This is a genomic window from Brevibacillus sp. FSL K6-2834, assembly GCF_038592925.1.
In the GTDB taxonomy this organism is placed as follows: domain Bacteria; phylum Bacillota; class Bacilli; order Brevibacillales; family Brevibacillaceae; genus Brevibacillus; species Brevibacillus borstelensis.
Map to the genome: position 1 here is coordinate 250,001 of NZ_CP151945.1, position 97,500 is coordinate 347,500.

A 97,500-nucleotide genomic window follows, 5' to 3' on the forward strand; every position below is an offset into this window, starting at 1 on the left:
AAGTTTGAGGAGAGCTGTCCTTAGTACGAGAGGACCGGGATGGACGCACCGCTGGTGCACCAGTTGTCACGCCAGTGGCACAGCTGGGTAGCTATGTGCGGAAGGGATAAGCGCTGAAAGCATCTAAGCGTGAAGCCCCCTCCAAGATGAGACTTCCCACAGCGTTAAGCTGGTAAGACCCCTCATAGACGATGAGGTTGATAGGTTCGGTGTGGAAGCGCGGCAACGCGTGGAGCTGACGAATACTAATCGGTCGAGGACTTATCCACACAAATCCTTGCAGCATGCATATCCAGTTTTGAAGGCGCGAAGCAAGCCTGGTTACCGATTGGTAGCTGGGCTTTTTTGATTTTTGGAGGTTGCAGTTTCTGTCAAATAACGGATAACGTTTCATACAGAAGCACAGAATGAGGAAACCTGTCGAGATATTATCAATCTGCGCCGACAACTTCCCCCTTGCAGAGCGGAGAAGGGTACACTAACATGATAATGGATCGAATCTAACGTTGAAGAAAGCAAAGAGTGAGGAAATGAAGGAGATATATCATGAAAAAGATCTTGATCTTTTCTGCTTCCATTGGCAACGGGCATAATCAGGCAGCCAGAGCCATGCAGGAAAGCCTAGCCGAGATCGGCTACACATCGATGATTATCGATACCTTGGAATACATCAGCCCGACGTTTCACAAGATCTTGCTGGAAAGCTACATGAACCTGCTTCGTTTATCACCGAAAATGTGGGGACGCATTTACCACAACACCGAGAAAACCAGATTTTTTGACATGAACGTGTTAATGAACAAATTGTTGGCCAATAAACTAAAAAAACTGATCAACAGTGTGCAACCAGATGCTTTTATTGCGACGCATCCATTTGCCAGTTGCATGCTCTCCGTACTAAAAGGCCGAAACGATTGGAGAGAACCGATCTATACCATTATCACGGATTATACGATTCATCCATCATGGATTAATCATCACATTAACTATTACTTTATCGCTCATGAACAGCTGTACTATCTGGTGGACATTTATCGGCACAACCATGCCCAGTTCATTCCGATGGGCATACCCATCATGCGCAAATATAGCCAGCCTCTGGAGAAGGATAAGGTTCGGGAAAAACTCCAGGTACCCTCCGATCACTTGAGCATCATATTGTCAGGCGGGGGATTGGGCCTTGGATCAATGGAACAAGTTCTTGCCGGTCTGGAGCATATTGATATGCCAATAACCGCGTTTATCCTGACAGGGACGAATGACAAGCTGTATCGCAAGGTAACCGAGAATACGTATCGGCACAATGTGATACCGCTGCGCTTTGTCAACAACTTCCATGAGTATCTGGAGATTGCCGACCTGATTGTAACCAAATCAGGCGGCTTGACCTCGGCTGAGGTTATGAGCAAGCAGGTTCCCATGATTATTTACAACCCGCTTCCAGGACAGGAGGAGCGAAACAGCCATTTCTTGTTAAACAATGGATGTGCCGTTCACGCCCATGTATCCGAGCAGCTGATCTACTTTATTCACGAGATGCTCCATGATCCCACGAAGGTGGAATACATGAAGAGGATGGCTCAAAAAATAGCAAAACCGAAAGCGGCACAAAATATCGCTGAGTTTATCCGCAACGACATGCAAAGCTCGGCGGGAGAAGAAGGATAGGAGGACATCATGAGCATTCCCTGTGCAGTTCTTTTTGACATGGACGGTACGCTGCTGCAAACAGAGCGGCTCTCCACACCCGCATTCCAGAAGACATTTGAGGAGCTGCGAGAGAAAGGGCTCTGGAACGGAGCCACCCCCGATGAGCAGGAACTGACCAATGTATTGGGGATGACGATCGAACAACTGTGGGAGAAACTGCTTCCAGGAGCAAGCGAAGAGATCAAGAAAGTAGCAGACAAGCTGATGCTGAAGAATGAACTGATCTTGTTGAAACAAGGGATTGCGGACTTGTACCCGGGAGTTCGCGAGGTCTTGCAGGAGCTGCATGCCAACGGAACAGCACTTTTTGTCGCCAGCAACGGGTTGGAGCGCTATATCGACGAGATTTGCGAGCACTTCGGGATCAAACCATTGTTTACTGATCTTTACTCGGCTGGACGTTTTGGCACCCGATCCAAAAAGGACCTCGTGGCCAAGCTGCTTCAGGATTATCAGGTAAAACAAGCGGTCATGGTCGGGGATCGGCACTCCGATGTGGAGGCGGGGCTGGCTAACGGGTTAAAAACGATCGGGTGTGACTTCGGATTCGCCAAGCCAGGCGAGCTCGATGGTGCTGATGTGATCATTACACGATTTACCGATCTTTTGACCCACATACCTGATCGGCAGCACACATAAAAATAGACGTCTTGCCGGTCAATAAAAAAGCGTAATCGTTACAGCCATTCCATGAGGGATGGCTTTTCGTTTTGGTTTCAACTCCGTCCATTTTGCCAACACTAGAAAGTGTCTCCCCCTCTTGCAAACCCCAAAAAAACGCATTATAATTAAAGTCAAAGATAGTCAAAGTCAATAATTAAAGAGCAAACACTGTGAACAGGAGGCGACTAATGCGTAACATCTCGGACATCATAGAGCAGCATTTAAAGCGAATTTTAACGGAAAGTCCAGACGGCTCTATCGAGATCCAGCGTAGCGAGCTTGCCGACATCTTTCAGTGTGTGCCTTCTCAAATCAATTACGTCATCAATACCCGATTTACTGTAGAAAAGGGATACGTCGTCGAAAGCAAGCGTGGCGGCGGAGGCTACATCCGGATTCGAAAGGTACAGATTGTCAGCAAAGCCAAACTGCAGGAGCTGCTCACTGAAGAGCTGATTGGCGAAAGCATCACGCAAGGTGTCGGTTATGCGATCATCGACCGCCTTTTGGAGGAAAAGTTGGTCAGTCAACGGGAGGCGGCTCTCATGAAGATCGCTACTTCGCGCAGTGTGCTTTTAGTGGATGCTGAATTGAGAGACCGTTTACGGGCTACCATGTTAAAGCAGATGATCGCCACGATTTTATTGCGGTAACCAATGCATTGGCAGGAGGGACGATAGGATGAACTGTGAAGAATGCGGCAAACGACAGGCTACGCTTCATCTGACCAAGATCGTCAACGGTGAAAAAACCGAATACCATATTTGCGAGCAATGTGCCCAGGAAAAAGGAGACGTCTTTCCCGGTTTTCATAACTTCAGCATCCATAATCTCCTTTCCGGCCTGCTCCATTTCGATCCGGCACAGAAAAAAACACAGGACACTCCGGCAAACAAAGCGCTGCGCTGCGAGACCTGCGGACTGACATACGCCCAATTCAGCAAGAGCGGCCGCTTTGGCTGCAGCGACTGCTACACGTTTTTGGGTGACCGCCTGGATCCGCTCTTCCGACGGATTCACGGGAATACGCAGCACATCGGCAAGGTTCCGGAACGTACCGGCGGCCAACTGAAGCGGCGCAAGGAGCTGGAGCAACTGAAACAAGCGCTTCAACGGCATATCGCCAGCGAAGAGTTTGAAAAAGCTGCGGAAATTCGCGACCGCATCAAGGCACTTGAACAAAAGCTGGGTCAATCGTAAACAGGGGAGGTGAGGAACATGTCCCAACAACAGTTTATGCAAAACCCTTGGAGCAACTGGATGAAGGGCGAGGGCCCTGATTCCGACATCGTCATCAGTACAAGGCTTCGGATCGCACGGAACCTTCGCCAGCATCCCTTCCCGCTTTTGGCTACTGACTCGCAGGCAGAGGAAGTGGTTCGCAAGGTGACAGAAGTGAGCGAGACCGAGGCGATGAAAAAGCTCGGACCACTCGAGCTCATCCAGATGGAACAGGTAAATCCGCTGGAAAAGCGCGTCCTCGTCGAGAAACACCTGATCAGCCCTCATTTGGCAGAAGAATCTCGAAAGGGAGCCGTGCTGTTAAGCAATGACGAATCGATCAGCATCATGGTAAACGAAGAAGACCACATTCGCATCCAGGTGCTGATGCCAGGCTTCCAACTCCAGCAGGCGTGGGATATGGGAACAAAAATCGACGACATTTTTGAAAAACATGTAAACTACGCATTCGATGAAAACAGAGGCTTTTTGACGAGCTGCCCGACCAATGTGGGAACAGGGATACGGGCATCGGTGATGCTTCACTTGCCGGCGCTCGTGATGACACAGCAGATCAACCGGATATTGCAGGCGATCAATCAAGTCGGATTGGTCGTGAGGGGCATCTACGGGGAGGGCAGCGAAGCGCTGGGCAACTTGTTCCAGCTCTCCAACCAGGTGACGCTCGGGATGTCCGAGTCGGATATCCTCTCCAACCTGTACGGTGTGGCAAGGCAGATCATCGAGCAGGAGCGAGTGGCTCGCCGGTACCTGGTTGAACACTCCAGAATCACTTTGGAGGACCGGATTCTCCGGTCGTACGGCATTCTTCAGTACGCCCGGACGGTTGAATCCAAGGAAGCAGCCCAAAGGCTTTCCGATGTCAGATTGGGGATTGATCTGGGGATTGTGAAAAACATTTCCCATCTCGTCTTAAATGAATTGCTCGTGACGACTCAGCCGGGCTTCCTGCAGCATCACGCAGGTCAAAAGCTGTCGCCCGACCAGCGGGACGAACGCAGAGCAAGGCTGATTCGGGAGAAACTGTCTGCTCGACAGTAAACAAGAATTTTCGCTGTCCATCATCGCTGTTATACGCAAAAATATAAGGAAACAACGCATAGAATATAAAGATGGTTACTGGAGGTGCAGAAGATATGATGTTTGGACGTTTTACCGAACGCGCGCAAAAAGTGTTGGCACTCGCCTTGGAAGAGGCCGTTAGATTGGGTCATAAGGATATCGGAACAGAGCATGTGCTGCTCGGTCTCATTCGTGAAGGAGAGGGGATTGCAGCCAAGGCGTTGCAGTCGCTCGGACTTGGTCTCGATAAAATTCAAAGTGAAGTAGAATCCTTGATTGGCCGCGGGACTGAGCAAGCGGGCGGAAACTATACCCCAAACTACACACCCCGTGCCAAAAAAGTGATTGAGCTTTCCATGGACGAAGCCCGAAAGCTGGGGCACACGTATGTGGGCACCGAGCATATCCTGCTTGGGTTGATTCGTGAAGGAGAAGGCATTGCCGCACGAATCATGAACAATCTGGGTGTAAGCCTGAACAAAGCCCGCCAACAAGTCCTTCAGCTTTTGGGAAGCTCGGAAATGATGAATTCCCACCAGCCGTCAGGCAGCAATCCTGCGGCCAATACGCCGACCCTGGACAGTCTGGCAAGAGACTTGACCGCAATCGCCCGTGATGGCGGACTTGATCCGGTGATCGGACGCCAAAAAGAGATTGAGCGAGTGATCCAGGTGTTGAGCCGCCGCACCAAGAACAACCCCGTGTTGATCGGGGAGCCTGGTGTCGGGAAGACGGCAATTGCCGAAGGACTTGCGCAAAAGATCATCAACAACGAAATCCCTGAAACGCTTCGCGACAAGCGCGTGATGACGCTGGACATGGGGACAGTCGTCGCCGGCACCAAGTATCGCGGGGAATTTGAAGACCGCCTGAAAAAAATCATGGATGAGATTCGTCAGGCCGGAAATATCATCCTCTTTATCGACGAGCTGCACACCTTGATCGGTGCAGGCGGAGCAGAGGGTGCGATTGATGCATCCAACATTTTGAAGCCAGCTCTGGCACGCGGTGAGCTTCAGTGTGTCGGCGCAACCACGCTGGATGAATACCGCAAGTATATTGAAAAGGACGCAGCCCTCGAGCGCCGTTTCCAGCCGATTCAGGTCGATCAGCCGAACACAGAGGACGCGATCAAAATCCTGCATGGCTTGCGTGATCGCTATGAGGCGCATCACCGTGTGAAAATTACCGATGAAGCGATTGAACAGGCGGTAAAACTGTCTGACCGTTACATTACAGACCGCTTCCTGCCGGACAAAGCAATTGACTTGATCGACGAAGCGGCGTCCAAAGTACGTCTCCAATCCTTTACTGTTCCGCCTAATCTGAAGGAACTGGAAGGGCGTCTGGAAGAAGTGCGCAAGGAAAAGGACGCGGCTGTCCAGTCTCAGGAGTTCGAAGAAGCAGCGTCTCTGCGCGACAAGGAGCAGAAGCTGCGCGAAGAACTGGAAAAAACGAAGAAGGACTGGAAAGAGCGTCAGGGCCAACTGAACATGGAGGTCACTCCTGAAGATATCGCCCACGTAGTGGCCAACTGGACCGGAATTCCGGTCGTCAAGCTGAAAGAAGAAGAGACAGAGCGCCTCTTGAAAATGGAAGAAATTCTGCATGATCGAGTGATCGGGCAGGATGAGGCAGTCAAATCGGTTGCTCGCGCCGTCCGCCGTGCTCGTGCCGGCTTGAAAGACCCGAAACGTCCGATCGGCTCCTTCATCTTCCTTGGCCCTACAGGGGTAGGGAAAACGGAATTGGCCCGGGCGGTTGCCGAGACGCTGTTTGGCGACGAGGACGCGATGATTCGGGTCGACATGTCGGAGTACATGGAGAAACATTCCACGGCGCGTCTGGTCGGAGCTCCTCCGGGATATGTCGGTTACGATGAAGGCGGTCAACTGACAGAGAAGGTCCGCCGCAAACCGTATTCCGTCATCCTTTTGGACGAAATTGAAAAGGCGCATCCGGATGTCTTCAACATTCTCCTGCAGGTGCTGGACGATGGACGCCTGACCGACTCCAAAGGCAGAACCGTTGATTTCCGCAACACGGTTGTGATTATGACATCCAACGTCGGAGCCAACCTGATCAAGAAAAACACAACGCTCGGCTTCACCGCCGGCAATGAAACAGAGAAGAAATACCAGGACATGAAAGACAAGGTCATGGAAGAACTGAAGAAAAGCTTCCGCCCCGAGTTCCTGAACCGGATTGACGAAGTCATCGTCTTCCACTCGCTGGAGCAGGAGCATATCGAGCAGATTGTTTCCTTGATGACCGAAGATCTTCGCAAGCGTCTGAGAGAGCAGGAGATCGATTTCCAACTTACCGATGCTGCCAAGAAAGTGCTGGCCAAGGAGGGCTTCGATCCCGCTTACGGGGCAAGGCCGCTGCGCCGCGCTATCCAGCGCAACATCGAAGACAGATTGTCCGAAGAACTTTTGAAAGGCAGCATCAGCAAAGGCGACACTGTTTCGATAGATGCTGAAGATGAAAAGCTTGTAGTAAAACGTCTGGAGAAAACAACCTCATAACCAGAGGTTTAGGCAAACGTTTAGAAAGGGTACCTCCTCAATATACAGGAGGTATTCTTTTTTTGTTTTCATCATGTATGATAATCGTATAGAGGAGAATCCCAAAACGAGGTACAAACTATGTCCAAGTATAAAACGAAATACGCGTGTCAAGAATGTGGCTATGAATCGCCCAAATGGATGGGGAAATGTCCTGGATGCAACAATTGGAATACGATGGTGGAAGAGGTTGCGGTAAAGACCGCCTCCCGTCATGAGAGTTTGCGTGGCGGACAGCGGCAAACAGCAGCCCTTCCGCTGACAGAGGTGGCCGGCGAAGAAGAGCCGCGGATGGATACAACGATAGGTGAATTAAACCGGGTTCTGGGCGGAGGGCTCGTTCCCGGCTCAATGGTTCTGGTCGGCGGAGACCCGGGGATCGGGAAGTCTACCTTGCTGTTGCAAACGTCGTTCGCGCTTGCACACGGGGGAATAAAGGTCTTGTACGTATCCGGCGAGGAGTCCGCCAAGCAAATCAAATTGCGTGCCGATCGGCTCGGAATGAGCACGCCGCCGATGTATGTGCTTGCAGAAAACGATTTGGAGCTCATTGAGCAGCACATTGCCCAGGTCGATCCCCAGGTCCTGATCATCGACTCGATTCAGACTGTCTTCCATCCCGCTGTCCAATCAGCGGCGGGGAGTGTCGCACAGGTAAGGGAAACAACCTCTCAACTGATGCGAATCGCCAAAGGAAAAGGAATCGCGACATTTATCGTCGGTCACGTGACGAAGGAAGGCGCGATTGCCGGGCCCCGCATGCTGGAGCATATGGTGGATGCGGTCTTGTACTTTGAAGGGGAACGGCATAATACGTTCCGCATTTTGCGAGCAGTAAAAAACCGCTTTGGCTCGACGAATGAAATCGGCATCTTTGAGATGAAAGAAAAGGGGCTGGAGGAAGTTGGAAACCCTTCGGAAATATTTTTGGCAGAACGTCCGGTCGGCGTCGCTGGCTCGACTGTAGTGGCCAGCATGGAGGGAACTAGGCCGGTTCTGGTAGAGCTTCAGGCGCTGGTTGCACCGACCAGCTTTGTGACCCCGCGTCGGATGGCTACCGGCGTGGATCACCAGCGAGTCGGCATGATCATGGCAGTGCTTGAGAAGCGCATGGGTCTCATGCTGCAAAATCAGGATGCCTATGTCAACGTGGCTGGCGGTGTTCGTTTGGATGAGCCCGCTGTCGATTTGGCGATAGCTGTCAGCATTGCCAGCAGCTTTCGCGATCACGCGACCAATCCCCATGATGTCGTGATCGGGGAAGTGGGATTAACGGGTGAAGTCCGCGGCGTGTCCCGGATTGAACAGCGGATTCGCGAAGCGCACAAGCTAGGATTCAAACGGGTGATCATCCCTTCCAAAAATATCCGCGGTCTTGACGTTCCATCGGACATCGAGGTAGTCGGTGTAAGCAATATTTCGGAAGCATTAAGCGAAGTGCTAAGGGGGTAGGGGCACCTGTATGCTTGATACAAACAAAAGAGAACCTGTCTACAGCGATGTGCTTCGTCTTGTTGCTCCCGGAACCCCGCTCCGAGAGGGATTGGAAAACGTGCTGCGGGCCAAAACCGGCGGTTTGATCGTTGTCGGATTCGGTCCGGATATGAAGAACATTGTCGACGGGGGGTTTTCCATTAATTGCGACTTCACTCCGGCACATTTATATGAATTGGCCAAGATGGACGGGGCGATCATAGTTAGTGAGGATGCAAAAAAAATCTTGTATGCCAATACCCAGTTGTTTCCTCCCGCTGCGATCCCTTCGAGTGAAACAGGGACCCGCCATCGAACGGCGCAAAGAACAGCACTGCACACAAACTATCTGGTCATCGCCATTTCCCAGCGCCGCAACGTCATTACCTTGTACCAAGGTCCATTCCGCTATGTCCTGAACGAGATCAGCGTGATTCTGGCCAAGGCCAACCAAGCGATTTCCACGCTGGAAAAGTACAAGGCTGTACTCGATCAGACCCTAACCAACCTCGGAGCGCTGGAGTTCGAAGAGCTGGTGACGCTCCATGAGGTAACCTCTGTGCTGCAGAGAATCGAAATGGTGCTGCGCATTAAAGCAGAGATCACCAAATATATATACGAATTAGGGACGGAAGGCCGGCTTGTCACCATGCAGCTGGAGGAATTGGTCGGCAATATCGAAGAAGAAGCGCACATGCTGATCCGCGATTACGCCAAAAATCCTGCCGTGCAGCCAGAGCAAGTCTTGAAGGAGATGAAAAAGCTCTCAGCAGAAGAGGTGCTCGAAATGGGGGCTTTTTTACGGATTCTCGGTTATTCGGCCAACCCGAACATGCTGGAAGAGTCTCTCTCGCCCCGCGGGTATCGGATCCTGCACAAAATTCCTCGCCTTCCCATTTCGATCATCTCAAATCTCGTTGAGCATTTTCACAATTTGCCCCGAATCATGATGGCAACGATCGAAGAACTGGACGAGGTTGACGGCATTGGAGAGGTTCGCGCACGGGCGATCAAAGACGGACTGAAGAGAATTCAAGAACAGGTGTTCATTGACAGACACATTTGAGTTAGAATAGGATAGAGACATTATTGTTTTGATATTGCCAAAGGATTACAAAGCAAGGGCTGGCAGAATTGCCATACCCGTTTCTCCTTTGCGCAGGAAACCAGGAGGTAGTCTATGTTCGTTAAATCGTTACCGAACATGCTAACCGTGAGCAATTTGTTCTTGGGTATCGTAGCCATCATTCTCGCCTTTCAGGGCAACCAATATGTGGAGTATGCTGCGATTACGGTAATTATTGGTATGTTGATGGATGGTCTGGATGGACGCGTGGCTCGCATGCTGAATGCACAGAGCGAATTTGGCAAAGAATTGGATTCTCTTTCCGACGTGATTACATTTGGAGTGGCCCCGGCTTTTATCATGTACGTGGTGGCCCTGCAAGATCTCAATTTGATCGGCATTTTCGTGACAGCCGTTTTCCCGATCTGCGGTGCTCTGCGACTCGCCCGTTTTAACGTACAAGCAGGTGTGCCAGGCTATTTTATCGGGTTGCCGATTACGGCTGCAGGCGGGGTGTTGGCTACGCTTGCGCTGTACCATCATGTGTTTAATGTAGCGTTGCTCGCGGTCAGCATGCTGCTGCTCGCTTTTCTGATGGTATCCAACATCAAGTACCCCAACTTCAAAAAAGTGGGGATTCCCAAAGCAGCGTATTGGATCACACCCATTATCGTTGCGATCGTAGTCGTTTTCGCGGTCAAATACCCGCAGCAGTTCCCGAAAATTGTCTTCTTGCCATTGGCATTTTACGCACTTTACGGGATAAAAAAAAACGTTGACCTACTCCTGAAAAAATTGCGAAAAGAAAAGAAGGAAGAAAACGAATCGCTGCCATTTGAATAACCGCGCGCAAAAAACCCGCTCTATGGAAGCGGGTTTTTTCTGTGAGCACGCAACTTTTTTGTTGTTTCATTCGTAATACCAAATGGGAGCTTTATGAAAGGTTAAATACACCAAGGGTATGTAACCGCTCCGATTCCTTTTGGATGACATCTTCGAGCCGGATATCAGTAATATTGCATAGCGCAGTGAGATAAAAGAGATTTTTGCCCAGTTCAGCGGTAACTACGTCACGGCAATGCTCGCACAAAGGGCCGGAAAAATGTGTGTCCAGCAGTGTCTGGTTATCCTGCAGGCTTTTTTGGGGATCGTAGGTTTGCTTTCTGGCCACTACTTCGACACAGCCGCATTCGGTGATGGCTTTGGTGAGTGAACGGTTGATGCGGGCTGCGCTTTCTTGAACTTTGGACATAACGTCCAGAACGCTGCGATGTCTGATCAGCAGCTCCGAAACTTGGGATTGAAAGTCGTCCACGTTTCGCTTTTCCATATGATTCACCTCTGCTTTAGGCTGCTACCATCTTCAGAATTTTTATTCAATGCATTACTGTCATTATAAGAAGGGAATCCGGCTGCTGTCAATTTGAAACCGAGGGAAACGGAAGTTCTCCATTGACGTTAAATTGCCATGTATGTTAAAATTTTTGGCTATTTGACACTAGAATTTAACTTTTGTTATAGTGAGGGAAAGTCTCGCAGCATATTCGTTAGCATTATGTTTTTGATAAGCAGGGTTTTTCAGCAAAGCTTCTGTCTATATTAATATCAAGGAGGTGAAAGCATGGTTCGCCGATTAGGGAAAATTTGTTTTATACTTGTCGGAGGAGGTTTGGGCTTCAAGTTTGGTCCTGATCTTTTTAACCTCTTGAACACGCTTTTAAATTTTGGTGACTTTAAGTACACAAGCTACATCGGAGCTGTTTTGGGAGCCGTGCTGTTCTTCTTCTTCGCCAACTGGTTTGTCGATTACACATTGAGAATCGTCCGCTGGGGTGAAGAGACGCTGTTAAAATTGCCGATCGTGGATGTCATGTTTGGAGCTTTGGGGTTGATTATTGGTCTTATCGTTGCCTTTTTATTATTTCTCCAGCTCAGCAACATCCCGATACCGGTAGTCAGCGATTTGCTGCCGCTGATGGTTTCCGCATTACTCGGCTATCTCGGCTTTCAGGTGGGATTCCGCAAGCGCGACGAGATCATGTCCGTCTTTTCCATCGGGCGCAAGGACAAGTCCAAGAAGGAAAGTGGCGGGTCTCCGTCCAACGTGGAGTATAAAATCCTGGATACAAGCGTGATTATTGACGGACGAATCGCCGACATTTGCCGGACCGGCTTTCTCGAGGGCGTACTCGTTATCCCCGGTTTTGTGCTGGAGGAGCTGCAGCATATCGCAGATTCTTCCGATGTACTGAAAAGAAACCGCGGACGTCGCGGTCTGGACATTCTAAACAAGATTCAAAAGGAAATGAAGGTAAAGGTTCAGATCTACGAGGGAGACTTTGAAGAAGTTTCGGAAGTGGACAGCAAGCTGATCAAGCTGGCGAAGGTGATGAACGGCAAAGTCGTCACCAATGATTTCAACCTGAACAAGGTGTGCGAGCTGCAGGGAGTGGCTGTCCTGAATATCAACGATCTGGCCAATGCAGTGAAACCGGTGGTGCTCCCGGGCGAAGAGCTGACTGTGCAAGTCATCAAGGACGGCAAGGAGCATGGCCAGGGAGTGGCTTATCTCGACGATGGCACGATGATCGTCGTTGAGGGCGGCCGCGACTACATCGGGCACGATCTGGAAGTGCTCGTAACCAGCGTATTGCAAACATCGGCTGGAAGGATGATCTTCGCCAAGCCGAAGCTTTTGGAAAAAGCGTTGTAAGGGATGAAGCGAAGGGGAGGGATGCAGCCTCCCTTTTCGAACATCCAGAGCAGAGAGACTGGAGAGGAAGTAACGTGGAAACGGGAGTCGTAATCGTTGCGGCTGGTTCCGGGAAGCGCATGGGAGCAGAACGTAACAAGCTTTGGCTGCCGCTTGGCGGTGAGCCGATCTTGACTCGTACGGTACGCCTGTTCACCAGCCATCCCGAAATCGGGGAAATTGTACTGGTGGTAAGCGCACAGGATCATGAAGAGGTACTGAAGTGGAAGCGCCAGGAGAAGCTGAAGCTGACCGTTGTGCTTGGCGGAGCCGAAAGGCAGGACAGCGTCAGAAACGGCTTGGCTGCTCTTTCCTCAGACTGCTCGTACGTGCTGGTACACGATGCTGCCCGTCCTTTCGTAACTCGTGAACAAATCAGCGAGATGATTCGGCAGGTGCGGCGTGATCGGGCTTCGATCATGGCCGTTCCCGTCAAGGATACCATCAAAGTGGTAGGGGCTGACGGAGTAGTCCAGTCGACCCCGGCACGCGAGAGCTTGTGGGCGGTCCAAACCCCACAAGCTTTTCTCGTTTCCTTGTTGCGAGAGGCGCATGAAGCGGCATTGCAGGCAGGCAAGACAGGTACCGACGACGCGATGCTGGTCGAATGGCTGGGGCATACCGTCAGTGTTGTCCGGGGAAGTTACGAAAACATCAAGATCACCACGCCGGATGATCTGTGGTTTGGAGAAGAAATCTTGCGGAGAAGAAAGGGAGAGGGATCATGAGAATCGGACAAGGCTTTGATGTGCATCAATTAGTGGAGGGACGTCCCTGCATTATTGGCGGAGTAACGATCCCGTATGAAAAAGGGCTGCTCGGCCACTCGGACGCTGATGTCCTGCTGCACGCGATCAGCGACGCATTGCTCGGGGCGATTGGCGAGGGCGATATCGGCCGTCACTTTCCCGATACGGACCCTGCCTTTAAAGATGCCGACAGCGTCAAGCTGATGGAGCATGTGTGGGAGCTGGTTAAACAAAAGGGATACCGTCTGGGCAACCTCGACGCTACGATCATTGCGCAGGCTCCCAAAATGGCCCCTTATATTCCGCAGATGCGCGAGCTGATTGCCAGAGTGCTTGAAGCAGAGGATTTGTCGCAGGTTAACGTAAAGGCCACCACCTCGGAAAAATTGGGCTTTACCGGACGAGGAGAGGGAATTGCTGCCCAAGCCGCCTGCTTGCTTGTCAAGTAATGCGGACTGGGTGTAAGATTAACCCGTAGATACGAAGTGACAGAAGGAAGCGATTATTGCTTCACGAAAGGATGGCGCAATCATGGCTAAAGAAATCCGCACACGGTATGCTCCAAGTCCGACTGGACATTTACATATTGGCGGTGCGCGCACTGCACTTTTCAACTATTTGTTCGCCAAGCATCACGGAGGCTCTTTCATCGTTCGGATCGAGGATACGGATCAGACCCGGAACGTAGAAAACGCCGACGAAGAACAGATGAAAAATCTGAAGTGGCTGGGCATCACCTGGGAAGAGGGGACGGACATCGGCGGCCCGTACGGACCTTACCGCCAGATGGATCGTCTCGACATTTACCGCAAGTACATCGATCAGCTTCTGGCTGAAGGGAAAGCGTACTACTGTTACGCGACCAAGGAAGAGCTCGATGCGGAGCGTGAGGAACAGATCGCCCGTGGAGAAACGCCGCGCATCCTGGAGAAGCATCGCCATGTTACACCGGAACAGCGTGAACAGTACGAAAGGGAGGGCCGCACCCCATCCATCCACTTTATGGTGCCGGATGACAAACAGTACGTGGTCAACGATTTGATTCGCGGGCAGGTTACGTTTGATTCCAAAGAGATGGGCGACTTTGTCATCTGTCGACCGGACGGGATCCCGACTTACAATTTTGCTGTTGTCATTGACGACTACCTGATGAAGATCAGTCACGTCTTCCGCGGGGAGGAGCATCTGTCCAATACGCCTCGCCAGCTGATGATTTACGAAGCGTTTGGCTGGGAGCCGCCTCAGTTTGGCCATCTGGCGCTGATCCTCAATCAGGAAGGCAAAAAGATGTCCAAGCGCGACGAGAGCATCATCCAGTTTATTGAACAGTATCGCGAGCTCGGTTTCCTGCCGGACGCGATCGTCAACTTCCTGGTGCTGCTCGGCTGGTCTCCAGGCGGAGAAGAAGAGATCTTCTCGCTGGACGAGCTGATCAAGCTGTTCTCGGAAGAGCGCGTGAGCAAATCGCCGGCAGTGTTCGACTCCACGAAAATGAACTGGATGAACAACTTCTACATCAAACGTCAATCGGTTGATCTGATTACGGAGATGTGCATTCCTCATTTGCAAAAAGCCGGCTTTATCGATGAGGAACTGAGCGAGGAGAAAAAGGCGTGGGTACGCAGCATCGTCGCCCTCTATCAGGAGCAGATGTCGTACTGTGCGCAGATTGTGCCGCTGGCCGCTCTTTTCTTCCTCGAAGAAGTGGTGTACGATGAAGAGGCAAGAGCTGTACTCAAGGAACCGCAATTGCCGGAGGTATTGACTTCCTTTGCCAAACACCTTGAGGCGGCTGCTGAATATAATGCAGATACGATCAAGGCCATTTTGAAAGACGTGCAGAAAGAAACAGGCCATAAAGGAAAGGCTCTGTTCATGCCGGTCCGCGTTGCGGCCACCGGTCAGGCGCATGGCCGCGATCTGGCGGAAACGCTCTATCTGCTGGGACAACAGACCGTGCTTGAGCGTGTAAAGCGCGTATTGGCAAACGGCGAGTAAGGAAATGAATACTGCAAGGGCGGACGTTTTTGATCGCCTGATGCAATATAGCTATGACCAGGAGAGTACTGCAGCAAGTCTCGTCCAAAGAGAGGATGGAAAGGTGAGAGCCGTCCGGCGAGACCTGTCAGGAAATGCACCTGTGAGCTGTGACCCCGAACCCGGCGTCTATCTGTATTGACAAGACCGGCAGTAGGGCAATCGGTGGCCCGCCGTTATCGGGAAAGAGCGAGATTTGCCGTGTTCGTTCATTTTGACGGACAATTGGCGATCTAAGCAGAGTGGAACCGCGGTTCAACCCGTCTCTGCCTCCTTCTGATTCGAAGGCGGCAGAGGCGTTTTTGTTTTTCTACAATCATTTTTTTCAGCAATCATTTTTGGAGAGGTAAACGAAGCAGGAGGTGAAACCCTGTGCTTTCACAGATGAGGGATGACATTCAGGCAGTATTTGAGCGTGATCCGGCAGCACGCAGCACATTCGAAGTGGTGTTGACGTATTCCGGACTTCATGCGATATGGGGACATCGCATTGCCCATAAGTGCTGGAAAGCCGGTTGGTTTACGCTTGCGCGGGCTATTTCGCAGTTTTTCCGCTTCATCACCGGAATCGAGATTCATCCAGGGGCCAAGATCGGCAACCGGCTGTTTATTGACCACGGGATGGGTGTCGTGATCGGGGAGACCTGTGAGATCGGTGACAATGTCACCATTTATCAAGGGGTAACATTGGGCGGGACAGGCAAGGAAAAAGGGAAGCGGCATCCGACTGTAGGCAATAATGTAATTATCGCTTCAGGGGCTAAAGTGCTGGGTTCCTTTAAAATCGGAGATAATTCCAAGATCGGGGCAGGCTCGGTCGTGCTGCAGGAGGTGCCGCCCAATTCTACGGTCGTAGGTATTCCGGGCCGCATCCGCATACAGGACGGAAAAAAGGTCACGAATGATCTGGACCACGTCAATTTGCCCGACCCGGTGGCGGACATGATTCGGACCATGCAGCAGGAAATCGAGCAGTTGCGCAAAGAAGTGAGCGCTTTGAGGGAGGATAAGAAGGATAATGAGCATTCAGTTCACTAATACGCTGACCAAACAAAAGGAAGCGTTTGTTCCACTGGAACCCGGCAAAGTGAAGATGTACGTGTGCGGACCGACTGTGTACAACTACATCCACATCGGCAATGCCCGTCCGGCCATTGTGTTTGATACGCTCCGCCGCTACCTGAAATACCGGGGCTACGAGGTTACTTTTGTGCAAAATATTACAGATGTCGACGATAAGCTGATCCGGAAAGCCAACGAGGAGGGCATCACGGTAAAAGAGGTGGCAGATCGGTATACAGACGCCTTTAACGAAGATCTGCGTTCCCTCAATATCCTGCCGCCGGACATCCAGCCCAGGGTCATGCAGACCATTCCGGAGATCATTCAGTTTATCGAAGGACTGATTGAAAAAGGATATGCCTATGATAGTGAGGGTGACGTTTATTTCCGCACTGGCCGTTTCACCGAGTACGGCAAGCTTTCCCATCAGCCTCTCGATGAGCTGCAGGCGGGCGCTCGCGTAGAGATCAATGAAAAGAAAGAAAACCCGCTTGATTTTGCGCTGTGGAAGGCAGCCAAGCCGGGTGAGGTAAGCTGGAGCAGTCCGTGGGGAGAAGGCCGTCCCGGCTGGCATATCGAGTGCTCGGCAATGGCATTGAAGTTTCTCGGAGACCAGATCGATATTCACGCGGGGGGAGCCGATCTTGTTTTCCCTCACCATGAAAATGAAATTGCTCAATCTGAGTGCTACACGGGAAAAGTATTTGCCCGCTACTGGCTTCACAACGGGATGCTCAACATCAACAATGAAAAAATGTCCAAGTCGCTCGGAAACTTCATCCTTGCACGCGACCTGATCCAGCATTACGGCGGAGAGCTGATCCGATTTTTCATGCTGCAGGGTCACTACCGCAATCCGATCAACTTCAGCGATGATCTTCTCGAACAGGCTGCCAATGGATTGGAGCGCATTAAGACGGCTTACGCCAATCTCCGCCATCGCCTGGAGACTGCCCGGCCGCAGGAGCCGAACGGGCTGGCCGAAGAACAGGCCCGCACGATCAGTCAGCTGCGGGAACAGTTCATTGCCGAGATGGACGACGATCTGAATACGGCCAATGCGATTACGGTCGTTTACGAGGTCGTCAAGGAAGCCAATCTGTACTTGCGCAATCAAAATGTCGGTCGGGAGCAAGTCGAGCAGTATCTCTCGCTGCTGACGGAGCTGACGAGCGTACTCGGCGTGCAGCTTGAACAGGCGGAGGAGCTGCTGGACAGCGAGGTGGAGGCGCTCATCGGAGAGCGTACGGAAGCGCGCCGCTTACGCAACTTTGCTCGTGCCGACGAGATTCGCGATCTCCTCAGCGAAAAGGGAATTGTACTGGAGGATACCCCTCAAGGTGTTCGCTGGCGCAGAAAATAAAGGGGCATAACAAAACATGCAAAAGGAAGAGCTATCAAAAGACCCGCATTTGTTAAATCCGCTGGTGCTCGCTTTTTTGGGCGACGCTACGTATTCGCATTGCGTTCGCTACCATTTAATCGCAAAAGGTCTGGTCAAGCCAAATGTGCTTCACAAGACGGCCAATCAGTACGTCTCTGCAAAAGCGCAGGCTAACATCCTGCTGACCCTGATGCCTCTGTTCACGGAAGAGGAGGCAGCGGTGGTGAGGCGCGGGCGCAACGCCAAATCCGGCTCCAGCGCAAAGAATGCCGATATTATCGATTACCGGCACGCTACCGCTTTTGAGGCGCTCGTCGGCTACTTGTATCTGTGCGGGAAAGAAGAGCGGCTGGCGGAGATTATGGAGCAGGCATTTGCCATTGTGGAAGGAGTATACGGACATGAGTGAAGAGTGGATTGTCGGAAAGAATCCGATTATCGAGGCGTTGCGGTCTGGCCGTACCATGAACAAGATATGGATAGCGGAAGGGACCAATAAAAATTTGATGGGACCCATTTTTTCCCTTGCCAAGGAGCAAGGGGTGATTGTCACCACGGCCAACCGCAAAAAGCTCGACCAGCTTTGCGGCACCGACAATCACCAGGGTGTGATTGCCTCAGTCGCCGCCTATGACTACGTCGAAGTGGAGGACATTCTGAAGAGAGCCGAGGAACGCAATGAACTGCCGTTCCTCATACTGCTCGATGAGCTCGAGGACCCCCACAACCTGGGGTCCATCATGCGGACGGCAGATGCGGTGGGAGCGCACGGAATTGTCATTCCGAAACGGCGTTCGGTCAGTTTGACGGCGACTGTAGCAAAGGCCTCCGCCGGCGCAATCAACTACGTCCCCGTAGCGCGGGTGACCAACCTGGTTCGTACGATGGAGGAACTGAAGGAAAAAGGCGTCTGGATCGCCGGGACGGACGCCAGTGCCAAACAAGACTTCCGCCAAGGCGATTACTCGATGCCGCTGGCGATCGTGATCGGCAGCGAAGGCAAGGGCATGAGCAGATTGGTAAAGGACAACTGTGATTTCCTGTACAGCCTGCCCATGGCGGGAAATGTCACCTCGCTGAATGCCTCAGTAGCTGCTGCCCTTCTCATGTACGAAGTTTACCGCGCGAGGAGTCCTTTGTCGGCACAGGTGAAGTGACATGGCAAAAAGGAAAGCCAAGCAACTTTTGATTGTTGACGGCTATAACATCATCGGAGCCTGGCCCGACCTGCGCGTTCTCAAAGAGGAGGAGCGCATGGACGAAGCCCGTGATCTGTTGATCTCCAAGCTGGCAGATTACCAGAGCTTTACGGGCATAAAGGTCATGATCGTATTTGATGCCTACAATGTGCCGGGTATCGGAAGACAGATGAGCGATTATCAGATAGACATCTATTTCACCAAGAAAAAAGAGACGGCCGATGAAAAAATTGAGCAGCTTGTGGCAGAACATTACGCGAAAAATCGACAAATTTATGTAGCGACCTCGGACTATACATCCCAGCGTGTCATTTTTGGCCAGGGAGCCTTGCGCAAGTCAGCGAGGGAGTTGCTTCATGACATGGAAAGTATCGGCAAGGAGATCAAAGAGCAGGTGGAGAAGACTCGTGAAGAACGCTTCTCCACGCGTATTTCCTTGGATGGGGAAATAGCGAAAATATTCGAAAAATGGCGAAGGGAATAACCTGGATTCGGTTGACGCTTTTTTACGGCGCATGTATAATAGCCCTATCTGTGGAATAACCGGATGGCGGGGGGATCATTGTGAGCGTTGACCTCAAGGAGCTGAAGCATGCCCAATATGAGTTAATGTCCGACGAAGAGGTAGTTGATCTGGTTCGTGACAATGATGCCGAAGCCTTAGAGTACTTGATCAACAAGTACAAGAATTTCGTAAGGGCAAAAGCGAGGTCCTATTTTCTCATTGGGGCAGACCGCGAAGACATCGTCCAAGAAGGCATGATTGGATTGTACAAGTCTATTCGCGACTTCCGAGGGGACAAGCTCACGTCGTTCAAGGCGTTTGCCGAATTGTGCATAACCCGTCAGATTATTACTGCGATTAAGACAGCAACCCGGCAAAAGCATATTCCGCTCAACTCGTATGTATCGCTGGACAAGCCTATATACGATGAAGATTCTGACCGCACCCTGCTCGATGTGATTTGCGGGACGAAGGTGACTGACCCTGAAGAATTGTTCATCAATCGCGAAGAATTCGACGACATCGAAGGGAAGATGAGCGAAATTCTGAGCGATCTGGAGCGTCAGGTATTGATGCTGTATTTGGACGGCCGATCCTATCAGCAAATTGCTGTAGAACTCAAGCGGCATGTCAAATCGATAGACAATGCCCTGCAGCGGGTAAAACGCAAATTGGAAAAGTATTTGGAAGGCAGAGAGATTCATCTGTAGCATCGCAGAATCTCTCTTTTCTTTTGGAACAAAATGCTTCCGCTTTGTCAAGACGTTTTGTTGACATGGGTTGACTGGTATGATAAATTTGTTTAGGTAACCATGGCCACATTTCTCTCTTGCCTATGGTTGCTTTGTTAAAATGGTCAGGAAAAAGTAGCGGTTTTCCCGTACTATTTTATCCTTGTTCTTTTGAATACGTAGGTTTGAAATGAGATGGAGGTGGCAATAAATGCGAGTAAACATCACGTTGGCGTGCACTGAGTGTGGCGAGCGTAACTATATCTCCACGAAAAACAAGCGCACTACTACTGAGCGTGTCGAGCTGAAAAAGTATTGCTCCCGTGACAAGAAGCAGACCCTTCATCGCGAAACGAAGTAATGAACGGAAGCGACGAAGTCAGGGGGTGGCAGTGTGGGTTTCCTAGCAAGAATAGGATCTAGTTTTCGCCGGACCGGTGAATTTTTCGGCGATGTGAAATCAGAACTGAAGAAGGTCCGCTGGCCAAACCGAAAGGAATTGACCACCTACACGGTCGTCGTTCTCATTACGGTTACGCTTCTCGCTGCTTTCTTCTTTGTCGTTGATCTGGGTATCTCGCGCCTTATTGATTTGATTTTAGGAACGTAATTTTGCACGCCTAGGAGGGACGGACGGATAACGTCCTTGTGGATATGGAAAAAGCATGGTATGTGGTTCATACGTACTCGGGTTATGAAAACAAGGTAAAGACAAATCTGGAGAAGCGCGTCGAGTCGATGGGCATGGAAGACAAGATCTTCCGCGTTCTCGTACCCACGGAAGAAGAAGTGGAGACGAAGGACGGCAAAAAGCGCACCGTCACGAAAAAGGTGTTTCCAGGATATGTCCTTGTTGAAATGGTGATGACCGACGACTCTTGGTATGTCGTGCGCAACACCCCTGGGGTTACCGGCTTTGTCGGATCCACGGGCGCTGGTTCCAAACCGACAGCGCTTCGTCCTGAAGAGGCCGATATGATCCTGCGTCAGATGGGGATCGAGATTCCCAAAATCAAAGTCGATTTTGATCTTCGTGACATGGTGCGCGTGACTGACGGTCCGTTCTCCAACCGTACCGGAGAAATCATCGAGATTCATCCTGACAGACAAAAGGTTCGCGTACTGGTCGATATCTTCGGTCGCGAAACGCCGGTCGAGCTAGACTTTACACAGATTCAAAAATTGGATTAGGATTCATCTTGAAAATGACCACGCTATGTGGTACATTTCATGTTGTTTCTTATTTCCCCAACCATAAGGGGTTTCTTGCACTCTCACTATAGATGGAAAGTCTACATAGGACTTTCGGCAAAACAGTGGGAGGGGGCATTCCCCCGTAATAACCACATGTGAAGTAAGGAGGTGTCTTACGTGGCTAAGAAGGTTATCCGCGTAATTAAATTGCAAATCCCGGCAGGTAAAGCGAATCCTGCACCTCCAGTAGGTCCGGCTCTCGGTCAAGCTGGTGTAAACATCATGGGATTCTGTAAAGAATTCAACGCTCGTACTGAGAGCGAAGTAGGAATGATCATTCCAGTAGAAATTACTGTTTTTGAAGACCGTTCCTTTACTTTCATTACGAAAACTCCGCCGGCTGCTGTTCTGCTGAAGAAAGCTGCTGGTATCGAGTCTGGTTCCGGCGTGCCGAACAAGACGAAAGTTGCTACCCTGAAACGCGATAAAGTTCGTGAAATCGCTGAACTGAAGCGCCCTGACCTGAACGCAGCAACCGTGGAAGCGGCTATGCGCATGGTGGAAGGTACCGCTCGTTCCATGGGTATCGTGATCGAAGACTAATTGTCTTTGTTGCAATGAGGGGTACACGAGCTGTGCCCCTTGTTTGTGGGAGGATCAAACCGCTACGACCACATTGAAGGGAGATTTTAAAACATGGCAAAACGTGGCAAGAAGTACCAAGAGGCTGCGAAGCTGATTGACAAGAACAAAGTATACGAAGTAGCAGAAGGTATCGAGCTGGTTAAAAAAGCAGCTTCTGCTAAGTTTGACGAATCCGTGGAAGCAGCATTCCGTCTGGGTGTAGACCCGAAGCGTGCTGACCAACAAATCCGCGGTGCAGTTGTTCTGCCGCACGGTACTGGTAAAGTACAGCGCGTTCTCGTTTTCGCGAAAGGCGAAAAAGCGAAAGAAGCAGAAGCAGCTGGTGCAGATTATGTCGGCGATGCAGACATGATCGCAAAAATTCAAGGCGGTTGGTTCGACTTTGACGTAGTCGTAGCTACCCCTGACATGATGGGTGAAGTAGGGAAACTGGGTCGCGTGCTCGGTCCAAAAGGCCTTATGCCAAACCCGAAAACCGGTACCGTTACATTTGATGTAACCAAAGCCGTTAACGAAATCAAAGCTGGTAAAATTGAGTACCGCGTTGACAAAGCAGGTAACATCCACGCTCCAATCGGTAAGGTTTCCTTTGATGCCGAGAAGCTGGCTGAAAACCTCGCTGCGCTGACTGAAGCGCTGAACCGTGCGAAACCAGCGGCAGCAAAAGGCGTTTACATGAAAAACGTATCCATCAGCTCCACGATGGGTCCTGGCGTTCGTGTAGCTGTAAAATAATGATAGTTGACTTCCCTGGTGGAAGTTGATAAGATAGTTCCTGTTGATGAAAAGAATATGCCATGCCGTAGACAGAAGGTGCAGAGCCCAAAAGCCCTGCTTAATATCCCTCCGAGGCGTGTAATGAAGCGGATAGAGGAAATGCTAGATTTCCTTTGACGATATACATTATGCCCTCGTAGATGCTACGAGGGCATTCTTTTTTCCAGGATAGAGCACGGGAGGTGTAACCATTGGCAGAAATTCGTCCAACCGTTATTCGTGAAGAGAAAGTACAAGCGGTAAATGAAATCGCTACAAAACTGCGCAATAGCCAAACAACAGTAGTCGCTGATTACCGCGGTCTGACTGTAGCGCAAGTAACTGAGCTGCGTAGACAACTGCGTGAAGCAGGTATCGAATTCGTAGTTCTGAAAAACACACTGACTCGACTCGCTACAGCGAAAGAGAACCTGACTGAACTGGATCAGTACCTCACCGGTCCAAACGCAATCGCGTTCTCCACTGAAGATGTAATCGCTCCTGCGAAAATCATCGCTGAATTTGCGAAGAAAAACGAAAAGCTGGAAATCAAGGGTGGCGTAATCGAAGGAAAAGTAGTGGGCGCTGATGAAATCAAAGCGCTGGCAGCACTGCCTTCCCGCGAAGGTCTCCTGTCCATGCTTCTCAGCGTGCTGCAAGCTCCTGTGCGCAACTTCGCACTGGCAGTCAAAGCCGTTTCCGAGCAAAAAGAAGGCCAAGGCGCGTAATCGCCTGAACGGGTTACAAACCCAACTGGTTGTGTGAGCAACCGAACCAATACACTTATCCATGAATGGGAGGACAATAAGATGAGCAAAGAGCAAATCTTGGAAGCGATCAAAGGTATGTCCGTTCTCGAACTGAACGATCTGGTAAAAGCAATTGAAGAAGAATTCGGCGTAACTGCTGCTGCTCCTGTAGCTGTAGTTGCTGGTGGCGGAGCTGAAGCTGCTGCTGAGCAAACTGAATTCACTGTAAACCTGGTAAGCGGCGGCGCTTCCAAAATCAACGTTATCAAAGTTGTTCGCGAGCTGACTGGCCTGGGTCTGAAAGAAGCAAAAGACCTGGTAGACAACGCTCCAAAAACACTCAAAGAGGGCGTTTCCAAAGAAGAAGCAGAATCCCTCAAAGCAAAACTCGAAGAAGCTGGCGCAACTGTAGAAGTGAAGTAAGTTAGCTTCCTGAAAGTGGAATATATCCCCTTGCCTGCGGCAGGGGGATTTTCTGTAAGAAGGAACCAAGCCTATCGAAGAGGAAAGGTGGACCATACGTGGCAGATCACTACTACACGAGCCGCCCGGGAGCCAAGCATGACGAGCAGCAGTTTACGTTCACACTGCGGGGGCATGAGCTTCGTTTTATTACGGATGCGGGTGTATTCTCCCGGGATCGGGTTGATTTTGGCAGTCAGCTGCTAATCGAGACGATGGAGTTCGATGAGCATGCCCGCGTGCTGGATGTTGGCTGCGGGTACGGGCCGATGGGGCTAACTGCAGCCAAGCTGGCCAACAAGGGGCAGGTTACGATGCTCGATGTCAACGAGCGTGCAGTTGAACTGGCCCGTCGAAATGCTCAATTGAACGGGATCACGAATGTGGAGATCCTTGTCAGTGATGTGTACAGCGCTGTTCAGGGGCGGGTGTTTGACGTCATTGTAACCAATCCGCCGATTCGGGCCGGCAAGGAGATCGTCCATCGCATTTTTACGGAAGGGTACGAGCTGCTTGCTGAAGGCGGCGAGATGTGGGTAGTGATTCAGAAGAAACAAGGGGCGCCTTCCGCTTTGCGAAAGCTGCAGGAAGTCTACCGCGAAGTTGAAGAGGTAGACAAGAAAAAAGGGTATTCCATTTTTAGAGCGAGGAAGTAGCAGAACGCACATCTGCGCACGGCAGGCAAGAAATAAAAAATAGTCCCTTGACGTGCATATTTCAATATGTTAGCATTATAAAATGTCAATATGGGATTAATGTCTATTTTTTTAGCAGTTCTCATTATCAAAACGGCTTTCCTGCTTTTTTATCAAAGGAGGAATGACGGTGTAAAAAGATGGGAATTCTTATAAAATAGATTTCCTTTGGGTTAAAAATGGTAACGCTGCTTTAACCCATTTTTATTTTTGCTCGCACCAAGGCATTCGTCTGCTGAAAAGCTTGCCGGATGCCCAGTTTTCTATGTGTGAAAACACAACCTGAGGGGTGAATAAGTTGGCAGGTAAAGTGATTCAAAGTGGCCGACACCGCCAGCGTCGTACGTATTCGCGTATTAACGAAGTGCTGGGCCTTCCAAATCTGATCGAGATTCAGCAAAAGTCTTACCAGTGGTTCCTGGATGAAGGCTTGCGTGAAATGTTTCAGGACATTTCTCCGATCCAGGACTTTACGGGTAACCTTGTGCTGGAATTTATCGATTACAGCCTGGGTGAGCCCAAGTATGACGTGGACGAGTCGAAAGAACGTGACGTCACCTATGCAGCGCCTCTGCGCGTGAAGGTCCGCTTGCTTAACAAAGAGACGGGCGAAGTGAAGGAACAAGAAGTCTTCATGGGGGACTTCCCGCTCATGACCGAAACGGGAACCTTCATTATTAACGGGGCTGAGCGTGTCATTGTCAGCCAGCTTGTTCGTTCCCCCAGTGTATATTACAACACCAAAGTGGACAAAAACGGCAAGCAAACATTTACCGCTACCGTTATTCCAAACCGTGGCGCGTGGTTGGAGTTGGAGACGGACGCGAAGGATGTCATTTACGTCCGTATCGACCGTACCCGGAAGATCCCGGTAACGGTGCTTTTGCGCGCTCTCGGCTTTGGTTCCGACATCGAGATTCTCAACCTGCTGGGTGAGGACGAGTATATCAAAAATACGCTGGAGAAAGACAATACCGACTCTACGGAAAAGGCGCTGATTGAAATCTATGAGCGTCTGCGTCCGGGTGAGCCGCCGACAGTCGAGAACGCGAAGAGCTTGCTCATTTCCCGTTTTTTCGATCCGAAGCGCTACGACCTGGCATCCGTTGGTCGCTATAAAATGAACAAGAAGCTTCACCTGAAAAACCGTCTCTACAATCAGCGTCTGGCTGAGACGTTGGTAGATACGAGCACAGGTGAAATTATCGCAGAAGCAGGTCAAATGATTGACCGCCGGATTCTTGACCGGATTTTGCCGATGCTGGAAGAGAGCGTAGGGTTCGTAGATGTACGGACGCACGGCGGTGTTCTCGAAGAGGATATGATCCGTCTGCAATCCATCAACATCTTCTCTCCGCTTGACGACGGCAAAGTGATCAAGGTCATCGGCAATGGAAACGTCGATAAGACCGTTAAGCACATCACGCCTGCTGATATCGTTGCGGCGATCAACTATTTCATGAACCTGCTTCATGGAGTCGGTTCTACCGATGACATCGACCATTTGGGCAACCGTCGTCTGCGTTCCGTTGGTGAGCTGTTGCAGAACCAGTTCCGCATCGGTCTTTCCCGTATGGAGCGCGTAGTTCGCGAGCGGATGTCCATTCAGGATCAAAACCAGATCACGCCGCAAGCGCTGATCAACATCCGTCCGGTCATCGCAGCGATCAAGGAGTTCTTCGGAAGCTCCCAGTTGTCGCAGTTTATGGATCAGACCAACCCGCTTGCAGAGCTGACGCACAAACGCCGTCTGTCTGCACTCGGTCCCGGTGGTTTGACTCGTGAGCGCGCGGGCTTTGAAGTGCGTGACGTTCACCACTCTCACTACGGCCGTATGTGTCCGATTGAGACGCCGGAGGGTCCGAACATCGGTTTGATCAACTCGCTGTCTTCCTTTGCCCGGATCAATGACTATGGATTCATTGAAACGCCGCGTCGCAAGGTAGACCCGGAGACCGGTTACGTTCTGGATGAAATCGCCTATCTGACGGCGGATGAAGAAGACGTGTTCAACGTCGCTCAGGCCAACCAGCCTTTGGACGAAATGGGCCGCTTCATCAACGACATGGTTATTTGCCGACGCAAGGGCGACATCTTGAGTGTCCCGCGCGACAAGGTTGACTATATGGACGTATCTCCGAAGCAAGTCGTTTCGGTTGCGACCGCTTTGATTCCGTTCCTGGAAAACGACGACGCCAACCGCGCGCTGATGGGTTCCAACATGCAGCGGCAGGCTGTTCCATTGCTCATTCCGCAAGCGCCGTTTGTCGGTACCGGTATGGAGCATAAAGCAGCGCAAGACTCCGGCGTGGCGATCGTTGCCAAGCATCCGGGTCAGGTAGAGCGCGTGACAGCCCGCGAAATTTGGGTACGCCGCTATAAAGAGATCGACGGCAAGAAAGTAGCCGGCGATATCGACAAATATAAATTGCACAAGTTTATCCGTTCCAACCAGGGTACCTGCATCAACCAGCGCCCGATCGTCAGAAAAGGCGACTGGATTGAAAAAGGCGACATCATCGGTGACGGTCCGTCCACAGAAAAGGGCGAATTGGCACTGGGCCGCAACGTTATCGTTGCGTTCATGACCTGGGAAGGGTACAACTACGAGGACGCCATTCTCCTCAGCGAAAAGCTTGTAAAAGATGACGTGTATACGTCTATCCATATTGAAGAGTACGAGTCCGAAGCCCGTGACACCAAGCTCGGTCCGGAAGAAATCACCCGTGATATTCCGAACGTCGGCGAAGACGCTCTGAAAAATCTTGACGAGCGCGGTATCGTTCGCGTCGGTGCGGAAATTCAGGACGGCGACATCCTCGTCGGTAAAGTAACGCCGAAAGGGGTTACCGAGCTGACGGCGGAAGAGCGTTTGCTCCATGCCATCTTTGGTGAAAAGGCACGCGAGGTTCGCGACACATCCTTGCGCGTACCGCATGGCGGTTCCGGTATCGTTGTCGACGTGAAAGTGTTTACCCGCGAGAACGGCGACGAGCTGCCGCCGGGTGTCAACCAACTCGTCCGCGTCTACATCGCCCAAAAAAGGAAAATTTCCGTGGGTGACAAAATGGCCGGTCGACATGGTAACAAAGGGGTTATTGCCCGGATCATGCCAGAGGAGGATATGCCGTTCTTGCCGGATGGCTCTCCTGTGGAAATCGTTCTGAACCCACTCGGGGTTCCGTCCCGGATGAACATCGGTCAGGTACTGGAAACGCACCTTGGCATGGCGGCGAAAATGCTCGGCATCCACGTAGCGACACCGGTATTTGACGGAGCTCGTCAGGAAGATGTGTTCGAGACGCTGGAAGAAGCCGGCCTCGACCGCGACGGAAAAACGATTTTGTACGATGGCCGCACAGGTGAACCGTTTGACCGCCGTGTAACGGTAGGTTGCGTGTACATGCTGAAGCTGGCTCACTTGGTGGACGACAAGATCCACGCTCGTTCCACTGGTCCATACTCGCTCGTTACGCAGCAGCCTCTGGGCGGTAAAGCTCAGTTTGGCGGACAGCGCTTCGGGGAGATGGAGGTTTGGGCACTCGAGGCTTATGGTGCCGCCTATACGCTGCAAGAAATTCTTACTGTCAAGTCGGACGACGTCGTTGGTCGGGTGAAGACCTACGAAGCGATCGTCAAAGGGGAAAACGTACCGGAGCCAGGTGTTCCTGAGTCCTTCAAGGTTCTCATCAAGGAACTGCAAAGCTTGGGTATGGACGTGAAAATCCTGTCCGAAGACGAGCAGGAAATTGAAATGCGTGAAATGGAAGAAGAGGACGAGGGCAGCGGTGAAAAGCTGAATCTCGTACTTGAAGGCGGAAGCTTGGACGAAGAGTAAGATTCCGGTACAAAGGGAGGTAACGCCCTGTGATAGACGTGAACAACTTCGAATATATGAAGATCGGCCTGGCTTCCCCGGACAAGATCCGCTCCTGGTCTTTCGGGGAAGTGAAAAAGCCGGAAACGATCAACTATCGTACGTTGAAACCGGAAAAGGACGGTTTGTTCTGCGAGCGTATTTTCGGTCCGACCAAGGACTGGGAGTGCCATTGCGGAAAATACAAGCGCGTTCGCTACAAAGGTGTCGTGTGCGATCGATGCGGCGTGGAAGTGACCCGCGCCAAAGTACGCCGTGAGCGGATGGGGCACATCGAGCTGGCTGCCCCAGTCTCTCACATCTGGTACTTCAAAGGAATCCCGAGCCGCATGGGCCTTGTTCTTGACATGTCCCCGCGTTCGCTCGAGGAAGTCATCTACTTTGCATCTTACGTGGTAACCGATGCGGGCGATACGCCGCTCGATAAAAAGCAGCTGTTGTCCGAAAAGGAATACCGCAATTACCGTGAAAAATACGGACATTCCTTCCAGGCGATGATGGGAGCAGAGGCGATCAAACGCCTTCTCCAGGAAATCGATCTGGAAAAAGAAGTAGAGACGCTGAAGGAAGATCTGAAAACGGCACAAGGCCAACGCCGCAACCGTGCGATCAAGCGTCTGGAAGTACTGGAGGCATTCCGCAATTCCGGCAACCGTCCTGACTGGATGGTTCTGGATGTACTGCCGGTCATTCCGCCAGAGCTGCGTCCGATGGTTCAGTTGGATGGGGGACGCTTTGCCACCTCCGACCTGAACGATCTGTACCGCCGCGTAATCAACCGCAACAACCGTCTGAAACGCCTGTTGGAACTCGGCGCACCGGACATTATCGTGCAAAACGAGAAACGCATGCTGCAGGAAGCAGTAGACGCGCTGATCGACAACGGTCGCCGCGGCCGTCCGGTGACAGGTCCGGGTAACCGTCCGCTGAAATCCCTCAGCCATATGCTGAAAGGGAAACAAGGACGCTTCCGTCAAAACCTGCTCGGTAAGCGTGTTGACTACTCCGGCCGTTCCGTTATCGTGGTTGGACCAAACCTGAAGATGTATCAGTGCGGTCTGCCGAAAGAAATGGCGCTGGAGCTGTTCAAGCCATTTGTAATGAAAGAGCTGGTGGCAAAAGGCCTCGCTCACAATATCAAGAGCGCAAAGCGCAAGGTAGAGCGCGTTCAGCCTGAGGTGTGGGATGTACTGGAAGATGTCATCCGCGAGCACCCGGTGCTTTTGAACCGCGCCCCCACGCTGCACAGACTTGGTATTCAGGCATTCGAACCTGTACTGGTTGAAGGCCGTGCGATTCGTTTGCATCCGCTCGTTTGTACGGCATACAACGCCGACTTTGACGGTGACCAGATGGCGGTTCACGTTCCCCTGTCCGCTGAGGCACAGGCAGAAGCCCGTATCCTCATGCTGGCAGCACAGAACATCTTGAACCCGAAAGATGGAAAACCGGTTGTAACGCCTTCTCAGGACATGGTTCTCGGTTCCTACTATCTGACGCTGGAGCGTGAAGGGGACATTGGCGAGGGTACGGTATACCGTGACTCTCACGATGCGATTGCCGCATACCAAAACGGCTTTATCAGCCTCCATACGCGCATTGCTCTGCCGGCGAAGGAATTGAACAAAACCAGCTTTACGGAAGAACAGCGCAACGCTCTGTTCGTGACGACGGTAGGGAAACTGATCTTCAACGAAATCTTCCCGCCGGAGCTGCCGTTTATCAACGTTCCGACGAAAGCGAACCTGCAAAAGGGCGTACCAAACGACTTCTTCATTTTTGATAAAGGCGTAAACGTAAAAGAGTTTATCGCCAAGCTGCCTGACCAGGGAGCTGTGAAAAAAGGTTTCTTGGGAACCATCATCTCCGAGTGCTTCCGCCGTTTTGGCACAATGGAAACCTCGAAGATTCTGGACAAAATCAAGGAACTCGGCTTCACGTACTCTACGAAAGCCGGTATTACGATCGCTGTTGCCGACATCGTCGTGCCTGAAAAGAAAAAGGAAATCCTCGAAGAAGCTGATCAAAAGGTACAAACCGTTATGGCGCAATACCGCCGCGGTCTGATTACCGAGGATGAGCGATACGACAGGGTTATCTCCATCTGGTCGAAGGCGAAGGACGAGGTAACCGAAGTGCTGATGAAGTCCATGGATAAGTTCAATGCGATCTTCATGATGGCGAACTCCGGTGCCCGCGGTAACGTGTCGCAGATCACACAGCTGGCTGGTATGCGCGGTCTGATGGCAAACCCGTCCGGTCGAATCATCGAGCTGCCGATCAAATCGAACTTCCGGGAAGGCCTGACCGTATTGGAGTACTTTATCTCCACGCACGGTGCGCGTAAAGGTCTTGCCGATACCGCTCTGCGTACCGCTGACTCGGGTTACCTGACCCGCCGTCTGGTTGACGTTGCGCAAGACGTGATCGTCCGCGAGATCGATTGCGGAACCGACAAGGGCATTCGCGTCACAGCGATCAAGGACGGCAAGGAAGAAATCGAGAAGCTTTCCGATCGCCTGATTGGCCGCACATGCTTTGAGACTGTGCGCCATCCGGAGACCGGCGAAGTCATCATCGGCCGCAACGAGGAGATTACAGAGGAAATTGCCGAGGTCATCGAAAAAGCTGGCATTACCGAGGTTTATATCCGCAACGTGCTTGCTTGCCGCACAAGCCATGGCGTCTGCAAGCGCTGCTACGGTCGCAACCTGGCTACCGGCGACGAGGTGGAAATCGGCGAAGCAGTCGGAATCATCGCCGCTCAATCCATCGGTGAGCCGGGAACCCAGCTGACGATGCGTACCTTCCATACCGGGGGGGTTGCGGGAGACGATATTACCCAAGGTTTGCCGCGTATTCAAGAGCTGTTTGAGGCGCGCAATCCGAAAGGGCAAGCAGTTATTTCCGAGATCGACGGTGAAGTCATCGATATCCGCGAAGGCAAAGACCGTCGTGAGATCGAGGTTCGCGGCGAGGCGGAAAACAAAGTGTACGCCGTACCGTACGGTTCCCGCATCAAGGTAGCCGTAGGCACCAAGCTCAGTGCCGGTGACGAGCTGACAGAGGGTTCCGTTGACCCGAAAGAAATGCTCAAGGTACGCGGCCAACGCGGCGTATCCAACTACATCCTGCAAGAGGTACAAAAAGTGTACCGGATGCAAGGGGTAGAAATTAACGACAAGCACGTCGAGGTCATGATCCGTCAGATGCTTCGCAAGCTGAGAGTCATCGACAGCGGCGAAACCGATCTCTTGCCAGGCTCCTATGTCGAAGTGCATGAGTTTGAGCAGGCAAACGCCAAAGCCTTTATGGAAGGAAAGAGCCCTGCTGTCGGTCGTCCAGTCCTCTTGGGGATCACCAAGGCTTCTCTGGAAACAGACTCCTTCCTGTCGGCAGCATCCTTCCAGGAAACAACACGTGTCCTGACCGATGCGGCGATCAAAGGCAAGGTGGACCGCCTCCTCGGCCTGAAGGAGAACGTCATCATCGGAAAACTGGTTCCAGCCGGTACCGGTATGTCCCGCTATCGCAATATCAAGGTAGCAAGCCGTGCAGACTACGAAGCGCAAGCTAGCGAGAACAACGAGCAGCGCGAAGCTGTGTCGGTAGAGTAGCGCCAAAGCAGGTCGGCGCAATAGACGCAACAAAGCAGGAAGTGCCCGTCCTCGTGATGGGCACTTCCCTTTACTAAATAAATAATAGAAAAATAATAGCATCGGGCGTTGACATTGACGGGCCCAGCTGATATTATATTCAAGTGTGCCTGACATCTGTACTTTGGAGGATATGATTCTACATGTCTTATGAAAAAGTAGAGCGGGCCAAGGAGCTCACCATTGGCGTCAAACAGACGATGAAAGCCGTGGAGCACAATCAGGTTGAAGCGGTTTACATTGCAGTTGATGCTGATAGACGATTGACCCAAAAAGTCGAGCTTCTTTGCAAAGAGAAGGGTGTACCAGTCATCCGCGTCGATTCCATGCGCCGATTAGGCAAAGCGTGTGGGATAGAAGTGGGAGCGGCAACTGCCGCGATAAAGAAAAGTGGTTAACGATGTTTTTGTTTCCGGCCAACTTCGCGTTGGTTGTGTGGCAAAGACTTTCTATTTGACCAAAGATGACTCACCTGGATCTGTGGTCTTGAGATTGGGTAATAAGAAGGGAGGTAACATCCATGCCTACAATGAACCAATTGGTGCGCAAAGGTCGCAAGGACAAGGTTGTGAAGTCGAAGTCCCCAGCTCTGCAAAAGGGGTACAACAGCTTCAAAAAGGCTCAAACCAACCAAAGCTCTCCTCAAAAACGCGGTGTCTGCACTCGTGTGGGTACCATGACTCCGAAAAAACCAAACTCCGCGTTGCGTAAATACGCTCGTGTGCGTTTGACTAACGGTATTGAGGTTACTGCTTACATCGGTGGTATCGGCCACAACCTGCAAGAGCACAGCGTCGTGCTGGTTCGCGGCGGCCGTGTAAAAGACTTGCCAGGGGTTCGTTATCACATCGTTCGCGGTGCGCTTGACACTGCTGGTGTGAACAACCGCAAACAAGGTCGTTCCAAATATGGTACGAAGCGTCCGAAGCCGGGCCAAGCAGCAGCAAAAAAATAATCGCCTAGCTATGATGGCGTAATCTTAAATCTATACAGAAGGAGGGAATACGATGCCACGGAAAGGTCCTGTAACCCGTCGTGACGTACTGCCTGATCCGATTTACAACAGCAAGTTGGTCACTCGTCTGATCAACCGCTTGATGCTGGATGGCAAACGCGGTGTTGCGCAGAACATCCTGTACAATGCATTCAACATTATTCAGGAGCGTACTGGTCGCAACCCTATGGAAGTGTTTGAAGAAGCACTGAAAAACGTAATGCCTGTACTGGAGGTAAAAGCTCGTCGTGTTGGTGGTGCCAACTACCAAGTACCGATCGAGGTAAAACCTGAGCGCCGTACCACTCTCGGCCTGCGTTGGTTGGTTAACTACTCCCGCACTCGCGGTGAGAAAACCATGGAACAACGTCTGGCAAACGAGATCATGGACGCTGCGAACAACACAGGTGCAGCAGTGAAAAAGCGTGAAGACACGCACAAGATGGCTGAAGCAAACAAAGCGTTTGCACACTATCGCTGGTAGTAATAAGAGCGGGTGTTCGGTTTCGATACCCGCATATTCTTACATTCGAGTATGGAAGGAGCATACCCAATGGCTCGCGAGTTCTCTTTAGCGAATACGCGGAACATCGGTATCATGGCACACATTGATGCCGGTAAGACAACCACCACTGAGCGTATTCTGTTCTACACCGGTCGCGTGCACAAAATTGGTGAAACGCACGAAGGTGCGGCCACCATGGACTGGATGGAACAAGAGCAAGAACGCGGTATTACCATTACCTCGGCTGCTACCACGGCTCAATGGAAAGGCCATCGAATCAACATTATCGATACGCCTGGACACGTAGACTTCACTGTTGAAGTAGAGCGCTCCCTGCGCGTTTTGGACGGTGCCGTAACCGTTTTCGACGCGAAAGGCGGCGTTGAGCCTCAGACCGAAACCGTTTGGCGCCAAGCTGACCGGTATGGCGTACCTCGTATGTGCTACATCAACAAAATGGATATTATCGGCGCAAACTACGATATGTGCTTGGAGCAAATTCGTACCCGCCTGGGCGCAAACCCGGTAGCTGTTCAATATCCAATCGGTGCGGAAGACCAGTTCAAAGGTATGGTTGACCTGATCGAAATGAAGGCAATCATCTATACCGATGACCTCGGTAAAACCTCCGATGCTGTTGAAATCCCGGCTGAACTCAAAGACAAGTGCGAAGAGCTCCGTCTTGCACTGGTTGAAGCAGCTGCGGAACAAGATGAAGAATTGATGATGAAGTACCTGGAAGGCGAAGAGCTGACCAACGATGAAATTCGCGCAGCTCTGCGTAAAGGTACCATCGAGTGCAAAATCACGCCAGTCATGTGCGGATCTTCCTACCGTAACAAGGGTGTTCAACCAATGCTGGACAACGTAGTGGCATACCTGCCATCTCCGATCGATATTCCAGCAATCAAAGGTACGCTCCCTGACTCCGAGGATGAAGTAGAACGTCCGGCTGACGACAACGGTCCGTTCTCCGCTCTGGCGTTCAAAATCATGGCTGACCCGTACGTAGGTCGTCTGACATTCTTCCGCGTATACTCTGGTGTTCTGAGCTCCGGTTCTTACGTACTGAACTCCACCAAAGGCAAGCGCGAGCGTGTCGGTCGTATCCTGCAAATGCACGCAAACCACCGCGAAGAAATCCAACAGGTTTACTCCGGTGACATTGCAGCAGCTGTAGGTTTGAAAGACACTACGACTGGTGATACCCTCTGTGATGAGAAAGCTCCAGTAATTCTGGAGTCCATGACCTTCCCAGAGCCGGTTATCCACATTGCGATCGAGCCTAAATCCAAGGCCGACCAAGACAAAATGGGTGTTGCGCTTTCCAAGCTGTCCGAAGAGGATCCAACGTTCAGAACTCACACAGACGAAGAGACTGGTCAAACCATCATCTCCGGTATGGGTGAGCTTCACTTGGAGATCATCGTTGACCGCATGAAGCGTGAATTCAAAGTTGAAGCGAACGTAGGTGCTCCGCAGGTTGCTTACCGCGAGACATTCCGCAATGCAGCCAAAGTGGAAGGTAAATTCGTTCGGCAGTCCGGTGGTCGTGGTCAATACGGTCACGTTTGGGTGGAGTTCTCTCCACTGGAGCCGGGCAAAGGCTTCGAATTCGAAAACAAAATCGTCGGTGGTGTAGTACCGCGTGAATACATCCCTGCGGTACAAGCTGGTATCGAAGAAGCTATGAAAAATGGTGTTCTTGCCGGCTTCCCACTGGTAGATATCAAAGCAGCGCTGGTTGACGGTAGCTACCACGATGTCGACTCCTCCGAGATGGCATTTAAAGTGGCTGGTTCCCTCGCACTGAAAGAAGCTGCGAAGAAATGTGGCGCTACTCTTCTCGAGCCAATCATGAAGGTAGAAGTCACAATTCCGGAAGAGTACATGGGCGACGTTATGGGTGACCTGAACTCCCGCCGCGGTCGTATCGAAGGTATGGAAGCTCGTGCAAACGCACAAGTGATCCGTGCAATGGTACCACTGTCCGAGATGTTTGGTTACTCCACCGTACTGCGCTCCCGTACGCAAGGACGCGGTACGTACGCAATGGTACTCGACCATTACGAAGAAGTACCGAAGTTCATCGCTGATGAAATCGTCAAGAAGTCCAAAGGCGAATAATTGGCGCGCTTGACTTTATCTTGAAACGAGAAAGGTTTACAATATGATAGGGTAACCGTTGATAGGGTAAACCTTTCTTTACTCTAATAAAACCCTTATTAATGAGGAGGCTCACTCTCATGGCTAAAGAAAAATTTGAGCGGACGAAACCGCACGTAAACATTGGTACCATCGGTCACGTTGACCACGGTAAAACTACTCTGACTGCTGCTATCACCACTGTTTTGGCTCAAGCAGGTCAAGCGAAAGCAATGGCTTATGACAGCATCGACGCTGCTCCAGAAGAAAAAGAGCGCGGTATCACAATCAACACTGCTCACGTTGAGTACGAAACTGCAAACCGTCACTATGCACACGTTGACTGCCCTGGACACGCGGACTACGTGAAAAACATGATTACCGGTGCTGCTCAAATGGACGGCGCTATCCTGGTAGTATCTGCTGCAGATGGCCCAATGCCACAAACTCGTGAGCACATCCTGCTGTCCCGCCAAGTAGGCGTACCTTACATCGTAGTATTCATGAACAAATGCGACATGGTAGACGATGAAGAGCTCTTGGAATTGGTTGAAATGGAAATCCGCGACCTGCTGTCTCAATATGAGTTCCCAGGCGACGATATCCCAGTAATCAAAGGTTCTGCAAAAGAAGCTCTTGACAACCCATCCGGCGATTGGGCTAAGAAAATTCTCGAGCTCATGGAAGCTGTTGACACTTACATCCCAACTCCTGAGCGTGCAACTGATAAACCATTCCTGATGCCAGTTGAGGACGTATTCACCATTACTGGCCGTGGTACTGTTGCTACCGGTCGTGTAGAGCGCGGTGTAATTAAAGTTGGTGACCAAGTAGAAATCGTTGGTCTGGCTGAAGAAACAAAAACTACTACTGTAACTGGTGTTGAGATGTTCCGCAAACTGCTGGATCAAGCAGAAGCTGGTGACAACATCGGTGCTCTGCTCCGTGGTGTTGAGCGCAAAGACATCGAGCGCGGTCAAGTACTGGCGAAGCCAGCATCCGTTAAACCTTACACCAAGTTCAAAGCAGAAGTTTACGTTCTGTCCAAAGAAGAGGGCGGCCGTCACACTCCTTTCTTCTCCAACTACCGCCCACAATTCTACTTCCGTACAACTGACGTTACAGGTATCATCCAACTGCCAGAAGGCGTTGAAATGATCATGCCTGGCGACAACACTGAGTTCACCGTTGAACTGATCGCTCCAGTAGCGATGGAACAAGGTACTCGCTTCGCTATCCGCGAAGGTGGCCGTACAGTTGGTGCAGGCGTAGTTTCCTCCATCACTGAGTAATTGCCAAAAAAGCAAACCCGACAGCATAAAGCTGTCGGGTTTTTTATTTTTCATGCGGCAAATTGCTGCTGCCTGTCACAACAACCAGTCCCTGATCGTCTTGTGAGTAGAACAGAACCCGAAAAGGGGAGACGCCAAGTGGAGCATGTTGATGTGTGTGTAATCGGCGGCGGACTATCCGGATTGGCGTCGGCTGTCTGTTTGGCAGGGGCGGGTAAAACGGTTATGCTGGTGGAACAATCAGAACGGCTTGGCGGCCGTGCTTCCTCTGATGTTTATGAAGGGTGTTTTGTAAACCGGGGACCTCATGCCTTATGCCAAAAAGGGATAGGAATGAAGGTGCTGGGCCAACTGGGAATCGTTCCAAAAGGGGGCACGTTGGCTTTAGGTGGCACGCTAACAGAGCGGGAACATGAATATGAGCTGCCAATGACACCGCTCTCACTGCTGAAAACCAATGTTTTTACCTGGAAACAAAAGAAGGAATTTCTCAGTCTGTTGTTTCGCTTGACGAGGCAGGATTTGGAATCAGTTTGTCAAATGACACTCTACGAATGGGCTAATCTAAACATAGCCGATGAACGTGTGAGACAACTGCTTTATACGCTGGTTCGCTTGTCCAGCTACTGCGATGATCCCGAGCGAGCGAGTGCAGGAGTACTTCTTCGGCAGCTTCGACTATCCGCAGTAGGTGGTGTAGCGTATCTCCACTACGGTTGGCAAAGCCTCATTAATGATTTGAGGGAACAGGCATTGAAGGCGGGTGTTACGATTCGGCTGAGGCAGCATGTGGCAACGATCGAAGGAGAAACGCCAGCGATAAAAGTCGGCCTGACAGAAACGAGATTTCTATCTGCGAAATACGTCATATCTTCGGCGGGCCCAGCGGCTACCTATCGTATGGTGAAACATGCAGAGAAGACGGTGTTGGCCAGGTGGAAATACACGCTCATACCGGTAAAAGGCGCCGCCCTGGACGTTATCGTCAAGAGGCTGCCGAATCCGGACATTTCCTTTGCCCTGGATCTGGAGCAGCCCCTGTATTTTTCGAATCATTCAGCCGCAGCAGTCTTTACGAATCATCCGGACTACCAGGTGATACACACATTCAAATATCATCGTGCTTCGGAAATCCCTGATTCCGACCAGGATCGCGAGCTGTTGGAAGCCTTTCTCGACAGGCTGCAGCCAGGCTGGCAAAACGAGGTTTTGAAAAAGCGCTATTTGCCAGCGATGACGGTTTCCCACAGTCTGGTGACACCGGAGCGAGCCGCCATGCTGTCCAAAGAAAGTCCGGCTATCAAGGAAATTCCCGGTCTTTACGCAGTTGGCGACTGGTTTGCACGCGAGGGGCTGTTGGCGGATGCGGCATTGGCTAGCGCGTATGAGGCTGTGCAAGACATTTTGAAGATGGAAGGCAAGTGAGGATGAGCCATGATGGATACACAGCAGCTCTACGTAACATACAAGCCGCTGCTTTTTTCGATTGCCTACCGCATGCTCGGAACAGTAGCGGATGCAGAGGATATTGTTCAAGATACGTTTTTGTCGCTTGAAAGATTTCAAAAAAAGAATGTCGAAAACATCAAAGCGTGGCTTTGCAAGACTTTGACAAATCGCTGCATTGACTTTTTGAGGTCTGCTCGGAAAAAGAGGGAAGTATACGTAGGACCTTGGCTGCCCGAACCCGTTGTTTTTCGGGATGAACAGCTTGGTCCAATGGAGCAGGTGATCCGGCAAGACCAACTGTCGATTGCGATGCTGGCCTTGATGGAAAGTCTCTCGCCTGTAGAAAGAGCCATCTTTATTTTGCGGGAGGTCCTCGATTTTGAATATGACGAGATTGCCGAGATAACGGGCAAGGAGACGGTGAACTGCCGCAAGATTTTCAGTCGGGTAAAACAAAAGCTCTCCAAAGAGCTGCCAGACAAAAGGATTGATTACGAGCAGCAGAGGATGCTGCTGGAGTCGTTTTTACAGGCGATTCATACGGAGGATTCGGCCACATTGCTGGAGCTGCTGTCTCCGGATGTGGTCCTCTACTCCGATGGCGGCGGAAAGGTAAAGGCCGCTCTCAGGCCTATTTTGTCGAGCGAGAGAGTTGTCGCGTTCTTGCTGGGAGTCACCCGAAAGCAATCTACAGATTATCGTGTGGAAATCGCAAACGTAAATGGCGAGGCTGGCATCATCGCCTATGAGGGAAATGAGGTTTACGGTATAAATACAATCAAGCTGGTAGACGGAAAAATCGCGGCCGTGTATATCATCCGGAATCCGGATAAACTCAAAAACGTTTGATGACTCAAGGTTAGTGCGCGCCGGTGGTCCTTATCAAATTTGCAAATGACGGCGATCAAAAAAAGGAAATTATGTGACGGCCATTCCTGTGCTACAATTACGAATGCGATTTGTAATGTAGAAAGGGAAGAAGGGCCAGTCATGCAAAACAATGAACGATGGTTGTATCTGATGCTTGCCGGTGTGGTCACACTGTGGGGCCTGAATGTCGTAATGGTAAAGTACCTTACCATGTTTCCGCCGCTCTACGTGGCAGCGATCAGGATGACTGTAGCAGGCCTTTGTTTGAGCCCGATTTTATGGATGTATCGGCACCAGTTGAGATTGAAAGGGACTGACTGGCTGCTCATCGTGGGAGTAGGCGCCAGTTCGATAGCGCTGCACCAGTTGACACTCGCTTTGGGAGTGCGATTTACGACTGCAGGAAACGCATCTCTGATTTTGGGACTCAATCCGTTGGCAACAGCTCTGCTTGCCATGCTTCTTCTGGGCGAAGGAATGTCCTGGCGGAAGGGGCTCGGGATCGGGGTTGGATTCAGCGGTGTTTTGATTGTCGTTTTGTCCCAGCATGGTTCGATCGAAATGAACGGCTGGGGAGACTTGATTATGTTCTCCTCGATGCTGATGTATGTCACGGGCGGACTATTGATTCGGAAGCTGACGACCCGGGGCGTTCCCGTTTTGTTGATTACAGCCGCTTCGCAGATGTTCGGGGTCCTCTTTTTATGGGGGGCGGCTCTGGTTGAACAGCCATTATCCTACTATGTATCACTGGAAGTAACACCGTTCCAATGGCTCGTCATTTTTGTGTCAGGCGGACTCTCGACGGCTGTAGGTTCGATGGGCTGGAATTACGGCATTCGCCAGTTGGGGGCAAGCCGGACGGCTGTATTTTTAAATGGAATGCCGCTCGCCAGCCTGTTTTTTGCCGCTTTGTTTCTCGGGGAGCGATTGCAGCTTTTGCATTTGCTCGCTCTGGTGATGATAGTCGCTGGCGTTTATTTGGGGTCGCGGCAGATTTCGGCAAGAGGGATCAAGCCAAAAACGGATGTCATGACAAAAGCGTAGGGGAGCTCCCTACGCTTTATCTGTTTCCCACTGGTTGACCATATGGTAGGCGGTCAGGCGCAAGCGCTCAAAGAACTGATCTCTGAGCTCGCCTTTCAGACCGATGCGATCCATAGCCTCGCTCATGCAAGAAAGCCATGCGGCTGCTTGCGTAGTGCCGATCGGAAACCGCATGTGGCGGGCGCGGAGCATGGGATGGCCATGCTTGTCGCTGTAGAGGGTGGGCCCGCCTAGAAATTGAGTGAGGAACTGATACTGTCTCTCCTTCACTTCGGTAAAATCGTCCGGAAAGAGCGGAGCGAGATCGGGATGCTTCGCTACGAGATCGTAAAACGTATCTACCAAACGGGTGAGAGTCTCGGCCCCGCCAATTTGTTCATAAGGTGTGACAAGCTTGTCGGACACTGCCGGTATCCTCCTTCTTTGCGAGAGTACGTTACCAGTATACCGTGTTTCTTCTTATATATATAGCCGGGAAGAGAAGGTTCTGTTTTTGCGCGGGCAGATAACAAAAAAACAAGCGAGACTGAGAGAGAAAAAATGAGTTTGGAAGTGAATCCCGCTTGCCTTTGGCCGGATAAATCAGTAAGATGGACAAAGTGAGCCAAAAAAGGCCGCTGTGTACGAAAAATGTGTGGAAAACCAAGAAAAAACTTGCGTTGCCCATTTCATTTTAGTACAATATTGAATGTTGGTCATGGACTTGCGATGATGTGGGAGGTTGCTGACACACCCGGCCCCTTTGCCATGACCGGGGTGCAGGATATTTCCACGGAGAAATGTCCGTTTCAAAAAATGGGCGAAAAAGGAGGGACTAAAATGGCAAAACAAAAGATTCGTATTCGTTTAAAGGCGTACGATCACAAAATCCTCGATCAGTCTGCTGAGAAAATTGTGGAGACTGCCAAGCGTTCCGGTGCCAATGTATCGGGTCCAATTCCGCTTCCGACGGAGAAAGCAGTTTACACGATTTTGCGTGCTGTTCACAAGTACAAAGATTCTCGTGAACAATTCGAGATGCGCACTCACAAACGCTTGATCGACATTTTGAATCCGACCCCACAAACGGTTGACGCGCTGATGCGTTTGGATCTGCCGTCCGGTGTGGACATCGAGATTAAACTGTAAGGTTCGAGTACGATACACGCGTAGGCGTTGTCTTAATAAGCGCTATCTATCAAGTCTTCAAACCCCGTAAACGGCGCCCCTGCGCATCGGCAGGGACCTTGATACAACAGTATGGTAAGTGGATATAAGCACAGGAGGTGGCACAAATGACCAAAGGAATCTTAGGCAGAAAGCTTGGCATGACCCAAGTTTTTGGTCCGAACGGATCGGCAATCGCTGTTACCGTCATCGAAGCAGGTCCTAACGTAGTACTGCAAAAGAAGGATCAAGAGAACGATGGATACGAAGCTATCCAGATCGGTTTCGAAGACAAAAAGGAACATCGAGCTAACAAGCCGGAAAAAGGACACGCAGCGAAAGCTAACACTGCACCTAAGCGCTTCATTCGCGAAATTCGCGGAGTAAACCTCGCAGATTACGAGGTAGGTCAAGAATTGAAAGCTGATATTTTTGCCGCAGGAGAGTTTGTAGACGTTGCCGGCGTAACCAAGGGTAAAGGTTTCCAAGGTGCGATTAAACGTCACAACCAAAGCCGCGGTCCGATGGCTCACGGTTCCCGTTACCATCGTGGTCCTGGTTCTCTCGGGGCTATCGATCCAGGCCGTGTATTCAAAGGCCAAACCCTGCCAGGTCAAATGGGTGGCGACAACGTAACCATTCAAAACCTGGAAGTAATCAAAGTTGATGCTGATCGCAATCTGATTTTGGTGAAAGGCTCCGTGCCTGGCCCGAAAAACAGCTACGTTCTAGTATCTACGGCAGTCAAGAAGAACTAGTTAAGGAAAGGAGGAACTGACATGCCAAAAGTAGCTCTTTACAATCAAGCTGGTTCACAAGTAGGCGAAATCGAACTGGCAGACAGTGTTTTCGGTATCGAGCCTAACAACGCTGTTCTTTTCGATGCTATCGTTATGCAGCAAGCGTCCCAACGCCAAGGCACGCATGATGTAAAGAACCGTTCTGAGGTTCGTGGCGGCGGCCGCAAGCCGTGGCGTCAAAAAGGTACCGGTCGTGCTCGTCAAGGTTCCATTCGCGCTCCGCAATGGAAGGGTGGCGGCGTAGTATTCGGTCCGACTCCACGCAAATACGGATACAAACTGAACCGTAAAGTTCGTCGTCTGGCGCTGAAATCCGCGCTGTCGACAAAAGTACAAAACAACGAACTGTTGGTATTGGATGCACTGAACTTCTCTGCTCCAAAAACCAAAGAAATGGCTGTTGTACTGAACAACCTGAAAGTAGATCGCAAAGTGCTGATCGTAACCTCCGAGTTCGATCAAAACGTAGCGCTCTCTTCCCGCAATATCCCAGGCGCTAAATTCGTAGATGCAGCTGGCATTAACGTTCTGGACCTGGTTGCGCACGATAAAGTAATCGTAACGAAAGATGCGGTTGCGAAAGTAGAGGAGGTGCTCGCCTAATGAAGAGCCTTCACGACATCATCAAGCGCCCTATCATTACGGAGCGCACCACTGACATGATGGCTGAGAAGAAGTACGTTTTTGAAGTGCCGCTCAAAGCCAACAAAACCGAGATCAAGCAAGCCGTTGAAAAAGTATTCGGCGTAAAAGTAGAAGCAGTAAACACTTCCCGTGTTCCTGCGAAGCCAAAACGCTACGGCAAATACTCCGGTTACACCTCTGAGTGGAAAAAAGCGATCGTTAAGCTGACAGAAGACAGCAAAGAGCTGGCTTTCTACGAAGGCGTATAACCCCGACGACTACCGAAAAGGAGGGAATTTTAAATGGGTATCAAAAAGTTTAAACCGACTTCTCCTGGTCGTCGCCAAATGACGGTTTCTACTTTCGAGGAGATCACAACTTCGACTCCCGAAAAATCCCTGTTGGCGCCTCTGAGCAAGAAAGCTGGACGCAACAACCACGGGAAAATCACCGTTCGTCATCAAGGTGGCGGTCATAAACGCAAATATCGCATCATCGACTTCAAACGGAACAAAGATGGCATCGTAGGTCGCGTAGCTACTATCGAGTACGATCCAAACCGTTCCGCAAACATCGCTCTGATCAACTACATGGACGGGGAAAAGCGTTACATTATCGCTCCACACGGCCTGAAAGTTGGCGATGAAATCATTTCCGGCGCAGATGCTGACATCAAAACCGGTAATGCACTGCCACTGGCTAACATTCCAGTTGGTACTACCATTCACAACATCGAGCTGAAACCTGGCAAAGGCGGACAATTGGTTCGTGCAGCAGGTACTTCCGCTCAATTGCTCGGTCGCGATGGCGATTTCGTAATCGTGCGCCTGTCCTCCGGTGAAACTCGCCGCATCCATAACGTTTGCCGCGCTACCATCGGTCAAGTAGGCAACATCGACCACGAGCTGTTGAACATTGGTAAAGCTGGTCGTTCCCGTTGGTTGGGTATTCGTCCAACTGTACGTGGTAGCGTAATGAACCCGAACGATCACCCACACGGTGGTGGTGAAGGTCGCGCTCCGATCGGACGTAAAGCACCAGTTACTCCTTGGGGTAAACCGACTCTCGGTCTCAAAACCCGCAAGAAGAAAAACAAATCCGATCAATATATCATCCGCCGTCGCAAGAAGTAAGGCAGGGTGAGACAATAACCGAACGCCTTTGGCGAAGGGAGGTTCACACATGGGTCGCAGTTTGAAAAAGGGTCCTTTCGTAGATGATCACCTGATGAAAAAAGTAGTTGAACTGAACGAAAAGAACGAAAAACGCGTGGTGAAAACCTGGTCTCGTCGCTCCACAATCTTCCCTGATTTCGTAGGACACACGTTTGCTGTATATGACGGCCGCAAACATGTACCGGTATACGTTACAGAAGATATGGTAGGTCACAAACTGGGTGAATTTGCACCAACTCGTACCTTCAAGGGTCACGTCGATAACGACAAGAAATCCAAGAAGCGCTAATTTTCTCTTGACAGAGAGGAGGTACAAAGATGGAAGCTAAAGCAGTTGCTCGCTATATTCGCATTGCCCCTCGCAAAGTTCGCCTGGTGGTTGACTTGATTCGAGGCAAGCAAGTGGGTGAGGCGCTGGCGATCCTGAAACACACGCCGAAAGCGGCTTCTCCGGTAGTGGAGAAACTTCTGAAATCGGCGATCGCTAACGCTGAACACAACTATGAAATGGATCCGAACGGACTCGTTGTTGGAAAAATCTTCGTGGACCAAGGTCCAACACTGAAGCGTTTCCGCCCGCGTGCTATGGGTCGCGCAAGCCGCATCCATAAGCGCACCAGCCACATCACAGTGGTACTAAACGAGAAATAAGGAGGGATTACGTGTGGGTCAAAAGGTAAGCCCGGTTGGTCTTCGTATCGGCATTATCCGCGACTGGGAGTCCAAATGGTACGCTGACAAGGACTTCGCAGCTCTGTTGCACGAAGACCTGAGAATCCGCAAATTTGTAAAAGGGCGTCTGAAAGATGCTGCTGTTTCTACCATTGAAATCGAACGTGCAGCGAACCGCGTAAACGTTACGATTCACACCGCTAAGCCTGGTATGGTAATTGGTAAAGGTGGCTCGGAAGTAGAAGTTCTGCGCAAATCCTTGACCGAACTGACTGGCAAGCGCGTACACATCAACATCAACGAAGTGAAGAAGCCTGATTTGGATGCTACTTTGGTAGCTGAAAATATCGCTCGTCAACTGGAAAACCGTATTTCTTTCCGCCGTGCTCAAAAGCAATCGATTACTCGTTCGCTGCGCGCAGGTGCAAAAGGAATCAAAACTCTGGTCAGCGGTCGTCTTGGCGGAGCTGACATTGCACGTTCCGAAGGTTACAGCGAAGGTACTGTTCCGCTTCATACGCTCCGTGCTGACATCGACTATGGTACAGCCGAAGCACACACCACTTATGGCCGCATCGGCGTAAAAGTGTGGATCTACCGTGGAGAAGTCCTTCCTACGAAGAAGAACGTAGCGACTGAGGAAGGAGGCAAATAAACATGTTGACGCCAAAACGCGTGAAACACCGCAAACAGCACCGCGGAAAAATGGCTGGTAACGCAAAAGGCGGTACTACTGTTGCTTTCGGTGAATTCGGTCTGCAAGCTCTCGAACCGGCTTGGATTACCAACCGTCAAATCGAGGCTGCCCGTATTGCGATGACTCGTTACATCCGCCGTGGCGGTAAAGTATGGATCAAGATTTTCCCTGACAAACCAATTACACAAAAGCCGCTTGAAGTACGGATGGGTTCCGGTAAAGGTTCTCCTGAGTACTGGGTAGCTGTAGTGAAACCTGGCAAGATCATGTTTGAACTTGCTGGCGTATCCGAAGAAGTCGCTCGCGAGGCTATGCGCCTGGCAATGCACAAACTGCCTATTAAGTGCAAGTTCGTGAAGCGGGAAGAAGTGGGTGGTGACGCACATGAAGGCTAATGATTTTCGCAATTTGACCACTGCCGAGATCGAACAAAACGTTAACTCCTTGAAAGAAGAGCTGTTCAACCTTCGCTTCCAGTTGGCTACCGGTCAGCTCGAAATCACATCTCGCATTAAACAAGTGCGTAAGGATATTGCTCGTGCGAAAACCGTCCTGCGCCAAAGAGAATTAGGGATCGGCTAATTACAGGAAGGAGGTTCGAACATGACCGCAGAACGCAAAATGCGTAGAACCATGGTAGGTCGCGTTGTATCCGACAAAATGGATAAAACCATCGTTGTTCTGGTAGAGACCTACAAAAAGCATCCGCTGTACGGTAAACGTGTGAAGTATTCCAAGAAGTTCAAGGCTCACGACGAAAACAACTCTGCGAAAACAGGCGATATCGTGGAAATCATGGAAACTCGCCCGCTGTCTAAAGACAAGTGCTTCCGCTTGGTTCGTATCGTCGAAGAGGCAGTAATCGTATAACTCAGATTTTCGGGTAATTACATCCGAAAGGAGGAACAGTAAATGATCCAAACTCAGACGAGATTGGCTGTTGCTGACAACTCCGGTGCAAAAGAACTCATGTGCATCAAGGTTCTGGGCGGTTCCGGTCGCAAAACGGCGAACATCGGTGATGTTATCGTGTGCTCCGTTAAATCCGCTACACCCGGCGGCGTTGTCAAGAAAGGTCAAGTAGTTAAAGCGGTTGTAGTACGCAGCGTGCGCGGCGTTCGCCGTCAGGATGGTTCTTACATCCGTTTTGATGAAAACGCAGCAGTAATCATTAAAGAGGATAAATCACCTCGTGGTACCCGTATTTTTGGACCGGTAGCACGTGAACTTCGTGAAAAAGACTTCATGAAGATCATCTCCCTGGCTCCTGAGGTAATCTAATTGAACGGAAATACTCTGGTAGTTTGCTCGATAGGAGGTGCACCAAGCGATGCACGTTAAGAAAGGCGACACTGTTATCGTAATAACGGGTAAAGACAAGGGTAAAAAAGGTCGCGTTCTCGCTGCTTACCCGAAGAAAGATCGCGTCCTGGTTGAAGGAATCAACCTGGTGAAAAAACACTCTCGTCCGTCCCAATCCAATCCGCAAGGCGGCATTGTAACTCAAGAAGCACCGATTCATGTATCCAACGTATCTTTGATCGATCCGAAGTCCGGCAAAGCAACACGTATCGGTTACAAGGTACTGGATAACGGTAAAAAAGTTCGGTACGCGAAAAAATCTGGCGAAGTTCTCGACAAGTAGTCAGATCGGAAAGGAGGATGTCCTAGATGGCAGCAAGATTGAAAGAAAAATATACTAGCGAAATCGTGCCTAGCCTGATGAGCAAGTTTGGTTACTCTTCCATCATGCAGGTTCCGAAAGTAGAAAAAATCGTGATCAACATGGGTGTTGGTGAAGCGGTAGGCAACGCCAAGGCTCTGGATTCCGCGGTTGAAGATTTGCAAATTATCGCTGGTCAAAAGCCGGTTGTAACTCGTGCAAAGAACTCCATCGCTGGTTTCAAACTGCGTGAAGGTATGGCAATCGGTGCGAAAGTGACACTGCGCGGTGAGCGTATGTACCACTTCCTCGACAAACTGATGAACGTATCTCTCCCACGTGTACGTGACTTCCGCGGTGTATCTTCGAAAGCTTTCGATGGTCGCGGCAACTACACGCTCGGTCTGAAGGAACAGCTGATCTTCCCTGAGATCGAGTACGATAAAATCGACAAAGTTCGCGGTATGGACATCGTAATCGTCACTTCCGCGAAAACAGACGAAGAAGCTCGTGAATTGCTGACTCAAATGGGTATGCCATTCCGTAAATAAACCCCACAAACAAAGTAAGGAGGGAAGAATGTGGCAAAGAAATCGATGGTTATCAAGCAACAACGGAAACCGAAGTTTGCGGTTCGTGCTTACACCCGTTGTGAGCGCTGCGGACGTCCTCATTCCGTTTTGCGCAAATTTAAACTCTGCCGTATTTGCTTCCGTGAACTTGCTTATAAAGGCCAAATCCCTGGCGTGAAAAAAGCAAGCTGGTAATTTGAAACGGGAAGGAGGTTCTCTCTCATGGTTATGACTGATCCAATCGCTGACATGCTTACGCGCATTCGTAACGCCAACATGGTTCGCCACGAGAAAGTGGAGATCCCGGCGTCCACTATCAAGAAAGAAATTGCTCGCATCCTGAAGGAAGAAGGTTTCATTCGCGATGCTGAGTTCGTTGAAGATAACAAGCAAGGGATCATCCGTGTTTTCCTGAAATACGGTGCGAACAACGAGCGCGTAATCACCGGACTGAAGCGTATCTCCAAGCCAGGTCTGCGCGTATATGCGAAAAACACAGAGATCCCTAAAGTTCTTGGCGGTCTGGGTGTAGCCCTGATCTCTACGTCTGCTGGCGTAATGACCGACAAGCAAGCTCGCCAAGCTCATGTAGGTGGAGAAGTTCTCGCTTACGTTTGGTAATCACAGATTTGAAAAGCACAGGAGGTGCACCACATGTCTCGTGTCGGTAGAAAACCGATCGTGGTCCCTGCAGGCGTTACCCTCACTCTGAACGGTACTGAGCTGACGGTAAAGGGCCCTAAGGGTCAACTCGTTCGTAACTTCCATCCGGATATCAAAATCAATATCAACGATAACGAAGTAGTCGTTGAGCGTCCTAGCGATAACAAGCTTCACCGCTCTCTCCATGGTACGACTCGTGCGCTGGTTGCCAACATGGTAAAAGGCGTATCCGAAGGCTTTACTCGTACACTGGAGCTTGTAGGTGTAGGTTACCGCGCTGCGAAAGCAGGAAAAGGCGTAACTCTTTCTCTCGGTTTCTCTCACCCAGTTGAGGTAACTCCTGAAGAGGGTATTGAAATCGATGTACCAAACCAAACCACTCTGGTGGTTAAAGGTATCGACAAAGAGCGCGTAGGCCAAATCGCGTCTGAAATTCGCTCCCTCCGTAAGCCTGAGCCATACAAAGGCAAAGGGATTAAGTACAGCGACGAAGTTGTTCGCCGCAAAGAGGGTAAAAAAGGTAAATAAGCTTCGTAGTTTTATGAGAAGGGAGGCCGCGTAATGTTTACGAAAGCTGATAAAAACAAAGCTCGGAAAAAACGCCATCTGCGCATTCGCAAGCGTCTGGTCGGCTCTGCTGTACGTCCACGTCTGAACGTATTCCGTTCTTCCAAGCACATCTATGCTCAACTGATCGATGATGCTACAGGCACTACTTTGGCACAAGCATCCTCTCTGGATAAAGAGCTTGGCCTGAAAAACGGTGCGAATGTAGAAGCAGCGACTGCTGTGGGTACACTGATTGCTAAGCGTGCACAAGAAAAAGGTCTGAATGACGTAATTTTCGACCGTGGTGGATATATTTATCATGGACGCATTAAAGCACTCGCAGAAGCAGCTCGTGAAGCTGGCCTGCAATTCTAACAACAAGGAGGGAAAGGAATGCGTATCGACTCTAGCAAATTGGAGCTGGAAGAAAAAGTAGTCGCCGTTAACCGTGTTGCGAAAACGGTTAAAGGTGGACGTCGCATGAGCTTCAGCGCTCTTGTGGTAGTCGGCGACCGCAACGGTCACGTAGGCGCTGGTATGGGTAAAGCCCAAGAAGTGCCGGACGCGATTCGTAAAGCGATTGACGATGCAAAGAAAAAATTGATCCGTGTACCGATGAAAGGAACGACCATTCCGCACGAAGTACTGTGCCACTTCGGTTCCGGTAAAGTGCTGATTAAACCTGCTTCCGAAGGTACCGGTGTTATTGCTGGCGGACCTGTCCGCGCGGTTCTGGAGCTTGCTGGTGTAGGTGACGTTTTGAGCAAGTCTCTCGGTTCCAACAACCCCATCAACATGGTCAACGCTACGCTGGAAGGCCTCGGCCGTCTGAAAACAGCGGAAGACGTCGCGAAACTGCGCGGTAAGACTGTTGACGAGTTGTTGGGTTAATAAGGAGGGAATGGACATGGCAAAATTGCAAATTACCCTCAAGCGCAGCGTGATCGGCCGCACAGTCGATCAAAAAGATACAGTAAAAGCTCTGGGTCTTCGCAAAATCAACCACACTGTGGTGAAAGAAGATAACGCTGCAATCCGCGGCATGATCTTCAAAGTGAAGCATCTCGTAGAAGTGAAAGAAGTAGAAGCGTAAACGTTGATTTTACACGGTTAGGAGGTGCAAGGAATGAAATTGCATGAACTGAAACCTGCAGAAGGGTCCCGCCATACTCGCAAGCGCCTTGGTCGCGGTATCGGTAGCGGTACTGGTAAAACAGCTGGTAAAGGTCATAAAGGTCAAAACGCTCGTTCCGGCGGCGGTGTTCGTCCTGGATTCGAGGGTGGTCAAAACCCACTGTTCCGTCGACTGCCTAAGCGCGGTTTCACTAACATTAACCGTAAGGAATACGCGGTTGTTAGCTTGGATGCGCTGAATCGTTTTGAAGAAGGCACTGTGGTTACACCTGAACTGTTGAAAGAAACTGGTGTAATCAGCGCTATGCGCGACGGTGTAAAAGTTCTTGCAAACGGTGAACTGACTGTGAAGCTGACTGTGAAAGCTCACAAGTTCTCCAATGCAGCTGCTGAGAAGATCGCTCAAGTCGGTGGAACAACCGAGGTGATCTAATGTTAGGCTCATTAACTAACATTTTTAAGATAGGCGACCTGCGTCGTAAGATATTCTTTACGCTGATGATGCTGGTCGTCTTCCGAATCGGGAGTTTCGTCCCTGCCCCTAACGTGAATGTCGAGTTGTTTCAGCAGAATACGAACCACTTGCTGGGATTGTTGAATACCTTCTCCGGTGGCGCACTGCAAAACTACTCGATTTTTGCAATGGGAATCATGCCGTACATTACGGCATCGATTATCATGCAGCTTCTGTCCATGGATGTTGTGCCTAAGTTTACGCAATGGGCTCGTGAAGGAGAAGTGGGACGCCGCAAAATCGCGACCGTCACGCGCTACTTCACCATTGTGCTTGCTTTGATCCAGTCTGTGGGGATGACGATCGGGTTTAACAACATGGCTCCAGGACTGCTTAACGATACGTCGATTGGCAGTTACGCATTGATCGCACTCACTCTGACAGCAGGAACCTCGTTTCTGATGTGGATGGGTGAACAAATTACAGAGAAGGGTATCGGAAACGGGATTTCGATTATCATCGTTGCTGGTATCGTTGCCAATATTCCTAGTGGGATTACGACAATTTACACGACGCAATTTGGCGACGCTTCTCAGAATCTGTTCTTTTCAATCGTAAAATTGCTGATTGTCCTTTTGGTGATCATCGCTATTATTGTTGGGGTCATCTTTATGCAGCAAGGTGTGCGCAAGATTCCGGTGCAATATGCAAAGCGTGTAGTTGGTCGCAAAATGTACGGTGGTCAATCCACCCACATTCCGCTCAAAATCAACTCTGCTGGTGTAATTCCCGTTATCTTTGCAATCTCGCTCGTAATCTTCCCTTCAACAATCGCGCAGTTCTGGGTAGATGGTTCCGGAACGGGTATCGCCAACTGGATCTACACACATTTCCAACCTAGCGCAGCGCTTGGGATGACGCTATACGCAATCTTGATTATCGGTTTCACGTATTTCTACACTTTTGTACAGATCAACCCTGTACAACTGGCGGAGAATATGAGGAAAAATGGCGGTTACATTCCTGGTATCCGACCCGGTAAAAACACCGAGGTGTACATTACCCGTACGTTGAACCGTCTTACATTGGCTGGCGCCTTGTTCCTGATGACAATTTCCATATTGCCATTCTTCTTCAGTAAGCTGGCCAACCTGCCTCAACAGATCTACATCGGCGGAACTTCTCTGCTGATCGTGATCGGTGTCGCTCTCGACACGATGAAGCAGATCGAAAGCCAGATGATCAAGCGCCATTACCAAGGGTTCATTAAGTAACCGAGGTAGTTGAAAAGCTTTCTGGTCGGGGATACGGCTCCGATTCAGGGTGCGTGAGAAGCTTTTCGGATGGGACGGAGGAATGAACGTGAATATAATCTTGATGGGACTGCCTGGTGCCGGTAAAGGCACACAGGCAGAACGAATCGTAAAAGAGTTTGACATCCCGCATATTTCAACCGGTGACATGTTCCGGGCAGCGGTCAAAAACGAAACGCCGCTCGGACTGAAAGCCAAGTCCTATATGGACCAGGGGCAGCTTGTTCCTGATGAGGTCGTCATCGGAATTGTGCGGGAACGCCTGGCAATGGAAGATTGCGAGAAGGGTTTCCTCCTCGATGGATTCCCGCGTACTGTTCCTCAGGCTGAGGCATTGACGGCGACAGTGAAGGAGCTGGGACGTGAGATTGATCACGTCATCAACATCAATGTTCGCCGTGAGCTTCTGATTGATCGTCTGACCGGCCGCTGGATTTGTCCAGTGTGCGGGGCGAGCTACCACACCATGTTCAATCCTCCGAAAGAGGCAGGAATTTGCGACAAGGATGGCGGCAAGCTCTATCAACGCGATGACGACAAGCTGGAAGTTGTTTCTCAACGCCTCGATGTCAATATTGCCCAAACACAGCTGCTGATCGATTACTACACGGAGCAAGGCCTTCTGCGTAGCATTGACGGCGAGCAGGATATCCAGGTTGTGTTTGAGGAGATTAAGTCTTTGTTGCGAGGGTAAGTGAATGATCATCCTAAAGTCGAAAGCAGAACTTGAGGTTATGCGCGAAGCTGGTCGGATCGTCGCACTCACCCATCAAGAACTGGCTAAGGTGATCAAGCCTGGCGTAACGACAAAGCAACTGGACGAACTCGCCGAAACCTTTATCCGCAGCAAGGGAGCGATTCCATCGTTTAAAGGCTACGGAGGCTTTCCAGGAAGTATCTGTGCTTCAGTCAATGAAGAACTCGTACACGGGATCCCAGGAAAACGGGTGCTGCAAGAAGGGGACATCATCAGCATCGATATTGGAGCTCAGTATCAGGGCTTTCATGGTGACTCTGCTTGGACGTACCCGGTCGGCAATATTGCAGAAGAAGATCAACGTTTGCTGCGAGTGACGGAAGAGTCGTTGTACAAGGGCCTGGAAAAGGCACTACCTGGTGCGCGGCTGTCCGATATTTCCCACGCGATTCAGATCCACGCAGAAGCTGCTGGCTTCACTCTCGTTCGCGAGTATGTGGGGCATGGGATCGGGCAAAACCTGCACGAAGATCCTCAGGTTCCCAACTACGGGCCGCCTGATCGAGGTCCTCGGTTGAAACCGGGAATGGTGTTGGCAATCGAACCAATGGTCAATGCCGGCGAACGTTATGTCCGCACTTTGGAGGACAATTGGACGGTTGTAACAGTGGATCGAAAAAGATGTGCTCATTTTGAACACACCATCGCGATTACGGAAGATGGCTATGAGATTTTTACAAGAGCGTAGCTGAGGCACAACGGTCGCTTCAGGATTGTCGTCCAACGTGTCGACGATAAGTTCGTTCCGTATTTCATATACCAAAAACTCATGGTCTGACTGAAGCTGCAGAAGAAAGGAGAGTGTACGATGGCGAAAGACGATGTAATTGAAGTGGAGGGTACGGTAATCGAACCTTTGCCCAACGCGATGTTTCGGGTAGAATTAGAGAATGGGCACAAAGTGCTCGCTCACGTTTCGGGAAAAATCCGCATGCATTTTATCCGCATTCTGCCAGGGGACAAGGTAACCGTTGAACTGTCGCCTTACGATTTGACTCGCGGACGCATTACGTACCGCTATAAATAACAAAATGCTTCCCAGCGTTTTGTAACCGCAGCGCGGTCTGATTATAGTTTTATGAAAAACGTCTCGACGTTTTTCACTACCCTAAAGAGGGAGGCAAGAACCATGAAAGTGAGACCGTCGGTTAAACCGATTTGCGAAAAATGCAAGGTTATCCGTCGCAAAGGTAACGTAATGGTTATTTGTGAAAACCCAAAGCATAAGCAAAAACAAGGATAAGTAAACAAGGAGGTGCTTTTGACACATGGCACGTATTGCAGGCGTTGACTTGCCTCGCGAAAAACGCGTGGAAATCGCTCTTACCTACATTTTCGGTATCGGCCGTCCCACGTCCCAAAAAATCCTGTCCGCTACCGGTGTTAACGCGGATACTCGCGTTCGTGATCTGACAGAAGAAGAAGTGGCAAAACTGCGTGAGTTCATCGATAAGAACATCAAGGTGGAAGGCGATCTTCGTCGTGAGATCTCTCTGAACATCAAGCGCCTGATGGAAATCGGTTGCTTCCGCGGAATCCGTCATCGTCGTGGCCTGCCTGTTCGCGGCCAACGTTCGAAAACAAATGCACGTACGCGCAAAGGTCCTCGCCGTACTGTAGCAAACAAGAAGAAGTAAAGGAGGGTAATGGGACATGGCGAAAAGAAAACAAGCGACGGCTACTCGTACCCGTCGTCGTGACCGTAAAAACGTTGAAGTCGGCGTAGCACATATCCGTTCTACGTTTAACAACACGATCGTGACTATCACTGATCCGCACGGCAACGCGATCTCTTGGTCCAGTGCCGGTGCCCTCGGCTTCAGAGGCTCCCGCAAGAGCACACCGTTTGCTGCGCAAATGGCTGCAGAATCTGCTGCCCGCGTAGCAATGGAACACGGCATGCGCTCTCTGGAAGTGCTGGTAAAAGGTCCGGGTGCAGGTCGTGAAGCAGCGATCCGTTCCCTGCAAGCAGCAGGTCTGGAAGTTAACATGATTAAAGACGTGACGCCGATTCCGCACAACGGTTGCCGTCCACCAAAACGTCGCCGCGTGTAACGGGTTTATAACGTTCAGAACATGTCCATACTAGAATGGTAAATTCTGATTTTAGCTTGTCATGCACGCAAACGGTAAACCGCCGGGGAAATTCATGAGTGGGCGGAACGCTTGCCCACCCAAGAATTTCGACGTTTTGAAGGAGGGTTTGTTTAATGATAGAAATAGAAAAACCGAAAATCGAGGTTGTGGAAGTAAGCGACGACAACTCGTACGGGAAGTTCGTTGTAGAACCTCTTGAGCGCGGATACGGCACCACTCTTGGCAACTCACTGAGACGGATTCTCCTCTCGTCCTTGCCAGGCGCGGCGGTACGCACCGTTCAGATTGACGGGGTCCTTCACGAGTTCTCTACGATTGAAGGCGTCGTGGAAGATGTAACAGAGATTATTCTCAACATCAAGGGCCTGGCACTTAAGATCCATTCCGATGAAGAAAAAGTCATCGAGATTGACGCTGAGGGCGAAGGCGTAGTCAAGGCGGGAGATATCCGCGCAGACAGTGATGTGGAGATCTTGAACCCTGATCTTCATATTGCAACGTTGGCAAACGGCGGTCGTCTGCACATTCGTATGACAGCTGGACGTGGACGTGGATACGTACAAGCAGATGGAAACAAGTCGGAAGATCTGCCGATTGGCGTGATTCCGATTGATTCGATCTATACGCCCATCAAGCGTGTCAACTATCAAGTGGAGAATACTCGCGTTGGTCAAATGACCAACTATGACAAGTTGACTCTTGAAGTGTGGACGAACGGCAGCATTAGTCCGGAAGAAGCCGTTAGTCTAGGCGCAAAAATCATGACCGAGCACCTCAACCTGTTCGTTGGCTTGACTGACGAGGCGAAGGATGCAGAGATCATGGTAGAGAAGGAAGAGGACAAGAAGGAGAAAGTGCTCGAGATGACAATCGAAGAGCTCGATCTCTCTGTCCGTTCCTACAACTGCTTGAAGCGTGCCGGTATCAACACCGTGCAAGAGCTGACGCAGAAGACCGAAGAGGACATGATGAAAGTGCGCAACCTCGGTCGCAAATCCTTGGAAGAGGTGCAAGAGAAGCTGGCAGAACTCGGCCTCTCTCTTCGCAGCGACGACTAGGGCACCTGCAGCATGTCTGGCAAGAGGCACCCAGTGGGCACTGCAGATCTCGCTCGACCTAAGCAGCAGAATCGACGTAGTGCTCGCGAGTAAGAAGCACCCGAGGGCACTGCAGATCTCGCTCGACCTAAGCAGCAAATCGACGTAGTGCTCGCGAGTAAGAAGGAGGTAAGAACATGGCATACCGTAAATTGGGTCGTCGCAGCTCTGCTCGCAAAGCGCTGTTCCGTGATCTGGTAACTGACCTGATCATCAACGAGCGCATCGAGACGACTGAGATGAAAGCGAAAGAACTGCGTTCCATCGCTGATCAAATGATCACGCTGGCAAAACGCGGTGACCTGCATGCACGCCGTCAGGTAGCTGCTTTCGTTCGTAAAGAAGTAGCTACAGAAGAAGGCCGCGATGCGGTTCAAAAGCTGTTTGATGACATCGCTCCTCGTTACAAAGAGCGCAATGGTGGATACACTCGTGTCCTGAAGACAGGTCCTCGTCGTGGGGATGCTGCTCCGATGGCTTACATCGAATTGGTGTAATATATCTGATCAAATCCGGGTTGTGTAAAAAGGCTATCTTTTTAGACAACCTGAAAAAGGGTGGGGGCAGACTCTGGTCTTGGGACTGGACTCTGATTCGTGCCCTTTTTCTTTATTTGTTTGTAAATCCCCTGTTTTAGCTGGGAGGATGTGGACACCTGATGACGGAGGAACGCCTACTGGCATTGCAAGAAGTCTCATTTGCCTACGAAGGCGAAGGAGGCCAAAAAGAAACGGTGCTGAATCGCATCAACCTTGATATTCACAAAGGGGCCTTTGTATCCGTTCTCGGGCATAACGGTTCAGGGAAGTCGACGCTGGCCAAGCTGATGAACGCACTATTGCTGCCGAAAGAGGGAACTGTTCTCGTTACCGGTATTGATACGCGTGACGGCGAGCTGATTTGGGAGGTTCGCCGGCATGTCGGCATGGTTTTTCAAAATCCGGACAACCAAATCGTTGGAGCAACGGTTGAGGACGATGTGGCGTTCGGTTTGGAAAACATGGGAACAGACCCTGCCGAGATGCGTACACGCATTCGGGAGTCGCTGCAAGCGGTCGGCATGGAAGCGCATCTGTATGACCAGCCGCATCGCTTGTCCGGGGGGCAAAAGCAGCGTGTCGCGATAGCCGGCATCATGGCGATGCGGCCCTCTGTTCTTATTCTGGATGAAGCGACAGCGATGCTTGACCCAATGGGGAGACGAGAGGTGTTGAATCTGGCCCGCCGTCTCAATCGGGAAGAGGGAATAACGGTTGTAAACATCACTCATTTTCCGGAGGAAGCAGTCTTCTCCGATCGGGTTATCGTCATGCGGGCCGGTCAGGTGGAATGGGATGGTACTGCAGCCGAGGTATTTGCTGATCCGGACCGGTTGCAGGCGTTGGGGCTCGATGTCCCGTTTGCCGTTCGTGTTCGTCATGCATTGGCCGCGGAAGGTGTATCCCTGCCGTTCATCCTGCACCAAGAGGAGCTGGTGGAGCACTTATGCAAATTACTTTTGAAGAGGTAAGTCATGTGTACGGGGTGGGCACACCATTTGAACGCCTCGCGCTGCAGGATGTTTCCATAAACATTCCATCCGGCTCTTTTGTGGGGATCATCGGACAGACTGGCTCGGGAAAATCCACGTTGATTCAGCATGTCAACGGTTTGCTTCAGCCGACGAAAGGAACAATCAGGCTGGGCGACGTTACGGTGACACCGACTCGAAAGCTGCCGCACGAAAGCAGACGCAACATAGGACTTGTTTTTCAGTACCCCGAGCATCAGTTGTTTGAGGAGACTGTCGCCAAAGACGTGGCTTTCGGGCCGCTGAACTTTGACATGCCTCCAGAGATGGCCGAGCTGCGGGTACGTGAAGCTTTGGAGATTGTCGGACTGGATTACCAGGAGATGAAGGATCGTTCCCCGTTTCTCTTGAGCGGCGGTCAAATGCGGCGTGTAGCTATAGCCGGTGTCCTGGCGATGCAGCCCAAAGTGTTGATATTGGACGAGCCGACAGCAGGACTCGACCCGGCGGGGAGAAAAGCGATTTTGGAGGCCATTTATCGCATTCACCGCGAGCAGTCGCTGACGACCTTGCTGGTGACGCACAGTATGGAGGAAGCCGCTCGTTATGCCGATCGGCTGATCGTCATGGCAGGAGGCAAGGTAATGCTGGAGGGAAAGCCTGATGAGGTATTTGCGCAGGCGGATACTCTTCGCGAGCTCGCTTTGGATGTGCCGGAAACGGTCTCCCTGATTTCACAGTTGAACAGGAAGCTGCCGGAAGAACAGCGCCTTCCATCTTCGGTTTACCGGGAAGAAGAACTGATCAGTCATCTGCTGGCACGGATTTCGGACCGAGGGGAGCGGTGACAGATGCTGCAAAATATTGCGATCGGGCAATACGTTCCGGGAACCTCATTTCTCCATCGGGCTGATCCGCGGAGCAAGATGCTGTTTATCATTCTGTTTGCCATCCTGGTCTTTCTGGCCAACAACGTGATCACCTACGCGATCTTGATTGCCTTTACGGTCATGACTGTAATGCTCTCACGCTTGTCGCTTGCCTATATTTTGAAAAGTTTGCGGCCTGTTTGGATCCTGGTCTTGTTTACCGTCATTCTTCACGTGTTGATTACCAAAGGCGGAGAGGTCTACTTTCAGTGGGGCTGGTTTTCCATTGAGGAGAAGGGCGTCACCCAAGCGATCTTTATCTCGCTTCGGGTCAGCCTGTTGGTGCTGGTCAGTTCGTTGTTGACGCTGACGACCTCGCCGATCGATCTGACGGAAGGGCTGGAGCGCTTGCTTGGCCCGTTTGGACGAATAGGCGTGCCGGTTCACGAAATTGCACTTATGATGTCTATTGCACTGAGGTTTATTCCCACGCTTATGGAAGAGACGGACAAGATCATCAAGGCGCAGACAGCACGCGGCGCAAATTTCACCAGCGGCAATTTGATCCGGCGTGCACAAAATTTGATACCGATCGTGATTCCTTTGTTTATCAGCGCTTTCAGGCGTGCCGAGGAGCTGGCTTTGGCCATGGAGGCGCGGGGGTATCGCGGCGGTGTTGGACGAACGAGACTGCGGACGTTGACGATGAGCTGGCGAGACGGCTCGATCGCCCTCGCTGCATGCGTCTTGCTGCTCGTGATCGGATGGTGGCGTACATGAGGCGGTTAAAGTGTGTGGTCGCTTATGACGGTACAGATTTCAGCGGCTTTCAGGTACAGCCGGATCAGGTCACGATCCAGGGGGAAATCGAGGCTGCCCTGCACCGGCTTACGGGGGAGACGATCCAGATTTCCGGTTCCGGCCGGACAGATGCTGGCGTCCATGCCCGCGGCCAAGTTTTTCACTTTGATACAAAAAGCGGCATTCCGCTGGACAAATGGCGGTTTGTTCTGAACAATCAGCTTCCGGATTCCATAGTGATACGATCCGTCGAAGAAGTATCATCGGAGTTCCATGCCCGCTTTGATGTCAAGGTCAAGGAGTACCGTTACTGCATCGACAACGGTGCTGTCCCGGATGTATTTCGCCACCGCTATGCCGATCATATCCGCTCTCCCCTGGATGTGGAAGCGATGCGCCAGGCTGCCCGGCATCTTGTCGGCAGGCACGACTTTACTTCCTTCTGCTCAGCCAAGACCGTTGTGGAAGACAAGGTGCGAACGGTGTACGATGTGAGGGTCGAGTCTGAAGGACAGGTGATCTGGGTGATTTGCAGGGGGAACGGCTTTCTGTACAACATGGTGCGCATTATCGTCGGAACCTTGGTAGAGGTAGGCCAAGGAAAGCGCCATCCAGATGAGCTGCGGACCATTTTGCTCGGGCGGAATCGCGAGCTTGCGGGGAAAACAGCCCCGGCCAAGGGTCTTACCATGTGGGAGGTTTCCTACGAGGAATAATGGTCTTTTTTGCGGATGATGATCCCGCAAAAAAACAGCCGTGCCAATGTTTAACATGCATGAGGGCACTTGACTCAAGAACTTCTATGTAGTACGATATTCCTTGGTATTTTCATACCCGCCTAGCCCCACTCTAGCCCCGGGATTGAAAAACAAGTTCGTTTTTTTTTGAAACACCTGGAGAAGTTGCTCTCCGTTACAAGACAGCTTTTCCAAACTGATTTTCCATGATTGTAAATGGATGTGTAAGATATTTAGGAGGGACAAACATGCGTACCACATATATGGCGAAACCGCTCGAAGTCGAGCGTAAATGGTACATCGTTGACGCAGAAGGTCAAACGCTTGGCCGTCTGGCTAGCGAAGTTGCTTCCATTCTGCGCGGCAAATTGAAACCGGAATTCACTCCGCACGTTGATGCTGGTGATTTCGTAATCGTAATCAACGCTGACAAAGTCAAGCTTTCCGGCAACAAGCTGCAAGACAAGAAATACTACTCCCACTCCCTCTATCCGGGTGGTCTGAAAGTAACCTCTGCAGGTGAAATGTTGAAAAACAAGCCAGCCCGCATGTTTGAAATCGCTGTTAAGGGCATGCTGCCTAAAAACAGCCTGGGACGTCAAATGTTCTCCAAGCTGAAAGTGTACGCTGGTACTGACCATCCACACGCAGCTCAAAAACCAGAAGTATGGCAAATCCGCGGTTAAGGTAAAGGGAGGAAAGACACGTGGCACAAGTACAATACTACGGCACAGGTCGTCGTAAGCACTCCGTCGCACGCGTTCGCCTGGTTCCAGGTGAAGGTCGCATCGTGATCAACAAGCGTGATATGGACACTTATTTTGGTCTGGAAACACTGAAACTGATCGTAAAACAACCACTCGTACTGACTGAAACACTGGGTCGTTACGACGTATTGGTTAACGTAAAAGGTGGCGGTACCACTGGTCAAGCTGGTGCGATCCGTCATGGCGTATCCCGCGCTCTCCTGAAGGCAGATCCGGAACTGCGTGGCGCTCTGAAACGCGCTGGCTTCCTGACTCGCGACCCTCGTATGAAAGAGCGTAAAAAATACGGTCTCAAAGCTGCTCGTCGCGCTCCTCAATTCTCCAAGCGCTAAGAGCCTGCTATATCAAGGATTATTGCCCTTGGCCTTCATTGGTCAGGGGCTTTAATTTTTTCTCCAGAACATCGTGATCATATTTTGACCATATTTGTGTGGTCATTTCTCTATGAATTTTTCAAATCGAGTTGCGGTTTCCTCTTTGACTGTTCTGGTCACATGGGTGTAAATGTTCATCGTCATCTTTATATCAGAGTGTCCTAAACGTTCCTGCACCTTCTTGATTCTGGCCAGCTTCAAATAAGAGAGAAGCGTGCATATGGCGTAAACCGTGAGCAGTGATAGGGTGTAGATCATGGGATTTGAAAATCTCACTTAATTTATCGTTTGGGTAAGCAAGGCACAGGGGAGATCCATCTTCGCGGGTAAACAACAGATCGTTTACTTTTGCATGGATATGTACCAATGACCGCCCAAATTGCCCTGTACGGATTTTTTTTAGTAAGCCTAATGTTTGTCAACTGCAAATGAAAATTTCTCATTATCTGCACTCGAATTTTCCCCATTATAAGCAGTTCATTTGTTTGAATATTGCCCCCCGAAGGGGGCAGGTAACGGGAAAACTCCATTTATTCGGTTTTATCTTCAATTGACTCTGTCCGAAAGAAACCAGCTTTTTTCTTTTCTTTGATACGAAAACTTTCCCCCTTAATGTTGATGGTATGGGAATGATGCAATAATCGATCAAGGATAGCGGTAGCAAGTACCGCATCGCCAAATATCTCTCCCCACGAACCATAGGACTTGTTCGAAGTGAGAATGATCGAACCAGATTCATAACGTTCGATACAATTTGAAAGAAAAAATGAGCTGCCGTTTCATCCATCTTGCGGTAGCCGATTTCATCAATAATAAGCACATTCGGCTTAATAAATGCCCGCATTTTTTGCTTAATACTGTTGTTTTGATGGGCAATCTGAAGGGTCTGAACCAAGTCATGAGCGGTTGTAAAGTAAACTGTCAAACCTTGTTTAATGGCCTCCAGAGCCAAAGCGACAGATAAGTGATTCTTACCAACGCCTGGGGGACCTAGCAAAATGAGATTCTCCTGTTGTTGTACAAACCGAAGGGTTGCCAATTCACGAATTCGTCTTTCATCAATGGAAGGTTGGAAAGAGAAATCAAATTCGTCTAGTGTTTTTTTGAACGGAAGCCGTGCTAATCGAGTTCTTGTATGCAAAAATCGTTCGTATTTAGCCGCTAATTCCTCCTGCAGAAGCTTGTCCAAAAACTCCAAATACGATATGTTGTGTTTGGATGCTTCTTCGGCGTGATCGTGGAGGATCTCGGGGATGCGTATCCATCCAAAATGACGGGACGCTTCCAACAGGCGTTCTTGCAAGATCATTGCAGCGTCACCTCTTCTTCCGCCAGTTCTTCATACGCCGTAAGAGAGCGTTCCAACACTTCGGGTGTTGAATTCGCCATATAACGAGGTGTAGGTTGGGGAACCGGTTTGCTCGTAGATGTGCGAATTCCTTCGAAGTGTTTTTTTATGCTTACGGTCTGATGACGCCCCCACTGTTTGGAGTGTTCAGCGATTAGATGGCCATTGCAATAAAATCGCAAGACTCCATTTTTCTCATCTTGAATTTCTACTACTCGACCGATGTGCTCCCATGGAACAGAGTAACGATTGGCTTCAAAAGAAACATAAGCATCACTCATCACCTTCCGGTAATGCCGGTCCACAACAGCAAAAGGCACGTGGTTCAAAGGTTGGAGGTCTTCTACTTTCCATCGTTCATTCGGCATTTGATGGGTGGTTCCGTGAAGGCGACAATTTGCAACGGTGTCCAGCCAATAGCGTACTTGTTGATTGAGATCTTGTAGCCCGGTAAAAGTGCCGATGCGAGGCCAAAAGTTCTTTCTGAGATAACCCACCCCATTCTCCACTTTTCCCTTCGTTCGAGCCCGATAGGGCTTGCAGCTCAGCAGCTTGCACCCATAGTGGCTGGCAAAGCGGGCGAAACGCTCGTTCCAGATCACCCTACCATTGTCATCTCGACCAGAAACAACTGTTTTCATGTTGTCGTACAAACAACTTTGAGGGACACCCCCAAAGTACTGCCAAGCCCGAAGATGACATCCGATGAGAGTTTCCAGCTTTTCGTCCTCGGTAAATTCTACATACATCATGCGTGAATAACCCAGCACCATGACGAAAGCGTAAAGACGCTTTTGTTTTCCGTTGACATTTGCTCGAAAATGTCCCCAGTCTACTTGCGCTTGTTGTCCAGGTTTCGTTTCGTATCGTACGGTTACTTTTGAACGAAAGTGGGGACGCAGCGGCTTCATGAAGTCTCGTAAGATGGTGTCCTTTCCGGTATAGCCACGGGCTTTTATTTCTTCGAAGATGATGCGGGCATTTTGACAGCCCTCCGCCATACGAGTACGGATGAAATCCTTAAAAGGATCCAACTTGCTGGGACGTGGTTTGCGAGTAGGAAAGCTCTCTGGCGTATCTTTCAGGAGCCATTTTCGAATCGTTTTTCGATCCCGTCCCATCTCTTCAGCAATTTGGGTAATACTCATACCTTTCAGACGCATTTCTTTGATCACAAAAAACTCCCCATTTTTCACCATATTTACTCTCCTCCCGGAGAGTATGTCGGCTTTTTCTGGGGAATTTTAAACCGCTGATATTGGGGATTTTACAACCGATTTTGACAATATAGGGTTTATACGGATCGAGAATGCTTGTTTTCGTAACGGATCGTTGGTATTTTAAAGGTTCATTCTTATCCAACCACTTACGAATTGTTTTTCGATCCCTCCCTAATGAATCAGCAATTTGTGTGATACTCATTCCTTTTCCTCTCATGTCCTTAATCGAGTAAAACTCCCCATTCTTTAGCATATTTCTCTCCTCCAGGGAGAGGTTTTCTGCCAAAAGTGGGGAATTTTCAAGTGCCGTTATTGAGGATTTTAACAGTGCCGTTCACATGTTTTTGTCGTCTACACTAATAAAACGCCTAGAAGCGGCCGTTTTGGAGGTCAGAGGGATATGTTGACCATTTTCATAAAACAAAGTTTTGTTTAAGCAAATGGTTTTCGTTTTAAAGTCAATGTCTTTCCAGCGCAGCGCTAAAATCTCCCCCTTACGCCCGCCGGTATAAATTAGGAGATGGAACAGGGGAACTGAGGTTTTCAAGGCCATGTTTCCGGATCAGATCCGCGACAAGGCTACCTATGTCACATCCATTTTCGTAGGCGTTTTATTGGCTTTCGCTTTCAACCTAACCGGGCCAGGTGGTTACATAGCGACAACAGCAGCAGGCCTTTTGGCGTTTCGGGGAGCCAACTATCTGAACGGTTTTTTGAAGAAGCTGGGGATTATCAAAACTCTAAAATAAAACAATAATGATGTATGGTGTATCGACTTTGATTACCCTATAAAGATAAAGCGGGTGTGAAGGGGATGGCATAGGATATAATAAGGGATGAGAGTGTAAAATCGCCCGAGCGCATTCCAGAGCGGTTTTGTATTTGTCTCCAAAAGAAAAAAGACCTGGCCGCACTCAGGCATGCCCAATTCCTCTACATACTATATTAAGTATATAACTCATTTGCTAAATTTCTCACTCATTCTGATTTGAAACTGGACAAGATATTCGTCCAGGCGCTGGCTTAACACTACAACTTCACTGTCGGAAATACCCTTTTCTTGGACCAGTTTCACTAATTTTTCCCGCATTTCCTCGATGGTTTCCGACAAGTCTTCTTTATTTCGATTATCGTCTGTCAGGCCCGAAGATGGATCGCCTTTTCTTTTTCCCGTATCTACTATGATCAACTCCCTATTTCTGTAATATAAGAGCATATATTACCATATAATATTCTGCCAAAAACAAGTAGTTGGGAAATATTGCATAGGAGATCATCAGGATACTATACCAATAAGGGGTATTGCGCAAAAAATATGGACTTCATTGCAATGAAGCCCCATAAACAAAGTTATAAAAATTTTTTGTGCGGGAGATAAAAAAATGGACGATCTAATCATCGAACCTGGGAAGGGCTGTTTATTGCACAATAGAAATGCCTAATATTGCAGCGTAAAAATGCTCAAAACAAATACAAAAAAGGCACTTGTCAGCATCAATAATTCCTCCTACCGTTAGGTTTGGGACAACTTAGCGAAGGAGAATGGAAAGGATGCTGAAAATGCCTCAACAACACTATATCAGGTTTTTACGCGAAGTAGAAGGATGCTCGGTAAACGAGATTGCAGGACGCGTAGGTGTTCACTGGCGGACTGCCAAAAAATATGCCGATAAAACCGATTGGAATGCCTCGATGACAAAACGAAAGGGCAGAAGTCCTGTCATGGGTCCATTTATGGAGATCGTCGATACCTGGTTAGAGGAGGACCGTTTGGTCCCCCGTAAGCAGCGACACACAGGTGTGCGCATTTTCCAACGTTTGCGCGATGAGCATCAGTTTACAGGTGGACAACGTACAGTATTGGCCTATGTGCAGAGACGAAAAAGTGAAATGGAACTGGACCGTGCCAAAACGTACGAACGGCTTGAACATCCACCGGGTGAGGCACAAGTGGACTTTACAACCATTGAGGTATGCCGAGATCATCGATTGGTCACATACAAACTGCTGGTAATGTCTTTTCCGTACAGCAATGCCGCTTTCGTCTATCCGACACCAGCGGAGAATCAGGAATGCTTTTTGGAGGCGATGAAGCTGTGCTTTGAACAAATGGGAGGTGTTCCTCAGCGAATCTGGTTTGACAATCTCTCCGCTGCCGTCGTTCATATCGAGAAGCAGGGCGAACGGCAATTAACGGATGGCTTCCAGCGATTCTGCGCTCACTACCGGTTTGAAGCTGTCTTTTGCAACCCATACAGTGGTCATGAGAAGGGGCACGTGGAGAACAAATGCGGGTACTCCAAGCGCAATTGGGCAGTGCCGATTCCCATCTATGAAAGCCATGAACAGTTAGTTGCCTACTTCGCCGAGCAAGCTAGCCGTGATCGTGGTCGTCAGCATTATGCCCTAAATCGTTGCATCGCAGATCTATGGGAGGATGATCGCCGTAAATTGCTTACCTTGCCGGAGCATGGATTTGAGGCTTTTCGCTTGGGTGCTGCAGTGGTGAATAAGTATGGAGAGATTCGGAAGGATGAATTGACGGTTCCGTTGCTGGGGATGGCAACGCCAGGCAGTGAGGTACTGATCCAAACGTTTTGGGATCGCCTTGTCATTCTAAACGGCCAACACCAGCTAATTCGGGAAGTACCCAGACCTTATACGGGACGAAATGTAGACATTCCGTGGTCACAAGTATGCGCTGGATGGCTGAAAAAACCACGTAGTGTAACGCACTCGCAGTTTCTCCGTATGCTACCGGAGATCTTGCAAGGGTATGTAACCGTGAAGGATCTAACAGAGCGAAAAGATCGTCTTCAGGCAATGTCGCACTGGTGTGATATTTACACCATCGAACAGATTCAAGAGGTAATTGCTCTACTAGGCCAAGACACACCGATTACGCGCATCACGGCCGTGCTAGGCGTAAAATATGGCAGTCGTGACCTCCCTGTCACGTGGGAGGAGACGTTGTCCCCTCCGGGAACTCGCGTAGAAGGTTCTCTCCAACGCTATGATCAACTTGTGGGGGTGAGCTGAGATGCCGACGGCATTGGGAGATTTGTGCCGACAACTCCGATTGGCGCATGTCGTGGACTACGTATCCGTTCAACAGAATGAGCAGATTCGTAGCATTGTGGAGCAAATCCTTGTTGCGGAACTGGACGGCCGCCGCCGTGCCAAGTTAGGTAAGCTTGTTCAGCAGGCGGGGTTCCCGCATATTAAGACTTTCGAGGGGTATGTGTATGACCATATCTCTTTCCCTAGTGGCAGTAGTCCGGAGCTGCTCCAGGAATTGGATTGGCTCGAACGCAAAGAAAATTTACTCTTAATGGGTGCCGTCGGCACAGGGAAAACCCATATGGCAACGGCACTGGGCGTGGAGGCTTGCCGCCGGGGCAAGGCGGTACAGTTCTACCGGGCTTCCGATTTTGTTTCTGTACTTCAGGAAAAATTTGTGGCGGGAACACTCAGCCGATTTCGCGAGAAATTGAAAAAGATAGATTTACTTATTCTCGATGAAGTCGGCTACGTGCCGTTCAGCCAAACCGGTTCTGAGTTATTGTTTAACGTGATTGCGGATTGCTATGAGCAACAGAGTGTGATCGTTACATCTAACCTGGAGTTTGGCCAATGGACATCGGTGTTTGGAGACACGAAGCTCACGTCGGCGCTCGTTGATCGTCTGGTACACCACGCTCATATCCTCTCATTCACAGGTGAGAGTTTCCGCTTCAAACAGGCAATGGATAGGATTCCTTTGTAGTTTCAAACGGCTGGCAAGTGCTTAGGCAATTTTGGCTGCAAAGCTGAGCATTTTCTACTTGCAAAACACAAGACAAAAGCCGGACACCAAGCCCAAGTGGACTGGAAGATTTGCGAGTACATCGATTTAAACGGTGAAGTGCGTAAAATCCCCGTTTTTACGATGGTGTTGGGTTACTCCCGAGCGATGTACATCGAATTTACAAAGCGCTGTGACATCCACAGTTTCTTACGCTGCTTGATGAACGGTTTGGAATACTTCGGCGGTGTTCCAAAGACCATGCTAACCGACCAAATGAAGACCGTTATTCTTGGCATGGGCGATGATCGAAAGCCGAGATGGCATCCGTTGTTTGAAGATTTTGCTGCGGCTATCGGCTTGATCCCCAAAGTTTGCCGCGTACGACGTCCCCAAACGAAAGGAAAGGTCGAGAGAAGCGTTCAGTTCATCGAGCAGAACTTCATGCCAGGGCGATCATTCACCGATCTTGGTGACCTAAATCGCCAAGCCAGACACTGGTGCGATGAGCAAAACCGTCGTATCCACGGTACAACTGGGGAAAGACCGATCGATCGCTTGGCACAAGAGAAGCTCGGTATGCTTCCGTCTCCGGAACGATGGGCAAAGTACCGGTTTGAACCGAGGAAAGTAAGCCGTGACGGATTTGTGAGCTACGACGGCGTTCGTTATGGCGTTCCATGGCGGTATAGCGGACGTGAAGTAAAGGTACGAGAGGTAAACAGATTCGTCGAAATATACTGCGAGAAGCAGCTCATCGCCCGGCACGAGAAGCAGTACCAATCCCGAAGGCTAGTGATGTGTGAGGACCAATACACGAATTTGAGTACAGCTCAGGGATATGCTTATCCAAAGCCGCAAGGCGTTCAGATTCCTGTACAAGACGTGGAAGTGCGTCCGTTGGACGTGTATGAACGTCTTGTGGAGGTGGGCGCATGATTGAGCTCGAACAAGCCCGCCAGCGTCTGGAGGAACTTGGTTTGGGTCAAGCCGCCCAATCGCTTGATGCCAAGCTGGAAGCTGCCAGCCGGAGCCAAAGCACGTATCTCTCTTTCCTCAATGATCTACTGGACGCTGAGATTCAGGATCGCCAGCGCCGAAATGTAGAGGTCCGCATGAAGCTGTCTCACCTCCCTTATCGGCGTACGCTCAACGAATTCGACTTCTCGTTTCAACCGGGGATTGATGAACGACTGATTCGTGAACTGGCTGCGCTGACGTTCGTTGGGAGGCAAGAAAACGTGTTGTTTCTCGGGCCTCCCGGCGTGGGGAAAACGCATTTAGCCGTTGCTATCGCTATGGAGGCCATTGGACAAGGATTGCCTGTGTATTTCGTCTCTCTCGCGCAGCTCGTGGGCGATTTACGAAAAGCTTATGAAGAGAATCGCCTGGACAAACGAATGAGGGTATATCTCAGGCCACGCATCCTCATCGTGGACGAGGTGGGCTACCTCCCCCTCGATCCGCTCGCTGCAAACCTGTTTTTTCAGTTGGTTTGTGCACGCTACGAGAAAGGAAGCATGATTCTGACTAGCAACAAGAGCTTTGGCGAATGGGGCGAACTCATGGGCGATCCCGTTCTTGCTACAGCTGTTCTCGACCGCTTATTGCATCACTCCCACGTCGTGAACATCCGGGGGAACAGCTACCGGCTCAAAGAAAAACTAAAAACCGGAATCTATTCGACACCAGGCGCACAGGTGGGTCAAAATTATACCGGCGCTCGTGGGTCAAATTAATTCCGGCGTTGACAGGCCCGAAGATGGATTGCCATTTCTTTTTCCCGTATCTACAATGATCAGCCCCCTATAGTAATATAAGGACATATATTACTATAGGATATTCCGTCAAAAACAGGAAATCGGGAAATGCTGCATAGGGAAGCACCTGGATACTGTATCCAATAATGGGGATCGTAAAGAAGATAGACTTCATTGTAATGAAGTCCCAGAGAGGAGACAAACTCCCTGGCTGAACTAACAGCAGAGGGAGTTTGTCTCCTCTCTGGTCCAGTTCTATATGATTTGGACCAGAAAATGATTTCTCTCGCCACCCCTTTTTCACGATTTGACCTCCTCTAAGCTGACCACCGGAAAAGCATTTACAGGCAGCCAAGGAAGAAGGGACGTTCGTTCACGTAGGCAACGACGATATGCGAAGGGCCTACCATTTTCAGACATTGTTTTTTGTTTCGACTTTACGCTTATTACCTTTACATGTTTAATACAAAATTGAAATTTTGCACTTCAACAACATTCTATGCAAAAGCAACAGTTAAAAAATTTAATGATGCGGCAACAAAGTTCCTCCCAAGTACCATCTCCCTCATAAAATATATTCGGGTCAAACTATCTAAATCCAAAACTCAACCCCATTTTTTTCAATTACCTCCTTAAGCCACTCCGAAAAGGACAAATTAATATCGATAGGGTTTTCCGGATCCATTGACTGAATCCAGGTAAGATACCCGTTTCCGGAATTAATCCTATCTTGATCTACACATATACACCCAAGAGAGTGACTACTCCATGCAATAGGATAATACGGATGATCAATACTATAAGCTTTCCAGTACTCTATTACATTTTGAGGACTTAAAATTTCGTAACCCCCTCCGTAATAGGAGTCCTTAAATAACCTTGCGCTGGAGTAATTTTCTAGGAAGGCTCTATAATCGATAGGTAACTCAAACCTATTTAATGTTTCGTCAATTTGTCTAGGATTAAATGACTTATTAAACAAAAATTCAATGTCGCCACATTTTATTAATAGCATTTCTTCATGTTCTTCTCTTACGCCTTTTATTAAGTTAATTATTTCTTCAAATTTATGTTCCATAGTATCCCCCTCTAGTCAATTGTAAGGACTATCACTTTTGATAGCCCTTTTTTACATATTTAATAATTATTCCACCAATCTGTGATTTCATGATGATACAAAATGTACTTATTCTTTCTATCTTTTTTTAGTAAAGGAATTAAGTTATCTACATCATTTGTACCGTAGTATTCTAATGGAATCATATGATGAATTTCAACGTCATCCCAATCAAAATATTGGGGCTTTCCGTAGTAAGACTCGTAATGTTTCTCGAAATTTTTTCTATAATTGGAACTCCTGTCTCTCGTTAGTTTAACCAAGTTTGCATCCGGCTTAATTAGTTCTATATTCGATTGAGGATCAACATAATCAGGATATATCTCTCCTAAACGATTTGTTAAAATTTTTTCGGGCCCATTAATCTTATTAATTGGAACGACTCCTCCTTGTGCTGTGGTAGCCGTTCCAGACATATCACCAGACCACCAAAATGTATCAGCGTTTGCTGATACATATTCCGTCCGACCTACCCGTGGGTAGGGAATTCTTGCAGTTTTATAGTTTTCGTATCGATAACTCCCTCTTTCGTACACTGATCTAGTGATTTCGTGTCTGAACGCAACCGAAGTTATACTACCTAAAACAGCTGAAACCCGGACATTTGAAGTTACCTCGCCGTTTGGATAATCGCTAGTCATATAGTGGTCAAAAGCAATAGCGGCAAATTCCGGTAGTTGCCCCATGGTTCTTTTATCAGATGTTGTTGCGGTGGTTGCTACAAAATCAAAAGGAGTTTCATCTGGTTCCGATTTAGCACCAAAAACCTTTTTTCTCTCCCCACTATTAATAGCCAAACTGCTTAATTCCTCGTTATCGATAACCGTTACATTTTTACTCTGCAGTATACGAGGTTCATTAAGCACTTCGGCAAGATCTTCCAAACTCACTCCCTCAGCAAGCTGAATAGGTAAATTCTCGAAGTCAATATTTTCTTCTGCTAAAATAGTTGAAGATAAGTATGATGTGGGTAAAAGCAAAGAAAGTGATAGTAAGGGAACTAGAAGCTTCTTAAAAAGTTTCATTGTTTTATCCTTCCTTTTCTATATTAATTCATATTAACCATAATGCAAAAAAAATGAGAAAGTTGTCGTAATTTGTAAGACACACAAATTTAACATTATTAAATTCTCGCTATTTAATCCTCAATACTGGGCACTCCCCCGTTCCTTGCCTGGTACAACTCATATTCGATTCGCCAATCCCATCCAAAGTATCAGACGAGTACTTTTGTCGAAAGCAGGGACAAAATGGCTTGCTGTTGTCTATCAGGATTAGATGCACCACCCCCTAACCTTAGAGCCAAGCAAGATAATGATTGAGTTCGTAGCGGATGCCCCTACTGAAGGAATTAAAGGAACTGGATCAGAACCTTTCCGCTTGTCGAATAACTAATCATAAAGTAAAGACTATACGGAGGAGATCGAGGAACTGGATTTGTATATATGATCATCTTGGATGACTACTGCTCATTTAATTTCAAAATTCTGCCTTCTCCATTGTAATTACAAACTTCATGATTTCTGAGAGGGATATTGAATACAGTCGTAATAGTAGGCAGTATTTACTTGTTTACTATTTTGCTAAAAGATGTAGGTCTTGTATCTGAAGCTCTAAAGAGCTTTTAGCATGCAGACCCTGTTCCTTACGGAACATTGTCTACATGCTGGACTTCATTGTAAGTCCATAATAAAAATTGTAAAAAAAACATTTTGTACAGGAGATAAAAAATGGGTAATTTAATCATCGAACCTGGGAAGGGCATCGGTTTAATAAAACTTGGCATGAACAAAGATGAAGTTGAAAAATGCATTCAGAAATATACTGAAAAGTACATCAGAAGGAATATCATATTCAGGACTATTTCAAGGGCTTCTTCATGGTGGAATATGATTCTGAAGGTAAGGTTGACTTTATAGAAATTCCTGAGGTTCTAAAGGAAACATTTAACTGCTTATTGCTAGGCATTGATGTATTCAACACGAAAGCTGAAGATCTTATAGAGAAAATTGATAAAATTGCAGAATATGATCGAAATCAATCTGATGGCTACACGTATTTTTTCCCGTCATTAGGGCTATCTTTATGGAGATCAGATATATTCAAAGAGGAGTATATGCTCGAAGACTCGTTTAAAAAGCTGAGTCCAGAAAATCAAGAGGACAAAATAAGACACTTATATTTTGAATCCGTGAGCATAAGAAGATAATATTAATGCAGGTGTGAACGGCACTGTTAAAATCCTCAATAACGGCACTTGAAAATTCCCCACTTTCGGCAGAAAATCTCTCCCTGGAGGAGAGAAAATATGCTTAAGAATGGGGAGTTTTACTTGATCAAAGACATGAGACAAAGAGGAATGAATATCACACAAATTGCTGATTCATTAGGGAGGGATCGAAAAACAATTCGTAAGTGGCTGAAAAAGGATGAGCCTTCGAAATACCAACGATCTGTTAAAAAAACAAGCATTCTCGATCCATTTAAACCCTATATCAAAGCGAGAATGGAAGAAGGCTGCTTCAATGCTGTCGTTTTGTTTGATGAGATCAAAGCCCAAGGTTATCCAGGGCAAATTCGGCTCCTTCGCTCATTCATGGAACCATTGCGCCCGGTTGTTAAGACCAAGGCAACGCTCCGTTATGAAACGGCACCCGGAAAGCAAGCGCAAGTAGACTGGGGACATTTTAAGGTAGAGTGGAATGGTGGATATAAACGGCTGTACGCCTTTGTCATGGTTTTGGGATACTCGAGAATGTTGTATGTGGAATTTACAGAGAATGAACGGCTTGATACCCTCATCGGCTGCCACTTGCGTGCCATGCAATACTTTGGCGGCAGACCGGAAACATGCTTGTATGACAATATGAAAACCGTCATTGTCGGTTACGACGATCAAGGGCATGTATTGTGGAATGAACGATTTTCCCAGTTTGCAAGCCATCACGGTCTTACGCTGCGACGCTGCGCTCCCTACCGTGCACGAACAAAAGGGAAAGTGGAAAATGGAGTAGGATATGTTCGCAAGAACTTTTGGCCTCGGGTGCAGACGTTTACCAGCCTTCGTGACTTGAATCAGCAAGTACGTCATTGGTTGGATACGGTGGCTAATGTACGGGTACACGGCACCACGCATGAAAAACCAGTAGATCGATGGAAACACGAACAGTTGAAGCCACTTAACCCGATCCCATTCGAAGAGGTAGAACGCCATACTCGAAGAGTATCGAATGATTCACTCGTTTCTTACGGAGGAAGCCGGTATTCAGTCCCCTATGTTTATGTAGGTCATACGGTAGAAGTACAAGATCTCCAGAATGGCCATATCCGGATCTATCAGGGCAACATGATCATCGCTGAACATCCTAAAGCTACTCGTACCAAGCAAGTCATAACCAATAAAAAACACTTCGAGGGGATTCAAAACCAAATTGGCGCGAAGGCTCCCCAACCTATGCCGCGTTTGGTTCCCAATCCAAGCCCCGAAGTGGTGGAACGTGATTTGTCTGTCTATGAGCAGTTTGCTGACGAGGAGGTAATCGTACAATGATACTCCAGGCCCGTTTAGAAGAAGCCTTTGTACAGATGGGATGGGTACGAATCCCGGAAATTATTCACCACCACGCAGAAGAAGCTGCTGCTCAGAATATATCGTATTTGGAGTTCTTGGACAAGCTTTTGCAAGAAGAAATCATGGCCAAGAGGGATCGGTTTATCCGCATGAAAACGCGATTGGCTCATTTACCCTACCATAAAACGTTGGAGCAATTCGATTTCAGTTTCCAGCCCTCCATTGATGAAAGACGGATTCGTGATTTGGCAACCCTCCGGTTTGTACAACAACAAGAGAATCTCATTTTACTTGGTCCGCCAGGGGTCGGCAAGACTCACTTGTCTGTTGCTTTGGCTCTCGAAGCTATCAAACAAGGGTTGACGGTTTACTTTACAACTGCTCATGATTTGGTTCAGACGCTCCAGATTGCTCATCAAAACAATAGCATCAAACAAAAAATGCGAGCATTTATAAAACCGAATGTACTCATCATTGATGAAATTGGATATCGCAAAATGGATGAAACCGCAGCTCACTTTTTCTTTCAAATTGTATCAGAACGTTATGAATCCGGCTCAATTATCCTTACTTCGAACAAATCCTATGGTTCGTGGGGAGAGATATTTGGGGATACAGTACTTGCTACAGCCATCCTTGATCGATTATTGCATCACTCCCACACGATCAACATTAAAGGGGAAAGTTATCGCATAAAGGAGAAGAAAAAAGCAGGTTTCTTTCGACCCGAGTCAACCGAAGATAAAACAGAATAAACGGAATTTTGGTCGCCACCCGCCCCCCTCAGAGGGGGCATCATTCAGACAAACCTATTGCCTATAATGGGGAAAATTCGAGTGCAGATAATGGGGAATTTTCATTTGCAGTTGACACAGGAATGGAAGGTATTAATTTGACACTTTCGTATTAGGCGAGAATATAAAAGGAGGAGCCCCCAGGGAAAAGTCGCTTACAAGGCGCTCCTGGGGGCTTGCGTTTTACTACCCAACCTCAAGACAAAAAAACAGGGAGGCTAAGAAACCTCCCTGTTTTGCGACTTTCAAAATCCCTAATTGCTGATTTGGAGAATTTATCAGCCGCCTACACCATGCTCATATTGAATAATGCCAGGCTTTGGTTTAATTTTGGCTGTTTGGCCAGCCTCTGCCGCCACTACATTACTAAACAGTCCCAAGATCAAAGCCAGAGAAAGCAGCAATCCTTTTTTCATCATTTCGTACCTCCTCTAAAATTTGGTGATACTCTTGTTTCTGCTCGTCTGTTGCATAGTTTCTATATGCTTCAAAGGTTGTGACACAGTGTAAGAAATCCTTTTCATTGTTCTTGACTATGGATAAAGTCAAAGCCTGTAGTGTTTCGTCAATTCCAATTAGATGTTGACCATTATTGAATCGGTAAATAGCCAATCCATATCTGAAACGAAAATTACGGTCTATATTGAGTGGATCCCGATAATGAGTAAAAAGTTTGATCTCCTCAGAGAAGTCATCGATAATGCGATCGACCGTAAATCCATGCTTGTTAGCCGATTCAATAATAGTTATCAGAGCAGGTAATATTTCAGGGGGATTATGTTTCAGGAAGTCGAGATATTCGGGCAAAACCTCAACATTCCCCAGGAGAATTTCCAAGGTGTACATATTCGCTTTTGCCCATAACTGAAACTTCTGAACTTCATAATGGCCAACTTCATCTAAAAGTTCAAACCAACTGAGGTCAGCATACCCTTCGACATATCGTTTGGCCTGTTCGTAAAGCCCCTGTTTTTCTAAAGCTGCTGCTTTTAGCAGGTATCCTTGTCCATAGTATACAACAAGATGTCTTTCTGTGTTTATCGGATCAAAAGTTTTTTGGGTTTTCTTTTTGCGCAGCTCATCCTCGTATAAGATTACAGCCATTTCGCGCAACTCATCAGCATACTTCTCCACGTCTCTCCACTGGTGTAAAGAGAAACAGGTGTTAGCTAAATGAAGCAATGCATCTAATTGATAATGTTCTAGGAGCCTTTTCCGATAAGGTTCAAAGCGTATGACGGCCTTCCAGTTTTCTTCGGAATTTGACCCCAACACCGCCCGAAATAAACGGTATTGAGCCATGATAAAATGATGGGAGTAGCTATCCTTTTCGTTGTCGACCACGAACTGATAAAAAGGCATTGATTCCTTCAGTTTCCCATTTTCAAAGAGCTGCTCGGCTACTGAAAATAGGATTCTTATATTTTTGGGATTCTCCAGCAGCTTTGAGACAGTCTCGTTAATACAATCCTGTCGGCCAATTTCAGCACAGCGAGCCAGATACGGGATAACACGTGGACGCGAAAATTTATCTTCTGTTACACACTCTTCCGGATACAGTTCGTATAACCATCCCGGCTCGTGGCCAAACGCGATGGCCAGTTGATCCAGTTGGTATACTGTCATGGGACGAGGAGGATTACCATTGAGAATCGTGCTGAGAGTCCCTGAATTAATGCCGGTTAATTCGCTGAGCCTACTAATTGTAAACCCTTTCAGCCTTAAATTCCTTTCGATCTCTGATCGCAATGACGGCTGGACCATTACCCCCATAAGAAACCCCCCTCTAATACACGAATTACTAAATTCCTCCTGGCAGATTCTTTGCTCCATAGAAAACTTTATATCCTTAAACTATTCCTCATATTACCACAATACGCAACAAAAGTAAATATATGGTTATTGATGGGATTCTAGAATAGGAGAGCGGCCAATCAAGTTATGCTGCAGGGAAATAAAAGAATCTCCGAATGTTTTTGAAATCGGCGTTACGCCCAAATGGGTGCTGGAGACGAAGCAGGTCCGTGTGAATGGCAAAGACCTGACAGAGACAATCGAAGTTGGCGTGGCATATGCTCCCGCCCGAGAGCTCGCAGCAGCCTTCGACTTGCAGGTGGAGTGGGACGGTATTTCAAAAACCGTCAAATTCTCAAAAAGGTGTGTCTGAAAATGACAATGTCCCTCTGACGGCAAAAAAGCCGTTGGAGGGGCTACTTTTGTTTCTAGGCAAGTTGTATGATAGTGGAAAAGAAAGGTAAAGTGAAAGGTTAAATGAACACATGCTTGCGCGGTCAATTCAAGTCTCCATCTTGAATTGCTGGCCCGGGTGAAAACAACTGATTTGAAGTATATGAACCAAGGCCCCACTCAAAAGTGGGCACTTTCCTTTTTTTACAGAAAAAAACACCTACGGTATTCCGACTTTAGGTGGTATCTTGTTCAAAAGGCTTCTGTAAGCCTTCCTGAGGCGTTTTCAGAACGAGTGGCATCATGTTTGAAAAAACTAAAGAACGATCCTATATTTCTTCACAACGCTTTTTACCACCGGGTAGCCAACGCCGCCGCCTTCTTCTTTGGAGTACCAAAATCAAATAAATGTGGCAAATCCTCTTCCAATTATAGTCGGCCCCGAGTTTTCAACGTAAATGTTAGAGCAGGCGAGAGGTAACTAGGTAGTAGCCTGCAGCTAAGGCAACTGGAGGAGTAGGTCAGAATCGGTCTTTTGTATATCTACATAAAGGGATATATTTACATAGTTAATATCTGATGTTATATTTAGTTATGCTTGGGTACATTGGGATTATATGTAATAACAGGGGTTCAAAAGGGAGGGGAGTAATAAGGATTTGGTTGCTGCTATCCAAGCAATTAAAAATTAATGGAGGAAGGTTAGATGATTAAGAAGCGACTACTCTCACTAATATTGACGTCATTAGTATTAATCACGAGTTTTTTTGGAATCTCTTCAAATGTTAACGCGACAAATAACGAAGAGTTCGTATTTGAGACAATTGACATTAAAGATCTTGATGAGCATCCTGATGTAAAAGAAAAAATCGTAGAAGAGGGCTTCGAAGATTACATCAAAGAAGAGAAATCGTACAAAGAATTATCAGAACTTTATGAATTGGACGATCTGAAATCGGATGACCCGATAGAAATTGAAGGCGTTCCGGCAAAAGAGGTTGAAAGAATAATAAAGCAATACAACATTCCTGAACCTGAAATCCTTGTAACAGAGGATAGTCAAGTTCTCTTGGTTAAGCGAAACGTAAAAACTAACTCAATCGATGGAGTAATTGCGTTTAACCTTCTTGTTTCTGATAGTGGAGCTAAGTTAACTATGGTTCATTTACAAACAGGGGTTGATCCAGTTGACGTCGTAAAAGGTGAAATAATGAAGTATAATGCGAGTGGAACTAAGTGGGTACTTGATGACACAAAACGAATTAATAAGACTAATGTACGAAGCGGTACCCTGGTTACGTGGTCAGAAGATATTAATGCTGTTTCGGATTATTTTGAATACGAGCTGACGATAATAGATAATGGTGTATCTTGGTACTTTAGTGGTGGAGGTAAAGATAAGAAGTGGCAACGCTACAATTTTGAGGTAGACCGGTACAGAGATTTAGACGCTTTGGGTGGTCAAAGACATCATTTTGTATCGGCAACACCTTTAAGGAGAGCTGGGTTCGATTCCAACTATGCACCTTGCATTAGGATGTTAGCAAGAGACCACCACAAAACACCAAGTTATGGCGGTGGAGGAGAAAGTCATAGAGATCAAGAAGAAGAATATTTAAAAGAGCAGCGTTATCAAGCAGTGCTTGATTTTAACGTTGAAGGATTTAGGAAAACCAATGATCCAGAGGGGTACTATAGCAGTCTACTTCACAAGTACCGTAGTGCAGTTGTTGAAGCAGTTTATCAATATGAGGGATACTTTGGTATGGACAACTAAAATATTGAACAAAATAATGGAGCAATCGGTATTATCTCTCTTCTAAGATTACTCGATTGCTCCATGGATTCTATAGGTGAAACCGTTACATATAACGAGGGGGATAATATGGACGTGTTATTAATTGAATCAGGCAAGGGAATTGGGGACATAAAGCTTGGTATGACCAAAGATGAAGTTAACGAATGTATCGAAAAATATACAACTAAGTATCAAAAGCCAAATTATATGAAAAATTACTTTAAAACTGCATTTAATATCAAATATGATTCGGAAGGAAAGGTAGAGTTTATAGAAATTCCTTCAGAATTAAAGGATGATTTTCAATGCTTATTTATGAACATTGACATTTTCAATACTAAGGCCGATGAGTTGATCCGACTAATTGATGAAATATCCCCTTATGATAGGAGTGATACGGAATTAGATACTTGTTTTACTTTTCCGGGACTAGGTTTGATACTTTGGAGACCAGATGTTCTTAAAGAAGAGGATTTGGAAGAAGACTGGTTTAAGGAATTGAAACCATCTATTCAAGAAGATACAAAGAAAAACTTATACTTTAGTTCAGTAAGTTTAAAACAACCAAAATAAGGCACTCCTTCGACGGGAATTTGCGTTCTCGTTAAGAGGCCTTTTTTTAGACCGAGTCAAATTAAATAAAACAAGGAGATTCTGGTCGCATCGATCCGCAAAAAAAAGAAGCCGGTGGGTGGCATCCGGGTATTCGCCTACGGCAAACAGACACAAATCAAATTCGAGTGAACAGCCAAGACCTGACGGAGACAATCGAAGCTGGCGTTGCCTATGCTCCTGCCCGGGAGCTCGCCGCAGCCCTAGACTTGCAGGTGGAGTGGGATGGTATTTCAAAAACAGTGAAATTCTTGAAAAGATGTGTCCGCAAACGATAGTCGATCAAATAAAAGGATTTGTGCAGGAGAGGGGCGCGCTGATCGCTTTGCTCCTATTTATTTTGCTCTTTATGGCAGATGACCTTTTCCCTCGCATCTTCGGGTTTATCGCCCAAATCGAGAGCCTCTATTCAGGATTCGAGTTGTACGTGCTGACCAAGGAACAAGAACTCATCGATCGATATGAATTTCTGGCTGCTCGTATCCAATATGGATTTAAACTATTCGGCGGAAAAATAGCATGGGTATGGCTGGTGACGTTGATGTATCGTTATTTACGCAGAAGAATTAAGAAGGTGTAAGAACGTGCGAAGCCCTCCTGTGGATTTGTTCCGGGGAGGGCTTTTTGCTATAAAAATTCAATCTCAAAGAAAGAGAATTATTCTTGCTGTTTAATAAATTTTTCAATATTGCCAAGTAATTCATAGTCAAACGAAAGCGATGATTCTTTTTGTTTTTTGTAGATTTTATTCAAATAATTAGCTAGTTCATCCATAAGTGGATTGCTATCAATGTGCACGTTTCCTTTATGGCCATCAAAGCTTTTGATAAAGAAATGCCCGGATTCACACCTGAATATGATGTGAAGGTTACCTTGTGAACGGAATTTGTATTCTACCTTTGCGGGGATTCGATATTGATGATTGATAATGAATTCGGTTGCTTGATAGTTGTCATCATCTTTGACTTGAATTGTTCCCATGATATGAGTGTAATCGTGATCACAAACAGAGCAAAGAACATAATTCCCCATGTTTTCATCCTCCACTTTTCTAAAAGGATTGTCAACTCTTGCTAATTATACCATACCTTGTCGAACTTCGGAGGCATGTATTCGGAGGCATGTATTCGGAGGCATGTAAACTTACGCCTTCCATTTTGACCTCAATTGTGAGATACCCAGTTGTAGTGACTTTGGCAATCCATTCGTAGGTTGATTTTACCGCTGTATTTTCTCTTATATCGGAGAGTTTTTGTAATATGCTCTTTTGAACAGCTATAATTGGGTATAATTTTTTGAAATAACCTAAGTAAGGAGTAGTCAAATGGGTGGATTTTTCAATGAGCGAGTCGCTTTAGAAAAGACATTGAATGCTCTTTTGGAACAGAGAGCATCTTGGCGAAGTGATTATGTGGAACGGGATAGTCAGTTTGCAGCGGAGATTAAAGAGGTACTGAACCGTATTCGTGAATTGGACGAGTTGCACGAGTTACACGGTTCCCAAAGCAGATTGGAGAAAACAGAGACAAAGCCGATCGAATCAGAAGTTTCCAACAAGAAATTTGCTAAGAAATCACAGAAAACAAGGAGGACATACCAGTATTATGATTATCCTCGGATTTCCCAAGAGGTCGAGAGCATTCTGGAAGAGTCGTCTCCAGTGACGATGTCGGAATTGTATCAGGAATTACAAAAACGACTACAAGTCGACTGGTCAAACCCATACATTATCTTACACAAGGCTTTAGCTCTTTCCGAACGGGTCCATGTTCAAAAGCTTGGAAGAAATTTAATGTTTTCTTTACGAGAGTTTAAAGATACATAGGGTTTTCCATACCGGAGGACATTTTATTTGCATTTTCATTTCTTGATGTCTCTTTCGAATTATGATGAGTAGCCTATCGGCAACATCCAGATGATCTAGTGGTTGAGGGGAGCGAGAGATCTTTCATGGAAACGGGTTATTCATCAGATAGGAAGAAGGTTTTGGTGCTAAATCCGAACCAGATTAGACTCCATTTGATTTTCTAGTCACCACCGGAACGACATCCGATAAAAAAATACGTGACAACTGCCGTTAATTGCTGCTATTACCTTTGATCGCTATATGACTTGCAATTATCCAATCGGTGACAGAATGGCATAAAAGTTTTTGAAAAAATGGGATTCAGTTTTGGATTTAAGATATGATTACTGCTGAGCTACAATTCCTTCTTGTTCCCTAGGATGTGAATGCTAATCTAATAATTGACCACCTAGTGGTACATTGCTCATAAAAAAGTTGACCACCTGAGCACCTCTTTCCTGTATCTTGAAGTTGTCGGACCACAAGATATAGGAGGAAAGGAAATGCTTCAGATGGCTAATTACGAGTTTATCAGGAAACAACACATTCTGCTAGGAAAGTCGATTCGCCAAATTTCTCGAGAGACCGGCTATTCCCGTCAAGTGATACGAAAGGCTTTGAAATCCTCTGAGATTCCTGTGTATCAGCTTTCAAAACCGAAGCCAAAGCCAGTCATTGATTCTGTCAAGCCCATCATCTTGGAGTGGCTGCATCAAGATGAACAAGCTCCCCCGAAGCAGCGTCATACTGCCAAACGCATTTACCAGAGACTCGTTGACGAACATGGATTCACCGGCGGTGAATCTACTGTACGACGCTACGTCAGAGAGTTGCGGGTTTCTCCCCCTAAAGCATTTGTCCCTCTCGATTTCCCGCCAGGGCGCTTTGCTCAATTTGACTGGGGTGAGGTTACGGTTCATTTACAAGGGAAACAAGTAAAGGTTCAAGTCTTTTGTATGCGTTGCACATACAGCAGAAAGATTTTTATCAAAACATTTGCTCATCAGAAGCAAGAGGCTCTTCTCCAAGGTCATGTAGATGCTTTTGAATTTTTCGGTGCTGTTCCCCAAGTCATCACATACGACAACCTGACAACAGCCGTTAAGAAGGTATTGGAGGGTAAAAATCGCGAGGAACAAGAGCGATTTACTCAGCTACGTGCCCACTACCTGTTTGAAAGCTATTTCTGTGATCCCGGAAAAGGGCATCAAAAAGGCCAGGTGGAAAACCTCGTACAGTTTGCTCAGAGGCAATTTTTTACCCCTGTACCCAGTGTTTCTTCTCTGGAGGAGCTCAATCAAATCCTCCTCGAAAAATGTATCTCTTACGAGAATACAACCGTTCCAAGGTCTTCACTAACGGTTGGAGAAGCATTTGCTCAAGAGTTGCCTATCATGCTTCCATTGCCTCCACGGCCATTGGATTGTTTCCGTGTTGTACCCGTGAAAAGCAATACGCTATCCATGATCCACATTGAGAAAAATGCCTATTCCGTCCCCGTTTCCTATGCATCGACCCAGCTTACTTGCCGAGTGTTTGCTGAAAAAGTTGAGGTGTATCACGGAAAAAGCCTGATTGCGACGCATGAGCGGTGTTTGGAAAAGGGAAAGGAGATTTTGCAATACGATCATTATCTGGATTTACTTCTTATTCGTCCAGGAGCAGTTCTTTATGCTAGACCATTGCATCAGGCAGGATTACCCGCCATTTACCAAAAGTTCTTGGACAAGTGCCGCAACCGACCAGGAGGGATGAAGGAGTTCGTTCGACTCTTGCTTTTGCACCGTGAATTCGATACTTCTCTTGTCGAAGAAGCACTGGAGGAGGCCTGCCAAAAAGGGATGTTCCAATATGATGCCGTAAGGCAATTATTGTTTCAGCGAACATTGCCGGAACACCGTCTACCCCAACTCTCGTTGGTGGAGGATAGCTCTGTTCCACGTATTCAGGTAAAGGCCCCAGATCTTAGCCAGTACAATCGTTTGTTACAGAAAAGGAGTGTGGTTCATTGAGTACGAGTTTCTTGCTTGAAACCTATGCGAAACGCCTTCGCTTACCTGCGATTAAACGTGTCTATAAGGAAATTGCCCATGATGCTGCTGAACGGCAAATTCCCTACGAGGAGTTCCTCTTAGCCCTACTAGAGCAAGAAGTTCAGCAAAGGGATGCTAACCAAATCGCCAGTCGCATCAAGCATGCCAAATTCCCTTCTATGAAAACGATCGATCAATTTGAATTCTCAGCCATTCCGTCTCTCAACAAGCCCAAATTGCTTCAACTGGCTCGCTGTGAGTACATCGAAAAGACAGAGAACATCATGTTTATCGGAAACTCTGGCACTGGCAAAACTCATCTCTCCATTGCACTCGGGAAGGAAGCTTGCCATCATGGCTATTCCGTCCAGTTTTGGACTGCCGCTAAAATATGCAATGAGCTTATGGAAGCTCAGTCCCAAAAGCGAATTCTCCAGCTAGAGAGGCAATGGTTGAAAACAGATTTGATTATTTTGGATGAAGTCGGGTTTGTCCCTCTCAGTCGGACCGGGGCGGAGTTATTATTCCAATTTTGTGCGGCCCGCTATGAGAAAGGAAGCATGATCATTACCAGTAATCTGGAATTTACGGAATGGACACAGATTTTCAAAGATGAGCAAATGACGTCAGCCCTGGTTGATCGGCTTACCCATCGTGCCCACATCTTTGCAATGAATGGGGACAGTTATCGCTTTAAACAGAGCATTCAAAGATCGTGATCATGAAAAAGTTACCCACCCGACGGGTGGATTGATTTTTGCCATGGTGGTCAATTTTTTGATGAGCACTGTGGTCAACATTTTGGTTGACATTCACACTAGGATGCTGATCAGTTGCGAGCGAATCCATCAACAATGGTGGGATACCCAAAGAATGATGTGCCCGACTGTTTAAACGGGAAATAACTGAACCGACATGAAAGAGCCCTTCTCATCAGAGAGGGGCTCAGGTTGCAGACAAACTCCCTCGCTGAACGAACAGCAGAGGGAGTTTGTTTAATAATTTGATGAAAATACCGAAGGTGTTTTGATCGTTCACCTTTTGGCGACCTGATTTCCATAGCCAGGTCGCCATTTTTTTCAAGTTCATGGCAGCGAAAACAAGCATCGCCTGCATCGTGACCTTCTCCAGTCCTCGTAAGGTCGTCCAACGCATGCCATGCTTTTCCTTCATATCAGCGAATACACGTTCAATCGTTTCTTTCCGTTTGCTATAGATTTGTTTGTTTTCCTCGGTATGCCGGAGGTGGTCTACCTCTTCGAGGTAATCAGCCCAGATGTGGCGACTCACTCTCTTTGTGTAGTCTTTACTTTCCGTGCATTGTTTCAAGAACGGACAACTTCGGCAAACTTGAGAATTTGATCGATAGATACGGTACCCATCCTTGTTTGTTGTCTCATATGTTAAGATTTGCTCGTTCGGGCAGATGTAGCAGTCGAAATATTCATCATACACATATTCGTGCTTTTTAAAAAAACCTTCTTTGGTGCGTGGTCTTGTGTAGGGCATAACGGGGCGAATCTGGTCATCAAGGAGTGTTTTACTGATGTAAGGCGTCTTGTATCCCGAGTCCACTGCCACAGCTTGAGGCTGTGCAAACGTCTTTCGCACTTGATTCAAAACATCCTCAAAAACCTGACTGTCATGCACATTGCCTGGCGTTACCTTGGCACCAAGCACAAATCCATTTCGATCACATGCTGTATGAAAACTATAAGCAAATACACGTTCCTTTTCCCCTTTTACAAACAATCCGCAATCCGGGTCAGTTGTGCTGACTTTCACCTCCTTCTTCGAAGTTTCTGTCTTTTTTTCAAGGGGCTTCTTTCCATGTGCAATACGATCCTGATTGATTTCTTCGTCCAGCAGCTCTTGATATTTCTTCGCTTGTTCTTCAACGATTTCTTTCACGTATTTATGCTTATTCGCACTGGCTTTTACATGCGTAGCATCAATGAAAAGCACATCAGGCTTCACGAATCCATGATGAACCGCCTCCTCCAATATTCGAAGGAAGATCGACTCGAAGAGTTGAGTATCCCGAAAACGGCGAACATAGTTCTTGCCTAGGGTCGTGAAATGGGGAATGGGCTGACTGAAATCATAGCCAATAAACCACCGATAGGCAACATTGGTTTCGATCTCTTTAATCGTTTGTCGCATGGAACGAATTCCAAAAATATATTGGATGAAAGCAATTTTAACTAAGACTACAGGGTCAACACTGGGTCTGCCATTGTCATGACAGTAAAGGCTTTCCACCAAGTCATAGATGAACGAAAAGTCGATTGCATTTTCAATTTTTCTTACGAGATGATCTTCTGGCACCAACTCATCTAGCGAGAATGCAGATATCTGATAACGCCCTTCGGCCTCTTGCTTATTAAGCATAATGCCACCTCTAAAAAATAACTTTTGAAAACGTAACATGTTCTATATTCAACAAAAAAGCCTGCAGACCCTGTTCCTTACGGAACTTTGTCTACAGGCTGAGCCCTTCTCATCAGAGAGGGGCTTCTAGTATAGAAGCTACAATTTATCGAAACGGGATAGAGATGGTAAGGGATATTCTTGATTTTACAGCATTTTTTTGAGAAGAGATAACTTCAGGCGTACCAGACAAACGTACCACGTACAAATTCTTATAATGACTATTCAGGCGACAGCAATAAAATTCTGAAGAGCGTTCCTACTTCGCCAACAACGACAAGGGGTCAGAGCACATCAGTATCTGACTCTTTAATACTGGCGTGCAGGTAAAAAACGAGATGATTAATCTGAGACATTTAAAAGAACAGTCAAGACAGTGGAATTCGGCATTTGCCGGAATGGATAGCGGAGACGATACGTCCGGGTGAAAGGGAAAGACCTTATTATAGAAACAATCCAGGGGGTGTGTTTGGCAATCGAAAAGTGCCGAATTTTGCTGCGATGATTTTTTATCAATATGCAGAAGTAACTTTTATGCATAGGTTTGACATGGAACCTCTATGGGTATGAATCATTGCGAAGGGGCGAAGCCAATGGCTTCGTAACGGCTGACAAGCCTATCACACCCACCTCTCCATGTCAAACCCAGTCACTTTAATCTGCATAAGTAATTGCTACAAAATTAAGCACTTTTACTATGCAATATACACAGGGGTAGTGTTTGATCCTGTCCGAGAAACTGCTGCAGCGCTTTACCTGCAGGGTAAGCGGGACGGGGATCGTAAAAATCATAAAACTACCAAAGGGTAAAATCAAAAGCGTTGAAGCATGGATTTCGTAAAAATCAGTAAGTAAGGGACTTTGTATATTTATCTGAGAAAAATGTCGAAATATGTAAATCGAATTTGGTAGAAATGCAAAACTTCTTTATATATCATGGGAATATACAAATAAATTTGTAAATATTTAGGGAAATGAGGTGATTTGGAGGATTATCAATTTATATCACACCATTACCATTTTCACGACCAATTTTTATTAGGAGGTTGCAAATGCGTATGAATGTGATTAGTAGATTACTCACTTTTTTCCTCGTGGTAGTATTGCTAGTTAGTCCGATAAACAACTATGCCTTTGCTGCAAATTCCAAAAATGTAGCACAGCCAGAGTTTGACGTAGATAGAGTTGCGGAAGTAATCCTTGAGTCACCTGAAGGGGATCAAATCTCTACAACTATGTTCTTGACGAACGGAACAGAGTTAGATGAATCTGATTTCGAGTCCTTGGGCGAAGGTTATCAGTTAAAAGAACTAAAAATTAGAGACTTAGATCCTAATGAATTCGATTTTCAGGAAGTTGCCGAATCAAACCTATCCACTCTAGCCGCTGATAAAAAAGATGGTGTAATTAAACCTCAATGGGTTGAAACAGCTTTTGATGTAGGCAACTTTATGTTGTCTTTGGCTGACTACAGGGCTGAACCTACGCTTTGGAATGGATTTAAAGTAGTATTTGATGGTGCGTCAGTTGTCTTTCCGGGTGTTCCAGCAATTTCTGGCGTTGAGCGGATGATTAGAGCCAATAAGACATTAAAGAAGGCACTTGAGATTGGGATTGATGTCTACGATAATCTAAAAAACATACCTTGTTTTTGGCAAGTAAGAAATGTAGCAAATGGCAATTAAAAATGTACCACTTGCCAACCCCTAAATTATTTACCGTGTAATAGCGATTCTTTGTATCGATGGCTTTCGCCATTGAAGACGATCAAATGAGAGTGATGAATCAAGCGATCAATAACTGCCTCTGTTAAAATTGGATCACCAAATATATGATTCCATTGGCCAAACTGTAGATTGGTCGTGATAATAATACTTTTTCTTTCGTAGCACATGGAGATAATCTGAAATAGCAGTTCTGCACCTTGTTTATGCAGAGGAATATACCCCAGTTCGTCGAGTATTAACAGATCTAGCTTCTCAATATGGTTAAAGAATCGGCTCAACGAGCCAGTCTCGTGAGCGTCTAGCAGCCGATTGACTAATCCAGCGACAGTAAAGAACTTTATCTTTTTCCCTTGCTGCTGAATGGCATTTAAGCCAATCAGAGTGGATAAGTACGTTTTCCCCGTTCCCACACCGCCATAAAAGATCAGATTTTCTTTCTCCTCTATAAATCCACCATGAAGGATATGATCCTGCGTGAGACCTTGTCCCATCTGAATATGACCCCATTCAAATGGCTTTCCTGTTACTCTTGGCAAGGAAGATTGTTTAAAGAGCAGATTGATTTTCCGTACTTCTCGTTGTTGTATCTCGTTTTCTAGTATTTTGAGTAAGTACTCTTCATTTGTAGTAGCTTCAACCTCATGGAAATGTTGCCGAACCCAACTCAACTTGAGACGCTTTGAATATTCTTTTATCAATGCATCCACTAGTGATGACCTCCCGTTCCCTTAAAAAATTCATTGTAATGGGCTAATCCTCTAGTGGCTGTTGGAACGGCAGGAACAAAACCTTTCGGTTGGATGGTATCCCTTTGTCCACGGCCATTCATGAGTTGATAATAGATCTGCTTAATAGAATCAACGGCTGGGTGACCATTCTCAGAGGCAAGCTGCAAAGCTTGCGTGGGTATTTTCATATCATCGTTTTTTAAAATGAGGGTCTGTCAAGATTTTTGTGTAAACTCAATCAACCGATATATGAACAGGTTTCATCCCCCTAATTGGGACATCTTTTTCGGAGCCAATAGAGTCAAGGGCGTGAGGCGAAGCGAACCCTTGACGCGTTGGTGGAGAAAAAGATAATCCCTTCGGGGATGAAGCCTTTCATTTGCTAACGGATGTACGGCTGTACCCGATCTTCAAAGAAAACGGATAGCTGTAAGAGAATCTGGCCCCAGTTCTGAACTCGTCCCGTCCACTTTCGTAGAACATCCATGGTTACGAGATATAACATCTTCAAAAGGGCATCATCTGTGGGAAACATGGCTTTTCCTTTTGTCACCTTTCGAAGCTGTCGATGATAACTCTCGATCACGTTAGTTGTATAAATCAGCTTTCGAATCTCGGGAGGATATTTAAAGAAAGTGGCAATCTCGTCCCAGTTATTCCGCCAGGAACGAACCATCAAGGGATATCTACTGCCCCAGGTTTGTTCAAACTGATCGAGTTCTTCCAACGCGGCTTGCTCCGTTGGAGCCTTATAGATAGGTTTTAGCTCGGACGTGATCTTTTTGAGATCCTTATAGGAAACATACTTGATGGAATTTCGGATTTGATGGATAACACATTTCTGAATCTCCGTCTTCGGATAACATGCAGAGATGGCTTCTGTAAAGCCACGAAGATTATCGACGCTTGTAATGAGAATATCCTGGACTCCACGATTTTTCAGTTCGTTGAGGACATGCAGCCAGAATTTTGCCGATTCATTCTCCCCAATCCAGATCCCAAGCACATCTTTATGACCGTCAAGGTCAATACCAATGACCATATAGGCGGCTTTATTGACGATAGCTCCGTCCTGTTTTACCTTAAAGTGAATGGCGTCAAGGAAAACAACAGCATAAACCGCTTGCAAGGGGCGATTTTGCCACTCTTTGATCATCGGTACAATCTTATTGGTTACATTCGATATGAGCGTTGGTGAGACTTCGATGCCATAGAGCTGCTGCAGATGGTCTTGGATATCGCGTGTGGATACGCCTTTGGCATAGAGGGCAAGAATTTGATCTTCGATCCCTGTCACGTTGGACTGATGTTTCTTTACAATGTTTGGCTCAAAATCACCCTCTCGATCTCGAGGGACTTGGATGTCGACATCCCCGTACTCAGAACGGACGGTTTTCTTGCTATACCCATTGCGGCTGTTGGTTGTCCGCTTGTTTTTCATGTCATGCTTGGCGTATCCAAGAGAGGACTCGATTTCAGCTTCCAGCATTTCTTGGATTGTGTCTGCGAATAGATCCTTTAACGCTGACTGTACGTCGTCCACTGACTTCATGTTTTTCTCTTTGATCCACTGCTTGATCTGCTCTTTTGACATCATAAAAATCTCCCAACCTTTCTACTCCTAATTGTAGTTTAGAGGTTGAGAGTTTACACAAAATATTTTACAGACTCTAAAATGACGGATAGTAGCTGGAGAGCTTCTTGCTTCTCTGGGACCGTGCAATTCGAGAGATAGACTTGCCATTCGATTGGCAATTGTTCATAAAAACTTGTGTATTTAATAGCAGTTGGCCGTTTTGCCATCAATATCAAATATGGCTGCCAAATCACTGATTTTGGCTCTTTGCCATACAGCCTGGGATGCTGTACGATCAGCTCATATTCTTCAGTTAAAATATCGACTCGGTCAAATGAGATCTTTGCCAAAACCATACATTTGGCAAAACGGGGAGACGTTGAGTAGAGTTTATTTTCGACTCGGATATATCCGTATTTATCCGCTTTTACTCGTTCATATCGGATACAATCAAACTCTTTGGCAGGTAATTGAAGAAGGTGTTCCTTGTCTGCCAAATATAGTTCGGAAAGCATGGTTTCTTTCACATAATGAGGTCTCTCCCGATCTTTCTCGGCTTTTTTCCAAAGGGTTTCGTTTAGCTGATCAAGATTGTGTATCTGCAACTCAGGAAGCAGGAAGTTGTTGCGAACGTACTTGACCATCGCCTCTACGTGCCCTTTTTCATTGCCACTACCGGGATTGCAAAACTCGTATTCAAAGTCATAATGAAAAACGAAGTTTTGAAATTCCTCCGTCAGTTCACGCTGACCATTTGGCATGATCTTTTTCACCGCTGGTGATAAATTATCAAATCGAATGACCTTTGGAACTCCACCTATATAGTGAAAGATACGCTTTAATCCCTCCAGAAAGCATTCTCGATTCTGAGACTGGAAAACTTGAAAGTAGAACGTGTTGCTATAAGGAAACGAGAGAACGAGGAATGGCAAGGTAACACTTTCTCCCTGATATTTGAATGGTGCTTCTCCAAAATCAACTTGAGCTGATCCAGGTCTCGTTTCCAATGGCAATGCCGCAGCATCACTTGTCTCCGCTAACTGGTGCTTACGTTGGGAAACATATTGTCTGACAGAGCGAGATGATCCTGTAAATTGGTATTCCTCCACTAATTGCGTGAACAAGCGTTGTGCTGTTCTTCGGAACTTCTTTTTCTTGTTCAAGTCCTCTTTGATCCATTGATCAAGAATAGGTTTAACGGGCTCCATGACTCTAGCTTTTCGAATTTGCTTGGGCTTTTCTTGTAGATTGAAATCATCCATTTCTGCATACTTCTGAACCGTCCTTGAATCACGATTCATTTGTTTGGCAATCTTGCTATAAGCTCGCCCTTTTTTGTTTGCCTCATGCCTGATATAATTAATTTCTGCCACTGCTAACATCTCCTAACTTTATACCTCCCGTCGTCTGTAATGCCCAACAGGAGTGTATTTTGATAAGGGGATGTTGGCAAGTGGTTTTTTAATTTATGCAGCCCCTACGGGTCTGCATAAATTAACTGCCATAACCTACATTTTTAGTCTGCCATAAACACATACCTTCTGGTTGGCATAGACATCACATATTCGAGAAACGCTTTGCAAAAAGATTGGGAACCCATGAAGATGATATGTTTTGTATTGCAATACCTAAGGAGTACCACGATCCAATCACTAAAGCGATGAGAAAAGAGATTCCCTACGGCATTGATTATAATCAGTATTCTCGCGCTGAAATATTGGAGACTCATATTGACGTATATCGTAAACTATGGAGAGACACTGATGATGAAGTTTACGAATTTTTGTATAAATTTGCGAGGGAAAAGCAACATAGTATCCGTTAAGGATTTAAAGAACTCCACACCTTTGGTGTGGAGTTATAGTATTATTATCTAAATAATGAGGTGAGTTAATGAAGATAAAAGTTCATTTTTCGTTTCAAGTGTATGATCTCAAAATCAAGTATAAAATTGATCAAATTCTTAATACTTTAATACAAGATTTTGTAATACCAGAATCAGATATAAAAAATGATGATGTTTATGTCCGGTATAAATTTGAGGTAGCGTACGATATCAAGTTATTCACAACGATATTAGAGAATCTGAACTCGATTTATGAGGAATCATTAGGAAGTAAAAGTATGTCATCTACTTTTCGTTATTTTCGCTATATATATGAGTATACTGATGATGAGAGAAGAAACGCCGAATTATATAGAATCACCTCAATAGGTAACAAGTCGGAATTATATCTCTCCAGTAAATCGAAAGATGAATTAATAACATTTTGCCCAAGTTGCTTAAGAAATAAGAAAGTTACAAAAAACGAACTAATGTTTAATACATCAGTCATTAAAAAAAATCCGCTAATATTTGTCGACGAACATATGGTTATTTCCCAGGATCTTGCGGATAAGTTTAGTGAGTGGAATCTATCAGGATATATATTACGAGAGGTAAGGCATAAAGGATCAACAACAGGACAAAATGCCTTTCAGGTTATTCCCACTAATATCTTGCCACCACAAAATTTGATCGGCCAACTAAGTAGTGATCCTCAAGTCAAGATGCGAACATGTCCTGAATGTGGTGTTGTAGAGCATTTACAGTTACCCTATAGCTATGATAGGAAAGTAAGTCAATTGATGCAGGATTTTAATTTAACTTATGAATATTATCCTATCAATGAAGAAACAGTTATTCGGCACATGTTAGTTAGTAAGAAGGTAATCACGTTATTAGTTGAACATGGAATTGCCCATAATAAGACATTCTCTGATGATACTAAATGGTCTCTTGTTCCGGTATTGACAAACAACACTGTTTAAAAACTTTTGGAAAGGCAATTGAGTTTCCGCTAGAGGCCACCGTATATGAGTTTCTGTGGAAATTTGCTCAAACTCGCCAACACACAATTAATAAATAATAAATGATTGCATAACTGACACTTTGTATTTCATATATAAAGTGTCAGTTATTCGTTATATAAGTTTGATAGGGGGGAACAGAGTGAAGAAAACAGCCGTTATGAAGTTTACAGTTGAAAGTTTAGAACTAAAGCCACGAGTGGATAGAGTATTAAAAGATTTTGGAATTTCCTATTCTCCGCCAGAGCCGTTTATAATCAAGGGTGGATATGTTGTTATTGATTACGATTTACGTATACCATATGAACCTGCTATTTTAGAAAGCCTAATGACAAAGCTTTCTTTTGTAGAAGATGGGGAACTAGATTTTAGATTAGTATTTCAATATACGGAACACGAATTGACCACTTCCCCACTCTTCCGAGTACCTTCTATTGGAAACATTGAGCAACGTTATACCACTAACAAAGGCAGGTATCAAATTAAACCTTTTTGTGATACATGTGGAAGAGCCATCTATGAAAAGGTGGGGGCATTGAAAATCAATACAGCAAATGTAGAAAAACAAAATTTCGTATACGTTGATTCGAGGTTGGTTATATCTGAAAAAATAGCTTCACTATTTAATGAATGGGAACTTACGGGATATCAACTGGAGCAAGTTGAACATTATGGAGAAAGAGCGAAGAAACGAAATGCCTATGAAGTAATACCAACAAATATTCTTCCATCACAAAAAATACCCGATGAAATTAAAAATGATCCTATTGCCCGAAAATTGAAGTGCCTAGCTTGTGGAACAGGGGGGCATTTGATCTTCCCGTATCATTATAGTAAAAATGTTTCAGAGGTTATCGCGGATTTTAATTATTCGTTAGAATTTCAAGCAGTGAGTGAAAAAAGAGTAAAGCGGAATATGCTTATAAGCAGAAAAGTAAAAGAGTTATTAATTGAAAGCGGATTTACTGATGAAGAATGGGATTTTGAGCCGGTCATTCTTATTTAATATTTGTTAGAGCGAAATATTCTCAATTCATAAGTGATTGGTGATATTGACCGGTTTAGGCTTCTTTAGTACAAAAGTGGAAAAAGGGCAATGACGTAATGAAGCAGCTGACATGATGTAAAGAAGACCCGGCACCATGAAATAACGGAGCCGGGTTTTCGTGACCATATTTTGACCATATTCTTATCTGAACACATCCTAAGATACCGGATATAAAACACGAAACTTCCTATATAATACTAGGTAGTCCTAGCGTATCCTAAGCATTCATTTAAGAACGTAAAAAATACGGTCTCAAAGCTGCTCGTCGCGCTCCTCAATTCTCCAAGCGCTAAGAGAGGCTTTATGCAAAACCCCTTGTTCTTTGTGTATGCAAAGGCAGGGGGTTTTTGTTTTTTCGCCAACGGATCTATTGTAGGGACGGATCAAGGTTTGGTTTATTGGGTAAGCGAACTCGAACAAGCCGTCATATTTGCGGCCCTTTGTCCATAAGATGAAACGAGAATGGACAAAGGGGACGGTGCAAGGTGGCTCGAAAAGTAACGGGATACATCTTATCATTTCTTCTGCTCGTGCTGTTGCTCACCTATGAAGCACCAGATCGTTCCTCCTGGACGACCTGGTCATTGCCCTTGGCAGGGACAGTCATCGCCATCGATCCTGGACATGGAGGAAAAGACGGCGGAGCTGTTTCGTCAGATGGCAGTGTCATCGAGAAAGAAGTGACATTGGCAATCAGTCTGTACTTGCGTGATTTTCTCCTGCAGTCAGGGGCGCACGTCATTATGACGCGGGAAGAGGACAAGGATCTGGCTTCCCCTGAGGCAGAACGGCTGCGGAAACGAAAATCAGAGGATATCCGAAACAGGGTCAAGTTTGTCAACGACAATTCCCCTGACTTTTTGGTAAGCGTTCATGTAAACTCGATTCCATCGCCAAAGTGGAAGGGGGCCCAGACGTTTTACTATCCTGCTTTCAAAAAGAGCGAGGAAATTTCCTACCTCATTCAGGATGAGATCAAGCGGGTACTGGAGAATACGGACCGGGTGCCGAGCAAAACGGACGACGTATTTTTGATACGCGAGGTAGATTGTCCCGCTGTATTGGTGGAGGTTGGTTTTGTCAGCAATGAGGCGGAAGCTAAACGCCTGCGCTCGGTTGATTACCAAAAGGCTATGGCCAATGCGATTTATCAAGGGATACTGCGGCATTACGCCGGGGAAAAGCCGCCGACTGCACCGTGATCAGCGTTTCCTTGCTGACGGTCTGACTGTTGCAATTTCGAAACACCCGCAGCCGTGTATGGTCCCGTCGGATATGCTATAATGGACGCGCATACCCTAAAGAGCTTCTGTTTACGTTTGTATCATATAAGATAGAGGTGGACGCGATGTTGACCAAAGAAAGCGTGCTGGAAGCGCTTCGTGATGTAAAAGACCCGGAAATCAACCGCAGCCTGGTCGAATTAAATATGATTCGGGACATCCAGATCGAGGGAGAAACTGTCAGTTTGACCGTTGTTCTCACGATTTCCGGCTGTCCGTTGAAAGCCAAAATCGAACAAGACGTGATTGCTGCCGTCAAAGAGCTGGGTGCCAAAGAAGTCCGTCTGCAATTCGGTTCCATGACCGATGAAGAACGTGCAGCGTTAAGCGCACAGTTGCGCGGAGGACAGGCGTCATCTCCGTCACCGGCAGGACAAGCGCCCGTTCTCAATCCGATTTTGGCAAAAGACTCGATGACCACGTTTATTGCCATCACCTCCGGAAAAGGGGGAGTGGGCAAATCGACGGTCACCGTCAACCTGGCCGTCTCGCTGGCGCGTTTAGGCAAAAAAGTCGGGATTATTGACGCCGATATTTACGGGTTCAGCGTGCCTGACATGATGAACATTGAGCAACGCCCAACTGTTATTGGCGAGACGATCCTGCCCGTCGACAAGTTTGGGGTAAAGGTCATGTCGATGGGATTCTTCGTGGAGGACAATTCCCCGATCATCTGGCGTGGACCGATGCTGGGCAAAATGTTGCGGAACTTCTTTACAGAAGTCCATTGGGGCGAAGACCTCGATTATCTCTTGCTTGATTTGCCTCCGGGTACGGGCGATATGGCCCTCGACGTCCATACCATGATCCCGCAAAGCAAGGAAATCGTTGTGACGACTCCGCATGCTACCGCTGCCTTCGTGGCCGCCCGTGCCGGCGCCATGGCGAAGAAGACGGGGCATGAAATTCTCGGTGTCGTCGAAAACATGGCATGGTATGAGGCGAAAGACGGTTCCAAGGAATACGTATTCGGCAGAGGCGGAGGAGCCAAGCTCGCCGAGACGCTTGCTACGGAATTGCTGGCGCAAATTCCGCTCGGTCAGCCGGAAAATCATCCAGCCGAGGCTGACTATTCTCCATCCGTTTACCGGCAGGATTCGGCGATTGGAAGCATTTATATGGATATGGCAAAGCTTGTGGCCGAGAAATGTGAAGCCACTGTCAATCAATAAACGCAACTATGGAAAAAGGTGGGCTCTTATTGGAGCTCACCTTTTTTATTACGATTGACCGCCGCCGCCGCTTTCGCCGCCACTTCCACCGCCACCACCGCCGCCTTCGCCCTGACCGCCTTTTTTCTGTCCTTTTTTCGCTTCTTTCGGCTGCATCATGTCTTCGGTGGCTTTTGTCATCAATTTCATGAGCTCTTCCTGGAACAGCGGGCTCTGCAGGGATTCCTTCATAATTTGCATGGTCTGCTTGCGATAGGCGGAGCTTCTCATCATTTCCATCAGATTTTTTTCAAATTCCGGGTCTTTCATTACGCTGATCAGCATTTTTTGATACTCGGGATCCTTCATCAGGTCTTTCATCAATGTTTTATGCTCATTTTTCATCGACTTAGCCAGGGTGCTGGCAAACTTCGGGTCTTTGAAGGCTTCTTTGATATGCCGGTTTTCCGGGTTGGTAATGCTTTGGATCAGCGTTGTCTTCACGGTTGACTCGTCCATGATGAGGTTCTGTGTAAATTTGTCGTCCTTCATCATTTTCGCAACGGAGTTTTTGGCCTCTTCCGTTTGCAGGATGTCGAGCACCATATCCTTTACACTCTTATAATCAGGCTGTGCCGGGCCCTGGGCTTGCCCTCCGTTGCCGCAGCTTGTCATGATCAGGCTGACCGCCAGCAACAGCCACAAAGAAACACTTTTCTTCCACATGAGGCGGTTACCCTCCTTTACCCTGTCTAATGAGTAACGTGCGCATTTTGTTTTGTTCTTACGCTAGTATTTTCTTGCATGGGTTGGTACAATCATAAGCGATGCAGATTGGAGGGACGTTCGGTGAGCTTGCGCAAGTACGGCTGGCTGTTTTTCACTACGTTGCTGCTTGGTGGATTGGGCGGCATTGTGGTAGGTCTTATCTTTGCTTCCGATAAATTGCTGGAAGGCACAATGGCCAACTTTTTTATGGGAACCTTTATGCAAATGCTGTATGGGATGACGATCAGCATTGTGGCTCAAATGGGCCTCTTTGCTTATATGACGATCAGTTACTTTGCCAGAGGACTTTTCAAGAACCCAGGCTTGTGGAAAAATATACAGATTTTCCTGGTGCTGTTCGCGTTTTTCGATATGGTTTACTTGCGGTATACGATGCTGGGAGAAGGAAAAGGGATATCGGAATTTTTCGTTGAGCCCATTCTCTTGCTCGCGATTGCCATTGTAACGGCATATGCAAAGGCGAAGCTGACGAATCATAGCGCGTGGGTGCCGACATTGTTCTTTATGTTTGTTTTTTCTGCCATCGAGTGGATTCCAGCTCTCAAACAGCATAATTTTTATGCCACGATGTCGATGCTGGTTCCCTTATTGTTCTGCAATGTCTGGCAAGTCATGCAACTTCATCGAGTGGTAAAATAGGAAAAGCTGACCGGATCTGGTCAGCTTTTTCAATTAACCTCCTGGCTTTTTACCTGGGAGCCGGCAATGAGATCCGACACAGTGACGAATTCGTACCCGTCCGCACGAAGCTTATCGATGATTTTGGGCAAGGCCAGATGGGTCTCTTTGCTCGTGTCGCTGGCGTGCAATAGGACGATGTCGCCTGGGTGAGCCTTTGA

The 97,500-nt window shown here is 47.9% G+C and carries 107 protein-coding genes, 1 rRNA gene, 4 pseudogenes and 1 other annotated feature (2 of these 113 only partly in view); of the genes and pseudogenes, 95 read left to right on the forward strand and 17 right to left on the reverse strand.

All coding sequences use genetic code 11. From position 1 onward, the window contains the following. From NST96_RS01365 to pssA, 10 genes are all read left to right on the forward strand, one after another. A 23S ribosomal RNA gene (locus NST96_RS01365) occupies window positions 1-269 on the forward strand (it extends 2,738 nt beyond the left edge of the window). 277 nt (window positions 270-546) lie between these two features. Further along, window positions 547-1,668, forward strand: a complete 1,122-nt coding sequence (locus NST96_RS01370; protein WP_003392058.1) for a glycosyltransferase — start codon at window positions 547-549, stop codon at window positions 1,666-1,668. A gap of 9 nt (window positions 1,669-1,677) precedes the next feature. Beyond that, window positions 1,678-2,349 carry an HAD-IA family hydrolase gene (locus NST96_RS01375; RefSeq protein WP_024984560.1) on the forward strand — a complete coding sequence of 224 codons (672 nt, stop codon included), beginning with the start codon at window positions 1,678-1,680 and terminating at the stop codon, window positions 2,347-2,349. Window positions 2,350-2,561: 212 nt separating this feature from the next. Next, complete coding sequence (locus NST96_RS01380) at window positions 2,562-3,026, forward strand: CtsR family transcriptional regulator (protein ID WP_003392054.1); 465 nt, start codon at window positions 2,562-2,564, stop codon at window positions 3,024-3,026. Window positions 3,027-3,054: 28 nt separating this feature from the next. Next, the gene (locus NST96_RS01385) at window positions 3,055-3,573 is read left to right on the forward strand and encodes a UvrB/UvrC motif-containing protein (protein WP_003392052.1); all 519 of its coding nucleotides are present in this window, start codon (window positions 3,055-3,057) and stop codon (window positions 3,571-3,573) included. Between the two features lie 18 nt (window positions 3,574-3,591). Next, window positions 3,592-4,656, forward strand: a complete 1,065-nt coding sequence (locus NST96_RS01390) for a protein arginine kinase (RefSeq protein WP_003392050.1) — start codon at window positions 3,592-3,594, stop codon at window positions 4,654-4,656. A gap of 95 nt (window positions 4,657-4,751) precedes the next feature. Then, window positions 4,752-7,205 carry an ATP-dependent Clp protease ATP-binding subunit gene (locus tag NST96_RS01395; RefSeq protein ID WP_003392048.1) on the forward strand — a complete coding sequence of 818 codons (2,454 nt, stop codon included), beginning with the start codon at window positions 4,752-4,754 and terminating at the stop codon, window positions 7,203-7,205. Between the two features lie 120 nt (window positions 7,206-7,325). Then, entirely contained in the window at window positions 7,326-8,696 is a 1,371-nt protein-coding gene (radA, locus tag NST96_RS01400; RefSeq protein ID WP_003392047.1) for a DNA repair protein RadA, read from the forward strand. Window positions 8,697-8,706: 10 nt separating this feature from the next. Beyond that, window positions 8,707-9,783, forward strand: coding sequence for a DNA integrity scanning diadenylate cyclase DisA (gene disA / locus NST96_RS01405; protein WP_003392045.1), 1,077 nt, complete (start codon window positions 8,707-8,709; stop codon window positions 9,781-9,783). A 114-nt stretch (window positions 9,784-9,897) separates the two neighbouring features. Beyond that, on the forward strand, window positions 9,898-10,626 hold the full coding sequence (gene pssA / locus NST96_RS01410; protein ID WP_003392042.1) for a CDP-diacylglycerol--serine O-phosphatidyltransferase: 729 nt from the start codon (window positions 9,898-9,900) through the stop codon (window positions 10,624-10,626). A 91-nt stretch (window positions 10,627-10,717) separates the two neighbouring features. Here the strand turns inward: pssA and NST96_RS01415 are convergent, their stop codons facing one another. Then, window positions 10,718-11,113, reverse strand: a complete 396-nt coding sequence (locus tag NST96_RS01415) for a hypothetical protein (protein ID WP_003392040.1) — start codon at window positions 11,111-11,113, stop codon at window positions 10,718-10,720. Between the two features lie 291 nt (window positions 11,114-11,404). Here NST96_RS01415 and NST96_RS01420 point away from each other — a divergent pair, with 291 nt between their 5' ends. The 28 genes from NST96_RS01420 (at window position 11,405) to NST96_RS01555 (ending at window position 40,538) form a co-directional block, all read left to right on the forward strand. After that, window positions 11,405-12,496, forward strand: coding sequence for a PIN/TRAM domain-containing protein (locus NST96_RS01420; RefSeq protein WP_003392038.1), 1,092 nt, complete (start codon window positions 11,405-11,407; stop codon window positions 12,494-12,496). Window positions 12,497-12,570: 74 nt separating this feature from the next. Further along, a complete protein-coding gene (gene ispD / locus NST96_RS01425; RefSeq protein ID WP_003392036.1) occupies window positions 12,571-13,263 on the forward strand; it encodes a 2-C-methyl-D-erythritol 4-phosphate cytidylyltransferase in 693 nt (230 codons plus the stop codon). Then, entirely contained in the window at window positions 13,260-13,733 is a 474-nt protein-coding gene (gene ispF / locus NST96_RS01430) for a 2-C-methyl-D-erythritol 2,4-cyclodiphosphate synthase (RefSeq protein ID WP_003392034.1), read from the forward strand. Before ispD ends, ispF begins: the two co-directional genes overlap by 4 nt. Before the next feature lie 82 nt (window positions 13,734-13,815). Further along, window positions 13,816-15,282 (forward strand): glutamate--tRNA ligase, encoded by a 1,467-nt coding sequence (gene gltX, locus NST96_RS01435; protein ID WP_003392032.1) that lies wholly within the window; start codon window positions 13,816-13,818, stop codon window positions 15,280-15,282. 411 nt (window positions 15,283-15,693) lie between these two features. Further along, window positions 15,694-16,359, forward strand: a complete 666-nt coding sequence (gene cysE / locus NST96_RS01440) for a serine O-acetyltransferase (RefSeq protein WP_003392031.1) — start codon at window positions 15,694-15,696, stop codon at window positions 16,357-16,359. Further along, complete coding sequence (gene cysS / locus NST96_RS01445; RefSeq protein ID WP_024984060.1) at window positions 16,340-17,746, forward strand: cysteine--tRNA ligase; 1,407 nt, start codon at window positions 16,340-16,342, stop codon at window positions 17,744-17,746. The genes cysE and cysS overlap by 20 nt, the downstream gene beginning before the upstream one ends. 16 nt (window positions 17,747-17,762) lie before the next feature. Further along, on the forward strand, window positions 17,763-18,176 hold the full coding sequence (locus tag NST96_RS01450; RefSeq protein ID WP_003392027.1) for a Mini-ribonuclease 3: 414 nt from the start codon (window positions 17,763-17,765) through the stop codon (window positions 18,174-18,176). Continuing rightward, window positions 18,169-18,924, forward strand: coding sequence for a 23S rRNA (guanosine(2251)-2'-O)-methyltransferase RlmB (rlmB, locus tag NST96_RS01455; RefSeq protein ID WP_003392024.1), 756 nt, complete (start codon window positions 18,169-18,171; stop codon window positions 18,922-18,924). Before NST96_RS01450 ends, rlmB begins: the two co-directional genes overlap by 8 nt. Before the next feature lies 1 nt (window position 18,925). Next, the gene (locus tag NST96_RS01460; RefSeq protein ID WP_122958194.1) at window positions 18,926-19,450 is read left to right on the forward strand and encodes an NYN domain-containing protein; all 525 of its coding nucleotides are present in this window, start codon (window positions 18,926-18,928) and stop codon (window positions 19,448-19,450) included. An 80-nt stretch (window positions 19,451-19,530) separates the two neighbouring features. Then, on the forward strand, window positions 19,531-20,181 hold the full coding sequence (gene sigH, locus NST96_RS01465; protein ID WP_003392020.1) for an RNA polymerase sporulation sigma factor SigH: 651 nt from the start codon (window positions 19,531-19,533) through the stop codon (window positions 20,179-20,181). 232 nt (window positions 20,182-20,413) lie between these two features. Beyond that, window positions 20,414-20,563: a 50S ribosomal protein L33 gene (gene rpmG / locus NST96_RS01470; protein WP_003392018.1), complete on the forward strand. Its 150-nt coding sequence runs from the start codon at window positions 20,414-20,416 to the stop codon at window positions 20,561-20,563. Window positions 20,564-20,596: 33 nt separating this feature from the next. Beyond that, complete coding sequence (gene secE / locus NST96_RS01475; RefSeq protein ID WP_003392016.1) at window positions 20,597-20,812, forward strand: preprotein translocase subunit SecE; 216 nt, start codon at window positions 20,597-20,599, stop codon at window positions 20,810-20,812. A 44-nt stretch (window positions 20,813-20,856) separates the two neighbouring features. Further along, the gene (nusG, locus tag NST96_RS01480; protein WP_003392014.1) at window positions 20,857-21,393 is read left to right on the forward strand and encodes a transcription termination/antitermination protein NusG; all 537 of its coding nucleotides are present in this window, start codon (window positions 20,857-20,859) and stop codon (window positions 21,391-21,393) included. A 180-nt stretch (window positions 21,394-21,573) separates the two neighbouring features. Then, window positions 21,574-21,999: a 50S ribosomal protein L11 gene (gene rplK / locus NST96_RS01485; protein WP_003392012.1), complete on the forward strand. Its 426-nt coding sequence runs from the start codon at window positions 21,574-21,576 to the stop codon at window positions 21,997-21,999. Window positions 22,000-22,092: 93 nt separating this feature from the next. Further along, window positions 22,093-22,776, forward strand: a complete 684-nt coding sequence (gene rplA / locus NST96_RS01490; protein WP_003392009.1) for a 50S ribosomal protein L1 — start codon at window positions 22,093-22,095, stop codon at window positions 22,774-22,776. 47 nt (window positions 22,777-22,823) lie between these two features. Continuing rightward, window positions 22,824-22,987, forward strand: a sequence feature (ribosomal protein L10 leader region). 22 nt (window positions 22,988-23,009) lie between these two features. After that, on the forward strand, window positions 23,010-23,525 hold the full coding sequence (gene rplJ, locus NST96_RS01495; RefSeq protein ID WP_003392008.1) for a 50S ribosomal protein L10: 516 nt from the start codon (window positions 23,010-23,012) through the stop codon (window positions 23,523-23,525). Between the two features lie 81 nt (window positions 23,526-23,606). After that, window positions 23,607-23,969: a 50S ribosomal protein L7/L12 gene (gene rplL / locus NST96_RS01500; protein WP_003392006.1), complete on the forward strand. Its 363-nt coding sequence runs from the start codon at window positions 23,607-23,609 to the stop codon at window positions 23,967-23,969. A 98-nt stretch (window positions 23,970-24,067) separates the two neighbouring features. Next, window positions 24,068-24,664, forward strand: coding sequence for a class I SAM-dependent methyltransferase (locus tag NST96_RS01505; protein ID WP_003392004.1), 597 nt, complete (start codon window positions 24,068-24,070; stop codon window positions 24,662-24,664). A 337-nt stretch (window positions 24,665-25,001) separates the two neighbouring features. Further along, window positions 25,002-28,541 (forward strand): DNA-directed RNA polymerase subunit beta, encoded by a 3,540-nt coding sequence (gene rpoB / locus NST96_RS01510; RefSeq protein WP_003392002.1) that lies wholly within the window; start codon window positions 25,002-25,004, stop codon window positions 28,539-28,541. Window positions 28,542-28,570: 29 nt separating this feature from the next. Continuing rightward, a complete protein-coding gene (gene rpoC / locus NST96_RS01515; RefSeq protein WP_003392000.1) occupies window positions 28,571-32,197 on the forward strand; it encodes a DNA-directed RNA polymerase subunit beta' in 3,627 nt (1,208 codons plus the stop codon). Between the two features lie 182 nt (window positions 32,198-32,379). After that, complete coding sequence (locus tag NST96_RS01520) at window positions 32,380-32,634, forward strand: 50S ribosomal protein L7ae-like protein (RefSeq protein ID WP_003391999.1); 255 nt, start codon at window positions 32,380-32,382, stop codon at window positions 32,632-32,634. A 122-nt stretch (window positions 32,635-32,756) separates the two neighbouring features. Then, window positions 32,757-33,191 carry a 30S ribosomal protein S12 gene (rpsL, locus tag NST96_RS01525; RefSeq protein ID WP_003391998.1) on the forward strand — a complete coding sequence of 145 codons (435 nt, stop codon included), beginning with the start codon at window positions 32,757-32,759 and terminating at the stop codon, window positions 33,189-33,191. Window positions 33,192-33,243: 52 nt separating this feature from the next. After that, on the forward strand, window positions 33,244-33,714 hold the full coding sequence (gene rpsG, locus NST96_RS01530; protein ID WP_003391996.1) for a 30S ribosomal protein S7: 471 nt from the start codon (window positions 33,244-33,246) through the stop codon (window positions 33,712-33,714). 69 nt (window positions 33,715-33,783) lie between these two features. Then, the gene (gene fusA, locus NST96_RS01535) at window positions 33,784-35,862 is read left to right on the forward strand and encodes an elongation factor G (RefSeq protein ID WP_003391995.1); all 2,079 of its coding nucleotides are present in this window, start codon (window positions 33,784-33,786) and stop codon (window positions 35,860-35,862) included. A 119-nt stretch (window positions 35,863-35,981) separates the two neighbouring features. Continuing rightward, window positions 35,982-37,172, forward strand: coding sequence for an elongation factor Tu (gene tuf / locus NST96_RS01540; RefSeq protein ID WP_003391992.1), 1,191 nt, complete (start codon window positions 35,982-35,984; stop codon window positions 37,170-37,172). A gap of 138 nt (window positions 37,173-37,310) precedes the next feature. Next, window positions 37,311-38,597, forward strand: coding sequence for an FAD-dependent oxidoreductase (locus tag NST96_RS01545; protein ID WP_003391990.1), 1,287 nt, complete (start codon window positions 37,311-37,313; stop codon window positions 38,595-38,597). Between the two features lie 9 nt (window positions 38,598-38,606). After that, a complete protein-coding gene (locus NST96_RS01550) occupies window positions 38,607-39,470 on the forward strand; it encodes an RNA polymerase sigma-70 factor (protein ID WP_122958192.1) in 864 nt (287 codons plus the stop codon). A gap of 141 nt (window positions 39,471-39,611) precedes the next feature. Next, complete coding sequence (locus NST96_RS01555) at window positions 39,612-40,538, forward strand: DMT family transporter (protein WP_024984055.1); 927 nt, start codon at window positions 39,612-39,614, stop codon at window positions 40,536-40,538. A gap of 9 nt (window positions 40,539-40,547) precedes the next feature. Here the strand turns inward: NST96_RS01555 and NST96_RS01560 are convergent, their stop codons facing one another. After that, window positions 40,548-40,943, reverse strand: a complete 396-nt coding sequence (locus NST96_RS01560) for a hemoglobin-like protein (protein ID WP_003391986.1) — start codon at window positions 40,941-40,943, stop codon at window positions 40,548-40,550. Between the two features lie 414 nt (window positions 40,944-41,357). Here NST96_RS01560 and rpsJ point away from each other — a divergent pair, with 414 nt between their 5' ends. The 36 genes from rpsJ (at window position 41,358) to rpsI (NST96_RS01740) (ending at window position 60,967) form a co-directional block, all read left to right on the forward strand. Then, window positions 41,358-41,666: a 30S ribosomal protein S10 gene (rpsJ, locus tag NST96_RS01565; protein WP_003333796.1), complete on the forward strand. Its 309-nt coding sequence runs from the start codon at window positions 41,358-41,360 to the stop codon at window positions 41,664-41,666. 146 nt (window positions 41,667-41,812) lie between these two features. After that, entirely contained in the window at window positions 41,813-42,442 is a 630-nt protein-coding gene (gene rplC / locus NST96_RS01570; protein ID WP_003391984.1) for a 50S ribosomal protein L3, read from the forward strand. A 21-nt stretch (window positions 42,443-42,463) separates the two neighbouring features. Further along, window positions 42,464-43,087 carry a 50S ribosomal protein L4 gene (rplD, locus tag NST96_RS01575; RefSeq protein WP_003391982.1) on the forward strand — a complete coding sequence of 208 codons (624 nt, stop codon included), beginning with the start codon at window positions 42,464-42,466 and terminating at the stop codon, window positions 43,085-43,087. Beyond that, window positions 43,087-43,377, forward strand: a complete 291-nt coding sequence (gene rplW / locus NST96_RS01580; protein ID WP_003391980.1) for a 50S ribosomal protein L23 — start codon at window positions 43,087-43,089, stop codon at window positions 43,375-43,377. Before rplD ends, rplW begins: the two co-directional genes overlap by 1 nt. Before the next feature lie 33 nt (window positions 43,378-43,410). Beyond that, window positions 43,411-44,241 carry a 50S ribosomal protein L2 gene (gene rplB / locus NST96_RS01585; protein ID WP_003391979.1) on the forward strand — a complete coding sequence of 277 codons (831 nt, stop codon included), beginning with the start codon at window positions 43,411-43,413 and terminating at the stop codon, window positions 44,239-44,241. A 49-nt stretch (window positions 44,242-44,290) separates the two neighbouring features. Beyond that, complete coding sequence (rpsS, locus tag NST96_RS01590; protein WP_003391977.1) at window positions 44,291-44,572, forward strand: 30S ribosomal protein S19; 282 nt, start codon at window positions 44,291-44,293, stop codon at window positions 44,570-44,572. A 29-nt stretch (window positions 44,573-44,601) separates the two neighbouring features. Beyond that, entirely contained in the window at window positions 44,602-44,934 is a 333-nt protein-coding gene (rplV, locus tag NST96_RS01595) for a 50S ribosomal protein L22 (protein WP_003391974.1), read from the forward strand. 13 nt (window positions 44,935-44,947) lie between these two features. Continuing rightward, the gene (gene rpsC / locus NST96_RS01600; RefSeq protein WP_003391972.1) at window positions 44,948-45,610 is read left to right on the forward strand and encodes a 30S ribosomal protein S3; all 663 of its coding nucleotides are present in this window, start codon (window positions 44,948-44,950) and stop codon (window positions 45,608-45,610) included. Window positions 45,611-45,612: 2 nt separating this feature from the next. After that, a complete protein-coding gene (gene rplP, locus NST96_RS01605; RefSeq protein ID WP_003391969.1) occupies window positions 45,613-46,047 on the forward strand; it encodes a 50S ribosomal protein L16 in 435 nt (144 codons plus the stop codon). Beyond that, window positions 46,037-46,234, forward strand: coding sequence for a 50S ribosomal protein L29 (rpmC, locus tag NST96_RS01610; protein WP_003391966.1), 198 nt, complete (start codon window positions 46,037-46,039; stop codon window positions 46,232-46,234). The genes rplP and rpmC overlap by 11 nt, the downstream gene beginning before the upstream one ends. Before the next feature lie 21 nt (window positions 46,235-46,255). Then, on the forward strand, window positions 46,256-46,522 hold the full coding sequence (rpsQ, locus tag NST96_RS01615; protein WP_003391964.1) for a 30S ribosomal protein S17: 267 nt from the start codon (window positions 46,256-46,258) through the stop codon (window positions 46,520-46,522). A gap of 42 nt (window positions 46,523-46,564) precedes the next feature. Beyond that, window positions 46,565-46,933, forward strand: a complete 369-nt coding sequence (gene rplN, locus NST96_RS01620; RefSeq protein ID WP_003391962.1) for a 50S ribosomal protein L14 — start codon at window positions 46,565-46,567, stop codon at window positions 46,931-46,933. Window positions 46,934-46,982: 49 nt separating this feature from the next. After that, window positions 46,983-47,297 (forward strand): 50S ribosomal protein L24, encoded by a 315-nt coding sequence (gene rplX / locus NST96_RS01625; protein WP_003391959.1) that lies wholly within the window; start codon window positions 46,983-46,985, stop codon window positions 47,295-47,297. Window positions 47,298-47,323: 26 nt separating this feature from the next. Continuing rightward, a complete protein-coding gene (gene rplE / locus NST96_RS01630; RefSeq protein WP_003391957.1) occupies window positions 47,324-47,866 on the forward strand; it encodes a 50S ribosomal protein L5 in 543 nt (180 codons plus the stop codon). A 30-nt stretch (window positions 47,867-47,896) separates the two neighbouring features. Beyond that, window positions 47,897-48,082, forward strand: coding sequence for a type Z 30S ribosomal protein S14 (locus NST96_RS01635; RefSeq protein WP_003391955.1), 186 nt, complete (start codon window positions 47,897-47,899; stop codon window positions 48,080-48,082). A 27-nt stretch (window positions 48,083-48,109) separates the two neighbouring features. Then, on the forward strand, window positions 48,110-48,508 hold the full coding sequence (rpsH, locus tag NST96_RS01640) for a 30S ribosomal protein S8 (protein ID WP_003391953.1): 399 nt from the start codon (window positions 48,110-48,112) through the stop codon (window positions 48,506-48,508). A gap of 33 nt (window positions 48,509-48,541) precedes the next feature. Beyond that, window positions 48,542-49,078, forward strand: a complete 537-nt coding sequence (gene rplF / locus NST96_RS01645) for a 50S ribosomal protein L6 (protein ID WP_003391950.1) — start codon at window positions 48,542-48,544, stop codon at window positions 49,076-49,078. Between the two features lie 33 nt (window positions 49,079-49,111). Next, entirely contained in the window at window positions 49,112-49,474 is a 363-nt protein-coding gene (rplR, locus tag NST96_RS01650) for a 50S ribosomal protein L18 (protein ID WP_003391949.1), read from the forward strand. An 18-nt stretch (window positions 49,475-49,492) separates the two neighbouring features. Then, the gene (gene rpsE, locus NST96_RS01655; protein WP_003391947.1) at window positions 49,493-49,990 is read left to right on the forward strand and encodes a 30S ribosomal protein S5; all 498 of its coding nucleotides are present in this window, start codon (window positions 49,493-49,495) and stop codon (window positions 49,988-49,990) included. Window positions 49,991-50,006: 16 nt separating this feature from the next. After that, the gene (rpmD, locus tag NST96_RS01660; protein ID WP_003391945.1) at window positions 50,007-50,192 is read left to right on the forward strand and encodes a 50S ribosomal protein L30; all 186 of its coding nucleotides are present in this window, start codon (window positions 50,007-50,009) and stop codon (window positions 50,190-50,192) included. Window positions 50,193-50,225: 33 nt separating this feature from the next. Next, entirely contained in the window at window positions 50,226-50,666 is a 441-nt protein-coding gene (gene rplO, locus NST96_RS01665) for a 50S ribosomal protein L15 (RefSeq protein ID WP_003391943.1), read from the forward strand. After that, window positions 50,666-51,961: a preprotein translocase subunit SecY gene (gene secY / locus NST96_RS01670; RefSeq protein ID WP_003391941.1), complete on the forward strand. Its 1,296-nt coding sequence runs from the start codon at window positions 50,666-50,668 to the stop codon at window positions 51,959-51,961. The genes rplO and secY overlap by 1 nt, the downstream gene beginning before the upstream one ends. A gap of 88 nt (window positions 51,962-52,049) precedes the next feature. Continuing rightward, window positions 52,050-52,694, forward strand: a complete 645-nt coding sequence (locus tag NST96_RS01675; RefSeq protein WP_003391939.1) for an adenylate kinase — start codon at window positions 52,050-52,052, stop codon at window positions 52,692-52,694. A gap of 4 nt (window positions 52,695-52,698) precedes the next feature. Beyond that, window positions 52,699-53,445 carry a type I methionyl aminopeptidase gene (gene map, locus NST96_RS01680; protein WP_340700976.1) on the forward strand — a complete coding sequence of 249 codons (747 nt, stop codon included), beginning with the start codon at window positions 52,699-52,701 and terminating at the stop codon, window positions 53,443-53,445. Between the two features lie 120 nt (window positions 53,446-53,565). Beyond that, window positions 53,566-53,784, forward strand: a complete 219-nt coding sequence (gene infA / locus NST96_RS01685; protein ID WP_003333772.1) for a translation initiation factor IF-1 — start codon at window positions 53,566-53,568, stop codon at window positions 53,782-53,784. A gap of 102 nt (window positions 53,785-53,886) precedes the next feature. Next, complete coding sequence (gene rpmJ / locus NST96_RS01690) at window positions 53,887-54,000, forward strand: 50S ribosomal protein L36 (protein ID WP_003333770.1); 114 nt, start codon at window positions 53,887-53,889, stop codon at window positions 53,998-54,000. A 25-nt stretch (window positions 54,001-54,025) separates the two neighbouring features. Further along, complete coding sequence (rpsM, locus tag NST96_RS01695) at window positions 54,026-54,394, forward strand: 30S ribosomal protein S13 (protein ID WP_003391935.1); 369 nt, start codon at window positions 54,026-54,028, stop codon at window positions 54,392-54,394. 16 nt (window positions 54,395-54,410) lie between these two features. Then, window positions 54,411-54,812, forward strand: a complete 402-nt coding sequence (gene rpsK, locus NST96_RS01700) for a 30S ribosomal protein S11 (protein WP_003391933.1) — start codon at window positions 54,411-54,413, stop codon at window positions 54,810-54,812. A 155-nt stretch (window positions 54,813-54,967) separates the two neighbouring features. Beyond that, complete coding sequence (locus tag NST96_RS01705) at window positions 54,968-55,912, forward strand: DNA-directed RNA polymerase subunit alpha (protein ID WP_003391931.1); 945 nt, start codon at window positions 54,968-54,970, stop codon at window positions 55,910-55,912. A gap of 176 nt (window positions 55,913-56,088) precedes the next feature. Continuing rightward, on the forward strand, window positions 56,089-56,448 hold the full coding sequence (gene rplQ, locus NST96_RS01710; protein ID WP_003391928.1) for a 50S ribosomal protein L17: 360 nt from the start codon (window positions 56,089-56,091) through the stop codon (window positions 56,446-56,448). A 161-nt stretch (window positions 56,449-56,609) separates the two neighbouring features. Next, entirely contained in the window at window positions 56,610-57,461 is an 852-nt protein-coding gene (locus NST96_RS01715; protein WP_003391923.1) for an energy-coupling factor transporter ATPase, read from the forward strand. Further along, window positions 57,437-58,309 carry an energy-coupling factor transporter ATPase gene (locus tag NST96_RS01720; RefSeq protein WP_024984054.1) on the forward strand — a complete coding sequence of 291 codons (873 nt, stop codon included), beginning with the start codon at window positions 57,437-57,439 and terminating at the stop codon, window positions 58,307-58,309. Before NST96_RS01715 ends, NST96_RS01720 begins: the two co-directional genes overlap by 25 nt. 3 nt (window positions 58,310-58,312) lie before the next feature. Further along, window positions 58,313-59,110: an energy-coupling factor transporter transmembrane component T gene (locus NST96_RS01725; RefSeq protein ID WP_003391919.1), complete on the forward strand. Its 798-nt coding sequence runs from the start codon at window positions 58,313-58,315 to the stop codon at window positions 59,108-59,110. Continuing rightward, window positions 59,107-59,847 (forward strand): tRNA pseudouridine(38-40) synthase TruA, encoded by a 741-nt coding sequence (gene truA, locus NST96_RS01730; protein WP_031932700.1) that lies wholly within the window; start codon window positions 59,107-59,109, stop codon window positions 59,845-59,847. The genes NST96_RS01725 and truA overlap by 4 nt, the downstream gene beginning before the upstream one ends. A gap of 269 nt (window positions 59,848-60,116) precedes the next feature. Next, window positions 60,117-60,554 (forward strand): 50S ribosomal protein L13, encoded by a 438-nt coding sequence (rplM, locus tag NST96_RS01735; protein WP_003391915.1) that lies wholly within the window; start codon window positions 60,117-60,119, stop codon window positions 60,552-60,554. 20 nt (window positions 60,555-60,574) lie between these two features. Further along, on the forward strand, window positions 60,575-60,967 hold the full coding sequence (gene rpsI, locus NST96_RS01740) for a 30S ribosomal protein S9 (RefSeq protein WP_003391912.1): 393 nt from the start codon (window positions 60,575-60,577) through the stop codon (window positions 60,965-60,967). A gap of 102 nt (window positions 60,968-61,069) precedes the next feature. Here the strand turns inward: rpsI (NST96_RS01740) and NST96_RS01745 are convergent. The 4 genes and pseudogenes from NST96_RS01745 to istA (NST96_RS01760) all read right to left on the reverse strand — a co-directional run. Then, window positions 61,070-61,319: pseudogene (locus NST96_RS01745) on the reverse strand (tyrosine-type recombinase/integrase); the annotation flags it as partial. A 220-nt stretch (window positions 61,320-61,539) separates the two neighbouring features. Beyond that, window positions 61,540-61,758, reverse strand: coding sequence for an ATP-binding protein (locus NST96_RS01750; RefSeq protein WP_311315138.1), 219 nt, complete (start codon window positions 61,756-61,758; stop codon window positions 61,540-61,542). A 44-nt stretch (window positions 61,759-61,802) separates the two neighbouring features. Beyond that, window positions 61,803-62,318, reverse strand: a pseudogene (locus NST96_RS01755) (ATP-binding protein); the annotation flags it as partial. Then, the gene (gene istA / locus NST96_RS01760) at window positions 62,315-63,556 is read right to left on the reverse strand and encodes an IS21 family transposase (RefSeq protein WP_311067719.1); all 1,242 of its coding nucleotides are present in this window, start codon (window positions 63,554-63,556) and stop codon (window positions 62,315-62,317) included. The pseudogene NST96_RS01755 and the gene istA (NST96_RS01760), both read right to left, overlap by 4 nt. A gap of 572 nt (window positions 63,557-64,128) precedes the next feature. Here istA (NST96_RS01760) and NST96_RS01765 point away from each other — a divergent pair. Then, window positions 64,129-64,326 carry a hypothetical protein gene (locus NST96_RS01765; protein WP_024984050.1) on the forward strand — a complete coding sequence of 66 codons (198 nt, stop codon included), beginning with the start codon at window positions 64,129-64,131 and terminating at the stop codon, window positions 64,324-64,326. Window positions 64,327-64,535: 209 nt separating this feature from the next. On the opposite strand, the gene NST96_RS01770 is transcribed toward NST96_RS01765, so the two are convergent. After that, entirely contained in the window at window positions 64,536-64,766 is a 231-nt protein-coding gene (locus NST96_RS01770) for an aspartyl-phosphate phosphatase Spo0E family protein (protein WP_231504312.1), read from the reverse strand. Window positions 64,767-65,128: 362 nt separating this feature from the next. Between NST96_RS01770 and istA (NST96_RS01775) the strand changes: the two genes are divergently transcribed. The 4 genes and pseudogenes from istA (NST96_RS01775) to istB (NST96_RS01790) all read left to right on the forward strand — a co-directional run bounded on the left by istA (NST96_RS01775) (window position 65,129) and on the right by istB (NST96_RS01790) (window position 69,100). After that, entirely contained in the window at window positions 65,129-66,616 is a 1,488-nt protein-coding gene (istA, locus tag NST96_RS01775; RefSeq protein ID WP_227278712.1) for an IS21 family transposase, read from the forward strand. A 1-nt stretch (window position 66,617) separates the two neighbouring features. Beyond that, window positions 66,618-67,343: an IS21-like element helper ATPase IstB gene (istB, locus tag NST96_RS01780; RefSeq protein ID WP_171506466.1), complete on the forward strand. Its 726-nt coding sequence runs from the start codon at window positions 66,618-66,620 to the stop codon at window positions 67,341-67,343. Window positions 67,344-67,424: 81 nt separating this feature from the next. After that, window positions 67,425-68,300: pseudogene (gene istA / locus NST96_RS01785) on the forward strand (IS21 family transposase); the annotation flags it as partial. Further along, window positions 68,297-69,100, forward strand: a complete 804-nt coding sequence (gene istB, locus NST96_RS01790) for an IS21-like element helper ATPase IstB (protein ID WP_024982952.1) — start codon at window positions 68,297-68,299, stop codon at window positions 69,098-69,100. The pseudogene istA (NST96_RS01785) and the gene istB (NST96_RS01790), both read left to right, overlap by 4 nt. A 613-nt stretch (window positions 69,101-69,713) precedes the next feature. Here the strand turns inward: istB (NST96_RS01790) and NST96_RS01795 are convergent. Then, window positions 69,714-70,199 (reverse strand): SMI1/KNR4 family protein, encoded by a 486-nt coding sequence (locus NST96_RS01795; protein WP_171506478.1) that lies wholly within the window; start codon window positions 70,197-70,199, stop codon window positions 69,714-69,716. Window positions 70,200-70,258: 59 nt separating this feature from the next. Next, complete coding sequence (locus NST96_RS01800) at window positions 70,259-71,263, reverse strand: HNH endonuclease signature motif containing protein (protein WP_171506479.1); 1,005 nt, start codon at window positions 71,261-71,263, stop codon at window positions 70,259-70,261. An 854-nt stretch (window positions 71,264-72,117) separates the two neighbouring features. Here NST96_RS01800 and NST96_RS01805 point away from each other — a divergent pair. The 3 genes from NST96_RS01805 to istB (NST96_RS01815) all read left to right on the forward strand — a co-directional run bounded on the left by NST96_RS01805 (window position 72,118) and on the right by istB (NST96_RS01815) (window position 74,564). Continuing rightward, window positions 72,118-72,447 (forward strand): hypothetical protein, encoded by a 330-nt coding sequence (locus NST96_RS01805; protein ID WP_228006697.1) that lies wholly within the window; start codon window positions 72,118-72,120, stop codon window positions 72,445-72,447. A 99-nt stretch (window positions 72,448-72,546) separates the two neighbouring features. Beyond that, the gene (gene istA, locus NST96_RS01810; RefSeq protein WP_024985200.1) at window positions 72,547-73,788 is read left to right on the forward strand and encodes an IS21 family transposase; all 1,242 of its coding nucleotides are present in this window, start codon (window positions 72,547-72,549) and stop codon (window positions 73,786-73,788) included. Next, complete coding sequence (gene istB, locus NST96_RS01815) at window positions 73,785-74,564, forward strand: IS21-like element helper ATPase IstB (RefSeq protein ID WP_024985201.1); 780 nt, start codon at window positions 73,785-73,787, stop codon at window positions 74,562-74,564. The genes istA (NST96_RS01810) and istB (NST96_RS01815) overlap by 4 nt, the downstream gene beginning before the upstream one ends. A 405-nt stretch (window positions 74,565-74,969) precedes the next feature. On the opposite strand, the gene NST96_RS01820 is transcribed toward istB (NST96_RS01815), so the two are convergent. Then, the gene (locus NST96_RS01820) at window positions 74,970-76,376 is read right to left on the reverse strand and encodes a helix-turn-helix transcriptional regulator (protein ID WP_228006686.1); all 1,407 of its coding nucleotides are present in this window, start codon (window positions 76,374-76,376) and stop codon (window positions 74,970-74,972) included. Between the two features lie 1,120 nt (window positions 76,377-77,496). Here NST96_RS01820 and NST96_RS01825 point away from each other — a divergent pair. The 3 genes from NST96_RS01825 (at window position 77,497) to NST96_RS01835 (ending at window position 79,780) form a co-directional block, all read left to right on the forward strand. Beyond that, window positions 77,497-78,567, forward strand: coding sequence for a hypothetical protein (locus tag NST96_RS01825; protein WP_172920276.1), 1,071 nt, complete (start codon window positions 77,497-77,499; stop codon window positions 78,565-78,567). Window positions 78,568-78,675: 108 nt separating this feature from the next. Continuing rightward, window positions 78,676-79,161 carry a hypothetical protein gene (locus tag NST96_RS01830; RefSeq protein WP_172920277.1) on the forward strand — a complete coding sequence of 162 codons (486 nt, stop codon included), beginning with the start codon at window positions 78,676-78,678 and terminating at the stop codon, window positions 79,159-79,161. A gap of 259 nt (window positions 79,162-79,420) precedes the next feature. Further along, complete coding sequence (locus tag NST96_RS01835) at window positions 79,421-79,780, forward strand: hypothetical protein (protein ID WP_251247596.1); 360 nt, start codon at window positions 79,421-79,423, stop codon at window positions 79,778-79,780. A 77-nt stretch (window positions 79,781-79,857) separates the two neighbouring features. On the opposite strand, the gene NST96_RS01840 is transcribed toward NST96_RS01835, so the two are convergent. Then, a complete protein-coding gene (locus tag NST96_RS01840) occupies window positions 79,858-80,232 on the reverse strand; it encodes a hypothetical protein (protein ID WP_172920278.1) in 375 nt (124 codons plus the stop codon). A 292-nt stretch (window positions 80,233-80,524) separates the two neighbouring features. Between NST96_RS01840 and NST96_RS01845 the strand changes: the two genes are divergently transcribed. The 3 genes from NST96_RS01845 to istB (NST96_RS01855) all read left to right on the forward strand — a co-directional run bounded on the left by NST96_RS01845 (window position 80,525) and on the right by istB (NST96_RS01855) (window position 83,798). Then, window positions 80,525-81,025 (forward strand): hypothetical protein, encoded by a 501-nt coding sequence (locus tag NST96_RS01845; RefSeq protein WP_172920279.1) that lies wholly within the window; start codon window positions 80,525-80,527, stop codon window positions 81,023-81,025. A gap of 524 nt (window positions 81,026-81,549) precedes the next feature. After that, window positions 81,550-83,058: an IS21 family transposase gene (istA, locus tag NST96_RS01850; RefSeq protein ID WP_024985261.1), complete on the forward strand. Its 1,509-nt coding sequence runs from the start codon at window positions 81,550-81,552 to the stop codon at window positions 83,056-83,058. Then, window positions 83,055-83,798, forward strand: coding sequence for an IS21-like element helper ATPase IstB (gene istB / locus NST96_RS01855; protein WP_227278642.1), 744 nt, complete (start codon window positions 83,055-83,057; stop codon window positions 83,796-83,798). The genes istA (NST96_RS01850) and istB (NST96_RS01855) overlap by 4 nt, the downstream gene beginning before the upstream one ends. Before the next feature lie 226 nt (window positions 83,799-84,024). Here the strand turns inward: istB (NST96_RS01855) and NST96_RS01860 are convergent, their stop codons facing one another. Then, window positions 84,025-85,470, reverse strand: a complete 1,446-nt coding sequence (locus NST96_RS01860) for an IS1182 family transposase (RefSeq protein WP_024985259.1) — start codon at window positions 85,468-85,470, stop codon at window positions 84,025-84,027. Window positions 85,471-86,561: 1,091 nt separating this feature from the next. On the opposite strand from NST96_RS01860, the gene NST96_RS01865 reads away from it, so the two are divergent. After that, a complete protein-coding gene (locus tag NST96_RS01865; RefSeq protein ID WP_338462836.1) occupies window positions 86,562-87,194 on the forward strand; it encodes a hypothetical protein in 633 nt (210 codons plus the stop codon). Between the two features lie 26 nt (window positions 87,195-87,220). Here NST96_RS01865 and istB (NST96_RS01870) read toward each other — a convergent pair whose 3' ends face one another. The 3 genes from istB (NST96_RS01870) to istA (NST96_RS01880) all read right to left on the reverse strand — a co-directional run bounded on the left by istB (NST96_RS01870) (window position 87,221) and on the right by istA (NST96_RS01880) (window position 90,922). After that, on the reverse strand, window positions 87,221-87,943 hold the full coding sequence (gene istB / locus NST96_RS01870; protein WP_311067724.1) for an IS21-like element helper ATPase IstB: 723 nt from the start codon (window positions 87,941-87,943) through the stop codon (window positions 87,221-87,223). 403 nt (window positions 87,944-88,346) lie between these two features. Then, window positions 88,347-89,561 carry an IS256 family transposase gene (locus NST96_RS01875; RefSeq protein ID WP_251247396.1) on the reverse strand — a complete coding sequence of 405 codons (1,215 nt, stop codon included), beginning with the start codon at window positions 89,559-89,561 and terminating at the stop codon, window positions 88,347-88,349. Window positions 89,562-89,611: 50 nt separating this feature from the next. Further along, window positions 89,612-90,922, reverse strand: a complete 1,311-nt coding sequence (gene istA, locus NST96_RS01880; RefSeq protein ID WP_340700975.1) for an IS21 family transposase — start codon at window positions 90,920-90,922, stop codon at window positions 89,612-89,614. 511 nt (window positions 90,923-91,433) lie between these two features. On the opposite strand from istA (NST96_RS01880), the gene NST96_RS01885 reads away from it, so the two are divergent. From NST96_RS01885 to NST96_RS01905, 5 genes and pseudogenes are all read left to right on the forward strand, one after another. Beyond that, the gene (locus NST96_RS01885; protein WP_342405491.1) at window positions 91,434-92,351 is read left to right on the forward strand and encodes a hypothetical protein; all 918 of its coding nucleotides are present in this window, start codon (window positions 91,434-91,436) and stop codon (window positions 92,349-92,351) included. A 181-nt stretch (window positions 92,352-92,532) separates the two neighbouring features. After that, a complete protein-coding gene (locus NST96_RS01890) occupies window positions 92,533-93,396 on the forward strand; it encodes a hypothetical protein (protein ID WP_172920206.1) in 864 nt (287 codons plus the stop codon). 263 nt (window positions 93,397-93,659) lie between these two features. After that, window positions 93,660-93,731: pseudogene (gene rpsI / locus NST96_RS01895) on the forward strand (30S ribosomal protein S9); the annotation flags it as partial. A gap of 192 nt (window positions 93,732-93,923) precedes the next feature. Beyond that, window positions 93,924-94,640, forward strand: a complete 717-nt coding sequence (gene cwlD / locus NST96_RS01900) for an N-acetylmuramoyl-L-alanine amidase CwlD (RefSeq protein ID WP_003391909.1) — start codon at window positions 93,924-93,926, stop codon at window positions 94,638-94,640. 146 nt (window positions 94,641-94,786) lie between these two features. Then, window positions 94,787-95,893, forward strand: coding sequence for a P-loop NTPase (locus tag NST96_RS01905; protein WP_003391906.1), 1,107 nt, complete (start codon window positions 94,787-94,789; stop codon window positions 95,891-95,893). Between the two features lie 48 nt (window positions 95,894-95,941). Here NST96_RS01905 and gerD read toward each other — a convergent pair whose 3' ends face one another. Then, window positions 95,942-96,598 carry a spore germination lipoprotein GerD gene (gene gerD / locus NST96_RS01910; protein ID WP_003391903.1) on the reverse strand — a complete coding sequence of 219 codons (657 nt, stop codon included), beginning with the start codon at window positions 96,596-96,598 and terminating at the stop codon, window positions 95,942-95,944. 123 nt (window positions 96,599-96,721) lie between these two features. Here gerD and NST96_RS01915 point away from each other — a divergent pair, with 123 nt between their 5' ends. Further along, window positions 96,722-97,300 (forward strand): KinB-signaling pathway activation protein, encoded by a 579-nt coding sequence (locus tag NST96_RS01915; protein ID WP_251238263.1) that lies wholly within the window; start codon window positions 96,722-96,724, stop codon window positions 97,298-97,300. Between the two features lie 29 nt (window positions 97,301-97,329). Here NST96_RS01915 and pdaB read toward each other — a convergent pair whose 3' ends face one another. Next, window positions 97,330-97,500: the 3' portion of a polysaccharide deacetylase family sporulation protein PdaB gene (gene pdaB, locus NST96_RS01920; protein WP_003391897.1), read on the reverse strand. The gene runs 594 nt beyond the window's last position; the window shows 171 of its 765 coding nt (coding positions 595-765); its start codon lies off the right edge, out of view; the stop codon is at window positions 97,330-97,332.

Bases quoted from the DNA above. Each gene is read 5' to 3' on its own strand.
- NST96_RS01450 (WP_003392027.1), top strand. From the start codon at position 17,763: ATGCAAAAGGAAGAGCTATCAAAAGACCCGCATTTGTTAAATCCGCTG.
- NST96_RS01370 (WP_003392058.1), top strand. From the start codon at position 547: ATGAAAAAGATCTTGATCTTTTCTGCTTCCATTGGCAACGGGCATAAT.
- istA (WP_340700975.1), bottom strand. From the start codon at position 90,922: ATGTTAGCAGTGGCAGAAATTAATTATATCAGGCATGAGGCAAACAAA.
- istA (WP_024985261.1), top strand. From the start codon at position 81,550: ATGCTTCAGATGGCTAATTACGAGTTTATCAGGAAACAACACATTCTG.
- rplB (WP_003391979.1), top strand. From the start codon at position 43,411: ATGGGTATCAAAAAGTTTAAACCGACTTCTCCTGGTCGTCGCCAAATG.
- NST96_RS01380 (WP_003392054.1), top strand. From the start codon at position 2,562: ATGCGTAACATCTCGGACATCATAGAGCAGCATTTAAAGCGAATTTTA.
- rpsS (WP_003391977.1), top strand. From the start codon at position 44,291: ATGGGTCGCAGTTTGAAAAAGGGTCCTTTCGTAGATGATCACCTGATG.
- NST96_RS01460 (WP_122958194.1), top strand. From the start codon at position 18,926: ATGGCAAAAAGGAAAGCCAAGCAACTTTTGATTGTTGACGGCTATAAC.
- NST96_RS01820 (WP_228006686.1), bottom strand. From the start codon at position 76,376: ATGGGGGTAATGGTCCAGCCGTCATTGCGATCAGAGATCGAAAGGAAT.
- gltX (WP_003392032.1), top strand. From the start codon at position 13,816: ATGGCTAAAGAAATCCGCACACGGTATGCTCCAAGTCCGACTGGACAT.
- NST96_RS01705 (WP_003391931.1), top strand. From the start codon at position 54,968: ATGATAGAAATAGAAAAACCGAAAATCGAGGTTGTGGAAGTAAGCGAC.
- NST96_RS01395 (WP_003392048.1), top strand. From the start codon at position 4,752: ATGATGTTTGGACGTTTTACCGAACGCGCGCAAAAAGTGTTGGCACTC.
- rpmD (WP_003391945.1), top strand. From the start codon at position 50,007: ATGGCAAAATTGCAAATTACCCTCAAGCGCAGCGTGATCGGCCGCACA.
- istB (WP_024982952.1), top strand. From the start codon at position 68,297: ATGATTGAGCTCGAACAAGCCCGCCAGCGTCTGGAGGAACTTGGTTTG.
- NST96_RS01860 (WP_024985259.1), bottom strand. From the start codon at position 85,470: ATGCTTAATAAGCAAGAGGCCGAAGGGCGTTATCAGATATCTGCATTC.
- ispF (WP_003392034.1), top strand. From the start codon at position 13,260: ATGAGAATCGGACAAGGCTTTGATGTGCATCAATTAGTGGAGGGACGT.
- rplP (WP_003391969.1), top strand. From the start codon at position 45,613: ATGTTGACGCCAAAACGCGTGAAACACCGCAAACAGCACCGCGGAAAA.
- NST96_RS01720 (WP_024984054.1), top strand. From the start codon at position 57,437: ATGCAAATTACTTTTGAAGAGGTAAGTCATGTGTACGGGGTGGGCACA.
- rpsM (WP_003391935.1), top strand. From the start codon at position 54,026: ATGGCACGTATTGCAGGCGTTGACTTGCCTCGCGAAAAACGCGTGGAA.
- NST96_RS01765 (WP_024984050.1), top strand. From the start codon at position 64,129: ATGTTTCCGGATCAGATCCGCGACAAGGCTACCTATGTCACATCCATT.
- NST96_RS01390 (WP_003392050.1), top strand. From the start codon at position 3,592: ATGTCCCAACAACAGTTTATGCAAAACCCTTGGAGCAACTGGATGAAG.
- NST96_RS01875 (WP_251247396.1), bottom strand. From the start codon at position 89,561: ATGATGTCAAAAGAGCAGATCAAGCAGTGGATCAAAGAGAAAAACATG.
- rplA (WP_003392009.1), top strand. From the start codon at position 22,093: ATGGCAAAACGTGGCAAGAAGTACCAAGAGGCTGCGAAGCTGATTGAC.
- NST96_RS01905 (WP_003391906.1), top strand. From the start codon at position 94,787: ATGTTGACCAAAGAAAGCGTGCTGGAAGCGCTTCGTGATGTAAAAGAC.
- NST96_RS01550 (WP_122958192.1), top strand. From the start codon at position 38,607: ATGATGGATACACAGCAGCTCTACGTAACATACAAGCCGCTGCTTTTT.
- tuf (WP_003391992.1), top strand. From the start codon at position 35,982: ATGGCTAAAGAAAAATTTGAGCGGACGAAACCGCACGTAAACATTGGT.
- rpsL (WP_003391998.1), top strand. From the start codon at position 32,757: ATGCCTACAATGAACCAATTGGTGCGCAAAGGTCGCAAGGACAAGGTT.
- rplD (WP_003391982.1), top strand. From the start codon at position 42,464: ATGCCAAAAGTAGCTCTTTACAATCAAGCTGGTTCACAAGTAGGCGAA.
- rpsQ (WP_003391964.1), top strand. From the start codon at position 46,256: ATGACCGCAGAACGCAAAATGCGTAGAACCATGGTAGGTCGCGTTGTA.
- rplR (WP_003391949.1), top strand. From the start codon at position 49,112: ATGTTTACGAAAGCTGATAAAAACAAAGCTCGGAAAAAACGCCATCTG.
- map (WP_340700976.1), top strand. From the start codon at position 52,699: ATGATCATCCTAAAGTCGAAAGCAGAACTTGAGGTTATGCGCGAAGCT.
- rplF (WP_003391950.1), top strand. From the start codon at position 48,542: ATGTCTCGTGTCGGTAGAAAACCGATCGTGGTCCCTGCAGGCGTTACC.
- rpsH (WP_003391953.1), top strand. From the start codon at position 48,110: ATGGTTATGACTGATCCAATCGCTGACATGCTTACGCGCATTCGTAAC.
- rplC (WP_003391984.1), top strand. From the start codon at position 41,813: ATGACCAAAGGAATCTTAGGCAGAAAGCTTGGCATGACCCAAGTTTTT.
- rplQ (WP_003391928.1), top strand. From the start codon at position 56,089: ATGGCATACCGTAAATTGGGTCGTCGCAGCTCTGCTCGCAAAGCGCTG.
- rplO (WP_003391943.1), top strand. From the start codon at position 50,226: ATGAAATTGCATGAACTGAAACCTGCAGAAGGGTCCCGCCATACTCGC.
- rplV (WP_003391974.1), top strand. From the start codon at position 44,602: ATGGAAGCTAAAGCAGTTGCTCGCTATATTCGCATTGCCCCTCGCAAA.
- fusA (WP_003391995.1), top strand. From the start codon at position 33,784: ATGGCTCGCGAGTTCTCTTTAGCGAATACGCGGAACATCGGTATCATG.
- NST96_RS01805 (WP_228006697.1), top strand. From the start codon at position 72,118: ATGGTGGAATATGATTCTGAAGGTAAGGTTGACTTTATAGAAATTCCT.
- NST96_RS01555 (WP_024984055.1), top strand. From the start codon at position 39,612: ATGCAAAACAATGAACGATGGTTGTATCTGATGCTTGCCGGTGTGGTC.
- NST96_RS01865 (WP_338462836.1), top strand. From the start codon at position 86,562: ATGCGTATGAATGTGATTAGTAGATTACTCACTTTTTTCCTCGTGGTA.
- rpsK (WP_003391933.1), top strand. From the start codon at position 54,411: ATGGCGAAAAGAAAACAAGCGACGGCTACTCGTACCCGTCGTCGTGAC.
- NST96_RS01415 (WP_003392040.1), bottom strand. From the start codon at position 11,113: ATGGAAAAGCGAAACGTGGACGACTTTCAATCCCAAGTTTCGGAGCTG.
- NST96_RS01375 (WP_024984560.1), top strand. From the start codon at position 1,678: ATGAGCATTCCCTGTGCAGTTCTTTTTGACATGGACGGTACGCTGCTG.
- rpmC (WP_003391966.1), top strand. From the start codon at position 46,037: ATGAAGGCTAATGATTTTCGCAATTTGACCACTGCCGAGATCGAACAA.
- NST96_RS01715 (WP_003391923.1), top strand. From the start codon at position 56,610: ATGACGGAGGAACGCCTACTGGCATTGCAAGAAGTCTCATTTGCCTAC.
- NST96_RS01795 (WP_171506478.1), bottom strand. From the start codon at position 70,199: ATGGAACATAAATTTGAAGAAATAATTAACTTAATAAAAGGCGTAAGA.
- pssA (WP_003392042.1), top strand. From the start codon at position 9,898: ATGTTCGTTAAATCGTTACCGAACATGCTAACCGTGAGCAATTTGTTC.
- istA (WP_227278712.1), top strand. From the start codon at position 65,129: ATGCTGAAAATGCCTCAACAACACTATATCAGGTTTTTACGCGAAGTA.
- cysS (WP_024984060.1), top strand. From the start codon at position 16,340: ATGAGCATTCAGTTCACTAATACGCTGACCAAACAAAAGGAAGCGTTT.
- infA (WP_003333772.1), top strand. From the start codon at position 53,566: ATGGCGAAAGACGATGTAATTGAAGTGGAGGGTACGGTAATCGAACCT.
- istA (WP_311067719.1), bottom strand. From the start codon at position 63,556: ATGGTGAAAAATGGGGAGTTTTTTGTGATCAAAGAAATGCGTCTGAAA.
- gerD (WP_003391903.1), bottom strand. From the start codon at position 96,598: ATGTGGAAGAAAAGTGTTTCTTTGTGGCTGTTGCTGGCGGTCAGCCTG.
- rplN (WP_003391962.1), top strand. From the start codon at position 46,565: ATGATCCAAACTCAGACGAGATTGGCTGTTGCTGACAACTCCGGTGCA.
- rlmB (WP_003392024.1), top strand. From the start codon at position 18,169: ATGAGTGAAGAGTGGATTGTCGGAAAGAATCCGATTATCGAGGCGTTG.
- NST96_RS01825 (WP_172920276.1), top strand. From the start codon at position 77,497: ATGATTAAGAAGCGACTACTCTCACTAATATTGACGTCATTAGTATTA.
- rplM (WP_003391915.1), top strand. From the start codon at position 60,117: ATGCGTACCACATATATGGCGAAACCGCTCGAAGTCGAGCGTAAATGG.
- rplE (WP_003391957.1), top strand. From the start codon at position 47,324: ATGGCAGCAAGATTGAAAGAAAAATATACTAGCGAAATCGTGCCTAGC.
- istB (WP_024985201.1), top strand. From the start codon at position 73,785: ATGATACTCCAGGCCCGTTTAGAAGAAGCCTTTGTACAGATGGGATGG.
- NST96_RS01725 (WP_003391919.1), top strand. From the start codon at position 58,313: ATGCTGCAAAATATTGCGATCGGGCAATACGTTCCGGGAACCTCATTT.
- truA (WP_031932700.1), top strand. From the start codon at position 59,107: ATGAGGCGGTTAAAGTGTGTGGTCGCTTATGACGGTACAGATTTCAGC.
- secY (WP_003391941.1), top strand. From the start codon at position 50,666: ATGTTAGGCTCATTAACTAACATTTTTAAGATAGGCGACCTGCGTCGT.
- disA (WP_003392045.1), top strand. From the start codon at position 8,707: ATGCTTGATACAAACAAAAGAGAACCTGTCTACAGCGATGTGCTTCGT.
- NST96_RS01840 (WP_172920278.1), bottom strand. From the start codon at position 80,232: ATGGGGAATTATGTTCTTTGCTCTGTTTGTGATCACGATTACACTCAT.
- NST96_RS01830 (WP_172920277.1), top strand. From the start codon at position 78,676: ATGGACGTGTTATTAATTGAATCAGGCAAGGGAATTGGGGACATAAAG.
- rpmJ (WP_003333770.1), top strand. From the start codon at position 53,887: ATGAAAGTGAGACCGTCGGTTAAACCGATTTGCGAAAAATGCAAGGTT.
- rplW (WP_003391980.1), top strand. From the start codon at position 43,087: ATGAAGAGCCTTCACGACATCATCAAGCGCCCTATCATTACGGAGCGC.
- rplX (WP_003391959.1), top strand. From the start codon at position 46,983: ATGCACGTTAAGAAAGGCGACACTGTTATCGTAATAACGGGTAAAGAC.
- NST96_RS01800 (WP_171506479.1), bottom strand. From the start codon at position 71,263: ATGAAACTTTTTAAGAAGCTTCTAGTTCCCTTACTATCACTTTCTTTG.
- rplL (WP_003392006.1), top strand. From the start codon at position 23,607: ATGAGCAAAGAGCAAATCTTGGAAGCGATCAAAGGTATGTCCGTTCTC.
- radA (WP_003392047.1), top strand. From the start codon at position 7,326: ATGTCCAAGTATAAAACGAAATACGCGTGTCAAGAATGTGGCTATGAA.
- NST96_RS01420 (WP_003392038.1), top strand. From the start codon at position 11,405: ATGGTTCGCCGATTAGGGAAAATTTGTTTTATACTTGTCGGAGGAGGT.
- rpmG (WP_003392018.1), top strand. From the start codon at position 20,414: ATGCGAGTAAACATCACGTTGGCGTGCACTGAGTGTGGCGAGCGTAAC.
- NST96_RS01385 (WP_003392052.1), top strand. From the start codon at position 3,055: ATGAACTGTGAAGAATGCGGCAAACGACAGGCTACGCTTCATCTGACC.
- NST96_RS01520 (WP_003391999.1), top strand. From the start codon at position 32,380: ATGTCTTATGAAAAAGTAGAGCGGGCCAAGGAGCTCACCATTGGCGTC.
- nusG (WP_003392014.1), top strand. From the start codon at position 20,857: ATGGAAAAAGCATGGTATGTGGTTCATACGTACTCGGGTTATGAAAAC.
- rpsE (WP_003391947.1), top strand. From the start codon at position 49,493: ATGCGTATCGACTCTAGCAAATTGGAGCTGGAAGAAAAAGTAGTCGCC.
- rpsG (WP_003391996.1), top strand. From the start codon at position 33,244: ATGCCACGGAAAGGTCCTGTAACCCGTCGTGACGTACTGCCTGATCCG.
- NST96_RS01845 (WP_172920279.1), top strand. From the start codon at position 80,525: ATGGGTGGATTTTTCAATGAGCGAGTCGCTTTAGAAAAGACATTGAAT.
- istA (WP_024985200.1), top strand. From the start codon at position 72,547: ATGCTTAAGAATGGGGAGTTTTACTTGATCAAAGACATGAGACAAAGA.
- NST96_RS01885 (WP_342405491.1), top strand. From the start codon at position 91,434: ATGAAGATAAAAGTTCATTTTTCGTTTCAAGTGTATGATCTCAAAATC.
- istB (WP_171506466.1), top strand. From the start codon at position 66,618: ATGCCGACGGCATTGGGAGATTTGTGCCGACAACTCCGATTGGCGCAT.
- rpsJ (WP_003333796.1), top strand. From the start codon at position 41,358: ATGGCAAAACAAAAGATTCGTATTCGTTTAAAGGCGTACGATCACAAA.